The sequence below is a fragment of the Flavobacterium sp. PL11 genome (assembly GCF_035985025.1).
Lineage (GTDB): Bacteria > Bacteroidota > Bacteroidia > Flavobacteriales > Flavobacteriaceae > Flavobacterium.
The window spans coordinates 1-115,343 of record NZ_JAXCIA010000006.1 but is presented as its reverse complement, the minus strand read 5'-3'; the positions used below and the strand labels follow the sequence as shown (position 1 = coordinate 115,343).

Sequence of the window (115,343 nt, the reverse complement as noted above, 5' to 3'; positions counted from 1 at the left end):
ATTTACCTAATTCAGCAACCGTCATTGGGTTATATGATTTACGACGATCTCTACGCTCTACTCTGTCTAATCTTGGTTTAGACATTTCAATTTCTAATGCTAAAATCTTATTGGCATTAGCCGCAGCCATCGCTGGAGAATCCCCTAAAAATTGCAACATTTTAGCAACATGTAGCACATATTTAGCTCGCTTCTCCTTAGAATCTGCATCATCAGAAACATAATAATCTCTATCTGGCAACCCTACTCCACCTGGTCCAAGGTTTACCACGTTTCTGCTGCTGTTTTTAGCATCAGTTCCTACTCCAGCACCAAAAAATCCAATACCGCCTAAAGGCTCCATTTCAATCATTAAAGCCTGTAAATCCTTGGCGTTTTTTACAGCATTAATCTTTGCTAAGTAAGGTTTTAAAGGAGCAATTCCCGCTTTATTTCTGGCTACAGTATCTAAGATAGTTTGGTATAAATTCACCGCTTTTCCTTGATCAGTATTAGATTTGTAACTTGGGTTTGTTGTAGCTTCATTTAAAATTGCCAATGCATCTGCATCGGTTCTTTTACGCAACTCATCAAAACTTCCCCAACGCGTTCTATCATTAGGAATTTCAGTATTATCCAACCAAGTTCCATTGACATAGCGAAAGAAATCATTACTTGGTTTTACCTGCTTATCCATGTAATTGATGTTAATCCCAGGTTCCTTATTAACAGGAGCATTTTGGGCTTGACCCACAGCAAAACCCATAATTGCAGGAATGACAAAAAGCAACTGCTTATTTTTTATTATTTTCATTTTTTAATAATTATTTGGTTGTTCTCGCAAATCTATTAATAAAATTTTAAATTTTACGTTAAATTTTAGTTTCCCTAAATTACTGTTTACTCATGTCGCTTTGCTGCGATGATTGCAAGTAAAACCTAATTTAAGCAAAATGAGGAAACCGTTTCAAAAATTAATTTTGAAACGGTTTCTTTATGAGGTCAATATATAATATTAGAATTTCATACCAACACCTAAACCTATAAGCCAAGGATTAATCTTCACATCTGCAGGAATAGATAACCCAGCTGCAAGATTAGAAGCATCTACAGTCACATCAGTTGATAAAAACAAATGCTTAGCATCTACATTGATAAAAAAGGTATCATCAAGCATTAAATCAAAACCCAGTTGGGCTGCAAACCCTACAGAATTTTCATATTTTATATCTTTTACTACATTTCCCGCTTTTTCATTATAGAAAATGGTGTAGTTAATACCAGCACCTATATAAGGTTTAAATACTTGCTCTGCCATTGGAAAAAAGTGATATTGAAATGTTAATGTGGGTGGCAAAAGATAAACACTTCCTAAATCTACTGAAGTATTTGTAGAACCGCCTACAGCCGAAATATCTGATCCAATAGTTTTAACTTCGTGCTTTGTAGTTCCTAAAATTAATTCAGCAGCTATATTCTTTGTAAAAAAATAAGTAAAATCTAATTCTGGAATAACTGTTTCTGTAATTTTTACATCGCCTCCTATAACCCCAATTGTAGCACTTTCATTTGGAGCTACTCCAATTACACGAACTCTAGCTTGCCATCTTTTGAAATCTCCTGATTTCGTTTTTTCTTGAGCTGTTGCAAAATTGCCACTGAATAACGATAACGCAATTGCAGCAAAAAATAACTTTTTCATTTTTATTTACTTTAAAATTATATCACAAAAATAGAAAGTAAATAAAATGTAAATACTGACAAAAGTCATTGTTCATCAGGATTTGATTTGCCTTTAAAAGAAAGTATTAGTACCCTATTTTATTATAATAATTTCATAAGGCTACTAAATTGTTATCTCTTTGTTAGTTAAAAAATGACTGTGTAACATAAGTTACATACTATCTCACTAATCAGCACTATTTTTGAAGTAAATACATATATATCATGAAGTATCTTATATCAATTTTAGCTATAATTAGTCTTTTTATTTTTCAAAATAGGGAATCAACTTATATTGCGATTCCAGAAAAATTATCCGAAATTCAAAATAATAATCATGAAGGCAAAAAATTAATGGAAACCCATTGTTATTTATGCCACAGTCCAAACGCAGCTGAAAATGAAGACCGAATTGCTCCTCCTATGGTTGCAATCAAGGCGAAATATATTGACAAAGAACGATTTAACAAAGCAGAGTTTATCCAATATTTTACTGATTTTGTAAAAAATCCAACAAAAGAAAAAGTCCTGATGTACGGCGCTGTTAAAAAACATGGATTGATGCCAAAACAAGATTTTCCTAAAGGAAGTGTAGAAAAAATAGCCGACTTTCTATATGATTACCAAATTGAAGAACCTAGCTGGTTTAAAGCACACTGGGAATTACACGGCAATAAAAATTGGATTCAGTCTGGAAAAAAGTTTATTGAGGTTGCAAGCCAAAAAACTTTTTCAGATATAGGACTAGAATATGCTCTGGAAACTAAGAAAGTATTAGGTAAAACTTTAATGGGAACTATTCAAAAAGAGGGAACTATTGCAGCGCTAGATTTTTGTAATGTGCAAGCGATGCCCTTAACAGATAGCATGGCATTGAAATACAATGCAACGATAAAACGTGTTTCTGACAAAAATAGAAATCCAAAAAATAAAGCAAATGCAGAAGAACTAAAATATATAGCGAAGTTTAAAAAACAAATGGCTAATATGCAGGATATAAAACCAGTGATTGTGGAAAAAGGCAATACAGTACATTTTTATTATCCTATAGAAACAAATACAATGTGCTTACAATGTCATGGAAAAAACATTAAGCCAGAAGTAAGTAGAAGAGTTTTAAAATTGTATCCAAAAGATCTTGCTGTAAATTATAACGAAAGTGAAGTGAGAGGAATGTGGAGCATAACGTTTAACAAAAAAATAAAATGACAAAAAAAGAATACATTATTACAGGAATTGGGATAATTGTGGGATTGATCGCTGGATACTTATATTATGCTGAAATAGGTTGTGTTAGCGGCACTTGTGCAATAACCTCAAAACCTATAAATAGTACACTTTATGGTGGCTTAATGGGTGGTTTATTATTTAATTTATTTGTATCTACGAAAAAAAAGAAAGAAAAGCTATAATTACAATTACTTTTAAGAGTTAAAAAAGCGAAAACTACATTAGTGCAGAAAATTATAATAGTATTAAAAATAGTTTGCAATTCTATAACATCCACACAAACTAAGATTCTGTTAATATAAATTAAAAACAAATTACGTTGTTGTATTTTTGCGTAAAAATAAAATTATGTCAGCATTTCTAAAAAAATATGGTCTCTTTTTAGGCGGTTTTGTTGTTTTCTCTGCAATTGTTTTATCATTATTTTATTCGGCTTTAAAGCCAAAAAAGACATTGCCAATATTTAATCCTGCTGATGTAAATCCAGAATTAGTAGATAGCACGGTTCAATATAAAAGTAAGTATCATACCATCACTGATTTTTCGTTTACTAATCAAAACGGGAAAACCATCACTCAAAAAGATTACGAAGGTAAGATATATGTGGCTGATTTTTTCTTTACCACTTGTGTTACCATTTGCCCAAAAATGACTGCCAATTTATCTGAAATTCAAACGGCTTTCGCCAATAATCCAAAAGTAAAATTACTTTCTCACACCGTTTTTCCTGATACGGATACTGTTCCTGTTTTAAAGGCTTACGCCAAAGAGCATAATGTTGATGATGCCAAATGGAATTTAGTGACTGGAGATAAAAAAGAAATTTATGCGATGGCTCGGAAATCCTATTTGGCCGTTAAATTAGGCAAACCCGAAGAATTATATGATATGGTGCATACCGAAAATTTTGTTTTAGTTGATGCCAAAAAAAGAGTTCGAGGTTTTTATGATGGAACAAATAAAGAAGATATACAACGCTTGATTGCCGATATTACTTTCTTGAGTAATGAATAAGAAATTAGCTTTTGTAATAAAATTAAATTCTATCAAATTAATTACCAATGATGAGTTGTAATATCAAAAACAATTATCGATTTAGCCACTTATATCTTCTAATTATTGAACTACTAAATTGTAACAAACCTCTGTGAATTTTGTAAAATAAATAAAGAGCACATAATATTTAGAAACTGCTCTATTTTACATAAAATAGTTGGTACGTAAATTTCCATATTTAGCAAATTTTCTAAAGTAAATATAATTTGATATTATAAAATAGTGATTATCATTTTATAGTAATTATGAAAAATACAAGATAAAAGACAAGCTAAACCGCATCGATATAAAGTGTTTGTAGAAAAATATAGTAATACGCATCCTACTATAGTAGCAGGATATACATCAAAAAAAATTGTGTAAACCTGTTTTTACATTAAAAATACGAAACGTTGTTTTTATAAATAGAACAAACGCCTCTTTTCTCAAATTAATTAAGTAAAGTATAGATCAACAATATATTAAATTTTCATCCTTATTTTTACAAGGAATAACGGCTTATTTTAAATCTTCTTTAAGTTTAAAATTATAATTTTTAGCAAAGTAAACTCTTAAAACTGCTTTTTTGTTCTCGAAAACTTAACTATAATGACCAAATAGTCAATAGGTTTTTAAATATTGTTATCTTATCTAAAATTATGGTATGTCGAATTGTGAAAGAAAATAATATCAAGATAGATTAACGTTTGCATCCAATAACCATTTAAATTTTAAATTATGATTAAAAGAAATCTGAACATTTTAGTAATAGCTATTGGAATTACTATTTTCGGCTTTTTAATGGATAGCGATGTAAAAGAACCAATTACAATTATGCGATTCATAGAATTTTTTGCCATGATTGGAATAATTTTTATCATCTCATTCGTAATTAGTAATTTATTCCGTTTTACAAAAAATAGAATTAATTTATTACGAAGCTAAATCGGTTGTTTAAAACACATATTTAAATATAATAAAGATCGATTTTGAAATGCAATTTAAAGTGTTTGTAACTATTCAGCCTATTCTAAAAAATACATAGTTATGAACAATTCTGGCCGTTATTTTTGGAAAAACAGCTAATTTTTAAACTTTTGTTGATTAATAATTAACAACAATCGTGTTTATATTGTTCACTTATCATTTGAGTTAGTTTCCTTTGTATTAAACCGATAGACATTGAACGCTGATAAAAAACGTATTGCTCAACTAGAGGCCAAAGTTATCCGATTGGAAGCGTTAATTGAAAAATTATTTGATAAAATCGATGATCTAACTCTTGGAAAAAACAGTCGTAATAGTTCAATTTCACCATCAAAAGATGAAAATAGACCCTTAAAAAGTAAAAGTCTTCGGCAAAGCCAAGGTAAAAATGTCGGTGGACAATTAGAACACTAGGGCACTACTTGAGAAATGACAACAGCCCCAGATATCATTGTTGAACATGCGCCAGAATTTTGCAATCATTGTGGCGATGATTTGTCTAATCAACCAGCCACATTTATTCAACGTAGACAAGTTGTTGACATCCCTGCAATTACCCCCGAATTTACAGAACATCGTATTTTTCAAAAAACGTGTTCTTGTGGTCATCATTTGAAAGCTGTATTTCCTAGTGGAGTGAAGACTTCTATAAGTTATGGTTCTAATATTCAAGCCACAATTGCTTATATGCATACTAGACAATACTTACCTTTTGAGAGAATGAGTGAGTTTTTCAGCTATGTTTGCAATTTAATAATAGCACAAAGTACTCTTTGTTCATTACTCGATGGCTTTGCTAAAAAAGCGCAACCAGCCTATGAATTGATTGCTCAAAAAGTAGAAAATGGAAAAGTAATTGGGGGTGACGAAACAGGTGCAAAAGTTAATGGCAAAAAGGGATGGTTCTGGACTTTTCAAGGGCAAGCTGCCACTTACATTACATATTAAAACAATAGAGGAACTGCTACTATAAACCAAAACTTCCCAAACGGCTTTGCAAACTCAATATTAGTTCACGATTGCTGGCCAAGTTATTTTCAGGTAAAATGTAAAACACATCAAATATGCATACCTGATTTGGTTCGGGAACTTATCTTTTTTGAAGAACGGTATGAATAGCAATGGCAATAAATTTTAAGGATTTACTATACAAAGGAATCAAACTTAAAAGGAATCTATCATCAAGTCAATATCTCAATCCAATTGCAGAAAGGGACAAAATCCTTGAAGAATTATCTGCTTTATTATTAACTTGCGTTTCCAAAAACCGGAAGGATCTTTGTGCATTTCATAAAAGGATGCAAAAGTATAAAGAATATATCTTTACTTTTTTATTCTACGACCAAGTACCTCCTGACAACAATGCTTCGGAACGAGCAATCCGTAATGTAAAAGTAAAACAAAAGATATCAGGATAATTTAAAACCGAAAACGGTTCGCAGTTCTATGCAGTCATTCGATCGGTCACAGATACGTGCATAAAAAATGGTCAAAATGTTTTGGCTGCATTCAAAACAATAGCTAATTTGCAGCCTGAATAGTTACAATTTAAATAGTATTGGATTACATTTATTTTTATTTTCATTTAAAAATAGAAACTTTCACTTATTGCTTTTTTTAGCATATAAATATGATAGCAATCATATCAAATCATTTAAAATTATGTACTTTTGCAATCTTAATTCAATCTAAATAAGCTTTGCAAACAACGATACATTCTCTCAAGAAAGGCGAACAAGGTATTATAAAAGACTTTGACATCGACGTCGTTCCATTAAAACTATTAGAAATGGGTTGCTTGCCTGGCAATACCGTTGAATTACTCCAAATTGCGCCTTTTGGAGATCCATTATTTTTAAATATCAACGGTTCTCACGTAGCAATTAGAGTGGAAACTGCAAAGCAAATTGAAGTTGATATCATAAAACTCAACTTATGGTAAGTAAACAAAACATTAATATTGCCCTTATTGGCAATCCAAATACAGGAAAAACTTCTGTTTTTAATCAACTCACAGGCTTAAATCAGCAAGTAGGGAATTATCCTGGAATTACTGTTGAGAAAAAAATTGGGTTTTGTAAATTACCCAATAATATAAAAGCTAATATTCTAGATTTACCAGGAACTTATAGTTTAAACGCCAGTTCTATTGATGAAAATGTTGTCATTGAACTTCTACTTAATAAAAACGATAAGTTATATCCCGATGTTGCTTTAGTAGTCACAGATGTGGAAAATTTTAAAAGAAATTTACTGCTTTTTACACAAATAAAAGATTTAGAAATTCCAACAATCTTAGTCATTAATATGGCTGATAGAATGAAATTCAAAGGGATTTCACTCGACATCCCCTATCTTGAGGAACACCTAAAAACGAAAATTGCACTTATTAGTTCAAGAAAAGGATTTGGAATCCAAGAATTAAAGGAAATGATTATAACTTACAGAACACTTTCAACAGATCCTTGTTTGAACTCTTCAGTTATTGATCCTGAATATTTTGATAATTTGCGCAAAGCGTTTCCCAATCAATTGTTGTACAAATTATGGTTAGTGATCACTCAAGATGTTAATTTCTTGAATTTAGATCGAAATGAAATTAGAAGTTCTTTCACAAAATCGCATTCAGATCTAAAGCGTTTGCAACAAAAAGAAACCATCAAAAGATACCAATTTATAAACGATGTCTTAAAAAAAGGTTTGAAAGTTGATACTTCAATTGCTAAAGATTATCGCAGCAAACTAGATCGTGTGCTTACGCACAAGGTTTGGGGATATGTAATTTTCTTTTTGATATTATTTGTTATTTTTCAGTCCATATTTGAATGGTCGACCATACCAATGGATTTTATCGATGCTAGTTTTGCCTCATTGAGCGCTTATGCAGCTTCGGCTTTACCTGCTGGCGTTTTGACCGATTTGATTTCTCAAGGAATTATACCAGGAATTGGGGGAATTTTGATCTTTATACCACAAATTGCTTTCCTATTTCTGTTTATTTCAATCTTAGAAGAAAGCGGTTATATGAGCCGAGTGGTTTTTTTAATGGATAAAATCATGAGGAAATTTGGTTTGTCAGGTAAAAGTGTAGTGCCACTTATTTCAGGAACTGCTTGTGCGATTCCTGCTATTATGGCAACGCGAAATATAGAAAACTGGAAAGAAAGATTAATAACCATTTTAGTCACTCCCTTTACAACATGTTCAGCACGATTACCTGTTTATGCTATTATTATTGGATTAGTAATTCCAGATGATCACATTTTTGGATTCTTGAATCTGCAGGGATTAACTTTAATGTTGCTTTATCTTTTAGGTTTTGCAGCTGCAATATCCTCGGCTTACGTTTTAAATAAGATTTTAAAAATAAAAAGTAAAACCTATTTTGTCGTTGAAATGCCCAATTATAAATTACCCCTTTTCAAAAATGTGGGAATTAATGTAGTGGAGAAAACAAAAGCATTTGTTTTTGGTGCAGGCAAAATAATTTTGGCGATTTCTATTATTTTGTGGTTTTTAGCTTCATACGGACCAGGAAAAGATTTTAACAATGCGGAACAAATTATTACTGAAAAAAACATTAGCACGCCTTTAAACCCAGACGAATTTGAAAATGCAGTCGCTTCGCAAAAGCTAGAAAATTCATATATAGGAATTATGGGTAAAACTATTGAACCCGCTATTTCACCGTTAGGCTATGATTGGAAAATAGGAATTGCAATTATCAGTTCGTTTGCTGCTAGAGAGGTTTTTGTTGGAACTTTAGCTACTATTTACAGCGTGGGTGGAAGCGATAATGAAGGTACTATTAAGAATAAAATGGCTGCAGAAATCAATCCGGCAACGGGACAAAAAGTGTTTAATTTTGCCTCAGGAATATCATTGTTATTGTTTTATGCATTTGCTTTGCAATGCGCTAGTACCCTCGCCATCACCAAAAAAGAAACTAATTCATGGAAATGGCCACTTGGCCAATTAATTCTGATGTCTGGATTTGCCTATGTAGTTGCGCTACTTGCTTACCAAATCCTGAAATAATCCCAGCTTTACTTTGTCATCACTTTCAACAAAAGTTAAAAGTTATTTTTTTATTATTTTTAATTTGTCTAAATAAGATTTGCGATTTACCTTTGTTGCGCAGAATTAATCCAATTAAACATAAGATGAGAAATAGTATAATTGCAGCTTCACTTTTAGTAATGTCCGTTTCATTTGCGCAGCAACAATACAAACCAGTTTTTGACAGCATTGATACTTCTAAACAAGCTTCTGTTGATTTAGAGACAGTTATTATAACTCCATTTAAACAAAGTCCTGAAAGACAACCCGCTGTAAAAGGAAACGTACTATTTGTTGGGAAAAAGAATGAAGTATTAAAGCTGTCAGCTATAACTGCCAATTTAACAACTAATAATGCACGTGAAGTTTTTTCAAGAGTTCCTGGCGTCAACGTTTGGGAAAATGATGGCTCTGGAATCCAAATCAATATTGGTGTTCGAGGATTAAGTCCTAATAGAAGCTGGGAATTAAACACAAGACAAAATGGTTACGACATTTCATCAGATGTTTTTGGATACCCAGAAGCCTATTACAATCCACCATTAGAAGCAGTTGAAAATATCGAATTACTTCGCGGTGGTGCATCTTTGCAATTTGGACCGCAATTTGGAGGAATGTTAAACTATGTTTTAAAAAGAGAACAAAAAAGGAAATTCACTTTTGAAACTCAAAACACAGTTGGAAGTTATAATTTGATGAGTAGCTATAATGCCATTGGAGGAAAAATTAATAAATTCTCTTATTATGCGTATAACCATTCTAGAAGCGGCGACGCTTGGAGAGAAAATAGCAAGTACAAAGTTCGTAATTCACATTTGTTTTTAGAATATTCTTTTACAGAAGACACAAAATTATCAGCCGAATATACTAATATGGATTACTCGATGCAGCAAGCTGGAGGCTTGACTGATCAACAGTTCAGAGGTAATTCAAGACAGTCCTCAAGAGAAAGAAACTGGTTTGGCGCACCATGGAACTTATTTTCAGTAAATTTCGATACAAAAATTTCTAATTCTTTAAAATCAAATACAAAACTTTTTGGTTTAGTAGGCGAGCGTAACAGTGTAGGCTTCCTTGGAACACCAAACGTATCAGACGCTATAAATCCATCAACTAATGAGTATTCTAACAGAAGAGTTGACAGAGATTTTTACAAAAATTTTGGAATTGAAAACAGAAACACTTACAGTTATGCGATTGGCACACGCCAAAATACTTTAGCATTCGGAGTTAGAATGTATAAAGCTGAAACACGCCGTCAACAAGAAGGTCGCGGTACAACAGGTTCTAATTTCGATTTAACCACTCTTGAAAGATATCCTAGAGACTTGTATTTTAATACTGAAAACGTTGCTTTTTTTGCTGAAAACAACTTTAAAGTAACGGAAAATTTTAGTGTTGTTCCTGGTGTTCGATATGAATATATTACTTCATCTGGAGATGGGCGATTTGGCGTAAGATCAGGCGCTGATATCCCTTTTCAAAATAAAAAAATTACTCGCAACAAACCGCTATTTGGTCTTGGGATGGAATATAAATTAGGTTCAACCAATATGTACGGTAATATTACACAAGCATTTAGACCAGTTTTGTTCTCTGATATCACACCACCGGCAGTTACTGATGTTGTTGATCCTAATTTAAAAGATGCAAGTGGATACAACGCTGATTTAGGATATAGAGGAACGGTAAAAGGGTTCTTAAATTTCGATTTTAGTGTGTTTTATTTGAGTTACAATAATAGAATAGGTGGCGTGAGACAATTTGTAAATAACAACCCTACTCAAGGCACATTTTTATTTAGAACCAACTTAGGAGAAACGGTAAATAAAGGAATAGAAGGTTTTGTCAATATGAACGTTACTAAATTTTTTGGTGTGGATAATGCCTTTGGAAATATTGATGTTTTTGCAACCACTAGTTTTATTGATTCAAGATATACTGATTTTAAAATTAGTTCAGCGACAGGAGCCGCACCTAACACTGTTATAACAGAAACCAATCTTAATAGCAATCGTGTTGAAAATGCACCACGGTACATTCATAATTTTGGAATCAGCTGGAGTAAAACACAATTTTCAGCAACATTACAATATAAAACATCTGGTAAAATTTTTACTGACGCCAATAACACAACTGCGCCTTCAGCAAATGGTGTAACGGGATTATTAGACGGTTACAAAGTGATGGATTTGTCAGCTGAATATAAATTTTTCAAGAATTACAATATTAGATCTGGTATAAATAATTTAACAAATGAAGATTATGCAACCCGAAGAGCAGGCGGATATCCTGGACCAGGAATTCTGCCAGGCGAAGGACGAACTTTCTTTATCTCTATTGGAGCAAAATTGTAATTAGTAAACTATTAAATATTAATTAAGTAAAAAAGGAGTGGAATAAGTGTTTATTCCACTCCTTTTTAAATACTCATTTCTATTTCTAACAGCCGCTACTAATCAAATATTATATTTAATTGAGATTATTTAAAGAAAAATTTAATGGCTTTTGCGAAAGCAAAAAAACAGCTATTAATTAGAAAAATAATCCTAAATTTTGTTATTACTTTAACTGTTTAAAACAATATGTACCAATTGCTTTTCTTAATTTTACACTATGGATATTCAAGAAGTTATCGCTTATATTTTACTTGGAATTGCACTTGCCTTTCTTATAAAAAAATTCTTGTTTAAAAGAAAAAAATCTGGCAAAGACTGCGGCACAGATGACTGTGGTTGCCATTAACCTAGGGCTACATCGAGCATCATCATTATAATAAAACCACCAATAAATCCTAAGGTAGCGATATCAGTATTTTTGTCTTGTTGCGTTTCTGGAATTACTTCTTCTACAACCACAAAGATCATAGCACCTGCAGCAAAAGCCAGAGCATAAGGTAAAATAGGCGTAAAAAATGTCACTGCAAAAGCTCCTAAAACAGCAGCAATAGGTTCCACAATTGCTGATGATTGTCCGTACATAAAGCTTTTCCATCTACTCATTCCCATTCTTCTTAGCGGCATGGCTACAGCGATTCCTTCAGGAAAATTTTGAATGCCAATTCCAATAGCTAAAGTAACGGCGGCAGCTATTGAAGCCTCAGGCACACCAGCGGCTACCCCACCAAAAAGTACACCAACAGCTAAACCTTCCGGAATATTGTGAAGTGTAATTGCAGACACTAATAACGTGGTACGTTGCCATGGCGATTTAATTCCTTCACTCACTTTAAAATTTATATGAATGTGAGGCAATACTTTATCAATCCCAAAAATGAAAAGTGCGCCCAGAAAAAAACCAATTGCAGCAGGCATAACTTTAGCAAATCCTTCACCGCCTGTCATTTCTATGGCTGGAGCCAATAAACTCCAAAAACTGGCTGCAACCATAACGCCACCAGTAAAACCGAGCATTCCGTCAAGAGCCGTTCTATTCATTGTTTTAAATAGAAATACAAATGAAGCACCAAGAGCAGTTAGAAACCAAGTAAACAAACTCGCATATAAAGCAGCTAAAATGGGATCAATACTCGTGAAATAATCTACTATATTTTGAAACATAACTATTGGATATAAATATTACTAGCTATTTTATTTGAAATCATAATTTCCTTAACTCCAACCTGAATTCTAAAGGAATTGTCAAAACTTTCCTTTTCAATAATTTCGATTAACGAACCTAAAGCAATTTCTTGTTTGTCTAAATATTTTAAAAAATCAGAAGAGGTGTCCTTTACACCTACGCAAATTCCAGATTGATTTTTTTGTAGTTCAGATAGCAATCGCTTTTCAATTTTAATGATCCTTCCATTTGCATCAGGAATGGGATCACCGTGTGGATCTTCGGTGGGATTACCTAGAAAATCATCTAGTTTATTGATCAATTTCTCTGATTTTATATGCTCCAATTGTTCGGCAATATCATGAACCTCATCCCACGAAAAATCGAGTTTCTCTACTAGAAAACATTCCCAGAGACGGTGTTTTCTAACAATCATTTTAGCGGCTAATTTTCCCGTTTCTGTCAAAGAAACGCCTTGATATTTTATATAATTGATCAGATCTTTTTCAGCTAGTTTTTTAAGCATATCAGTAACTGATGATGCTTTAGTTTCCATTTTTTCAGCGATCGCATTAGTGCTGACTGCACTTTCTGAAAATACTGTAAGATGATAAATGGTTTTGAGATAATTTTCTTCTGAATAAGTCATTTGATTTATGATATTTGATTAAAAAAATTTTATTTCTGTTAAAACTCATTCATGAACCTCTTTTAATGATTTACCCATCTTTACCAATTTACCGCAAATATAAATATGTTTTTTTGTTTTATCAAATATGTTTTTAGATTTGTCTAAATTTAAAAATTATACAACTCTAAATATTAAATCTTGAAAAATATAATATTACTTATTACCTTGTCATGCAGTGCTTTTATGAATGGTCAAACAACTATTACAGGCACTATTTCTGCTGGTGGAATGCCCTTATCACAAGCTAATGTAGTTGTTCATACTTTGAAAAAAGCAACAACAGCTGATTCAGAAGGGAATTACTCTATTGCAAATGTGTCACTGGAAAGCTATGAAATGACGGTTTCGTAAACTGATTTTAAATCACAAACCAGGAAATTTACGGTAAATGATAGCACTGATGTTTATTTGAATTTCGATTTAAAAGAAGAAAATACTTTAGACGAACAGGATCACGTGAAGTAATAGTTTTAGAAGAATTAAAACCAGAACGCTCCTTTAAAGAAAATATATGTTCAAAACGGAAATTCAATTGCGATAGAAACTACCGCTTGGTATACTCGTTTTAGCAATTCTATACTCCCTGATTACGATACTAATCCAAATCAAATTATTTATACAAACTTAGATGGTCATGCGGTAACTAAAGGAATCAGTTCTAATGTTGACTTAGTTTTCACTAATGGTTTAAAATTTATTGTAGGAGCAACTTATATGGATGTGTCGAAAACAGAAAAAGATATTAAGACAAATCAAATCCTGACTGAAAAATTCTCAGGAACATGGGCCATATCCTATCGCATTAATAAATTATTTTTAGATTTAGATTACACTGGAAACTTATACGGACCTATGCGTTTGCCGTTATTAGGTGCTTTAGATCCAAGAAATGAATATTCTTCACCATGGAGCATTCAAAACATCAAATTTACGTTTAACAAAATCAAGAAAATCGAAATTTATGCTGGCGTGAAAAACCTATTAAACTAGACACCCAATAAAGGAAATCTATTTATTATTGCAAGAGCAAACGATCCTTTTGACAAAAATGTGAAATATGATGGTAGCGGAAATGTTCAGGCCACTGCTGATAATCCTTATGCGCTATCATTTGATCCTAGTTATGTTTATGGACCAAATCAAAGTATTAGAACTTTTTTAGGTTTGCGTTACACGCTTAAATAATGAAAAAAGCAGTTTATATATTATTATTAATTCTTTGGGCAATGCCATCAGGTTTTGCCCAACTGAAATTAAACACTTTTGAAGAAGTAGAGCAACTATCAAAAGTAAATCCTAAACCTATTGTTATATTTACACATACTAATTGGTGTGCATATTGCACATTAATGGAAAACACAACATTTAAGGATCCTAAAATTATAGCAACTCTAAATGAATATTTTTACTTTATCTCATTTGATGCCGAAACAAAAACAGATATTTTTTTTAACAATACTACTTTTAAATTTCAACCTACAGGAACTAATATTGGCATTCATCAATTAGCAACCGCATTAGCCACCATTGACAACCAAGTTGTTTATCCCAGTTTGGCAATTTTAGATAGAGAAAATGCTATTGTTTTTCAACAACACTCTGCGCTTAAAGCTAATAAATTCTTTGTTATCATTGACAAATTGAAATAATCGATGCTAGATTTAATTAAAAGTTTATAGTTATTATTTTTCTTATATTCATCAACAATTGTTAATAAATTTATGAAATGATTAGTGTTTTAGTTGTTTATGATAAACAATTTTTAATTTCAATAACTGATTTATACATATTTAAACCCTGATAAGACCTAAAGGAGCTAAGTCTTAAACTATAATAAGTTGATTATTAATACTAAAACACATAAAAATCAAACTAAACAGCGGTTAAAATTTTACAAAGAGCAACTCTATCGTTTTCGAAACCCCGTACTTTTATAAAAAAAATTATAATTATGACAACAAAGAAAATTTTATCGTCTGCAATTTTAGCAATTGCGTTATTTACAGGAATCAATTCATCGGCACAAAACGTAGTAGAGGTAGCAGTGGGTTCTCCAGATCACACCACACTTGTGGCTGCGGTAAAAGCTGCCGGTTTAGTAGAAACATTATCAGGGGCAGGACCATTTACAGTTTTTGCACCTACAAATGCGGCCTTTGATAAATTACCGAAGGGAACTGTCGAAAGTTTATTAGAGCCAGCAAACATCAAAATGCTACAAGGCATTTTAACGTATCACGTAGTTGCTGGTAAAATTGATAGTAAAGCAGTTGTTGCCGCTATCAAAGCTGGTAAAGGAAAAGCTGTTTTGACAACAGTCCAAGGCGGAAAAATTACTGCTTCACTAAAAGGAAAAGATGTAGTTATTACTGATGAAAAAGGCGGAATGGCAACAGTAACTGCAGTAGATCTAGATGCTACTAATGGAGTAATCCACGTAGTTGATACGGTTTTAATGCACAAATAGTAATTGTTTTTGAATAAATTGTTTTAAACCACGCTTTCGCGTGGTTTTTTTGATTATAATCATTTTCAAAAATTTATATTTGTAATGTGAAACATTATAATTACATTTTTACCGGCTCAGGATTATCAGCATTGATGACTGTTTACAAAATGATTCAATCTGGTTCATTTAGCGATCAATCTATTTTGCTAATTGATGAAAACACAAAAAAAGAAAATGATAGAACCTGGTGCTTCTGGCAAACAACTGATTCTATTTGGGAAAAAAGCATTTCTAAAAAATGGGATTTAGCCTTATTTGCCAATGCTGAATTTAGTAGAGACTTAATTTTAAAACCTTACCATTACAATATGGTTAAAGGATTGGATTTTTACAATCAGGTTTTTGAATTAATTGCCAAACAAACTAATATAACTTTTTTAAACGAAAAAGTAACTGATATAAATGAGTTAGAAATTCATGTATTTGTAGCAACTCCATCAGAAAATTTTACTTGTGATAAAGTTTTAAATAGCATTTACAGAAAATCAGAAGTAGAAAATCAAAATAAATATCCGCTTTTACAACAGCATTTTATAGGTTGGTTTATAAAAACTAAAGAAGCGGTTTTCAATCCAGAGCAAGTTACATTTATGGATTTTTCAGTAGAGCAAAGGGGTAATACACGTTTTATGTATGTTTTACCTACTTCAAAAACGGAAGCATTATTAGAATATACATTGTTCTCAGCTGATTTATTACAAAAAGAGGAATATGAAAATGAAATTACCAAATACATTCAAAAACTTGGGATTACTGATTTCGAAATTGTAGACAAAGAATCAGGAAGCATACCTATGACTTGCTTTCCTTTTTGGGAAAAAAATACTCAAAAGGTATTAAATATTGGAACATCTGGCGGATGGACTAAAGCCAGCACAGGATATACATTTAAAAACTCTGACAAGAAATCAACAGAATTAGTGGCATTTTTGCAAAAAGAAACCGACTTCAAAAAATTTCATAAAAAAACAAAATTCTGGTTCTATGATCTGCTTCTTTTAGATGTTTTAGATCGTAAAAATGAATTAGGTGCTCCCATCTTTTCTGCATTATTTAAGCAAGGAAATCCGGATTTAATTTTTAAGTTTTTAGATGAAGAAACATCATATTGGGAAGATCTACAAGTAATAATGAAATGTCCTAAAACTCCATTTACAATATCGATTTTTAATTCTTTTAAAAGAATAATTAAATCACAATGAAACAATAACAAAACTTTATAATACAAATTATAGAGTTCTTTTTAAACTTCGTAACTTTGCTAGATTAAACTAATATTTAAAATAAAACGATATGTATCCAGAAGAAATGGTAAAACCAATGCAGGCAGAATTAACGTCAGCAGGTTTTCAAGATTTACATACTGCTGAGGCCGTTGATAATGCAATAAAAGCCGAAGGAACAACATTAGTGATTGTGAATTCTGTTTGTGGTTGCGCAGCTAGAAACGCACGTCCAGGAGCTAAAATGAGTTTAGAAGGTGCTAAAAAACCGGATCATTTAATTACCGTTTTTGCCGGTGTTGATAAAGATGCAGTTGATGCAGCAAGACAACACATGTTCCCTTTTCCTCCTTCATCGCCAGCTATGGCTTTGTTCAAAAACGGAGAATTAGTACACATGTTAGAGCGTCATCATATTGAAGGTCGCCCAGCTGAAATGATTGCAGAGAATTTGAAAGACGCTTTCAACGAGTATTGTTAGAAGTTATTTTTAGAAAATTTTTAACCCTTTTAGAGTTCAAAACTCTGAAAGGGTTTTTTTAATTAAAAATACTTTTCTTGTAGTAAAAAAACATCTAATTATTGTAAACATGAATTAAAATTATTTTTAGTTATCGGACTTTTAGCTTGACATCATAATCGCAAAAAAAGTTTTACAATACTGGTTACGTAAAAACAAAAAACAAGTCTCCGATACATTTCAAAATGATAATTGAAAACTTTATATTATTGTTCTATTCTTATTTAAATAATGAATAAATTAGTATCATTTTCTACTTTCAAATTTTGAAATAATCCCCTATTTATGCCAACCGACGAATTACGATAAAAACATCTAATTAGCACCGCTACTTCATTGAATTTTCAAGTTTCTTTTTTATTATAAGATTATCTTTGAAACATTAATAATCACTGTAATGAAACAAATTATCGCTGTAGATTTCTACTTTCAAAATTTAGCACACATTCCAATTATAGATGTGAGGTCGCCAGGAGAATTTGTCAAAGGCCACATTCCAAATGCTACTAATATTGAATTGTTTTCTGATGATGAACGAGCAGTGGTAGGAACTGCTTATAAAAAAGAGTCTAAAGAAAGGGCGTTTACAATTGGTTACGAATTTGTAAAACCCAAACTAAATGATTTTATAACCAAATCTGTTGTAATTGCTCCTAATAAAGAAGCGGTAATACAATGTTGGCGCGGAGGAATGAGAAGTAATGCTTTTGCAGATCATCTTATCGAAAATGGTTTTGAAAAGATTTATGTTATCGAAAAAGGATACAAAGCTTTTAGAAATTATGTGTTACAATTTTTTGAACAACCCGTTAATCTTAAAGTTTTAGGTGGATATACTGGTACTGGCAAGACAGAAATATTACATTTCTTAAAAGAGCGAGGGCAACAAGTTATAGACTTAGAAGGACTGGCTAATCATAGAGGTTCTGCCTTTGGAGGTATAGATCTTCCACCTCAGCCAACAACGGAGCAATTTGAAAATAATCTTTTTTCAATCATTCGAAATTTAAACCCCAACTTACCTACATGGATTGAGGATGAAAGCAGATTAATTGGGCAGGTATTAATTCCAGATGCACTGTATAATGCAATGAGAAATAGGACTGTATATTTTTTAGATGTTCCGCGTGAAGAAAGAGCAAAACTCCTTGTTCACATGTACGCAAATCTAAACCATGATAAATTAGCAATTGCCATTACCCGAATTACAAAAAGACTTGGATACGACAACGCCAAATTTGCTTTAGAAGCACTTGAAAATAAAAACTATTACAAGGTGGTAGAGATCGCGCTTCAATATTATGATAAAAGCTATTTAAAAGGATTACAAACCCGTCAGGAATCTACAATTCTTGAATTTAAAATCCCGGCTGTAACTCCTGAAGAAACAGCAGATTTTTTAATAAACTTAGTCAATTAAAAAAATGAATAAAGATATAAAATTAACGAGTTATAGCCACGGTGCAGGCTGCGGTTGCAAATTATCGCCAAAAGTTTTAACAACAATCCTAAAATCTAATGCCCCAAAGATTGAAGACAAGCATCTTTTAGTAGGCAACGATACCAGAGATGATGCTGCTGTGTATGATATTGGTAATGGAATAGGAATTATAAGTACAACTGATTTTTTCTTGCCTATAGTTGACGACCCTTTCACTTTTGGGCAGATTGCCGCAACTAATGCTTTAAGCGATGTGTATGCAATGGGAGGAAAACCAGTCATGGCCATAGCAATATTAGGATGGCCCATTGATAAATTAGCTCCTGAAGTTGCTGCCCAAGTGATGGAAGGCGGCCGACAGGCTTGTTTTGATGCAGGAATAATACTTGCGGGTGGTCACAGTATTGATAATCCAGAACCTATTTTTGGACTTGCTGTTACAGGGTCGGTTGTGATCTCTAATCTAAAGCGCAATGATAGGGCAAAGCCAGGAAGTATCATTTATTTAACTAAACCGCTAGGTGTTGGAATCTTATCTACCGCACAAAAAAAAGGCCTTTTGGAAAACGAGCATAAAAATATTGCTTCTAATTCGATGGTCATTTTAAATGATGTGGGATTGGAACTTTCAGAAATTAAAGAAATAACAGCTTTAACCGATGTAACTGGATTTGGACTTATGGGACATTTACTTGAAGTGTGTGAAGGAAGCAATGTATCTGCCATTATTAACTATAATAAAGTTCCTGTTTTTAAAGAAATTCTTAGCTATATTGATAAAAAATGTGTTCCTGGAGGAACGCTAAGAAACTGGGAAAGTTACGGTGACAAACTTCACATTGAAGATGAAAAACAACGATTTATCTTGTGTGATCCACAAACCAGTGGAGGACTATTAATTGCCGTTACAAAAGAGGCTGCTCACAAAGTAGAATCAATATTAAAAAGTAAAGGGCTTTATGCTGAACCAATAGGCGAATTGGTAGAAAAAGCAGAATTGTCAATATACATAAACGAATCATAATCTCAAAAGTAAATAAAAGGATGAAAAAGTGTTTGACAAAAAATCAAACGCAACTAATTTTAAATATTTATTTATAATTTTTTTCCGTACCAGCAATAATTAGTAAAAAATAAAAAAAAATAATTTTAAAAAGAGTATTTGTAACTTTAAATTTAAACTAAAACCTTGCTTATTTTTACTGACATAGATCAAAATTATAATTGCTTTTGGAGATAACAAGCAAAAAAAAATAATAGGCGGTCGATTATTTAAAGAAAATTTATTAGCTAAATAATAGAGAGCGTTAAATTGAAATCCCTTTCTCCTTCATTTCTAAAATTACATCTGAGGCGTTTTTAAATGTTGGAGTCTTTTCTACAATACTTGCTACCCTTTTTTTATTGAGTTTAAAGGTAATATCATTCTCGGTGGTAAATAACAATGCCGTTAAAAATGGATTATTCATATAGGGAGCTAATACCATAAATGCTTCATCCAGTGTATGAGTCGATTCTATTTCTTCGGTTTTGTACTTTGCGGTAAGGGAAAGCGCAAAAACATCATTGTCCAATAAAACGGGACGAACATAAATGTTTTTTAAATCAGTATCGCCAATTGTTTTGGCTAGAGTTAGTTTAGCATACGTTTTATTTTCTATGCTTTCTTTTACTTTTGACCAAAATTGAGCGAATATAGGTTGGTAGGACATGATTTTATTTTTTAATAAGATTGTTTCTAAAAAGGATTACAAAATTAGTATTTGTTGTTTTAACTCTGAGTTTTTAGTTAAAGATTATTTTAATGCATACTGTTTTAAAAAAAAGAGAACCCTTTAAGCTCTCTTATTCTATTATTTTCCAGTAAACACGGCTTTCCTCTTTTCTAAAAATGCTGTTGTTCCCTCTTTAAAATCATCAGTACCAAAACAATTTCCAAAAGCTTTTATCTCTGCTTGATAACCGTTTTTACCTTCTTTAAAGTTGGCATTTACTGCTTTTATAGCCTTACCAATTGCATAAGGAGAATTTTTAATAATTTTTTGAGCAATTCCATTACAAAACTCTAAAAGTTCAGCTTGTGGTACTATGTGATTTACAAGTCCACTTCTGTGCGCATCATCTGCGGTTATCATTCCTGCTGTCATGATCATTTCCATGGCACGTCCTTTCCCAACTAATTGAGGTAAACGCTGTGTTCCTCCATAACCTGGAATGACACCGAGCGAGACTTCTGGCACTCCCATTTTAGCATTATCAGAAGCAACTCTAAAATGACAAGCCATCGCTAATTCTAATCCACCTCCTAATGCAAAACCGTTTACGGCTGCAATTACAGGAGTTTTGAGATTTTCGATAAAATCAAATAATTTTTCTTGTCCTTCCGCGGCTAATTGTGCTCCTTCTTTAACTGAAAAATGTGCAAACTCAGAGATGTCAGCGCCTGCAACAAACGCTTTTTCGCCACTTCCAGTAAGGATTATTACTTGAACTTCATTATTTTTATTTAGTGTTTTAAAGGCTTTATGAAGTTCGTTTATCGTTGCAACATTCAAAGCATTCAGCTTACTTGGACGATTTATAGTGATGGTAGCTATATTGTTGTCAACTGAAATTAATATATTTTCGTATTTCATACTGATAAAATTAAGTATTAATTATAGGAAGCGAAACCGTAAATGTGGTTCCCACTCCTAGTTTAGTTTCAAAGGTAATTGTTCCTTTATAATTTTCGATGATGTTTTTTATAATTCCCAGTCCAAGTCCCATACCACTAGTTTTGGTAGTAAATTTTGGTTCAAAGATTCGTTCAGTATCGGTACGTTGAATTCCTATTCCGTTATCAGTAACAGTAATAAGCACATTATTATTTTCTTTTCTTATTCGCACTACTACTGACTTATATTCCTGTTGTTCAGGAATGGATTGAATGGCATTTTTTGCTAGATTGGTGATAATTCGGATGAGTTGCGTTCTATCAATGATCGAAATTATCTCTGGCAATTCACTTTTACATTCAATATATTCCTCATTAAATATATCCATTGCAAGTTCTACAACTTCAACTACGTTCAAAGTTTCATTTTGCTGCGCTGGCATTGAAGCAAAATTAGAAAATGCAGATGCAACGGCGCTCATTGTATCAATTTGTTGAATTAAAGTTTCAGAATAGTCGTTCATTTTTTGTTTTACATCTGGATCGCTGGGATCAAATTTACGCTGGAAACTTTGAACAGTTAATCGCATTGGCGTTAGTGGATTTTTGATCTCGTGCGCCACTTGTTTTGCCATTTCGCGCCAAGCTTCCTCACGCTCGCTTTGAGCTAATTTACTAGCACTTTTTTCTAATTCATCGACCATACCATTATATGAATTGATCAATAAATTAATCTCTTTACTACTAGCTTCTAAAACTATTTTTTCATTTTTTTGATTTATGTTGGTTTCCCTTAGTTTGTCAGAGATTGTTTTTAAGGACTTGGTAATATAAGAAGAAAGAAAATAGGCTAGAGCAAAGGCAACAATTAGCATAAAGGAATACACCTGCCCTAACCTGATTAGAAAATTTTTTAATTCATTTTCATAATATCCATCATCTTCTACATAAGGGAGATTCAAAATTCCTAAAGGTTTAAATTTATCATCTTTTATTTGGCTAAAAGCCGAACGATTCTTTTTACCATCAATTGTTTTAATATCTACATACCTCTTTTCAATAGAAGATCTTACCAGTTTTAAAATATATTTTGGAATAGGTGGCGCAACTTTATCAACAGAAAAAGATTCTTTAGATGATTTTAATAGCTTTCCATTTAAATTATAAATATTGATTTCAACGTTGTGAATGTGGGCCAATTCATGAATTTTATCTTTAAAAATAAGATCTAAATTTTCAGAAGTAAGTGGATAAGTTGTAGTTGCAAGAATATAATTTATGTGTTGCTTTATAGCATTTTCATTGCGTTCAAGTCGTTCTTGATGATATTCTTTTGCCTCATTTTTAAATTGAAAAATCGAAATAGAAGCAAGAATAATTGAAGCCATTAATATCAATACAATCATTGAAAGGAAAATCCTAATTCGTAATGAAAGTGTCGCTATTTTGAAACTGTTGATCATTTTTTTTAGTGCTCGGTGGTCAGTGGTCAGTGGTCAGTGGTCAGTGTTCGATAATTAGTAATCAGTGTTTGGTGGTGAACGTTCAAATTGTTATTTGTTTGATAATTAATCATCATTTATTTTAACACTAAATTTATTTGGATTAAGAACCATATAATTTATGATATTTCCTACTTTTTCATTTTATTTACTAAAAAAAGTAAATGTTTCTTCGGAAATATAGGTACAAGCACATGAAAATTCTAGCCAGGTATGTGCGTCTAAATTTTCAGCATCGTTATCAGCTAGTTTGCTATGAAAATGTTTTGGATAATCTCTTTTCAGTATGCTTTAGCAATATTGGCGCAGACATTTCTGGACGATCTTCTAACTTTATCTGTTAGAGAATATTTTTCCTCTCTTGGGAAAGATTTACTTAACTCAAAAATCTTCATCGCTAACGAAAATCCTTTTTGATACGCCAATAAATCTTGATATCTCATAATTATGTTTTTATTTTGCTGCTAACTGAATACCGAATACTGCTGACTGAACACTAAATACTGACCACTGATCACTTGACACTGACCACTATCTTCTCTCCCTTATTCTTTTATAAAACTTAAATCCAAGCATTATTAAAATTGAAAACGCAAATATTCCTGCTACACCATAAATCCAGTTTACAGCACTTTTTAAAATAACTAAAAAAACCACTGCAAACAGAATAATGGTAGCACCTTCATTCCACAATCGCATAAAATTAGTGGAATAATTTACTTGATCATTTTGTAATTGATTGAAAATTTGCTGGCATTTTCCATGATATAAATACAGCGCAAGTACAAAACCAAGTTTAACATGCATCCATGGCATTTGCAACCAAGCTTGACCCATATCTGTGAAAAACAACATCCAAAAAGCAAAAATACTTGCTAAAACTGCAGAGGGCCAAGTAATAATATACCATAAGCGATACGTCATGATCTTATATTGTTTCTGCAAAATTTCCTTTTCAGGGGAAGGTTTGTCTGCTGCTTCAATTTGATAAACAAATAATCGGACGATATAAAATAATCCTGCAAACCAAGTGATTACAAAGATTAGGTGAAGTGATTTTAAGTAATTGTAATATTCCATTTTATACTAAATCAGTTTTGTGGTCATTTCTTTTTTCAGAAAATAACCAGTGAGTATTGTTGAAAGCACATCAGCAATTGGAAATGCAATCCAGACTCCAAAAATACCTAAAAAATTTGGTAGTATTAACACCAGTGGAATCAGGAAAAATCCTTGTTTACTTAATGTTAATAACAATGCTTTTTTAGCTTTTCCAGCAGCTTGAAAATAAGCCGCACCTATAAGTTGGATAGCAATAATAGGCGAAGCTGCAAAAACCCAACGTAATGCTTGCGGTGTTTGCTCGATTATTAACGGATCAGTGGTGAAAATTGCAGCAATAGGTGTGGCAAAGATCAAAATTATTATAAAAATAAGAGTCGCTAAAATTGCTGCATATTTTATAGAAAGTGTAACAGTTTCTTTAACTCTGTCGTAATTTTCGGCACCGTAATTATAACCAGCAATAGGTAAGAATCCTTGTGTTATTCCTAAAATGGGAAACAATGCGAACATAAGCATCCTACTAATTATGCCATAAATAGCCACTGAATGTTCGCCTCCATACGTGTATAAAGTATGGTTTAGAATAATCGATAAAATAGCCACCACACCTTGTCTTGAAAAAGTGACAAAACTCAACTCAGAAATTTCTTTAACGATAGGGAATTGAAATTTAAAATGTTTTAGTTTAAGCTTTAATTCACTTTTAAAAACAAAAAACCAAAGTACAAATAGAAAACAAGTAAAATAAGATATAGCCGTTGCCATTGCAGCTCCGAACATACCTAAATTTAAATATTTAATAAAAAGGATATCTAAACCAATATTAAAAAAGGCGGGGATAATCATCGCCGCCATAGCAAATTTAGGTTTGCCTTCCGCACGGATAACATTGTTTCCCATCATACACAAAGCAAGAAAAGGAACACTAACAATTATAGGGAAGAAAAATTCCTTTGCTGGCTGCATTATAGCACCTTTTGCTCCAAATAATATCAGCATCTCATCGCTAAAAAGCAAGCCCAGTATTACAAATACAGATGCCAATAGAACGGTCATCATTATTTGGTTACCAAAAGTAATTAACGCTTTTTCTTTATCACCGCTTCCTAGTGCACGAGAAAGTACTGATCCACCGCCTACACCAATCGCCATTCCCAAAGACGAAATTAAAAAGGTAATGGGCAAAACTACTGTTACGGCGGCAATTGCTAAAGAACCAATCCACTGACCTACAAAAATAGTATCGATTAAAATATTAACCGACATAAATAAGATACCAATTGAAGCTGGAACTGCTTGTTTAAATAAGAGTTTTTTAATATCCTGAGTTCCTAACTCAGTAGCTGAAACAGCCATTTAGGCAGTTATAGTTTCAGCAGCCACTTTTACAGTCGAGGAAGCATTTGACCAGTTAGTAATCCAGTTACCAACGGTAGCACACCACTCATCACCATCATTTAAACATGGAATAGCTAAAAATTCTTCACCACCATTTTCTTTAAATTCGTGACCCGCTTCCATAGCAATTTCTTCTAATGTTTCTAAACAATCAGATACAAAAGCAGGTGTTACAACGGCAAGATTTTTAATTCCTTTTTTTGGCATTTTATTTACTTCCACGTCAGTGTACGGTGTTAACCATTTATCTCCCGCCAATCGCGATTGAAAAGTTTGACTATATTTTCCTTCTGGAATTCCTAGTAACTTAACAACTTGTTTAGTTGTTTCGTAACACTGGTGACGGTAACAAAACTCATGCGCTGGTGAAGGCGTGTTACAACAAGAACCATCTATTTTACAGTGTGATTTAGTTATATCTGTCTTACGAATATGACGCTCAGGAATACCATGATATGAAAATAATAAATGGTCATAATCAAAACCTTTTAAGTGACCCTTGATCGAGTCAGCAAGATTTTGTAGATAATCAGGTTTATTATAAAAAGCAGGAACAATTGTAAATTTCATCTCTGGGAAATACTTTTTACGGTGTTCTTCGGCTAGTTCTAAAATGGTTGTTGTAGAAGCCATAGCATGCTGCGGATATAAAGGAAATAGTAATACTTCATTCACACCTCTATCATGCAATTCTTGAAGTCCTGATAATAAAGACGGATTTCCATAACGCATCGCTAAGGAGACCGGAACATCAACAAGTTTCTGAACTTTCTCATGCATTCTTTTAGAAATCACTACAAGAGGCGAACCTTCATCCCACCATATTTTTGCGTAAGCAGCAGCTGATTTTTTTGGTCGAGTTTGAAGGATTATTCCACGAACAAGTAAAGCACGTAATAAAAATGGAACGTCAATTACATATTTGTCCATTAAAAATTCATCTAAATATGGCTTAACGTCCTTGGCTGTTGGACTTTCTGGAGAACCTAAATTAACTAATAATACACCTTTCATGTTATCTTATTTTTCGTTTTGCAAAAGTACTTAAAGTTACTTTCTGTACATTGGGATTAACTATTTTTTATTTATTGTCTAATATGCAAAAACAATGATTTATGGCATACTAGAATTTATTGCCATTAAATATTTTTTTGGCGTCGTTGCAAATTTCTTTTTGAAAGCCGCAATAAAATGACTTCCTGTACTATACCCTATTTTTAATCCCACTTCGTTTACATTGTAAGATCCGCTATCGAGTAACTTTCGAGCAACATCCATTTTATAATCAAATAGAAATCCGTAAACTGTATCTCCATATATTTGTTTGAAACCCATTTTAAGTTTCTTTAAATTCAATCCTATTTCATCTGCTAATTCCTGTAATCCTGGCGGCTCAGCCATATTAGCAATAATGATTTCTTTGGCTTTTTTAATTTTTAAGACATTTTCTTCATCTACTAAAAATGGACATTGTTCTGCATTAGGATCATCATTCCTATTAAAAAACAAACTTAATAATTCATAACCTTTTCCTTTGTAATAAAGATTTTTTATCGAGGGATTTAAGTTGTAATGAAACATTTGGTTTAAGACAATAGCCATCGATGGACTTATATCACTTTCGTTATAATATTTTTTGTCTTTGTTTTCCTTACTCAAAAACGGAATATATTCAGCGTCGTTAGTAAATAATCCGTGAAATTTCCTAACCGATACAAAAATGGATATTAACCATGACTTAGGGGCAATTTTAACATGTAAAGGCAATTCCTTCTCGGTGTTATAAAACAACAATGCCTTTTCTTCTTGAAGGTTCATGATGTAGTTACCTTGATTAAAAATGTAATTTGCACTACCTTTTAACCCAAAATGAAACTGTATCAAGCCTAATTGTACAGGACGCTTAAATTCAATAACTGTATCAGTATTGTTTTGAAAGCGAATTAAAATAAAATCATCGTCAATTTTTATTTCTTCCTTCATTTTTTATAATTTCTTAATGCAGCAATTTGAATTGTTTGTCATTTAAAATAATCGACTAATTTATTCAAAATTAATTCATTTTAATCGTTATCACTGATACTATATACAAATTTATAAAATCTTTAATGATTGTTAGCTTTTGTAAAAGTTTAGAAAAGGCAGAATTGGTCTTTTTGCTATAAGAACAAGTAAAGTAAAGTTATGAAATGACAATAGGAAGGATATTGACTTTTAACACACAAAAAATTAGAGGGCTTCAGTAATAGAATGTATAAATTAAGTATTTAGGGATATCTAATAAACGTTTCTTTTTCATACCTCTTATCTTTAGTATCAACCTCCATTTATTTTTTAATCAAATAGTTAGTCTATATTAAAAACTATTATTTTTAAATTTAGTTATGCTATAAAATTTATTTGTGCTATTATTAGTATGTAAATATAATAGATATAGCGCTTTTGACATTTTCAAATAGAAGGCTTAAATAAATATAATTTGAACTTGAAAGATTACCTACTAGAACTTCAAGCGATGTTTTTAATTATACATGAATTATAATTTAACCAACTTTATTTAGAATAAATCTATATAAAGCAGTAGTTTAACCATGGCTTTGCCATATATTTTGATAACACTTGCATAAAAAATAACCATTCTAATCAAAATATCGGTCAGCGATACAAAAAGCACTTACAGCGTTGTTTTATTAGAATAGATAGTAATAATTTTGTAGAACTTTTTTAAGGAAAGTATAATATGGAAAAATTCAATATGTCTAAGAACAGCAGCTTTTATGCTTTAGGACTAAGTTACAAAAAAGCAGACGCAACTATTAGAGGAAAATTTAGTTTAGACGCCAAAGCACAATCTATTTTATTGATACAAGCCGAAGCCGAAGGAATAGAATCATTAATTGTTACATCAACTTGTAATAGAACTGAAATTTATGGTTTTGCTAATCACCCTTATCAATTAATCAAATTACTCTGTGAGAATAGTAAAGGTTCTGTAGAAGAATTTCAAGAAGTAGCCTATATTTACAAAAATCAGGAAGCTATCAATCACATGTTTCACGTAGGAACTGGATTAGATAGTCAGATACTAGGTGACTTTGAAATCATTAGCCAAATTAAAAATGCATTCAATTTAAGTAAATCAAATGGTTTGATTAATACTTTTATGGATCGTTTAGTGAACTCGGTAATCCAAGCGAGTAAGAAAATAAAAACAGATACGGACATTTCTTCAGGTGCAACTTCTGTTTCATTTGCATCAGTTCAATATATAATTAAGAACGTTGCTGATATAGGTAATAAAAATATTTTACTTTTTGGTACTGGAAAAATAGGTCGAAATACTTGTGAAAATTTAGTTAAGCATACTAAGCATGAGCAAATCACTTTGATCAATAGAACTAAAGACAAAGCAGAAAAACTGGCTGAAAAATTAAATTTAGTTGTTAAAGATTATGCTGATTTGCAATTAGAGTTACAAAATGCTGATGTCTTAGTAGTAGCTACAGGAGCGCAAAATCCTACGGTTGATAAAGCGATTCTTAATCTAAAAAAGCCTTTGTTGATTTTAGATTTATCAGTTCCAAAAAACGTTAATGAAAATGTGACTGAAATAGAAGGAGTAACTCTTATACACATGGACTACTTGTCTCAAATGACGGATGAAACGTTAGAAAAAAGAAAAAGACAAATCCCCGCAGCAGAGGCCATCATTCAAGATATACAACAAGAATTTGGAGCTTGGACAAAAGGCCGAAAATTTGCACCCACTATTAATGCTTTAAAAGCAAAACTAAACGACATTAAAATGTCAGAGCTTGATTTTCAAAGTAGAAAAATTTTAAATTTCAACGAAGAACAAGCGGAAATTATTAGTAATAGAATCATTCAGAAAATAACAACCCATTTTGCAAACCATCTTAAAGATGAAAATACAATGGTTGATGAAAGTATTGAATGGATCGAAAAAGTTTTTAAAATTGAAGCAATGGTGCGATAAATATAGTTTTGATTCAATTCACTACAAATCTTATTTCATACAAAAACTTTATGCTTTTTATTTCAGACATAAGAACACATACTGTACTTTAGCCAATTGAAATTTAGGAATTTCCACTTATTTACTAATTTAATTCCAAAAGATCTATTTAATATTATTTCTTAAATTATTTAGCTCGTTAAATAATGTTGAAATAGCATTAAAAATTAATTTCCTGATTGCTAAAAAGTGCAATAAGTTTAAAAAATAATAATGGCAGAAAAAATTATACGCATTGGAACTCGTGACAGCGAACTTGCACTTTGGCAAGCGCACACAGTAGAAAAAAAGTTAAACGATTTAGGTTATAAAACTGAAATTACTGCTGTAAAATCACAAGGAGATATAATTCTGGATAAACCACTTTATGAATTAGGAATCACCGGAATTTTTACAAAAACATTAGATATTGCCATGATAAATGGCCAAGTTGATATTGCGGTTCATTCTATGAAAGATGTTCCTACCGCTCTACCTATAGGAATTGTACAAGCAGCGGTTTTAGAACGAGCAAACACACTAGATATTTTAGTTCATAAGGGTAATCTAGATTTCCTTGCAGGTTCAGGAGTTATTGCAACAGGTAGTTTGCGTAGACAAGCACAATGGCTCAATAAATATCCTAGTCATAATGTGGTCGATTTGCGTGGAAATGTAAACACTAGAATGCAAAAATTGCAGGATAGCACTTGGAGTGGAGCTGTTTTTGCGGCAGCGGGATTAGAAAGAATCAACTTAAAACCTTCTAACTATATCAATTTAGATTGGATGGTTCCAGCACCAGCGCAGGGAGCAATGGTTATTGTCGCTATGGCAAATGATCCGTTTTGTAGAGATGCTGTATCTGAATTAAATGATATAGAGACAGAAGTTTGCACACATATTGAAAGACAATTTTTAAAAACCTTAGAGGGCGGTTGTACCGCGCCAATAGGTGCTTTAGCATTATTTCAAGAAGATGAAATTCTTTTTAAAGGGGTTTTATTCTCCATTGATGGTAAAGAAAAATTAGAGATCAATAAAATAATTCCATTAGGTGATTGGAAAAAATTAGGATTTAAAGCAGCTCAAGAGATTTTAGAGAATGGAGGAGTTAAATTGATGGAAAGAATTCGTCAAGATTTGAAAAAATAATTTTAGATCGATATGAAGAAAGAATCAATTCTTAATTATCTCTATCGTTTTATTGATATTATAGTTTTACTATTTATAGTTTTTGATTTTGGATATGACTTACAGGATAATTATAACTCACCTCATATTATTGGATTAATTCTACTTTCCATTGGATTACTAGCCTTTAATTCTTTTAAATATTATAATTATACTTTCAAAAGTAATAAAAGAGTAGTTCTAATCAATATGATTATTCTATCTATTCTTTTAGTAACCTCAGCTATAATTGGGTTCATTAATAATACTTTGCCTTCTTATTATCTATTACAAAAAATTAAACCAGTTATAGAAGGTGGTTTAATTTTTTATTTCCTATTACGATTAATGGTTTTTGTACGTCATATCTATGATATTTACTTTAATCCAGCTATTGTATTTGTAGGTAGTTTTATGATTTTAGTTTTGATTGGAGCCTTTTTATTAATGTTGCCTAGTGCCACTACAGGTTCTATAACGTTTACAAATGCACTTTTTACATCTACTAGCGCCGTTTGTGTGACTGGTTTAACTGTCGTGGATACCGCTGTAGATTTTACTATTGTTGGTCAATCCATCATTATAGTTTTAATTCAGTTAGGCGGAATTGGAATTTTAACTTTCACATCATTTTTTGCGTTTTTCTTTAGAGGCAGTTCTTCGTTTAAGGAAGGTTTAAATACAAGAGATTTTATCGCTAATGACGGTTTAAGAGATGTTTTTAGAGCTGCTTTAAACGTGGTCATTTTTACGTTAGCAGTAGAGTTAGCTGGAGCATTATTTATTTATTTTTCTATTGTTGATAATCCTATTATCGAGCATAAATTTTATTTTTCAATATTCCACTCTGTATCCGCATTTTGTAATGCTGGATTTTCAATTCTCCCAGGAGGGATTTTAAATGAAACGGTGCGTTTTAATTATTATTTACAATGGATTCTTATGGTGATGATCATTCTTGGTGGTTTAGGTCATAATATAGTTTTCAATTTTTTTCAATATATAAAAATCTTCTTTTTTGAGTTGTTCGTTGAAAAAATTCTTCACAAGAAAGTAAGGATTATTACTTTAAACACTAAAATTGTACTATATACCACTTTATTTTTATTAGTAGGAGGCTCGATATTTCTTTACATTTCAGAATATAATAATACTTTACTGCAGCATGATACCGTATTTGGAAAAATAACAGCAGCGACTTTTAACGCAGTTTCCCCTAGAACTGCTGGATTTAGCGCAACTGACTATGCAGAAATGGGAGTTCCATCATTATTGTTTATTATTTTTTTGATGTGGATAGGTGGATCACCAGCTTCAACTGCAGGTGGAATAAAAACGAGTACTTTTGCACTAGCAACTTTAAATATTGTTGCGGTGGCAAGAGGAAAAAGCAGAATACAATTGTTTGGTAGAAGAATATCAGCAGATTCTACATCAAGAGCTTTTGCTATATTATCCATATCATTAATTACCATTGGTGTTTCTATTATGGCTGTTTTAATTTTTGAGCCTGAAGGAACGCCAATATTAACAGTAGTGTTTGAATGTTTTTCGGCTTACAGTACCGTTGGATCAAGTATAAATTACACCCCATCACTGTCAGAGCCGAGTAAATATGTAATTATTTTGACTATGTTTATCGGTCGTATAGGAATGCTTAACTTAATGGTGGGATTGTTACGTAGATTAAACCATCAGTTTTATGAATATCCGCGAGAAAATATATTAATCAACTAAACTTACACAATGAAAATAATCGTATTTGGTTTAGGAAATTTTGGTATGTCGTTAGCGATAAGTCTTACCGAAACAGGAAATGAAGTTATAGGTGTTGATAAAAATATCGAAAAAGTTAACTTAGTAAAAGATAAAATTTCACTTGCAATTGCAATGGATTCTACAAATGAATTGTCTTACGAGGCTTTGCCACTAAAAGATGCTGACAAAGTGGTCGTTGCCATCGGAGAAAATGAAGGCGCAGCAATAATTACCACCGCAATTATAAAGAAATTAAGCGATGTTAAAATAATAAGTAGAGCTTTATCTCCTATACATGATACGGTTTTAGAAGCTATGGGAATTTATAGCATAGTTCATCCTGAGCAAGAATCAGCGGATCGATTAACGAAACAAATTAATTTCAAATCTACTTTAGAAAATTATCAATTAGATGATAATTATACTATTTCTGAAGTAAAAGCTAAGCCTGAATTTTATGGTAAAACATTAGCTGAATTAGATACAATTGATAAATATCGTTTAACGCTAATCACTATAATTCGCAAGCGTGAAAAGAAAAATTTAATTGGAAAAAAGTCAGTTATAAAAGAAAGTATTGGTCGGCCTACGCCAAATACTATACTATTAGAGAACGACATTTTAGTGGTTTACGGATATAATAAAGACATAGAAACATATTGCTTAGGACAAGAAGAATACCAAATTAGACGTTAAAAATGATACAGATATTATCTACAAAGACACTTTCAAAGGAACAAAAGCAGCTTTTAGTAAATGCTAATTGCAATGTTATTGAAGTTGATTTTATTCAAACTAAAAGTCAGCCTTTTCAATTAAATGAAATCAATAATAATTTAATTTTCACTAGTCAAAACGCGGTTCAAAGCTTTCTATTAGATCCAAAATCGCAAGATTTAAAATCCAAGAATGTGTTTTGCGTGGGATTGAAAACTAAAATTATGCTTTCTGAAAGCGGATTTAATGTAATTGCTTACACAGGATATGCTGAAGATTTAGCCGAAATCATTACATTGATTTATGCCAGTGAAAGTTATACTTTCTTTAGTGGAAACTTAAGAAGAGAAACGTTGCCAAAAGCTTTGAAAGAAGCCAAAATAAAGTTTAATGAAATTCAGGTATATGAAACTACATTGACACCAGAGAAAATTAAAACCGCTGTTGATGCCATATTATTCTTTAGCCCTTCTGGTATCGAGAGTTACTTAAAGGAAAATAAAATTAAGAATGAAACTTGTTTTTGTATTGGAACCACAACATCTAGCGCATTAAACGGAATAACAAAAAATGTCATTGTGGCAACTCAACCTACAATCGAAGATGTGATTGAAGAAGTAATTGCAGAGTATAAATAAAATCTTCTAATTCACCACAGTGGGAAATTTAGGGAAATATAAAATAATTTAAAAAAATAGTAAAATGAACGATAAAGATATGCATATTCCCACTTCAGGAATTAAAAATGATCTATTTTTAAGAGCATTAAAAGGAGAAACAGTGCAACGTCCGCCGGTGTGGATGATGCGTCAAGCGGGAAGATATTTACCTGAATTTATTGCATTACGCGATAAATATGATTTTTTTACGCGTTGTAGAACTCCAGAAATAGCTGCAGAAATTACAGTACAACCAATACGTAGAATTGCTCCCGATGCCGCAATTTTATTTTCTGATATTTTGGTTGTGCCGCAAGCAATGGGACTTGAAGTGGTTATGAAAGAGAATTTTGGCCCTTTTGTTCCCCACCCAATTCGAACTATTCAAGATGTAGAACGCGTGATTGTTCCTAATATTGATGAAACTTTAGGTTATGTGATGGATGCCATCAAATTGACTAAAGAAATGCTAAATGATGAGGTGCCATTAATAGGATTTGCTGGCTCGCCTTGGACCATTATGTGTTATGCCGTAGAAGGTCAAGGTTCTAAAAGTTTTGATAAGGCTAAAGGATTTTGTTTCCAATATCCAGAAACTGCCCACGTTTTACTGCAAAAGATTACTGATACTACTATTTTATATTTAAAAGAAAAAGTAAAAGCAGGAGTAAATGCCGTTCAAGTTTTTGATTCTTGGGGCGGAATGTTATCTCCTGTTGACTACCAAGAATTTTCTTGGAAATACATTAACCAAATCGTTGAAGCTTTAGCTGATGACGCACCAGTTATTGTTTTTGGAAAAGGTTGTTGGTTCGCTTTAGGCGAAATGGGGAAAAGTAGAGCATCCGCACTTGGAGTAGATTGGACTTGTTCTCCGAGAAATGCAAGATATCTATCAGGAGGGAAAATTACTTTACAAGGAAATTTTGATCCATCACGATTACTATCGCCAATTCCAGTTATTAAGAAAATGGTACACGAAATGATTAATGAATTTGGGAAAGATAAATACATCGTAAACCTAGGTCATGGAATTTTACCAAATATTCCTGTGGATCATGCTAAAGCGTTTATAGATGCGGTTAAAGAATACAATATATAGTTTAAATGTTAAACAAAGGATTAAAAGATAAAGAAAGCGAACGAATAGACAATGTGCTAACGACTTTGCTTTCTTTTGTTTTTGTTCCAAAGTTTTGGAATATTGAAGATACAAGTGTTATCGACAATCATTTAACTAATCTCGGATTGACAACAGAAGTCTTGATTACAAGTAGTCATAATGAATTACTTGAATTAGTACAGCGGTTAAAACTTGATTGGAGTCAGCAAGAACAATTTGCTGATTTTTTAATTTCTTTATCAAAAGGAAATCCATTTGATTTAGTAAAAAAAGCAATTGCGATTTACAAATATATCCAAAAAGAAAGTAAGATTTTTTCGTGCGAAATCGCTACTAAAATAGCTTTGGCGAAAGCCAATTTAAAGCAATGATTGTTACAGAAAATTTTATTTTAGATAAATTAAGGAAAGAAGATGCTCAACAGTTGCATCAATTTATGATGGAGAATAAGGAAAGATTCAAAGTTTTCTTTCCAGTAACGCTCTCAAATAATGAAACGCTAGAAAAATCAAAAGAATATATTGAAGTAAAAAATAGCGAAATTCAAGAGAGAACAAACTTTACTTTTGCAATTAGAGCCATTGATTCTCAAATAATCGTAGGTTTGATTATCATTAAAAAGATAGATTGGACAGCTAGAGTTGGAGAATTAGCCTACTGTATCACAAACAAGCACGAAGGAAAAGGATTAACTACCAAAGCCGTTGAAGCGTTATCTTATTTTGCTTTTGAAGAATTGAAATTAAAAAAGCTTCAAATTATTGCTCATAAAACGAATATTGGAAGTGTAAAAGTGGCTTTAAATAATGGTTTTATTTGGAATAAAATATTAAAAAATGAATTCACTCCAATAAATGAAACTCCATTAGACATGGAATTATATGAATTGAAAAATGAAAAATAAATTTTACACTTACATACAAAACTTGCAGGATCAAATCGTTGCAGGATTAGAAGCAGTTGATGGCGAAGCTAAATTTCGTGAGGATATTTGGGAGCGTCCAGAAGGCGGTGGCGGAAGAACGCGAGTTATTGAAAACAGTCCTGAAGGATTGGGAGTATTTGAAAAAGGTGGTGTAAATATCTCAGCGGTTCATGGAAAGTTACCAGAAGCTATGCAGAAAATGTTTACTGTAGGCGAAGCTGATTTTTTTGCTTGTGGATTGAGTTTAGTTATTCATCCAAAAAATCCAATGGTGCCAACGGTTCATGCGAACTGGCGCTATTTCGAAATGTATGATGAAAAAGGAGAGGTAATCAATAGTTGGTTTGGTGGCGGACAGGACTTAACTCCGTATTATTTATTTGAAGAAGATGCTACACATTTTCATCAGACTTGTAAAACCGCTTGTGATAAACATAATCCTGAGTTTTATCCAAGGTATAAAAAGCAATGTGACGCGTATTTCTGGAATGCACATCGTCATGAAGCCAGAGGAATTGGCGGATTGTTTTTTGATTATTGTAAAGAAACGGAGCAAATGAAAATGGAAGATTGGTTCAACTTTGTTTCAGAGGTTGGTAATAGTTTCCTTGAAGCTTATATTCCAATTGTTGAAAAGAGGAAAAACTTATCCTATTCCGCAGCTCAAAAAACTTGGCAAGAAATTCGTCGTGGTCGTTATGTAGAGTTCAATTTAGTTCATGATAAAGGCACTTTGTTTGGTTTAAAAACCAATGGTAGAATAGAAAGTATCTTAATGAGTTTGCCACCACATGTTCAATGGGTTTATGATCATCATCCAGAAGCAGGAAGCGAAGAAGAAAAATTAATACACGTGTTAGAAAACCCAAAAGATTGGATTGTAGATTGATGATTAAGGATTTTTGATTTCAGATTTTCTGCTCTCATTAATTTATTTTACATCATAAATCAGCAATTGTTAATCTAAAATCATAAATAATTATGTTCCCATTACACCGAGGTAGAAGATTAAGATTGAACGAATCAATAAGAAATTTAGTTCGTGAAACGACTTTAAGTCCAAGCGATTTTATGTTTCCAATGTTTATTGCAGAAGGCGAAAATTATAAAGTAGAAATTGCGTCGATGCCTGGAATTTTTCGGCGTTCAGTAGATTTAACTGTTGAAGAAGTCAAAGAATTATTTGCAGTGGGTATACGCGCCGTAAACATTTACGTAAAAGTTGATGAAACTTTAAAAGACAATACCGGGAAAGAAGCGTGGAATCCAAACGGATTAATGCAAAATGCAATTAGAGAAATCAAAGCAGCTTGCCCTGAAATGATTGTAATGCCAGATGTGGCTCTAGATCCCTATTCTATATATGGACATGACGGAATTATTACTAATGGAGCGGTAGAAAATGATTCCACAAATGAGGCATTAGTAAAAATGGCTGTTTCTCATGCAGAAGCTGGTGCTGATTTTGTTGCTCCTAGTGATATGATGGACGGACGTGTATTACGCCTGCGTCAAGGACTTGATGCTGCAGGATTTCAAAATGTGGGGATAATGAGTTACTCCGCTAAATATGCTTCTGCATTTTACGGGCCGTTTCGTGATGCTTTGGACAGTGCTCCTAAAGAAGCGGACATTGAAGTGCCAAAAGATAAGAAAACGTATCAAATGGACTATGCTAATCGTATCGAAGCTATAAAAGAGGCTTTGTGGGATGTAGAAGAGGGTGCAGATATGGTATTAATAAAACCTGGAATAGCTTATCTTGATATTGTTAGAGAAATCAAAAATGTGGTTAATGTTCCTATAGTTGTTTTTCACGTCTCTGGTGAATATGCTATGATAAAAGCAGCGGTTGAAAGAGGCTGGGTTGATAATGATAAAGTGATGATGGAGCAATTGATGTGTATTAAAAGAGCAGGAGCAAATTTAATATCCACTTATTTTGCTAAAGAAGCCGCTATATTTTTAAATAACCTCAAATAATAATTTTTGTTGAATAAAATTATTGCTTATGGCTTGATCAAATATACAAATTACACTACAAGTTCTTGTACATATAAAATAATTCTACCTTAATATTTATAAAATTAAAATAAAATGCAAGTAAATAAAACTTGACAATTAGAGAGAATTATTAAAAGCATAAAAGAAAAATTTAAAGTGATTTCACTTTTAAAATTTATTGGTTGGTAAATTTTTCGTAAATTTATGCTTTAACTAAATATTAATATTATGAAAAAGACATTATTTATATTTGCCGTTTTAGCATTAGCGTCGTGCAAAAAAGAAGATACAAAAGTGGCAGAACCTCTGTATCCAACAAATACAGAAGTAGTTGCGCAAACTCCAGTAGAACTTGGTGAAGAAATATTTAAAGGAAAAGGAAACTGTGTAGCTTGTCATCAAGTAGATAAAAAAGCAATAGGTCCAAGTATACAAGAAATTGCAAAAATTTATAAGGATAAAGGAGCTGATATGGTAACTTTCTTAAAAGGCGAAGGTGTGCCTATTGTTGATCCAAGTCAGTACGAAGTTATGAAAGCTAATTTTGTAATTACAAAAGCAATGTCTGATGAAGAGCTAAAAGGATTAGAGGCTTATGTGTATTCAACAATACAGTAAATAAACTTTGTTTAGTATTCACATTTAAATAAATCTATAGATTTTTAATTTTTCTATAGATTTTTTTATAAGAGAAAAAGTAAAGTTTGCTTTACTTTTTGATTATTTTGTTTTACATTTGAGAAAAATTATAAATGAATCAAAATGAAAACAAATTATTTATTTCCTTACTCCTTTAAAAAAGGAAGCGGTATTATACTAGTATTTTCTCTTTTAGCGTTGCTAATTATTTCTATTGCCAATAGAGATTATGATGTAATTCAGTTATCAGTTAAGACCTTTGCTTTAATTTATGATAAAGCCGGCATCCACACTGCTTACTTTGGTTTAACTGAAAACAATATCATTGATGAGATAATTATGACTGTGTTTATTATTTGTGGTCTTATTTTCGCTTTTTCGAAAGAAAAGATAGAAGACGAAATGGTTTCTAAAATTCGTCTGGAAAGCTTAGTTTGGGCAACCTATGTCAATTATGTAATTTTGTTAATTTGCGTGATTTTTATTTACGGCTTGTCTTTCCTTCAAGTTATGGAGTATAATATGTTTACACTATTGCTATTCTTTATTATCCGATTTCATTGGACACTTTACAAAAACAGTAAATTGAATAATTATGACGAATAATGTAAAAGTGCAGCGTGCTATCGCCAACATTACACAAGCACAATTAGCTGAAAAAATAGGAGTCAGTAGACAAACAATTAATGCAATTGAAGCCAAGAAATATGTACCATCGACAGTGTTAGCTTTAAAAATCGCTAGACTATTTGGTAAATCAGTGCATGAAATATTTGAACTAGACAATGACGATTAACTTATTACTTTTAAATTATTGAACTAATTTTAGAGAGGTAATTAAATAATTTTGATGGTATGGAAACGGCTTATATAAAAACACCTTTAGGAATTGCTAAAATTACAGGAGATGAAAATGGAATTTCTGCTATTTCTTTATTTAATGAGGGTACTATTTCCCCAATAATTCCAGCAGAATTACAAGAGGCCGGTCAGCAGCTAATTGAATATTTTAATGGAGAAAGATTAAATTTTGATTTTAAGTTAAATCCTAAAGGAACTGAGTTTCAACAAAAAGTTTGGAGATCATTATTAGAAATTCCTTTTGGAAAAACAAGAACCTACTTAGAACAATCAAAAATCTTAGGTGATATAAAAGCAGTTCGCGCTGTAGCTTCCGCCAATGGTAAAAATCCGTTGTGGATTGTAGTTCCTTGTCATCGAGTTATTGGATCTGATGGTTCACTTACTGGATATGCTGGTGGTTTATGGAGAAAGAAATGGCTTTTAGAACATGAAAATCCTTCAAATCAACAACTACTATTTGAAGAAAAATAGAATAATATGATTAGATTTTGAAAAATAGTTAATCAACTCATTTTAGTTTCCGAAAATTGTGTAATTTGTAATCAAATACATAGCAATGATTGAAAAAATAAACCTCAACAATATTCTATTTCTGGATATCGAAACTGTCCCAGAAATGGAGGATTTCAATACTTTAGATACTGAAATGCAAGAGCTTTGGGAAAACAAAACACAATATCAACGTAAAGTAGAAAACACAGCGGAAGATTTTTATGATCGTGCTGGAATTTGGGCTGAGTTTGGTAAAATTGTCTGTATTTCTGTAGGCTATTTTATTATTAAAGGTGATATCAGGAATTTTAGAGTGACTTCTTTTTTTGGAGAGGAGAAAAAAATATTACTTGATTTTAATAATCTTCTTAATACACACTATAGTCAACCACAACATTTATTATGCGGTCATAACGCTAAGGAATTTGACATTCCATTTCTTGCGAGACGGATGATAATTAACCAAATTGCCATTCCAAGCAAGCTGAATCTTTTCGGAAAAAAACCATGGGAAATTCCGCATCTTGACACATTAGAGTTATGGAAATTTGGAGACTATAAACATTACACTTCGCTCAAACTACTAACTAAAATATTGGGAATCCCTTCTTCAAAAGGAGATATTGATGGAAGTCAAGTTGGTCACGTTTTCTATGTTGAAAAGGACATTGATCGCATTGTGACGTACTGCGAAAAAGATACAATTGCCGTAGCACAAATTTTCTTGCGATTGCGACGTGAGGAACTGTTGATTGAGTCCGAGATTATTCATGTTTAAGAATAATTATTTAAAGCATCAATTGATTAGTATTGTGATTTTTATCAATGATGATGATGTTTTAGATCAGAATTGAATTTTGTGATTGTCATTTCAATTGATTTATTACATTTACAAAAAATTATGAATTATGGTGTTAAGTAGATTTTGGTTGGTCATTTTTATTTCTTCAATTGTATTTGTAGTTTTTAGTTTGTTTTCGGGAGATAGTTACACGATTGACCATATTTTAAACGGAAAAAAAGATGATCCAATTCTAGTTTCTGAAAAATTTGTGGAACAACTTCCTGCTATTATTAAGGACAGTATCATAAAAGCGCCAGATCAAACTATGATTGTAGATCTTGATACAAACAATGCCGATACGACTTATGTTTTTAAAAATAAAACCGTCAAAATTTATAGTGGCGTTCAAAAATCAGATGGTTTGTTAGCAACGTGCAAAAGCAGTTTAGTTGATATTATTATTCCGCTTATTGCCTATTTGGCTTTCTTTTGTGGGCTGATGGAACTGCTAATTATTTCGGGAGTTTCTGGTAAATTGGCCAAAGTATTGAGTCCTGTTTTTGTAAAAGTATTTCCGAGCATCCCTAAAAACCATCCTTCTATTTCGTACATGACGCTTAATTTTGCGGCTAATTTTTTAGGTTTAGATTCCGCTGCAACTCCCTTTGGGTTAAAAGCAATGGAGAGTTTGCAGGAACTCAATCCAGATAAAGATAGAGCCAGCGATGCGCAAATTATGTTTTTGTGTTTGCATGCATCAGGTTTAACTTTAATTGCCACATCTATTATTGGTTACCGCGCTGCCGCGGGGTCTAGTAATCCTGCTGACGTAATGTTACCCTGTATAATTACTTCGTTTATTGGTACCATAGCCGCCTTTATTATTGTGGGAATCAAACAAAAAATCAATTTTAAAAGTGCTTCTTTAGTGCTTGGCCTAATAACATTAATTGGAGCTATTATTGGCTTGTTGCTGTATGTAAATCAATTGGATCTGATTGGAAAAAATTATTTTACTTCTAATCTTTCGGGGTTGATATTATTAGCAATTATTGGCTTTACATTAATTTACGCATTTCGAAAAGAGAAATTATTTGCCGAAGCCCAAACTACTGTTTTTGATGCATTTGTGGTAGGAGCTAATAACGGAGTTAAAACTGGAGTTACCATTTTTCCGTATGTGTTAGGAATGTTAGCTGCAATTTCGTTGTTTAGAAATAGTGGTTTGTTTGATATTATAAGTAACGGTTTGGCTTTTCTCTTTTCTAATCTTGGAGTAAATAAGCAAATTATTGATGCTTTGCCTGTTGCTTTATTAAGACCCTTTAGTTCAGCTGGATCAAGAGGATTTTTGATCGATTCTATGAATACTTTTGGAGCCGATTCTCTAACTGGAAGATTGAGTAGTATTTTTCAATGTAGCGCCGAAAGCACTTTTTATGTAATTGCAGTTTACTTTGGTTCAGTAAACATTAAAAACACGCGTTATGCATTAGGAACGATGCTTATTATTGATGTGATTTGCGTAATTACAGCGATATTCGTAGCGACATGGTTTTTTTAAAAATAGATTATGCGATTGTTCCTTAATCTAATTGCACATTTCGCTGGTAATATTTGCAAATAGATTTTTTATGCAGGCAGCAAATCAATGGATGAGGGAATTAAAGAAGATAATTCTACCTTGAGTTTTATAAGTATCGCCTTTTTACTCTTCATAATATTTGGATTCAAAAATTAAGATTTGTCTTAAAATAACAATAAAAAAGAGTCGGAACTTCAATAATTGAAGTTCCGACTCTTTTTTATTTGTAGCATTTTTTTTAAATAACCATCTCTGGAATTTCTCCTTCAATAATTAATTCAGCTTCAGTAGAGGCAATAATATGTTCTACAGAAACTCCTGGCGCGCGCTCTAAAAGTTTAAATCCTTTAGATGTAACTTCTAGAACTGCAAGTTCGGTAACTACTTTTTTAACGCAGCCTACGCCAGTCAATGGTAAAGTACACCGTTTTAGAATTTTAGATTCACCAGCTTTATTTACGTGCATCATTGCGACAATAATATTTTCTGCAGAAGCAACTAGATCCATTGCGCCACCCATCCCTTTTACCATTTTTCCAGGTATTTTCCAGTTGGCTATATCACCATTTTCGGCGACTTCCATAGCACCAAGAATGGTTAAATCTACTTTTTGACTTCTTATCATTCCAAAACTAAAACCAGAATCAAAAAAACTTGCTCCTGGCAATGTAGTTATTGTTTGTTTGCCAGCATTAATAATATCAGCTTCTTCTTCGCCTTCAAATGGAAAAGGTCCCATTCCCAGAACTCCATTTTCACTTTGAAACTCAACGTTAATACCGTCAGGGACATAATTAGCCACAAGTGTTGGAATTCCTATTCCTAAGTTTACGTAATAGCGGTCTTTAATTTCCTTTGCAATTCTTTTTGCTATGTTTTCTTTTGTTAACATAATTTATATTTTAAACCATTAAGAAATTAAGGTTCATTAAGATTTTAATTAACTATTTAATTTTTGCTACTGAGCACTGATCACTAAAGACTGATTACTTTTTTCTTACTGTACGTTGCTCAATTCTTTTTTCAAATTTTTCACCTTGAAAAATGCGTTGCACCATAATTCCAGGTATGTGAATTTCATTAGGATCAAGTGAACCTACAGGTAACAATTCTTCGACTTCGGCAATTGTGATTTTAGCAGCACCTGCCATGCAAGCATTAAAGTTTCTAGCCGTTCCCTTAAAGATCAAGTTTCCAGCTTCATCGCCTTTCCATGCTTTTACAATAGCAAAATCAGCCTTATATGCTAATTCCATTACATGCATTTTTCCATTGAATTCACGTGTTTCCTTCCCTTCAGCGACTTCTGTTCCATAACCAGCTGGAGTAAAGAATGCTGGAATTCCTGCTTGGGCAGCGCGACATTTTTCGGCTAACGTTCCTTGTGGTGTTAATTCAACATCAAGTTCACCAGAAAGCATTTGGCGTTCAAATTCGGCATTTTCTCCTACGTAAGAGGATATCATCTTCTTGATTTGGCGCTTTTGCAAAAGCAAGCCAAGGCCAAAATCATCAACACCTGCATTATTTGAAATACAAGTTAAATTAGTTGTTTCCTTTTGTACCAGTTCAGCGATACTGTTCTCTGGAATGCCACATAATCCAAAACCACCTAACATTACTGTCATTCCATTTTCAACGCCGTGCAGTGCTTCTTGAACGTTATTTACTTTTTTATTAATCATAAAATGAGTTGTAATAATCTAATTATATATTAAAAAGATGAAATTGTTTCTAAAAATAAAGTGTTTCATTATTTGAGTTATAAAAACTAATGCCCTAGCCCCGATAGTCCCGAAGTTTCGGGAGGAAATCCTTTTTAGGGTCAAATCCTGAAAGGGTTGACCGTAAAAAGATTGTAATGAATAGCGGGATTAAGCTCCTAAAGAAAGGAATTCTACAGTTCAAATTCTCCCGTATCTTGCTCAACATCTAGGGAATCTACAACTTTCTTTGGAACATAGCAATCTACTTTAATTGATAGATTTGTAGGCCTTTCAAAAGGTGATTTAGAAACTTTTAAAGCAGGATCCTCATAGCAAAGTTTCATAAAATAACCCCAAACCGGCAAAGCTGCGGTGGCTCCTTGACCATAGGTTATACTTTTAAATCGCGCTGAACGATCCTCACATCCTACCCAAACTCCTGTAACAAGATTAGGAACCATTCCCATAAACCATCCGTCAGATTGATTTTGTGTTGTTCCTGTTTTACCAGCAATTGGATTTTTGAATTGATAGGGATAACCCGTCCAGCGATTGTCACCATTTCCTCCGCCTGTCGTTCTTAAACGATCTCCTGAACCACCTTCAGTAACTCCTTCTAATAATTTTATTACTGCGTAAGCAATATCTTTGTTTAGCACATCATGTGATTCTGGAATAGGCTCGTAAATAATTACGCCGCTTTTATCTTCAATTTTGGAGATAAACTGTGGTTTCATATAAACACCCTGATTCGCAAATGTGCTGTAAGCAGCTACCATATCTTCAACAGTAATTTCCACAGCTCCTAGAGCGATTGATGGCTGTAAGGGAATTTCAGATTTGACGCCTAATTTATGTGCTAAATCAACTACTGCTTCAGGACCTACCTTGTCCATGAGCTTTGCTGACACTGTATTGATAGAATTAGCTAAACCTCTTTTTAAAGTTACCATTCCGCGGTATCTATTATCTGAATTTTTTGGTTCCCAATCTTCTGTAACATTATGGCGGCCTTTTCTAATCATAAAAGGTCCATCAATAATGGAATCGCAAGGAGACATATTCAATTGTTCAATAGCTGTTGCATAAACAAAAGGCTTAAATGTAGATCCCACTTGTCTTGCTCCTTGACCTACGTGATCATATTGAAAATATTTATAATTGATTCCGCCTACCCATGCTTTTACATTTCCTGTTTGAGGCTCCATAGCCATTAATCCTGATCGTAAAAAATGTTTGTAATAACGTATGGAGTCTATAGGTGTCATAATAGTATCTTTTTCACCTTTCCAAGAGAACACGGTCATCTTAGTTTTTTCGCTAAATGATTTAATAATTTCTTCCTCACTTTTGTCCATTGATTTCATCACCGCCCATCTATTAGAAGATTTCATGGCTTGATTAATAATTTTTTGAGTTTCTAGTTTCGAAATATTAACAAAAGGAGCATTTTTATTGTCTTTTGATTGTTTAAAAAATTCTTCCTGTAAATTTGCCATGTGCGCTTCTACTGCTTTTTCAGCATGTAACTGCATACGAGAATCTATTGTAGTATATATTTTAAGACCATCTTTGTAAATATCATAATCTGAGCCATCTGGCTTTTTATTTGATTCGGCCCATTTTTTCATATAATCACGAAGGTATTCTCTAAAATAAGTGGCCGTGCCGTCTTTATGAGTTTCTAATTTAAAGTTTAGTTTTATAGGTAGATCTTGAAATTTAAGTTTTTCATCTTCAGTAATAATATCGCCTTTCTCCATTTGCGAAAGCACTACATTACGACGATTTTTTACACCTTGAGGATTTCTTATAGGATTGTATAAACCTGAGTTTTTAAACATTCCTACTAATATTGCTGATTCCTCAATAGTTAAATCCTTTGGCTCTTTAGAAAAATAGGTTTTTGCGGCTGAACTCACTCCAACAGAATTGTTTCCAAAATCATAAACATTGCAATACATTGCGATTATTTCGTTTTTAGTATACTGTCTTTCTAATCGAATGGCAATAATCCATTCTTTTATTTTTTGTACAATTCTAAAAGGCAAAAATTTAGAACCTTCACCATGAAATAATTGCTTGGCTAATTGTTGTGTCAAAGTACTTGCACCACCACTTGTTCCTAAACTAGAAATGGCTCGTAATGTTCCCCTTCCATCTATTCCAGAATGCTCATAAAATCGAGCATCTTCAGTAGCTATTAATGCTTGAACCAAATTATTAGGTAAGTCAGCATATTTCAATTGTGATCTATTTTTTTGAAAGTATTTGCCTATTACTACTCCATCGGCTGAAATAACTTCTGTAGCCAGATTAGAATCTGGATTTTCTAAATCTTCAAATGAAGGCATTGAGCCAAAAATACCCCAAGAAGCAAATAAGAAAAATAATCCAATGCTTCCAAGTCCAATGAAGAATATTTTCCAAAACTTCGTTTGATAGTAGGTAATGCTTTTTTCTGCACCTTTCAGTTGCTTGTTGTTTTTTTTGATAGCCATAGTACTATATTAATCTTTTTTTTCTACTCTAAAACCTACTTCGGTAATTCCATCCAATGCTTTTACTCCTGAAATTTTACCATTCTCTCTGACAGCTTGTTTAATATGAACTTTATATTTCGACCTAAACCTTATATTTTCTTTAAAAAAAAGTTTACTTTCCTTGATGTCTGAAAAACCGTCACCCAATAATGTACCATCTGGATCAGCCATTTGATATTCTAAAGTATCTACTTTTGTAAAGCCATTTGGTAATTCCAGAGATACAATTAAAAACAAATTATTATACTTATAATTGTTGTTAGCTCTTAATGTTACAAATAAATTATAAAGTTTTGTAGAGTCTAATTGAGGTAGATTAAAAGTTACAATAGTATCTTTATTCCATGAATTTCCAACGGACTTATACTCATCAAAAGCTCTTGTTTTATCACAAGCTGAAAAAAGTATAACTGCTAAAAAGAGCAAAACGTTATTTCTTATCCACATTCTTAGTAATAATTATTGGTTTTCTAGGCTCAGCAGTTTTTTTATCAGCTGGAGCTTGACGATTAGTATTTGCTGGTTTATTATTACTTGATATTTTATTGTTATTTGCTGATTTACTATTAGCAGGTACAATTGTATTTTCTCCAATAACCTTACGCTTTTTAGTGGGTTTCTTTTTAGCTTTAGGTTGGTCGAAACGCGTAAGACTCTCTTGTCCCATTGCATTATTAAAGTTTTTTTCTACCTCAATAACAATTTCTATTGCAAAATCTTCAAGTGAAGAAACTTTATTTTTTAATTTGTTTTCGGCAAGAATTTCTTTGACTTGATCGATTTTCAACACATGCCAATTTGCAAAATTATTTGTGTAAGCAAACCACATTAATCCTTTAAAAATATCTTGTTTTTGACAAATGGCATCTCCTTTTTCAGTAACTAATCTAGTTTCAAAATCTGGAAAATCTTTCAATGCGTCCATGTAGGTATCTAACTCATAATTTAAACAACATTTTAATTTTCCACACTGACCAGCTAGTTTTTGTGGATTTAATGATAATTGTTGGTATCGCGCTGCAGAAGTATTTACGCTTCTAAAATCAGTTAACCAAGTAGAACAACATAATTCTCTTCCACAAGATCCTATGCCTCCTAAACGAGCGGCTTCTTGGCGAAAGCCTACTTGCTTCATCTCAATTCTAGTGCTGAATTCCTTAGCAAAATCTTTGATTAAAGCACGGAAATCAATTCGATCATTAGCGGTATAGTAAAATGTTGCTTTTGATCCATCGCCTTGAAATTCGATGTCTGAAATTTTCATTTCTAGTTTTTGTGCAATTGCTAATTCGCGTGCTCTTACTTTCATAGGCTCTTCCTTATCACGAGCAACAGACCAAATATCAATGTCTTTTTGAGATGCTTTTCTATAGATTTTAGGAACTTCATTGCTTAAATGATTGACTCCTTTTTTCTTCATTTGGATTTTGACTAATTCGCCTGTCAAAGTTACAATGCCTATATCATGACCTGGAGATGCAACCGTAGCTACTATGTCACCCATACTCAATGTTAATTTCTCTGTATTGCGATAAAATTCTTTTCTACCATTTTTAAAACGCACTTCCACACAGTCAAAAGGAGCGTCTCCATTAGGTAAACTCATATTTGAAAGCCAGTCGAAAACAGTCAGTTTATTGCAGCTATCGGTGCCGCAAGTCCCATTATTTTTACAACCCTTAGGTGCGCCACCATCAGAAGTTGAACAACTTGTACATGCCATAATTTTATATATAGTGTTGTGACGGGCACAACTTAAGTTCTTAAAACGATTAAGTCGTAAAGATAGTATTTTTTAATTTTAAGTTACAATGGTAGAAAAGGCGGAAATATGATAATTTTATATTAAAATACCCATTCCGATTTTAGTCGAAATGGGTATTTATTTATTCTATTTTAACTAAAATGATGGTTTGTAAAACTGACTTTAATTAATTGTTATTATACTATTATTTATCCCACCAAACTGGAGTTATCATTGATTTGAAATTAGCATCATAAATACTAGCATTGGTACTTTTTTCTGAATTAGGGTAAACAAATCTTCGGATCCATTGACCATTATTATTTGGATCTGTATTTTTAGGTAGTTTTAAACCCACAAATACATTTGGTGAAAAATTATATCTTCTGTAATCTGTAAAAGTTTCAGGATTTAAATATAGAGCAATAAATTTTTGTCTCATAATATCTTTTAGCTCTAAAGCTGTAGCTCCTTTTGAAATGGATGCGTCAGCAATATAAGCTGTTTTTGCAGCAGTTGTAACAGCTAACTTATCGATATTTGCAGTAATACCCGCAAGATAAGCCGTATTTGCAGCGGCATTAGTTCCAACACTGCTTGCATTTCCGCCTGCTAAAATAAAATTAGCTTCGGCTTCTATAAATTTTGCTTCCGAAAATGACATTAAAATTATCGGTGAATTAGTCTTCGAGTAAAAGAAGTCTATTCCTATCTTGGCATTAGCTCCAGGTTGTCCAGGTATATTTGCGCCAGTTCCATTTTCAATTCCATTATAATTAGTAACCACCATCGGATCTGGATTTGTAGTTTGTGAGGCTGGATTTGGATATTTTCTGATATCAACAATAGCCAGTAATCTTGGATCCATTGTAACTGTAGCAAATGGAAATGATTTTCCATTCATTACGTTTATTAATTGATTAGAAATCAAGAATGAAATGTTACCAGTATTTAATCCTAATTGATTAGCATACCAAGGATTAGTATTAATGGTGTTGTACACTAATTGAAAATCATCTGCATTTGAAGTGAATCCTTTAGTTAAACTTGCAAGTGCGTTAGTAGCGGCAGCATTTGGATTTATTTTTGATAAATGCAGTTGATATCTCGCTTTCAAGGAATAAGCAGCTTTAATCCATTTGCTAATATCTCCGCCGTAAACTAAATCTTCTTTACCTGGTTTATTAATAATTGATGTATTGGGTACGGATAATTTAGCAATTGCATCTGTAAATAATCCATCAATTGCAGCATAAATAGATTCTTGAGAATCATATTTTGGGTAAGGAATTAAACCAGCTTGAGAAGCTTCAGAATAAGGAATATCTCCATATAAATCAGTTGCTAAACCTAAGTTTATCGCTTTTAGAATTTGTGCGATTCCTAAATAATGTGACGAATTTGTTGCAATCGCTTTATCTTCCACCACTTTGATATTTGCCAATGCTTTTACATAAGTGGTAAACCAGAAAGAATCTAAACCACTAAAATAGTGCTTATCAATATCTTGATTAGAGAGTGCTGATGAAATATGTTGACTGACTTGCGCAACACTAACAGAAGCAGAATATTGTGCATCAAATGTGTTTTGAATTGCAGGACTTAGCACATCTTTTAATGCTGTAGAATTAGTATCAATAGCATCGGGTGGTGTGTTTACATCAAAATAATTATCGCTGCAACTAATTACTAAGCTTGTTGTAACAAAAAATGCTACTATTTTTAAAATATTTTTCATAGTTGTATTTTTAATAAATTAAAATCCAAAATTAACACCTAAGGAGTATGATTGTGTTAATGGAACATTTAAACCTGTAAATCCATATACATTACTTCCTGAACTAAATTGACTTCCTTCAGGATCAAAACCTCTAAAAGGGGTCCATAGCAAGAAGTTACTTCCGCTTACTGTAAATGAAGCAGTAGCAATGTTTAATTTGCGAAGCAGTTCTGAAGGTAAATTATAGGACAAAGAGACATTTCTCAACTTCAACCAAGAAGCATCTTGTACTAAAATTTCAGAAGCTCTGTTATAATTTTCATTACGATAGTAACTGTTAGCATCAATTATTGCAGGGATATCATTTGTAACATAACCGCCAGAACCGTTAGATTTAACACCCTCTAATACTCTTTGAATATTTCTCTCTTCAGTTATTTTAAGTACACCATTACGCAGTCCATTTCTTTGTCCTGAGTCAAATGCACTTCCACCCTCTTTATACTCGAATAAGAAAGATAAATTGAAATTTTTATAGCTAAAATTATTGTTTAAAGTAGCCACCCAATCCGGAAAAGCATTAGCTACTTTTGAATATTCAAAATCACCTTTAGCCGTTTTTTTCAAAATTGGTAAACCGTTTGATCCAATAAGTCTTTGTCCATCAACTTGTGTCCAGGTATATCCATATAAAGAACCCGCAGCGTCGCCGACTTTTACTTGTGATATTACTCCTTGAAAACTATCCATAAAAACAACATTTTCAAATGGTAATGAAGTAACCTCGGTATCATAAGCTGTAAAATTAGCAGTTGTAGTCCATTTTAAATCACTGCTTTTTAATATATCAGCAGCAATGGTTAATTCGTGACCTTGCGTTTTAAGTGAACCTGCATTACTCCATATACTTGTTAAACCTGAAATTTGTGATACTGGCACTGCGATAATTTGATCATCACTTTTTCTATCAAAATAAGTGTATTCTAACCTAATTCTATTATTATATAATTTTAGATCTGTTCCCATTTCGAAAGTAGTAACTATCTCTGGTCTGATATCTGGATTTGAAGCGATAGAACCAATAGAAATTCCTCCAACTCCATTAAATGGTGTCTCTGGTCTACTGTATCTTCCTATTCCGTAAGGTGGAATTTTCCCAACTTGTGCCCAAGATGCCCTTAATTTTGCTAGAGATAATATGTTTCTGTCTTTATCAATTAGATCATTAAAGACAAAAGCAGCATTGGTAGAAAAATAATCAAAAGATCTATTTGCTTTTGGCAATGTAGAAACTTCGTCTCTTCTTGCAGTAGCTCCTAAATAAATTATTTCTTTATAATCAGCTTTAGCTTCGCCAAAATAACCAATATTTCTTTGAATTTGTTCTCCTGTATTGGTTACAAATTTATTGGTGGTATTAGAAATATTATTAAATCCAGAGATTAATAAACCTTCACCTCTTTGATTACCGTAGTTATTTCTTGTATCTGAAATTTGCTGGCCTATTAAAAAATTAGTGCTAAAATCGCCAAAAGTTTTTGTAGCTGTCAATACTAAATTTGAGTTTAGACCTTTAAAATTAATAGTTTCATTTGTAATAAACCCTTTTACTCCTGTTCCTACATCTAAATCATCAGGTACATATCTATTTCTTAGCTCTGAATAATTATCTATACTTGCTCTGTAAACTACATTTAGCCATGGTTTGGCTTGCCAATTTAAATCGGCGCCAGCAATCCAGCGATCTACCTGATCATTTAAATTACTTATTTCAGCAAAATATCTAGGATTATCAATTGTACCTTTAGTCCAGTTTCTTTGTTTACCATCAACTGTCAAATAATTATTGATATCTATTGATGGAGACCAATAAGACATAGAACTCATTATAGATTTATCACCAGTATTAGCTCTGGTTCCCCCTGAATTTGCATAAGTAACTGAGGTTCCCAATTTTAAATTATCTAATAGCTTATAACCTCCATTAAATTTTAAAGTTTTTCTGTCGTAGCTGGTATTAGGAATTGTTCCTTCATCTTTACTAGTTGATGCCGAAAGATAATAATTGATCTTTTCATTACCTCCGCTTACACTTACATTTAAGGTATAGTTGACTCCTGTCTTGAAAAAATCTTTATAAAAATTTCTATAAGCAATACTAGGATCATCGCTAGAGGAATACAATGGACCATTAGACTGAAAACCACTAGTAAATCCTGGATAATAGGAAACGCCGCCATTTACACTATCATCATTATTGCTTAATACCCTTGGCAATAAAGTTCTAGGAAAAGGAGATGCTGCATTTCCAGCGGTTGTTCCTTCTCGCCATTTCGATTGTAATTCCGGATATTTATTTATTTCACTGAATGAAACGCTTGAAGATACGTTTACTTTCGTTTTACCTTCTTTTCCTTTCTTGGTGGTGATGATAATCACTCCATTACCAGCTAAGATACCATACAATGCTGTAGCTCCTGCACCCTTTAATACTGAATACGACTCAATATCATTTGGATTTATATCTACGGAACGATTTGAAAAAGCAAATTGCTCGCTACTTCCAGCAGAATTAGACCCAATTGAAGGGTTAATATTACCTGTAAAAGTGGAATTATTAACTGGATTACCGTCAATAATTATTAATGGTTGATTGTTGCTTCCTGCGCTTAATGAAGATACTCCTCTTATTAAAATATCAACTCCAGCACCAGCCGCTCCCGATGTTTTATTTACGGTAAGACCAGATATACTTCCTTGCAGACTTTCTAAAGCATTTACCTGACCTGGTCTTTCAATGTCTGCTGCTTTGATAGTTTGATTAGCAAATCCTAAAGATTTAGATTTGCTTTGCACATTAAATGCGGTGATAACGACTTCTTCTAATTTATTAGCATCTCCTTCTTTTAGAACGATATTAAGTGTATTGCCATTAACAATTACTTCTTGATTTGCAAAACCAATATAAGAAATTACTAAAATATTTCCTCTCGAAGCTCTAATTTGAAAATTGCCATCTAAATCTGTAGACACAACAGATTTAGTTCCTTTAATTGCGATGTTTGCTCCAGGTAATCCAATACCCGCATTGTCTGAAACTTTACCTTTTATAGTGCCATCTTGGGAGTAACTTGTGAACAACCCAAATAAGAACAGTAAAAGAATTAAACTCTTTTTTTTCATATTGTTAAATTTTCTTAATTTTAAGTAAATCTAACATATTTTTTAACAAAACATAGTGGAACTGTTTAATTTATAAATAAAAACAATAAACTACTCTTAGTAACAAATTCTATTGAATACCCTTTTTTAAATGAAGTTGTATTTTTAAAGATGTTTACTAATTTTAATTGGAAATCAAAAATCCTTTATACATTTAATTTATGGTGACAAATTATCGTCGTAGTTAGCTGTTGTAGTTTAGTTACTTATCTGTTCTTAATGTAACACTAATCACCCATCTTCTAACCGTATAAAATTCAAAAATTTAAAAGATTATATTTAAAACTTACATGGCTTATAAAGTAAAAAATAAAGACATTATTTTCTTCTAATTACTTATAATACAATTAAAAGCTTTTTGCTCTTTAAAAATATTTAGTTAAAAATGAGCGCGATATATTCAAAGTGCTATTTATAGCTAAAATATTAATCCTCTTTAAAAATTTAACAACCATAATTATCAACAATACTATATCATATTGAAAGAACGAGTATCAATAGTCGAAGTACTAATTAAATTAGCGATCTATACATTGCGGTCGTTTAAAAAATTTCTTTTATTATACTTAGCTGTTATTAATTGTCTTTTATTATCAAGATATTATTACCAGTATATATTTTGACTATTACAATAAGAAATTAAGTAACGCTTTGTTTCACGGGAAAATGATGTTATTTTTTAAAGAATATATTTTCTTTTTTTGATAAAAAGCAGCATACTATTATCTATTATCATAATTTTATTTACAGAATATGTTGCAAAAATAATAGGTTAGATGTTTTTAACTAGAAGAATAGTTTAGTAATAAATCAATCTTTAAAAACCTTTGTCAAAGTTTAAAACTTTGACAAAGGTGATGAGTAAATCTATTTAAAAAATTAGTCTAAAACTTTATATAACTTATCAGATAAACGAATTCTGAAAGGCAATCTAAAAGTACAAGTGTCTCCTGAAAAAGCGATTTTAGCGTCGATATCGTCTACGAACATTTCTTCGATAATTATTTGCTGTTCTCCAGTTGTAGCTCCTTTTATTAAAATGGTATCACCAACTTTTATTTCCCCTTCTTCAATTAAAAATTGAGCAACGCTTGGTTTTGGAAAAAAGTGAGTTCCTTTTCCAATGTATTGTTTTTTAATTTTTGTTTCTTTTTTTAAGATAGTTGCGACTTTACGAGCCATTTTTGCTTCTGCGAAATCAGTAAGATTTGGAACAGTTGCTAATGGATTTTGATTATTTTTGAATGTCAACACATCTGATTTTCCTTTTTTAAAAATCATATTGCCATTTTTAATTCCTTTGCGAACTTCTTTTTGTTCTTCTTCTGGTAAATGAATTACAGCTACACAAGCACTAGAACAGCAACCCTCCATATCCAAAGCGCATTCTTCACATTGGATAAAAAGTAAATGGCAACCTTCATTAGCACAATTGGTATGTACATCACAAGGTTTTCCGCATTGATGACATTGAGAGACGATATCGTTTGTAATTCTTTCGCCCAAGCGGTGATCAAAAACAAAGTTTTTCCCGATGAACTTACTTGTCAATCCTTGTTCTTTTACTTGACGCGTATATTCAATAATGCCGCCTTCGAGCTGGTACACATTTTCAAAACCTTTGTGTTTAAAGTATGCACTTGCTTTCTCGCAACGAATCCCGCCAGTACAATACATCAATAATTTTTTGTCTTGTTTGTGTTCAGCTAATTGTTCTTCAATGATTGGCAAGCTTTCGCGGAAAGTATCTACATCTGGTTTTATAGCTTTAGTAAAATGACCAATTTCGCTCTCGTAGTGATTACGCATATCCACTACAATTGTATTTGGATCTTCTAATAAATCATTGAATTCTTTCGCTTTTAAGTGTATTCCGATATTAGTTACATCAAAAGTTTCATCAACTAATCCATCAGCTACAATCTTATCACGGACTTTTACGGTGAGTTTTAAAAAAGAGTGATCGTCATGTTCTACGGCAATATTCAATCGAATTCCTTTCATGAAATCGTAGGCTTCTATCGTGTCTTTAAACGCATAGAAATTATCAGCTGGTAACGAAAGTTGGGCATTTATCCCTTCATTAGCCACATAAATTCGACCTAGAACTTCTAAAGGATTCCATGCTAAAAATAAATCATTACGAAATTGTGTGGGATCTGAGATTTGCGCATAAGCATAGAAAGACAAAGTAAGTCTTTGTTTTCCAGCATCATCGATCATGATGGCTCTTTCTTCTGCGCTTAAGGTGTTATACAGTTGCATGCTATAAACAGTTTAAGTGTGAAAAATTATTTTTGCAAAAGTAAATAAATTAAATTCAAAATTTGCATCGAATGCTATAGATCATTTACAAAAAACCCTTTTAAAGTATTACACTTTAAAAGGGTAGCCATGCTTAAAAAATAGATAATATCAACTTTAACAAGATTTTTCCTTTTTGGTAAAATTATGTCACTGTATAAATTACTACTAGATAATTAAAATACTATCAAACTATACACTATTCAACATTTTAAAGTGCTTTGATTTTCAATAGATAATTAGCCTCCGTAAATTAAGTTACTTCTCTCCTTCCCATTCTGCATAAAATTGCGATAAAAATCCTTCCATATAACGATGTCGATCTTTTGCAATTTCCTTTCCGGTTTCGGTATTCATTTTATCTTTTAATAGAAATAACTTTTCATAAAAATGATTAATTGTTGGAGAACTACTCTTTTTGTATTCCTCTCTGGTCATCTTCAAATTTGGAGCAATTTTTGGATCGTAAATAACTCTATTTTTAAAGCCCCCATAATTAAACATTCTAGCAATTCCTATAGCTCCTATGGCGTCTAAACGGTCCGCATCTTGAACAATGTTTAGTTCTATAGAGGAGAATTTCTTTTCGAAATTACCGCCTTTAAAAGATATATTCTCAATAATGTTGACAACATGAGATATTGTTTCATCATCTACTTCCTCTGACTCTAAAAATTCACGCGCTATTTTTGGCCCCACTGTTTCATCCCCTCCCGAAGCATCGGGATGAAATTTACTATCAGCAATATCATGTAGTAATGCACCTAATTGAACTACAACAGTATTACAAACTTCATTTTTTGAAATTAAAATTGCATTTCTATATACTCTTTCTATGTGAAACCAATCGTGGCCACCTTCAGCAGTTTCTAGTTTTGCTTTTACAAAAGAAATTGTTTTACTTATTAAATCGGTTTTAATCATTTTATATTTGCACTTAAAAAAAATGCTGAATTTTAAAGTTATTACTTCAAAACTCAACATTTTTTAATTATTTAAAATTGAAATATTATCTCACTAAAGCTGGCTCTACCCATTTAAAAATATGAGATTCTTGTGGAATCACCAATCTTTCAGAAACTTTTGCCATTCTAGCAGGCAATTTCATTAAGTAGTCACGTGCTTTTTCTGCTTCGCTTGTTAAACCAGTTATTTTATCAATTTCCCATTTATCAATTAATTTTTGCATGATATCTACATAATCTGCAGCGGTGTAAACACCGATTCTTTGTGCCGAATCAGAAAATTGTTCAAATGCAGTGCTTATCTTTTCACCTGATTCTCTCAAGAAGTGCGCTGGCATCACAATTTTTGCCTTCATCATATATTGAAAAGCCAACATCATTTCGCTAGGATCTACTTGAAATATACGAGTTACAAATTCACTATATGCATGATGATGACGCATTTCATCACCAGCAATCATTTTACACATTTTAGCCAACTTATTATCGCCATATTTTTTAGCCATTTGCGCTACTCTATTATGCGATACATAAGTGGCTAATTCTTGAAAACTGGTGTAAACAAAATTTTTATAAGGATCTCTTCCTGTTCCAATATCAAAACCATCATTGATTAAGTGTTGCGTCGTCATTTCCACCTCGCGCATATTTACACGACCTGACAAATACAAATATTTACTCAATACATCACCATGACGATTTTCTTCACCTGTCCATTGTCTGATCCAAGTAGACCAACCATTTCTCTCTACGTTATCTATTCCTTCTACATCCATCAGCCAGGACTCGTAAGTAGGTAATGCTTCTTCAGTAATAGTATCACCTACTAAAGTTACCCAGAAATCATAAGGTAAATCTTTTGCAATTTCACGTAATTCTTTAACCTCATCAAAAAAGGTATCGCTTTGAGAATTTGGCAAAAAATCTGTAGGTTGCCATATTTTCTCAACTGGAATTAGATACTGATCCACAAAGCTATCTACGTTTTTTTCTAAAAACTGCATTACTTCTAATCGTATGTTTTTTATTGACATTATATATAATTTAAATTTTTATTCCTTGAATTACTGCTGTTTCTGTCTTTGACATCAAATCAGCAAAATCATAATTTTTCACAGCTATAGGCTCATGAACTACAAAGGTAAGACGATTTCCTAAACCTAAAGGGAAAAAACCGTATTTAACTATTTTCCAAGAATTGTTTACGCTAATTGGAACCACATAACCCGATGGTGCATTTTTGCATAGAATTTTTAATCCGGTTTGCGAAAACGCTTTTGGAACCCCTGTTTTACTTCTGGTTCCTTCCGGAAAAATAACCGCTGAACGGTTATGCTTTTCAATATATTCTCCAAGCCCTTTAATTGCAGGAATGGCTTGTTTAGGATCTTTCCTGTCAATAAGTACTGAACCACCATGTCTTAAATTATAAGAAACACTTGGAATTCCGCTACCTAATTCTTTCTTACTTACAAATTTACAATGAAAACGGCGAAAAAACCAGATCATAGCAATAATATCGTACATACTTTGGTGATTTGACACAAAAATCAGTGGTGCATTTTTAGGGATAGCTTCTACATTTTCAAATTTATAAGTAGTTCCTAAAAGATTAGTGCATTTTACTAAAAAAAAATTCAAGTAATCCACACTTTTTTTATGGGCTTGATATCCAAAAACAGTGAAACAAACCCACTGAATGGGGTGAAAAATAATCAATGTAAGACCGAAACACAAATAATAAATTACGGAAATGGGATACGAAATCAGTTTTTGCATGCTTAATAATTTCATGTAAAAGTAATAAATATATTTTTAGTAGTATTAAAATCTAAAACGATATCTAAGGCTCAACGTTAAATTGTAAATTTGCATTTTACAAATAATGATTTTTCTATTATAAATGAATTTTAAGTACCCAAAAAACGAAAAGCTAAAAAGCAAAATCACGATAGGTTTATTATTTACTGAGGGAAAATCAGTTTCTAGATTTCCATTGCGACTGGTTTACAAATCGGGCTCTTTTGGCGATCCCGCATCCCGTCCCGAAGCAGCGGAATCAGGGACGGGAGAAAAAATCAAAATGGGAGTTTCTGTTTCAAAAAAGAATTTCAAGAAAGCCGTGGATAGAAATTACTTTAAACGAGTATTACGTGAAACCTATCGATTAAACAAACATTTATTGATTGATAATTTAGACCAACCCTATTCATTTATGTTTTTTTATCAAACTAAAGAACGATTGAGCTATGAGGAAATAAATCTAAAGACTATTCAATTGTTTGACAAGTTTATTCGACAAAACTGTAAAAAAAAAGATATTGAAATTAACCCTGCAATAGAAAAAGAGTAGATTAAAAAATAAGTGTACACTAGAAATTATTTGCTCGATCGATCATTTTAAATAGTTATTTATTTTAACTATTTTTAGTGCTTTAAATTCTTAGTAATAAAAACAATGAAATTCCTTCTCCATAAAAAAATTCTTATCCCTATTGTTGCGTCAGCCTTTCTATTTATAGGCACTAGTTTTAAAGATGATTTTTTCGAAATTGCAAAGCAAATCGAAATATTCACGACGCTTTTTAAAGAGCTTAATAAGAATTATGTCGACGAGACAAATCCTGGCGATTTAATGGACAAAGCGATTAAAGGAATGCTAACTAGTTTAGATCCTTATACTGTTTATTTTAATGAGCAAGATGTATTGCGTTTCAAAATCAATAATACGGGGGAATATACAGGCATTGGAGCGGTGCTTACTCGTAAACAAGATCAGCTGGTGGTCAAAGAAGTGTATAAAAGTTTTCCTGCAGATAAAGCTGGACTAAAACCGGGCGACCAAATTATACAAATAGGCGATATTCAATTAGCTGATTATAAAGAGGAAGCAACACAACTTTTTAAAGGAGCTATAAACACGAAAATTGATATAAAATACTTGCGACAAGGAAAAGCAAACGCTACACAAATTATCCTTGATGAAGTAGAAATAAAGGCCGTTCCTTTCTTTGCGAAAATTGATGACAAAACAGGGTATATTGTTTTAGCACGTTTTACTAAAAAAGCATCGCAAGAGACTAAAGATGCTCTTGAACAACTAAAAAGAGAGGGCGCTGAACGAATTATTTTAGATGTAAGAGATAATCCAGGCGGACTATTGAACGAAGCAGTAAATATTTGTAACTTATTTGTTCCAAAAAATGAAACCATCGTTACAACAAAATCTAAAATCGAAAAACATAGCAGTACATATAAAACAACTAGAGATCCTATTGACACTCAAATTCCACTGATTGTTTTAGTAAATGAAAGAAGCGCGTCAGCATCAGAAATAGTTGCAGGAGCTTTACAGGATTTAGATCGTGCTGTTGTTGTAGGAAGTCGCAGTTTTGGAAAAGGTCTAGTACAGCGACCTGTTGATCTAACCTATGGAACACAATTGAAAGTAACCATTTCAAGGTATTACACTCCATCTGGGCGTTGCATTCAAGCTTTGGATTATTCAAAAAAAGATCTAGATGGGAAAGCCACTAAAACTGATGAGAAAAATTACAATGCTTTTAAAACTCGAAAAGGGAGAACCGTTTATGACGGTGGAGGAATCCAACCTGATGTAGAAATGGAGGAAACTAAATCTAGTCCTATAACAAAAGCTTTAGTTCGCAACGACGGTATTTTTAATTATGTCACATTATATTATTATAAAAACCCAAATTTAGGTACTAAAATTCCGGTGATTACTGATGCTGATTATTTGGATTTTAAACAGTATTTAAAAGTTCAGAAATTCTCCTTTGATACCGAAACAGAATTGGCTTTGAAAAACACTTTGGCTATAGCCAAAAAAGAAAAGCTGGATGAATCTATCTTAGCAGAATACCAACAATTACTAACGGCACTTCAAAAAAGTGAAAACACATTACTTGATAAAAACCAAAAAGAAATTAAAAATCTAATGGTAGATGAAATCATCAAAAGGTATCAATATCAAGAAGGATTGTATCAGTATTATATTCAAAATAATGCTGAAATTAAAAAAGCAACCGCTTTATTAAACAATAATACAACGTACAATGCGATTCTAAAAATATAATGAAAAGTGCAATCCGTGTGATCACACTTCTTTTATGGAGCTATTTAGCAGCTCAAGAGAAACCTGTGGAAACGGTATACTTCGATTTTGATAAATCGAAACTTAACAAAGATCAAATACAAAATATAATACGATTTGTGCAAAATAGTGATACAAGCACTGTAGAATCTATTGAAATATATGGCTATTGTGATGATAGAGGTGCTAATGATTACAATTATAAACTTTCACAAAGAAGAGTGCAAACAGTGCAGAATGTACTAATAGAAAATGGCATTAACAAAAATAAAATTATAATTTTTGAAGGAAGAGGTAAAATTCTTTTAAAAGAAAATGAAATAGAAACTATTAAAGAAATACGCTCAAAAAACAGACGTGTTGATTTACTTATTGTACTTAAAAACAATTTTGGAAAAGGTATTTATACTTCGTTTCAAAATAATCATAAGGTAGGCGATCGCGTTTTTTTGCAAAATATTTTATTCCAACTTGGAAGCAGCAAATTGACTTTTCAATCACAAAGAGAGTTAAATAATATTGTACTTCTTTTGCAAAAACAAAAAACTCTTGAATTTGAAATTCAGGGACATGTGTGTTGCACATCAAAATTATATGCTGATGCAATTGATAAAGAAAGTAATGAACATAATTTATCAATTAATCGTGCTAAAACTGTTTATCATTATTTAAGAAACAAAGGCATTAGTAGACTGCGTATGAGTTATATAGGAAAAGGAAATAATTTCCCATTAGGAAAAGGAGACAAACTGGACCGCCGTGTTGAATTTTATATTTCTAAGATTTAACTATTCCTTAATCATTTCAATATGTGGAATATCATCTTCTAAATACATCTCGCTAGTTTGTGTAAATCCATGACTTTGATAAAATTTCTTTAAGTATAACTGTGCTCCTATGGTAATTTTATATTCGCCAAAATTATCTTGAATTCCCGCTATAGCTTGCTGCATTAAATCATGGCCCCATTTTCTCTCTCTGTAATCAGCTGCAACAGTTACACGGCCAATAGAGGCATTCTTAAAACTAATTCCCGCTTTGAAAAGCCTTGCGTGAGCTACTATTTTATTTTCAAATTCACCTATAAGATGCAAAGCCACTTTGTCCTTACCGTCGAGATCTAAGTAAACACAATTTTGTTCCACCACGAAAATTTCACTTCTTAATTGTAGTATGTCGTAAAGTTCATAAACAGTAAGGGAATCAAATGATTTAATTTTCCAATGTATTGCCATCAATTATTGCTTTTTGGATGCAAATTAAAGCAATTAAGATTACTTTTTAGAAATTACAGCCGATTTTATAATAGATTCTAATTCATGCATTAAATCACGTTTATCCTTTGATGGTGCATAACAGAAACCTTCTAAAATTAAAATGCGATCATTATCAGGATCAATAATTGAATAGTTGATAAAAGGTCCTGACATAAAATCATTATTTAATTGCCACGTTCCTTTGGTTTCAAATGTTTCAAGACCATCATGATTACTTTTAAAAAGATAGGGAGCGTAAGCTTCTTCTGTTAGCATATTAGTATTAAAATCTTTACCACTAATATATAAACTGCCGATAGAATCACGCATTTTAACAATACAACTCACTAGATCGCCTCTTTTCTTTATTGTTTTTAAAGGAACTTGATAGATTAATAAGCTGGTATTACCTCCAATAATTTCTTTTTTAAGCCATGTGAAATTACTTTTTTGTAGCACATACGAATATCCAGTAGGAATTTCAATGGTAGTGCGAAATTTATTAAAAATTATCTGTGGATCTATTAAAGATTTGGCATCTATCCGTTGCGTTTCAGCTATTTCAGCTTCCTTAATTATCCGAATCATTTTCTGATAATTTTTTTCAATATATTTTATAATATCGGCTGCTGTTTTACCTGAAATATGAAACACGTTTTGAGGTGCTGCGTACTGATCTTTATGGATTTCAAACTTATTTTCGGCTGCTTTTTTTACCACGATTATGGATCGGGTATCAGTCATAAATCCTTCTAAAAGCTTAGCAGGATACTGATTAATATTAAATAAAGGTTCCTCTTGTGGCAAGCCAATTACTGGCGATGCAAACTTGTTTCTAATACTATCACCTATATCCCCATTCCACAACTGATCATCAATAATTACCGAAATTGTATTTATTTTTCCACTTGTGACACGAGGTAAATGATCATTATTTTTACAAGAGAAAAATAAAAAGGAAATAAAAAATAGTAAATAGTGGGTTTTATACATTGCTATTCTATTACAAATAAAACCCAAATCTTTAGAAGGTACCTCGACTATCCGTTAATTTTTAGTTTCATTCCAGGTTGAATATCTTCACTGCGAATATCGTTCCATTTTTTCAGATCAGAAATAGTTACACCTGGATATTTTTTAGCAATACTAAATAATGAATCTCCTTTTTTTACAGAATATTCAGCCGTTTTACTAGAAGTTCCTGCAATACTTGATTTAGTTTTAAAAGTATTAACAGTTGCTTTATCTGTCACTATTACAATTTGATCTTTAGCAACATTTAAATTTTTACCTATTGATAAATTATTATCGGCTAATTTATTCCACAATTTCAAATCTGTTAAAGTCGTTCCAAACTTTAACGCAATGTTTCCTAAATTATCACCTTTTTGTACAATGTATTCTATGTTTTTACGCTCTGGATTCAATAGTAATTCCTCTTTTACCGCTACTTCTTCATTTGAAATTGTTAATGAAGCTCCAAGTTGAACATTAATGGTAGATAGAGCATTCCATTTTTGAAGATCAGCTACGGTTACATTATATTTCTTAGCTATATTACCAAGGTTATCCCCTTTTTGAACAATATAACTCGATTCAGAATCTGCAGTAATTGAAGTTGCTTTTGAAAATGGTAATTCTTCTTTAATTATTTTATTAGCTAAAACTTGATTTTTTATTTTAGGATCCGCAAGCGCAATATCGTTTTTCGGTTCATTTTTTATTACATCTGTATTTTCATCTCGTACAATTTTAATTGTCTTACCGTATGTTATTGTACTTCCTTTGAGTTTATTCCAGTTTTTAATTTGTGTAGTAGAAACATTATATTTCGTAGCAATTACTGAAAGATTATCACCTCTTTTTACTTTATAATAAGTAATCTTAGAGGATTTTTTATTTTGCAATACTGCAATAGCTGTATCTTTTATAGCAATTGATCTTGAAGTTTCAAATGGTTTTTCTCGCTGATCTAATTCATTTTTTGCATAAGCATAAATTTGATTTTCATTAGAAGCAAAAATGGCTACTTTATCCTGTGGTAATCTTAAAAAATGAGGCTCATCATTATAAAACGGAATAACATTGAGTTTATAAGAAGGATTAAGCAATTGTAATTGTGCTACTGGAACATCTAACAAATCGCTTATTTGTTTAAATGACATTTGCTGTTTGATCATTATAGTGTCAGTAGCAAAATGTTTTACTGTTGCTCTTTGTGGTACCATTCCGTGTTCCTTATGATATTCATAAAGGTACATGGTTGCTAAAAATGCGGGAACATAACCTTGTGTTTCTTTTGGTAAGTTTTTGCGAATATTCCAATAGTTTTTTTGTCCTCCAGATCGTCTAATCGCTTTAGAAACATTTCCTGGACCTGAATTATATGATGCTAAAACTAAATCCCAATCGCCAAATATTTTGTACATATTAGTCATGTACTGCGTGGCTGCCTGACTTGACTTTAATGGATCGCTGCGTTCATCTACATAAGAATCGATTTTTAATCCATATTGTTTTCCAGTGTGATACATAAATTGCCACAATCCCGTTGCTCCCATTTTAGAAACTGCTCTAGGATTCAAAGCTGACTCTACAACTGCTAAATATTTAATTTCTAAAGGAACATTTTGCTTAGCTAAAGCTTCTTCAAAAAGTGGAAAGTAATATTCTGAAACACCCATTAAACGTTCAAAAGATTTTTTTCTATTTTTCAAAAAAGATTTGATAATATTTTCAAGCCCATGATTATACTCGATATTAAATGGAGATTTGGCATCCATTGCTGCTAAACGTTCTTTCAAAAGTGCTGTTGGCAATTCAAAATCTACTTTTGCATCAATATTTAGATTTTCAATATCAGAAGTAATTGTATTGTATAAATCTAAACTAGTTAACTCGTTCATCCATAAGCTGTCAACACGAGAGGCAAGTTCATTGTTAACAAACGATTTTTTAATGGAATCTAAGTAAGATAATTTAATTTCTATTTTTTCAACGCTTTTATTTTCGGCACTTTCTTGAGCAAATGTTGATGTAGAAAAAGCTAACAAAAGGGATAGGGCTGTATATTTTACATTCATAATATTTCGATCAAAGGGCTATTTTTCAAATAATTATAAAACTTGGATTTGCAAACATAATAGGTAAAAAACTAAAAATTTGTTTATAAAGTGTTAAAAATGAAATATGCAGCTTTTTTTAAAGTAATTTATTATTAATTCTCTATTATAAGTTTACTGAAATAGTAAGTAATTTGTTAAATAATAAACCTCAGCTTAAATTAATTGCTGAGGTTTTTTATATAAAAATAGGAATCACATTCGTTAATTGATCATTTCTAAATGGATCTTTATTGTTAATCTAAAATTGCCGCAATTCCAGGTAGCACTTTTCCTTCCAGCATTTCCAGCATCGCACCACCTCCAGTAGATACATAGCTAACTTTATCTTCCAGACCAAATTGCTTTACAGCAGCAACAGAATCCCCACCACCCACTAATGAGAAGGCTCCATTTGCAGTAGCTTCAGCAATGAAGTTTCCTAGTTCAATAGTTCCATTGGCAAAGTTTGGCATTTCAAAAACACCTAATGGTCCATTCCAAAGAATTGTTTTAGATTCCATAATTACTTTTTTAAAGTTTTGCAATGATTTAGGTCCAGCATCTAAGCCTTGCCATCCATCAGGAATTTCTTTTACATCGACAATTTTAGTTTCGGCATTATTTGCAAAAGCATTTGCTGCTACAACATCAACAGGAATATGAATTTGAACCCCTTTCTCTTTTGCTAATTTTAAAATCTCTAGGGCTAAGTCTTGTTTGTCATCTTCACAAATAGAATCACCTATTTTACCACCTAAAGCTTTTACAAACGTAAAGGTCATTCCACCACCAATAATCAGGTGATCGACTTTATCTAAAATATTTTCTATAACTGTGATTTTCGAAGAAACCTTAGATCCTCCTAAAACTGCGGTAACTGGTTTTTCACTATTTTTTAAAACTCTATTCAAACTTTCAATTTCTTTAGCTAATAACAAACCAAAACATTTTTTATCGTTAAAAAACTGAGCAATAATTGTAGTTGAAGCGTGTGCTCTATGCGCTGTTCCAAAAGCGTCATTGACATAAATATCTCCTAAAGAAGCTAGATCTTTGGCGAAAGCAACATCACCTGCTTCTTCCTCTTTGTGAAAACGCAAATTCTCTAACAATAAAACTTCACCTACTTTTAAATCAGAGGCTGCAGAAGAAGCTTCCTCACCAATACAATTTGAAGCAAATTTCACTGGAACTCTAAGAATTTCAGAAGTTTTTTCTAAAATATGTTTTAGCGAATACTTTTCTTCAACACCTTTTGGTCTGCCTAAATGCGACATCAAAATTACGCTTCCACCTTTAGCCAAAATAGCGTCAATTGTAGGTTTTGCAGCTTCAATACGGGTTGCGTCAGTGACATTGAAATTCTCATCTAAGGGCACATTAAAATCAACTCGTATTAATGCTTTTTTATCTTTGAAATCGAAATCATTTAAAGTTTTCATCGGTGTATTTTTTAGTTTGTTTAATTCGAAAGAATAACAAATATAGGACTTTTAAATTACTACTAAATCACAGAAAAGCGCTTTTACTAAAGTTACTGCAACGAAATCGATGTAATATTATTAATTTTATATTTTATTGGTACTATAAATTAACACAGATGAAACTAAAAAAATGGTTTCACTATTATTAAAACACCTTTAAAACGGCATTATTCTAATTTAAAGCGCAACTAAAGTTTCAATTATTAAATTTTAGTCTAAACCATTTTCTATTATCTTTGCTTTATGCAATTCTCAGAAATATTAGGACAAGAACATATAAAAAGTCATTTGACAAAAAGTGCTGATTTAGGTAGAATTCCACATGCACAATTATTCATAGGTGCTGAAGGTAGTGGTACTTTACCCATGGCTGTTGCTTATGCCCAATATTTAATTTGTAGTAATCAAGACAGTGAAAACCAAGGGTCAAATCAGGCTTGCAATTTAAAATTTCAGAAAATTTCTCATCCTGATTTACATTTCATTTATCCCACTGTGAGCACCGAAGGTGTAAAAACTAAACCAAAAAGTATTGATTTTATAACAGAATGGCGTCAATTTTTAGACAATAATTCATACGGCAGTTTATTTGATTGGTATCAAATTCTTGGTGTAAAAAATAAGCAAGGTGAAATAAGAGTTGATGATGCTCAGGAAATTCTAAAATTATTAGCCCTTAAATCATTTGAAGGTGGATATAAAGTAATGATTATTTGGATGGCAGACAAGTTAAATATTGCCGCGTCTAATAAATTATTGAAACTATTAGAAGAACCTACAGATAAGACACTATTTATATTAATTGCTGAAAATGAGGAAGATATTATACAAACCATCCGTTCGCGTTGTCAAGTATTGCATTTCAACGGTTTACCTGAAAAAGTGATTGCCGATGCATTAATTTCTAATGAAAATACCGAATTTAATGTTGCTCATAACATTGCCCATCAAGCACAAGGTAATTATAACAAGGCATTACAATTGCTCCAACCTGATAGCGAAACAACATTTTTTGAAAAATGGTTTGTAGATTGGGTCCGAGCTGCATTTAGAGCCAAAGGAAATGCAGCAGCGATTCAGGATTTGATTCAATGGAGTGAGCAAATTGCTGGTTTAGGAAGAGAAACACAAAAAAAGTTTCTTCATTTTTGCATTGATATGTTTCGGCAAGCGTTATTATTAAATTATCAAACGCCATCACTCGTTTATATGCAACCTAAAGTGGAGAAGTTTAAGTTGGAAAACTTTGCGCCTTTCGTAAATGGAAATAATATAAATGATATTTTCAAAGAACTTTCTCATGCAATGTATCATATTGAACGCAATGGTAATGCTAAGATTATTTTAACCGATTTATCAATCAAACTAACACGTCTAATTCATAAAAAATAAAGAATGAACAACATTACATCTATTTTAATCTTAATATTTTTAGCCATAACTTTTCTACAATCTGGTTATGACAAACTCTTTCACTGGAAAGATAATGTAGATTGGTTAAAAGGTCATTTTTTAAAAACACCATTAAAAAACCAAGTACCGTTAGCTTTAGCAAATATTTTAATATTAGAGTTGATTTCAGGCATTCTATGCGTAGTAGGCTGTATTGAATTATTAATAAACAATGGACGAATTTTTGGGTTCTATGGAGCGGTATTTTCTTGTATAACTTTACTTATGTTGCTTTTTGGACAACGATTAGCTAAAGATTATGATGGCGCTAGAACTATTGTAATCTATTTTATACCTGCTATTTTAGCAGTATATTGGTTAAATTAAAATTGCAATAAATTAATAAATAATTACATTTTATAACAATGACATCAAAACATCCTTCAGAATCCTTAACTATATTAACCGACTTAGTTTTACCAAGCGAAACAAATCCTTTAAACAATCTTTTTGGTGGCGAATTATTAGCGCGTATGGATCGTGCTGCAAGTATAGCTGCTAGACGACATTCCCGTAGAATTGTAGTAACCGCTTCAGTCAATCACGTAGCCTTTAATAGAGCTATTCCGTTAGGAAGTGTTGTCACTGTAGAAGCCAAAGTTTCACGTGCTTTTAAAAGTTCAATGGAAATATTTATTGATATTTGGGTAGAAGATAGGGAATCAGGAAATAAAACTAAAGCCAATGAAGCTATTTATACTTTTGTAGCCGTTGATGACACAGGAAGACCTGTTGAAGTACCACAAATAGTTCCTGAAACTGACTTAGAAAAACAACGTTATGAAGCCGCTTTAAGACGTAAACAATTAAGTTTAGTTATTGCTGGAAAAATGAATCCCCACGATGCAACAGAATTAAAAGCCTTGTTCATTTAAAGCTACTTAATTAGCTATATATTTTTTTTTAAATTATTCTTAAAATGAAAATTAATCGTTAAAAAAAGTAGTAATTTTACATAAATAAATATTCATACATAATTGGAAATTTTTAAGCTAACAAATAGGCTGTCAGTTTCTTATAATTATAAAGTAAAATACGTAGATGAAAGAAAAGGTAAAAGAAAAGATGAGTACAGAAAAAGAATCCAAATTAAAAGCGTTACAGCTTACGCTTGATAAACTAGACAAAACCTACGGAAAAGGTACGGTAATGAAAATGGGCGATAAAGCCATCGTTGAAGTAGAAACTATTTCATCAGGATCGCTTGGGATTGATTTAGCTTTAGGTGTAAATGGCTATCCTAGAGGAAGAATTATTGAAATTTATGGACCGGAATCTTCTGGTAAAACTACTTTGACACTTCACGCAATTGCAGAAGCTCAAAAGGCAGGAGGTATTGCCGCTTTTATTGATGCAGAACACGCATTTGATAGAAATTATGCTGAAAAATTAGGCGTAGATATCGAGAACCTCATCATCTCTCAACCAGACAATGGAGAACAAGCACTAGAAATTGCTGAGAACTTAATTCGTTCAGGCGCAATTGATATTGTTGTAATTGACTCGGTTGCTGCGTTGACTCCTAAAAGTGAGATTGAAGGTGAAATGGGAGATTCTAAAATGGGGCTTCACGCTCGATTGATGTCGCAAGCATTAAGAAAATTGACTGGAACCATTAGTAAAACTAATTGTACCGTTTTCTTTATTAACCAGTTAAGAGAAAAAATTGGTGTCATGTTTGGAAATCCTGAAACTACAACAGGTGGTAACGCATTAAAATTTTATGCTTCCGTACGTTTAGATATTCGTCGTTCCACTCAAATTAAAGACGGCGATAATGTTTTAGGTAATAGAACTAAAGTAAAAGTGGTGAAAAATAAAGTTGCTCCACCTTTTAAAATCGCTGAATTTGATATTATGTATGGTGAAGGAATTTCTAAAACAGGAGAGATTTTAGATTTAGCTGTAGAATTTGAAATTATTAAAAAAGCAGGTTCTTGGTTTAGTTATGGTGAAACCAAATTAGGACAAGGACGAGATGCTGTGAAATCTTTGATAAAAGACAACCCAGAATTAGCTGATGAATTAGAAGTGAAAATAAAAGCTAGAATAAAAGAATTAGCAGATGCATAATCCGTTTTTGCTTTAAATGTAAATGCCCGAAAATTATTTCGGGCATTTTTTTTGACTTTTAGATTTATGAATTTTATTATATTATTGAGGTTATACCAATTGTGTTTTAAATTTACTGCTTTGTTTCTTGTCAAATCGAGCCCATCGTCTGCGCTCAGGACAGGCTTTTAGTCGAGATTATAAATGACTTGAAAAAAGAGTTTCGACTGCGCTCAACCAGACAAAAAATCACAAGCTTATTACATTCTAGTCAAAGGTGAAGTGGTATTACAAAAACAATAACTCTACAAAATTTAAATCATTAAAAGAATGTAAGTATTTGAAGAGCTACCTCAATCGTAGCTGTATATATTTTAGCTATTTTCAATAAAACACATTTAATTTATGGTCGTTTGCCTAAAAAATGATGGTGCTGGATGAATTAATTTTGTAACTAAGAATGAGTTAAATGCGTTTAAAACATATTTCATAACAGATTCTAAATTTAAACACTTTTTAAAGCAACCTTTTGCATTAATTATTCTCTTAGATATAGTGATCACAGAATTATTAACCTTAAATGAAAATAAAATGAAAAAAATTGCACTGCTATTAGTATTTGTTACCACACTATTTAGTTGTAACCTTGACAATGATGAAAGAGAAAATTATAATTTTAGCGTATTACCAGTAGAAAGTTATACATTACCTGAGAATTTTAAACTAGGTGAAACTTATACTATTAAATTAAAGTATCAAAAACCCACTTCATGTCATCTCTTTCAAGGTATTTATTATGATAAAGAATTAAATACACGAACAATTGCCATACAATCAGCTGTAAATGCCAATCAAGTATGTAGTACAGAAGTTCCTGCAGTATCCGAAGTTGCATTCAATTTCTTAGTAACTGCTACCGGCTCTTATATTTTTAAGTTTTACAAAGGTAAAGGAGCTGATGGTAAAGATTTATTTGAAGATGTTGAAATAAATGTAGTTCCGTAATTTAAAAATCGTGTGGCATTAGAACAAATTATTGCTGACTGTAAAAAGAATCACCCCAAAGCTCAAGAGCAACTATATCAATTATTTGCTAAAAAGTTTTTTGGGGTGTGTCTTAAGTATTCTCGTAATTATGATGATGCACAAGACAATTTACAAGATGGTTTTATAATTATTTTTAAAAAAATAGAGCAGTTTACTGGTAAAGGCTCTTTTGAAGGTTGGGCAAAAAGAATCCTAATTAATAATGCATTGTTACGCTTAAAAGATGTTCGTTTTCTTGAAATAATAGACGATCACATTGCTAGTGTTGATGTTGAAATAGACGATGAAACAATATCTCTTGAATATCTACTACAAATTATACAAGAACTTCCTGATCAATATCGAATTGTCTTTAGCTTATATGTTCTTGATGGCTACTCACATAAAGAAATAAGTGAAATGCTAAAGATTTCTACAGGTACAACAAAATCAAATCTGTTTAGAGCACGATTAATTCTAAAAGAAAAAGTTGAAAACATAACACAAGTTAATTTCCAATCATCGGCAAAATGAAAAGTAAAAAAAATATAGACCGATTGTTTCAAGAAAGATTTAAAGATTTTGAATCAGCACCTAATGATCAAACGTGGTCTGTGATCCAAGTTGGATTAAAAGATAAAAAAGAAAGAAGAGTTATTCCAATTTGGATAAAATATTCTGGAATAGCCGCTGCGTTTTTACTTGGTGTTTTTCTATTAAATACGCTTTTTGAATTCAATATTGAAAGTGAAAATAATATTGTCATTGAAACAAAAATTTTGGATACTAAAAGTAAACAAAAGGATAGCGCTTCTGTTAAAAACAAAACTAAAATTAATTTTCATAAAGATTATAAAGTGGTCAAAAACAATTTGCAAACACCCAATGATGATCAGAAGCAAAATGCAACATTCAAAAAAACCAAAATAGTTTTCGCTAAACCTTTAAATCAAAAAATTGTTTCGAATAATAACCGTAAAAGTGATCAAACCGTTAAAAACGAAAATAATTCTGAAAGAAAATTAAATAAAGATTTGCTTTTCAATGATGAGATTATCGGTAAAAACGATTATTTACCGCAAAATATATCCGTTAAAAAAAATAAAAATAAAATGGATATTGAAAAAAGTGATTTGGTTACAGATAAAATAATTTCTTCTAAAGATATTATTACAAACGCAGAGACTGAAAACGAATTAGAAGCTATTTTAAAAAACAAATCTAACAAAGAGATAGTTATTGTAAATAATTTAGAAAATAAGTGGCAAATCACACCTAATGTAGCGGCAGTGTTCACCAATTCAAACGCTGTGAGTATCGACCCGCAATTTGCGGAAAATACTAAAACGACAAATAATAAATTAAGTTATGGTGTAAGATTAGATTATGCGCTAAATAAAAAATTTACACTTCGATCTGGAATTAACAAAATCGCTGTAGGATACAATACTAATAATGTTACTTATTCCTCAGGATTAAACACAGTATCATTAGCAAATGTCAAATTGAATAACAATAATATGTTTGAAATTCGAAGCAGCAGTGGTAAAACGTCCTTAATGACCTTTGAGCGAAATTTACAAAAAACTAATATCGGCAGTATTAATCAAAGCATGAGCTATTATGAAATTCCTCTTGAAATTTCCTATTCCCTTTTAGATAAAAAAATAGGCATAAATATAATAGGCGGCGTAAGTACTTTATTATTGGATTCTAACAAAATAGCGTTAATTTCGTCAGAAACAAACCAACAAATAGGGCAAGCTAATAACTTAAATAGTACTATTTTTAGTAGTAACATAGGGATAGGATTTAATTATCAATTTATAAAATCGTTTCAATTTAATTTTGAACCAATGGTAAAGTATCAATTAAATACATTCTCAAATAGTTCAAATGTTACAACACCCATACTAATTGGTTTGTACTCTGGAATTAGTTATAGCTTTTAGTGATTTTTTTTCGAATTCAAGTAACTGCGTGTATATTATCTCACGAACTTCATCTCGAATTTCTTTTCGATTTAACGCCGTTTTTTTTAATGTGGAGACATGATGATGCATTTTTACACGCATTAATCCCGGACTTCCGCTAAAGAAAGTATAAGAAAACCTCTTTTTATTATCTGCAAAAGTTATGGGTGCAATTGGAATTTCATGTTCAATGGCTAATCTAAACGCACCGTCTTTAAAAGTATCTAGCATTATAGACTCATCATCAGGAACACCTCCTTCGGGAAAAATGCAAATACTTAAACCTTGATTTATTCTTTTTTGAGCACGATCAAAAACTTCCATTCTGCTTTTAGAGGAATTCCTATCCACTAATATACAAGTCCTTTTATAAAAAAAGCCAAATAATGGAATTTTAGATAATTCCTTTTTACCCACAAATACAAATGGATTTTTAGTCAAAGCAAGCATTAACATTATATCGGCCATTGATGTATGATTAGCAACTATCATATAACTTTTACCTAATTGCATGTCTTGGCTTTTATCTATTTTATAACGAAAACCCATTCCAAAAAGAATAATTTTTGCCCAAATTCGGGCCATTTTAAAAAAATAAGGATAACCATTTTCTGTTATGATCGAAAGGACTAAAAATGGAAACATTAAAAGTATAGGAATAGCCATTAAGATATAAAACCAAATACGCCACAGTGTCCAAAAAATAATTTTTACTATTCTCATAACGCCAAAAGTAAATAAAAGTCTGTAAGTTTGAATGAGTCTAACCGCAAAGTGCACAAAGTTTTTCTCAAAGTAAAAAAGAAAAAGATGACTGAAAATGAAATTTCTAAAATCATAATAGGTTTAGCGATACAAGTTCACAGAAGTTTGGGCCCAGGTTTATTGGAAAACGCTTATAAAGAATGCCTCTTCTACAAAATAAATCAATTTGGTCTTTTTGTTGAAAAAGAAAAAGTTTTACCATTGGTATTTGAAGAGGTGAAGTTAGATTGTGGATATCGCGTTGATTTACTAGTAGAAAATAAATTGATAATTGAACTTAAAAGTGTGGAGTCGCTCTGCGATATTCATTTAGCTCAAACTTTGACTTACTTAAAACTGGGAAATTACAAACTAGGACTTTTAATAAACTTTAATGAGGTACTGCTTAAAAATGGAATTAGAAGAGTGGTTAACAATTTGTAAAAATCAAAGTTTAGAAAAGTTTAAATACAAAAAAGTTAAAAATGAACGCCTACCTTTTAAAAAACTTTACAACCTTTGCACTAAAAAAATAAACTTGGCAAACTTTGCGAAAACCTTTGCAAACTTTGCGGTTAATTAAATTTACAATGGCAAAAATACTTACAGGCGTTCAAAGTACCGGAACTCCACATTTAGGAAACTTACTTGGCGCAATCATTCCAGCAATAGCATTATCAAATAAACCGGAAAACGAATCGTTTCTTTTTATAGCCGATTTACATTCGATTACTCAAATAAAAAACGGTGAAACTTTACGTGATAATACCTACAGCACCGCCGCAGCTTGGCTTGCTTGTGGTCTTGATGTAAATAAAGTAGTTTTCTATAGACAATCTGATGTTCCACAAACAGCAGAATTATCGTGGTATTTAAGTTGTTTTTTTCCTTTTCAACGTCTGAGATTAGCACATTCATTCAAGGATAAAGCAGATCGATTGGATGATGTAAATGCAGGTTTGTTTTCTTATCCAATGTTGATGGCTGCAGATATTTTGCTTTACGATGCAGAGTTTGTTCCCGTAGGAAAAGATCAATTGCAACACCTTGAAATTACTCGTGATGTAGCGTCTCGTTTCAATCATCAAATGGGAGAAACATTTGTAATTCCTGAAGCTATTGTTCAACAAGATGGTTTACTAATTCCCGGAACAAATGGTGGAAAAATGAGTAAATCAGCTAATAATATTATTAATATATTTCTAGATGACAAATCGTTGCGCAAACAAGTAATGAGTATAGAAACAGATAGTACGCCACTTGAAAATCCTAAAAATCCAGAAACTTGTAATGCTTTTGGAATTTATAAATTATTAGCCACTGAGGAACAATTAGCAACAATGACATCCAATTATCTTGGTGGGAATTATGGTTATGGTCACGCCAAACAAGCTTTGTTTGAACTAATTTGCGAAAAATTTAAAACTGAAAGAGAAAAATACAATTACTACATCAACAACCGTCCTGAGGTTGATGCTCTATTAAAAATTGGTGCTAAAAAATCAGCGACTATTGCTAATGGCGTTTTAGCCAAAGTAAGAGAAAAGTTAGGTTACGAGAATTAACTTGTAGAATAAAATTGACCGCAGATTCGCAGATTATACTAATATTTTAATCTGCGATTATGCCAAACAAGCTTTGTTTGAATTAATTTGCGAAAAACTTAAAACAGAGAGAGAAAAATACAATTATTACATCAACAAACGTCCTGAGGTTGATGCTTTATTAAAAATAGGTGCTCAAAAATCAGCGACTATTGCTAACGGTGTTTTAGCCAAAGTAAGACAGAAGCTAGGTTACGAGAATTAACTTATAGAAGAAAATTGACCGCAGATTCGCAGATTATACAAATATTTTAATCTGCGAATCTGCGGTTATGCCAAACAAGCTTTGTTTGAATTAATTTGCGAAAAACTTAAAACAGAGAGAGAAAAATACAATTAATACATCAACAACCGTCCTGAAGTTGATGCTTTATTGAAAATAAGTGCTCAAAAAGCAGCAACTCTTGCCAATGGTGTTTTAGCCAAAGTAAGAAAAAAGTTAGGTTACGAGAATTAATTTATAGCAACTTATGGGAATCCCTTTTTAGTATAAAAACTGGAGAGGGATTTTTTTATGTAAAGATTATTAATAGTGGGTATTTGTTATGCGATTTAGAAAGTATATATTTACTAAAAAATGTGTTGAAAAACAGTAACTTTAACAATTTAATCATGAAACAAACCACAAACCACAAACCACAAACCACAAACCACAAACCACAAACCACAAACTATTAAACTATTTTGGTAAAACTGCACTATTTGTTTTATTACTCTTTACGACAAGTAATTGTCAAGTCGAGGAACAAGATATAAATATATCTTTGCCTCAAAATATAAGTAATGCTAAAATTTGGTTAGAACAAAATCCTAATTTACCACTAAAAAGTAATAGTTTTTATAAAGGTGATATAGATTGGATCAAAGCTTTTGAGTTAGGACAAAATATTTACGTCCCAATTTTAAACTCAAATACAGTATTATTAAAAGATAACAATATAGAATCTGAAAATAAATTTCCCTATTCTTTTCTTGTTTTTAATCAGGATGAAAACAAGAATTATAAAGTACACTTAAAAGTATATGTCACTAATGATGCTCACAAAAAAGAAAAATTAGAAATAGTATCATCACCTTCCATAACATTTGATCAACATAACAAATTAGTACCAAACCTATTAAAAAAAAATCCTACGTCAGCAAACTATAGAAATGATGTAGCCCCAGAGCCCGTATGTGAATGGTATGGATATTATGAGATTTGCTATGACCCTAACACAGGGGAAACCACAAAAACGTTGTTATACACATTTAAAATATGCAGTAGTGATTGGTTATGGGAACCTAATACTCCTGGCGGTGGAAATAGTGGTGGAACAAAGCCAGATGGTATAGCTAAAGAAGATAAAATTGATGATTCTGAACTTAGTGGAAAAGCAAAATGTTTAAATGATTTACTTAATAAAAAAGGTGATTCTTTCGTTAAAAAATTATTAGCCAATTTTGCAGGTAAATCAAAATTTGATATTAAAATAGTTTCTAAAGATAAAGTTTTTAGTAAAGATGAAAATAATAATACTCATGAAATTAATGGGAAAACAATATACAATTCATTAATTAATCGTTCATTAATTACAATTGAGATTAGCAAAACTAGAACAAATTATAATTCGAATTTAGAAGCAGTAAGAACGTTATTACATGAATATATTCATGCAGATATAACAAGTAAATTGAATACTGATCCTAAAGATGGTGAATCAGACTTCCAAAAATCGTATATAAAATATGGTGACCAACATGAAGCAATGGGAAGTATATATATTAATAGTATGAGAGATGCCTTAAAAGCATTTCATAAAGAAATACTCACGACTGATTATAAAGCTTATATTAATTATTATGATCAAACACCTAGCGATTCATTTTATGAGGCTTTAGCTTGGGGAGGTTTAAAAGATAATAACATTAAAACATGGAAAGATTTATCCTCAGAAAAAAAAGCAGAAATTGAGTACTATGCAGAAAGAGCTGCCAAATTATCAAAAATTTCACCTTGCCCAGAAGATTAATTATGAAGACATCTAAAGTTATTACTGTATTATTATTATTTCTTCTTACAACAACAATTAAAGCACAAGAAACTCACAAAGACTCTCTTTTTTTTAAAATCGATTACAATTATATAAAGCAATCACAAAACAATCATGCAATTTATGAACTTCTTGACAATCGTGATATAAGAAATGGTGCTGTTTATTTTCAATTTTATAAAATCGTACACATTGTCAGTCCAAAAAAAATACAATGTTTTAAAAAATTTGCTAAAACCGCAAAATTATACAGTAAAAACCAGAAAAATAAACTAAATGAATATGAAATAATAAAATTATTTAAAAACAATATTGTGATTTTAGTAAACAAAAAAAGAGAATATATAGAAGTTAGTCCAGTTTTTGAAATCGAATAAAACGTGAAAATTATTAAAAAAGTAATCATACTATTTGATAATTGCTCTGAAGTTGATGCTTTATTGAAAATAAGTGCACAAAAATCAGCAACTATTGCTAATGGCGTTTTAGCCAAAGTAAGAGAAAAGCTAGGTTACGAAAATTAAGTTACACAAACTTATAAGAATCTCTTTTTAGTATAAAAACTGGAAAGGGATTTTTTTGTGAATATCATTAAAAGTGGGTATTTGTTGTGTGATTAATTTAACCTACTTTTACTAAACTCTTTTTAAGAAAATAGCTTTAACTGTAACCTTAAATCATGAAAAAACCACAAACCACAAACCACAAACCACAAACTACAAACTACAAACTACAAACCACAAACTACTAAACTATTTTAGTGAATTTTTACTTCTTTTTTTCTTAGTATTTACACTTAGTAATTGTCAGGAAGAAGAGGAAGCTGTTAAACCAGAAAACCAAGCCTCTAGCATCTATAAAAATGAAATAGACCGCTATTTAGAAACGTTAAAATTGAATGTTAATAAAAAACAGTTAGATAAAATTGAGGAGCTGATTACATCAATTGATATTAATAATTTAAAGAGTTTCACTTTAGAGTCCACTCAAAAAGTTTTAATTACAGATGTAAAACCATTGAAAGGATTGGAAACTGTAAATAAAACCAAAGCTTTATTCTTTCTTAATCAAGATAAAATTGTTCGATCTAGAGTAATTACTTTTACCAACAAAACAACTTTTAATGATTATGATAATGTAATCCTTTCAGTTTGGAACAAGAATAAAAACAAAAAACTATATTCTGGAATCGTTTCATTTTACAATCCTTACCAAGAAAGACTTCTCACGAATGAATTCGAAAATGGCATTCTTACTGAAAATGGAGTTTTAAGTTTGAAGAGAAATAAAAGCACTAAGAAAAACAGTAGAACGAATGGTTGTACCGATTGGTATTGGGTTACAACATATCAAGATGGAAACCATCTGGCGCTCGTTTGCAACGAGTGCCTACTTACCTTATAAAAACAATTCGTAGCGTTTGCAACGCGGCAAACTAAAACAGGAGTTAATTTATGGATGTAAATTTCTCTTTTAAAATCAATATAGTTGATTAAAAAAGAATGTCTGAGAAATACAAAGTTATCGATAGTACGGTACCTACTTTTATTACCATGACCGTTGTTGATTAGGTTGATTTATTTACACGTCCAGTATATTGCAACATCTTAGACGAATCATTAAATTATTGTATTAAAGAAAAAGGATTGAGTGTGCATGCCTATGTCTACATGACAAGTCATGTTCATTTAATAGCAACAGCATTTGATGGGGAGCTACAAAATGTTATTCGCGATTTTAAAAAATATACCTCTAAAAAACTAATAGAAGCAATACAAGAACATCCAGAAAGCAGAAGAGAATGGTTATTAAAAAAATTTAGTTTTGAAGCTAAAAAATCAGAAAGAGCTAAAAATTATAAATTATGGAAAGATGGTTTTCATCCCGTTATCTTAGATACTTTAGAAAAAATGGAACAACGAGTAAACTACATCCATTATAATCCAGTTGAAGCGGAAATTGTATTTCATGAAAGAGATTATGTAAATAGCAGTTATAGAAATTATGAAGAAGAAAACACTGTTTTTTGTAACGTAAATGTTGAACCTTTATGGTAACTTGTCTAAGTAATCCGCGTTGCAAACGCTATAATTTTCATTGATTAAGTAAGTAGGTACTCGTTGCAAACGAGCACCAGAGGGAAATCCAGAAACCTGTAATGCTTTTGGAATTTATAAATTATTAGCCACTGAAGAACAATTAGCAACAATGACGGCTAATTATCTTGGTGGAAATTATGGTTACGGTCACGCCAAACAAGCTTTGTTTGAGCTAATTTGCGAAAAATTTAAAACTGAAAGAGAAAAATACAATTACTATATCAACAACCGTCCTGAGGTTGATGCTTTATTAAAAATAGGTGCTCAAAAATCAGCGACTATTGCTAATGGCGTTTTAGCCAAAGTAAGAGAAAAGTTAGGTTACGAAAATTAAGATGTAGAAATAGATGAAAATCCCTTTTTAGTTTAAAAACTGGAAAGGGATTTTTTTGTGAATATCATTAAAAGTGGGTATTTGTTATGCGATTTAGATAGTATATATTTGATAAAAAATGTGTTGAAAAACATTAACTTTAACAATTAAATCATGAAAAAACCACAAACCACAAACCACAAACCACAAACCACAAACTACAAACCACAAACTACTAAACTATTTTAGTGAATTTTTACTTCTTTTTTTCTTCGTATTTACACTTAGTAATTGTCAGGAAGAAGAGGAAGCTGTTAAACCAGAAAACCAAGCCTCTAGCATCTATAAAAATGAAATAGACCGCTATTTAGAAACGTTAAAATTGAATGTTAATAAAAAACAGTTAGATAAAATTGAGGAGCTAATTACCACAATTGATATTAAGAGTTTAAAGTGTTTCACTTTAGAGTCCACTCAAAAAATTTTAATTGCAGATGTAAAACCATTAAATGGATTGGAGACTGCAAATAAAACCAAAGCTTTATTATTTCTTAATCAAGATAAAATTGTTCGATTTAGAGTAATTACTTTTACCAACAAAACAACTTTTAATGATTATGATAATGTAATCCTCTCTGTTTGGAACAAAAATAAAAATAAAAAACTATATTCTGGAATCGTTTCATTTTATAACCCCTACCAAGAAAGACTTCTAACGAATGAATTCGAAAATGGCATTCTTACTGAAAATGGAGTTTTAAGTTTGAAGAGAAATAAAAGCACTAAGAAAAACAGTAGAACGAATGGTTGTACCGATTGGTATTGGGTTACAACATATCAAGATGGAACCCAAATTAGTGAATATTTGTATACAACCTGTAACTCTTGCGAAGAAATGGCATATAAAACTAAGAATGATTGTGGTGGTGGTGGAAGCTCAGCAGGAGGAACTGGAAGTGGTCCTAAATTTCCGTTTTCGCCAAACAATGAAGATACCTACGATTACTTCTCTCCCGAAGGTGAACACATCAGATATCAGTTTATAGCTAACATTTGGAAAATTATCTTAATAAGTTTACCTGATGTGGTAGTGAAAGCTGTTCCTGAATCGCGTCCTTATTTGGTATTCAACTGGCCTCAAGACCAACAAAAAGCAGTTGGTGAAGGTTTTTTATTTAATTATGATAGTGGATCTAGCACTTGGACTGGAGTGCCTGCAACTGAGCAACTAATAGCCGAAGTAATCGAAGACAAAATTGATGACAGCAAACTTGATCCTTGCCCAAAAGCAATCGTGGAAAAATTGAAAAATTCTACAAACAATGATATTGCAGTTATTTTAAAGAAACTAGGAGCAAACAGTGTTTATACTGTTAATATGAAAATGGGATCTACAGCGCAAGGATATGCTATGACTCAAAAAATCTCACCAAATAACTATTTAATTACTGTTACAAATGATAGTTATACTAATAGTACACAATTATTTAGAGCTGCAGCCATGATACATGAAGTAATTCACGCCTACTATCATAGTGTAGTTGATGATAATAATTATCCGACTACTAATTTATCTTTAAATAATTTTCCTGCACTTTACCAAGCCTATGAACAAAAAATATATCCTTACGGTGCTACAGTAGCTCAACACGACCAAATGGCCACAGATTACGTCGATTCTATGGCGATGGCTCTACAAGAATATTATTACAATAACAATCCTGTAACCTATCCTTTTCCCTCTAATGAAGTTTTTACTGATTTGGCATGGGGGACATTGCAAGAAGCTTCAATATTTCAAGAGAAATTCAAGGATGGTGATTCAGCAAAAGAAAGGATTCTTAATAGATACGCATGTGAATCTATTGGAGGTACCGTTGAAGCAGGAACACCTAAACAACAAACAGCAGTAGGCAAACCCTGTAATTAAAATCTATATGATGAAAAATACAATAATATACTTAGCACTATGCATCGCCTATACTAATTACTCGCAAACTAAAAATAATTTAATATTAGACGACAAAGAGAAACTTGAAGCCATCAATGATTATTTTAAAACAATTGTAAAAGATAGTAATAGAGTGGTATTCATTGCCCAAGAAAAACTCAATTCTAATTTAACATTAGACGTTTTTAAACAAAATTTCATTCAAGCTATTGATCTTAAAGGAAATATAGTACCCGACACACACTTATTTAACGAAAAAGACTGGAAAAAATTTAAAAAACAAAATCAGGATCCACCTATCCAAGAGAATAGAATTTGGGATACCCATAAATATTGGGGCAAAAATGATTTTAGACATAGTAAAACCATTTTTGAAAGTATGAACCAAAAACCAGGTATTGAATTAATAATGGAAAAGTATAAAAAATATGATATTTGTGTATATAGTTTTTCTGAACCTATGTATTATCAAAACAAAAAATATCTGGTTTTTACAAATTTAAAAATCTGCATATCAGGCGGAAGTAAATTTGTTGTTGTTATGAAAAAAATAAAAGGCAAATGGATCCGAACCCATGAAGCTTTCAATCCAAATGAGACTTATTAGAAAAATGAGTATTAAGAAGACTGCTAATTCGCAGATTATTATAAATAGTAGTAATCTGCGAATTTGCTGTTTTTATCATATCGCCTCAAACAATTTCTCTGCTGTAACACCAAGTGGTAATCCAGCTCAAACAATTAGAACTTCAGCATATAATTATAAAATTTACATTAGCACAGATTATGAGAATAAAACTAAATTATTTATTGCTAGTCTGCAATTACACGAACTAGTACATGCAAATTTCTTTAGTTTAATAGATGATTGTTTAATTCAAAATAATTGTCAATTGTTGGTGACATTTCCTGAATTATGGGAATATTATGTTAGTGTATGTGATAATCAATATCCATCATCCCATCATCCCATCATGAGCAAATAGCAAATAGTTATGTAACTGCAATTTCAGTTGCCTTACAAGAATATCAACCTGGCTTACCTCAGCAAGTTTATGAGGATTTAGCGTGGAATGGATTAGAGGGTACAACTGTTTTTAATACATTGCATCCAATTGGAAGTGCTTCAAGACAACGCATTTTAAATAGAAAAGCTGCTGAGCAATCTGGTCATCCAATAGCGGAAGGCACATCACAAGAGCAAATAAATTATGGGAAACCATGTAATTAAAGTATTATGAGAAAAAATTTGTTATTAATACTAGTTATTATTTTAACTTTTTCGTGTTCAACTTCCATAAAAACTAAAGAGAAGCTTGAGTTAAGTAAAAATGAAAAAGAAATTATTAATAATTTTTTAGAAAATGAATTAGCATCTGCTGCATATAGATATAGAATCAATAATAACATAGTTGTTATCGAAACAACTATTCCCAAAAAACAAGTTTTGAGCGATTATTTATCTCTTCTAATAAATTATAAAAAGAGTCTAATTGACTCGATTCAAGCTGTAAAGATGACCAAGGAATTGGAAAAAGAACCTCAATATTATTGGAAAAATTCTGATTTTATAATCAAAAATTTGCAATCGCAAAGTAGCGAAGACTTTAGAAAAACAATTAAAACCGAAGAATATTTCAATTTGCCTAATAGAATAATCTTTCATTTATCAGTTCCTTTATTGATCAATGAAAAAGAAGCGTTGGTCAGTTTTATGTCAGGTAGTGGAGATACTGGTTTTACATCAATTAATAGTGGTATCGTATTAATGACAAAAAACAATGAAAACAAATGGGTTTTTAAATGCTTTTTAGGAAGTCCGTACTCATAATTAAAAACCAATCTGGCGCTCGTTTGCAACGAGTGCCTACTTACCTTATAAAAATAATTCGTAGCGTTTGCAACGCGGCAAACGAAAGCAGGAGTAACTTTAAGCAAGTATAATCCTATTGTTTGAGCACAAACGGCTAAAATTTCTGGTTCTAGTACAGATATAAATATGGTTTTTAACCAAGACTACATTAATGGAACAGGAAATATTAATCGCCCTACGGATTTATCTATCGCTACTACTCACCATCTGGCGCTCGTTTGCAACGAGTGCCTACTTACCTTATAAAAATAATTCGTAGCGTTTGCAACGCGGCAAACTAAAACAGGAGTTAATTTATGGATGTAAATTTCTCTTTTAAAATCAATATATTTGATTAAAAAAGAATGTCTGAGAAATACAAAGTTATCGATAGTACGGTACCTACTTTTATTACCGTTACCGTTGTTGATTGGGTTGATTTATTTACACGTCCCGTATATTGCAACATCTTTAACTATTCCGATGAAAGTGGACACCTCATTCCGGAGTAAAGTGTACAGTAGTTTTGATGATGATTTCTTGGGTTAAAATTAGACAAAAATTTTTACTGTTTTTTCATTTTTTTTCTCATGGATTCTCCCTTGAGTTCAAAGCGGATTGCCGAGTGGATAATTCGATCCAAGATCGCATCTGCGATTGTCTTTTCTTCAATGAGATCATACCAGTTTTTCACTGGTAGCTGTGAGCAAAAAATGGTTGCCCTTTTTTGATTTCTATCCTCTACCAAATCCATTAATATCATTTGTTTTTCATTATTGATGGCTTGTAGTCCAAAGTCGTCGATAATCAACAAATCGTGATTCCCCATCTGGCGCTCGTTTGCAACGAGTGCCTACTTACCTTATAAAAATAATTCGTAGCGTTTGCAACGCGGCCAACTAAAACAGGAGTTAATTTATGGATGTAAATTTCTCCCATCTGGCGCTCGTTTGCAACGAGTGCCTACTTACCTTATAAAAATAATTCGTAGCGTTTGCAACGCGGCAAACAGAAACAGTAGTTAATTTATGGATGTAAATTTCTCTTTTAAAACCTATCAGGGTTTTAAACCCTGATAGGATTAAATAAATCATATTGCCTCAAAAAATTTCCCTGGTAAAGGTCTAATAACTCCTTTAAGTTCCATATTAAACAATACTTTTTAATCTAAATCAAAATATTCTGAGGTTAAAAAGATAAAATACAATTACTAAATTAATAACTGTCCTGAGATTAATACTTTTTTAAAAAAAATAGGTGCACCATCTGGCGCTCGTTTGCAACGAGTGCCTACTTACCTTATAAAAACAATTCGTAGCGTTTGCAACGCGGCAAACTAAAACAGTAGTTAATTTATGGATGTAAATTTCTCTTTTAAAATCAATATATTTGATTAAAAAAGAATGGCCTCGCCTTCTCTTTATCTTAAAGATTATGAACCTATCAATATGTTTTTAGAAACTCAAAAAATAGATAAGAATAAGAAGCATATCTTACAAGTAGATAAAGCTCCAAATAAACGGACTTTAAGAATTTTTAATGGAGAAGAAGGAGCTAAACACATTTTAGATCCGACCGACCCCAAAGATTATACAGATGGTTTATTTGTAGAAAAACATTGGAAAAAAATGTACAAGCAATATGCTCAGGACACTATAAAAAAATATTGGAAAAAAGAAGATTTTCCTGAATATGATTTTATCCTAGAAGATGGAAAAGGATTATTTAAATATGATTTTATGGTGAGGTATATTGGTACTGGACTTGAAGATGCGATATTAATCTCTGAACCAATGTATTATATGAATAAAAAATACATTATGTTTTATTATAGTAAAGCATATTCTACAGGTGGAGGTAAATCTTCGACTGTTATTATGAAAAAAGAAAAAGAAAACTGGGTTATTGTAAGAGTTATTAGAGATAATGTTTATTGATTTTCTAGATGCAAAATCTATTAGATAGTATTTTATCAATAAAGCCGCAAATTCGCAGATTATCCTAATATAAAATTCTACGAATTTGCTGTTTTTATCATATTGCCTCAAATAATTTTCCTGGTAATGGTCTAATTACCCCTTTCAATTCCATATTCAACAACATCCCCATCTGGCGCTCGTTTGCAACGAGTGCCTACTTACCTTATAAAAATAATTCGTAGCGTTTGCAACGCGGCAAACTAAAACAGGAGTTAATTTATGGATGTAAATTTCTCCCATCTGGCGCTCGTTTGCAACGAGTGCCTACTTACCTTATAAAAATAATTCGTAGCGTTTGCAACGCGGCAAACAGAAACAGTAGTTAATTTATGGATGTAAATTTCTCTTTTAAAATCAATATATTTGATTAAAAAAGAATGTCTGAGAAATACAAAGTTATCGATAGTACGGTACCTACTTTTATTACCGTTACCGTTGTTGATTGGGTTGATTTATTTACACGTCCAGTATATTGCAACATCTTAGACGAATCATTAAATTATTGTATTAAAGAAAAAGGATTGAGTGTGCATGCCTATGTCTACATGACAAGTCATGTTCATTTAATAGCAACAGCATTTGATGGGGAGCTACAAAATGTTATTCGCGATTTTAAAAAATATACCTCTAAAAAACTAATAGAAGCAATACAAGAACATCCAGAAAGCAGAAGAGAATGGTTATTAAAAAAATTTAGTTTTGAAGCTAAAAAATCAGGAAGAGCTAAAAATTATAAATTATGGAAAGATGGTTTTCATCCCGTTATCTTAGATACTTTAGAAAAAATGGAACAACGAGTAAACTACATCCATTATAATCCAGTTCAAGCGGAAATTGTATTTCATGAAAGAGATTATGTAAATAGCAGTTATAGAAATTATGAAGAAGAAAACACTGTTTTTTGTAACGTAAATGTTGAACCTTTATGGTTACTTGTCTAAGTAATCCGCGTTGCAAACGCTATAATTTTAATTGATTAAGTAAGTAGGTACTCGTTGCAAACGAGCACCAGAGGGGGTAAATTTAAAACGATGCCGTTTTATATTCATGAAAACAAAACGTCTCACTTAGCCGCGATGGCAGTGGCATCCTTGCTGGGCGGGGTTCGCCCAGCAAGATATAATGTACAGCGGGACAACTCGTGTGGTATGCAAAGAGGTGCTGCTCCTACTAACAATAATAGAATTTGACACTACTACAACACTTATAATGCAGTACATTATGGGCTATTATATCGCCTCAAATAATTTACCTGGTAAAGGCCTAATAACGCCTTTTAATTCCATGTTGAGCAACATCCCTGAGATTTTATAAATAGGAAAATCACAGCGCAAGGCAATAATGTCCATCAGTTCTTTTCCTGTTATAAGGAGATAATCATACACTTTTTGTTCGTCCTCATCAAGGTTAACAAAGAGTTGTTTTTGAACAGGTTTAGAATCCTTTTGAATATCCCAATTTAAAATATACACTAAATCCGCAGCACTACTGAGGACATTTGCTTTCTGGGTTTTTATGAGGTTGTTACATCCTTGGCTATACTTATCGGTTACTCGACCGGGAACCGCAAAAACATCACGATTGTAATCATTTGCCATATTTGCTGTAATCAACGAGCCACCACGATCAGCTGATTCAATAACTATTGTTGCTTCGCTCATTCCCGCTACAATACGATTCCTTTTTACAAAATTTTCTTTGTCGGGATTTGCAGAACTCCAAAACTCGGTCATAAAACCACCGTTCTGCTCGACTTTGGCTACATATTTTTTATGGGTTTTCGGGTATATTTGGTTTAATCCGTGTGCTAATACGCCTATCGTTTGAAGATTGTGTTCCATGGCTAGTTGATGCGCAACAATATCAACACCGTAAGCAAAACCACTTACTATTATTGGGTCTAGCGGTGCGAGATCTTCGATTAGCTTGCGGCAAAACTCGGTTCCGTAGGACGTGATTTGGCGCGTTCCTACAATGCTGATAATTCTTCTGTTTTTTAGATTTATATTTCCTGAAGTAAATAATAAAAGCGGTCCATCGATACAGTGTTTTAATCGTTCTGGATAATTTTCATCTTGAAAATGAGCTATATTGATGTTGTTCCCTTTTATGAATTCCAATTCTAGATTCGCCTTTTCAAAAACTGATTTATCTTTTAAATTTTTCAGCAGTACAGAACCTACTCCATCAATTCCAGCTAGTTGTGATGCCTTAGCTTTAAAAACAGCCTCTGCACTTCCTAAATGAGTCAATAGTTTTTTGGCCATAATGTCGCCCACACCATCAATTCTTTGCAAAGCCAATAAATAAAATAAATCCTGTTCGTTCATGCTAATAATTTGAGTGTGAAATGTATACATTTTTATGCGAATTGTTAATAAAAATTGTGAATAAAATTTTGATAACTATTTTGCTTGTTTAACTTTGTAAGTATGAAAATCGAACAATATATCGCGCAGCTTTTATACCGTTATCAATGTGTAACTGTTCCTGGTTTCGGAGCATTTTTGACTGAGATTCAGTCGGCTCGATTGAATGAAAGTTTAAATTCATTTTCTCCTCCTACAAAAAGGTTAGCTTTTAATTCTAATCTTAAAAACAACGATGGTTTACTTGCCAATCATATTGCATTAGCTGAAAAAACTTCTTATGAATATGCACTAAGCGCTATTCAATATGAAGTTTTCAATATGAAAAAAGCATTGGATGAAAATGAGATATTATCTTTTAAAAATATTGGAGAAATTCGTTTAAATGCAGATAAAAATATTGTTTTCAGTCCGTATGATCAAATAAATTACTTAACAAGCTCTTTTGGCTTGACGCCGTTTATTTCTCCAATGCTAAAAAGAGAGATTTTTGAAAAGGAGATTGAAATCATTGAAGAAAATGCAACTATTACAATGGTTGCTGATTCTAAGAAAACTGCAAATCCATATTTGAAATATGCAGCAATTTTTATTTTAGCTTTAGGTGTTAGTGGTAGTGTTGGATATACACTCTATCAAAACCAAATAGCTTCTGAAAAGATTTTAGTTGAAACAGCGGTACAAAAACAAGTTCAAAATAAAATTCAACAAGCTACTTTTTTCATAGAAAGTCCTATTCCTGCTGTAACGCTTTCAATAAAATCAGATAAGGAAGTAAAAATGTCGTATCATATTATGGCTGGTGTTTATAGAGAAGAAAAAAATGCAAACAAAACATTGCGCAATTTAAACCGTTTAGGCTATGATGCAAAGCGTATTGCTCCAAATAAAAATGGCTATTATCCTGTTTTATACGGTAGTTATGCAACATTTGCAGAAGCTGAGAAGGCGAGAAAAGAAATCAATATTAAGCACAATCCTGATGCGTGGATTTTGATTGAATCATTGTAAAATTTAGATAAAATTTTGGTTAAGATAATCCGCAAAAAGCTCTTCGCTCTTTGCGGATTTTTTTTAAGATTTACTTTGAGCTTTCACTTTATGCGAAAAATAAAAGGCCGCTTCCTGTCTTATAATTTATTATAGTTTGGATTCTAATGGGTTTATTTAATCGGTTTTAGACGGATTGTTGATTGATTTACGAAAAAGCAAACATTTACTGTGCGAAGAGTAAAAAGGCTCTTAACTGCCTTTTTATAAAAATCATTATGAGATTAATTGAATAGGATCGATGAATTACTAAAAAATTAGCTTTTTTTTAAATTATATAGGTATTGCAGTATAACAATACATCAGAGATTTAAAATTTTAATTTTACTAACGGGTTTCTATATGTTGCGCTTTTAAATTACTGCAAAAACATATAATACTTTATTTACCAATTAATTAGACTAAAAAATTTACAGCTACAAATTAATAAATGGGTAAAAATTAGATTTGAAAAGATTGAAATACATAATTCTAAAAGTGACTCAAGAAACAATTAATGTGTTTAAGTGAAATAATAGTTGTTAACTACTAATCAATACTTTTATATAGGAACGCGAATAGGATCTCTCAAATTTTCATTATCACTTTAAAAACACTTTATTAAATTTAGTACCTATGATCTCCATTTTAACTTCTATATTTAAAATAGAAATAATGAAAAAAATCAGCCTACAGTAGCCTCGATTGAAGCGGCATCCTTTTACAAAGCTTCCAGCCTTAAAAAAGCTGGAGAATTTGTAAAAGATATAGCGGAAAGCGGGACAAAAAGTGAATGAAATACTAGAAAGTTCTGCTCCTAGTATTTAAAATCTTAATTCAAACTCGCCTTGTACATTCTCGCTTCGTTCCACGTGAATTTTTCACTATTTTTTTCCATCAGTGCGTTTAGCGATTCTTCCTTATAACCATCAAATGCTTCGGCCAGCGTTTGGATTTTATCCGCATTTAAAACTTCTGAAATTGAGACCGCTTTGGTTTGTATTAGTTGCACAAAATGTCCATAAATAGTCTGCTTTGTGAGCACTCTAATTGTCGCAATATCAGCAATGGAGTTCTTGTCAACCCATAAATCGTAAGTTTCTTGAATGGTAGATTTTTTAGGAACTTTAGTTTTGGATTTTTTTGATGTGTAGCGTTCTATATCTTTATCATCATCAATTAAAGTAACATTTAATTTTTTAAACTGTTCCTGAATAGCAGTTGTTTTATTGCTGATGTATTGCTTAATCTCATCAGAAGTTAATTTTTCTTTTGAAATTGTTTCTCCAGCAACTACGGTTTCTATCAATAATTTAGCTTTCATTAATTGCAAAACAGCTTTGGTTTGCCAATTTTCTAAAACAATTAACTCCTCATAGTAAGCCTTTGCTTTTTTACTGCGTTGTACTTCCTCAATTTTCCACAATATTTCAAAAACCAAATCGTCCAGCGGTTTGATAAAATAACTATAAGCCGCTTGAATACGCTCCGAAACATGATTTAAGTCGACTGTTTCCTGGCTAAAAAATTTATTTAATTGCGAAATAAATTTTCTGGAGGGATCCAAAAGTTGTTCCATACTCTCCGTTTGCTTTGCTGCCCAAACCGCTTGTTTAGACTTAATTGAAGTTTCACTATTGTCATTATAACTGAATTTATGATTGCGCCATTCTTGCGCTAAATTGCTCCAGTTAAAACTATTAGTCAAATAGTTATGAATAAAATTTTTGGTTTCAAAATGTAATGCATTTTTTAATAAATCATCTGAGGCTTTATTAAGCGAATAATCCATCACATCCTGATCGTTAGAAATACCATTCATTTGCAAAGGGGAAAGCAAAATAAGCCCTTCTAAAGAGCGCAAACGCGATAATGCTACGTATGCTTGGCCCGGAAGGAAAACTTGCGAAACATCAAGCGCTGCTTTATCAAAAGTCAAACCTTGGCTTTTATGTACGGTAATAGCCCATGCTAATTTTAAAGGATAATGAACAAATGTTCCTAAAACCTCTTCTTCAATTTCCTTGGTCGTTTCATCAACTTTGTACCTAATGTTTTTCCACTCGTATTTGACAACCTCAATTGTTTTATTTTCATCAGGAAAATGAACCAAGATTTCTTGAGAAGAAAGGGACTTGATAATTCCCATTTTTCCATTGAAATAATTCTTGTCAAAAGAAAGATCATTCTTTACAAACATGACTTGAGCGCCAACTTTTAACTTCAATTCTTGCTCTACTGGAAAAATTTTATCTGGAAAATCGCCAACAATATCTGGATTGTAAACGACCAATTTTTCATTTAGATTTTCTAAAGCCTGCGCGTTCATTGAATCGGCTTTGTTGTTGTGAGTCGTTAACGTGATGTAACCTCTGTTTGCTTTTAAATCAAAGTCGGGTTTAACATATTGGTTAAGCGTTTGTATGTCTTGCAACGAAATTTGGTTGTTGCGTAAATTATTTAAAACCGAGATAAATGTATCATCGCTCTGGCGGAAAATTTTTGATAATTCAATATACAATGGCGGGTTTTGCTGTACAACATGCGAATGGAAAAAGAATTTTCCTTTATAATGTGATTTAAGTGTGCGCCATTCTTCATCCCGAATTACTGGTGGAAGTTGTAATAGATCACCAATATATAAAACTTGAACGCCACCAAAAGCCACATTCCTTTTTCGAACGGACTGCATCATGAAATCCATTGCATCTAATAAATCAGAACGAAGCATACTGACCTCATCAATAATCAGTAGTTCCATGTTTCTAATCACCGATTTTTTTAATCCACTCATTCTAAAATGTCTTCGCAAAGTGGCCTTAGTTTCAAATTTTGTGTGATCTGAAAATTGTGGTGAAGAATTATCAGGTATAAAACCTCCAAATGGCAATTGAAACATAGAGTGAATTGTAACTCCGCCCGCGTTTAAGGCAGCAATTCCTGTAGGTGCAACCACTACAGTGTTTTTATGTGTTGTTGCAATTATTTCGCGTAAAAGCGTAGTTTTTCCTGTTCCTGCTTTTCCAGTAAGGAAAACTGAACGATCTGTTTGATTTATAAATTTTAATGTATAAGCGGCAGCTTCTGAAATTGTTTGCATTTGACGTTAATATGTATAGCTAATATATTGAAAATTAAGGATACTATTTTAATTTTTAATCAATTAATTGTATTCTAATTGCTATTCTTAAATGCTACTTTAAAGATGCCTGTAACAGTTTAAAAATACTTTTATACCATTTAAAAAGTTAAACTACTAAAACTGTTATAATTGATAAGATAAATAATCTTTAGAGTTAAGTTTAATACTAAAATTAAAAAAAATAGTATCAAAAAAAAACCTTCATTCTAAGATAAATGAAGGTTTTTAACGAGTTAATAGGTACGCTTATTTTTTAATCTCTTCTTTTTTCTCCGCTGATTTATATTGATCGTTTAATGACTTAATCATTTCTTTAGTAATATCAAATTTATCTTCGGCATACAGGATAGAGGCAGCATCACCCGTACCGTAGATATAGGAATATCCTTTTTCCTTACCATACGATTTGATAAACTTCTTTACATTACTTACTAATGAATCCATTTCTTTACCACTCTCTTGTTGCAACTCTTGCTGTAAAGCTTGTTGTGCGTAACCTAATTGTTGCTCTCTTTTTTGTAATTCAGCACCTTTTTTCTGTGCCCATTCTTGCCCATTTGCTTGTGCTTGTGCTTGAAAGCCAGCCGCTTCCTGCTTAAATCTATTTATTTCAGCTTCTAATTGACGACCTTTTTCTTCTGCTTTTGTTTTGTATTTTGCTTCTAAATCTTTTGCTTCTGTATATTGTTTCATCAATTCAGAAGTATCTACGTATGCTGTTTTCACTTCCTTAACTGCTTCTACAGGCTTGTTACATGCAACTACTGTAATTGCTAATGCGATAATTGCTAATGCTTTTTTAATCATGATTTTTGTTATTTCTTTTTGTTAATCGTTAGTTTCAATTTAATGAATTATTTATTTTTTGGTATTAATGACAAAAATATAAAAAATTATATAGGATTGACAAAACTTTCAAAATTTGCTATTTATTTATGATATCAGAGATAATTATCATAAATATAATTTCTATAATTTATTACTATTAAAAACAACCTTCATGTTTAGCATTTAAAGAATGTTTTCGAAATATTGAATACATAAGAGTGTTTCAGCTTAAATAGCTTCTTAAATACGCTTTAAAATGAATTTACTTGTTTTTTAATATATAAATATGTGATGAATATTCAAAATTCTGCCTTGCCTTGTAATTTGACTTTAAACCTATGTAAAATGCTTTTATAAAATTCATATTACCTGTTTTATATTTTTCTGAAAGTAAGCTCACATAAAACGAATCAAATTTCATAGCAAGAACATCTATCAATTCTAGCTTTTCATTACTAAATAATTTTTTTATAGCGCTCTTAGAAAAATGCCAAAAATGTATTGGTACATCATAAGCGGCCCAAAATTTTTTATAGTGCATCGCATCAAACGATTTAAAATTCGGAACAGCAATGATGAGTGTACCATTGGGTTTTAGTAAACGTTTTAATTCTTTGATTTGTTCTTCTAGATTTGGTACATGTTCTAAAACGTGCCACATCGAAATTACGTCAAAGAAGTGGTCTTCTAATTCTTTAGTTTCACTTACAAAGGAGATGCCTTTTTTAATAGCGATAGCTTTTGCTTTTTCACTTGGCTCTACTCCTATTGTTTGCCATCCATTATTTTTAGCTTCTAATAAAAAATCTCCTGTGCCAGCTCCAATGTCTAAAATAGAACCTTTATTAGAATGTAATGAATTTATTAATTTTAATTTCCTTTTCAGTGCAACACTTTTAACAAACTGATACATTTTTTCAAACAGAGTTCGTTTACTATCTGTGTGTGAAATGTAATTATTACTCTCATAATATTTTCCTAGGTCTTTTAAACTAGGTTGAGGAAATGTAATTAGCATATCCAGCTCTTTGTCATAATACAATTCAAATATTTCTTGCGAAACAGAATAGTCTTTGACTGTTAAAAAAAGTTCTTTATTTCTAATATCCATTAATCATTAATTCTATTATATGTAAATTTCTAACTAAACCTTAGAAAGACTACTTCACTCATGTAAATTAGTATTCATTATTTTCATACTTCTGTTTGGTAGCAAGGCTTACCAAAGTAGTTTCACGTGGAACAAATTGATCTTTGAACGCGGATTTATATTTTAAATAACTTATAATTAAATTCACAAACATTTATCATCGCGTAAATTTAATTTTTAAAAAAAATCTAAACCTTAACAATGAATATTAAACATTGTACACTGAATCCTAAGCATTAACTCCTAATACCTGATTAGTGCTGAACACTAAACATTGCACCTTATTTATCTTCCCATATAAATCAGTAATACCGAAACATCGCTTGGAGAAACGCCACTAATTCTCGACGCTTGCGAAATTGTAACGGGTCTAATCTTATTAAGTTTTTGCTTTGCTTCAATCGACATTGATTTTACTTTTTCATAATCAAAGTTATCTGGGATTTTCACATCTTCTAATCGAAGCAATTTATCAGCGTTGTTTCTTTCTTTTTCAATATAGCCAGAATATTTAACTTGTATTTCGGCTTGCTCTATTATTTCTTGATCCAAATCATTATCATTAATATAATCTCTTACCTTATCAAACTTCAACATATCATCAATATCAATTTGAGGTCTAGAGAAAACTTTAAACATTTTATCCCCTTGTGTAATTAACGCCGTTTCTTTTGCTGCTAAAACTGGATTAGCCTCCACCACAGAAACACTTGTTTCTCTAAAAAATGACACCATTTTTTCAGATTCATTAAGTTTATATTCCATTCTTCGCAAACGCTTTTCTGATGCTAAACCTATTTCATGTGACATTGGTGTCAACCTAAAATCTGCATTGTCTTGACGTAACAAGGTTCTATACTCTGCACGAGAAGTAAACATTCTATAAGGCTCTTCAGTTCCCTTTGTAATTAAATCATCAATTAAAACACCAATATAAGCCTCGTCTCTTTTTAAAATTAAGGGTCCTTTTTCATTGATTTTTAAATGTGCATTAATTCCAGCCATTAAACCTTGAGATGCTGCTTCTTCATATCCTGTAGTTCCATTAATCTGACCAGCAAAATACAATCCTTCAATTAACTTAGTTTCTAAGGTATGTTTTAACTGAGTTGGTGGAAAATAATCATATTCAATTGCGTAACCTGGACGAAAGAATTTTACATTCTCAAAACCTACTACAGTCCGCAATGCCTTAAATTGAATATCTTCAGGTAAGGAAGTAGAAAACCCATTTACATAAACCTCGCAAGTTTTCCAACCTTCGGGTTCTATAAATAACTGATGTCTTTCTTTATCTGCAAACCTATTAATTTTATCTTCAATAGACGGACAATATCTTGGACCTAAACTTTTAATCCTACCGTTAAACATTGGCGAACGATCAAAACCCTCTCTCAAAACATCATGCACAGTTTGAGAAGTATAGGTCATGTGACAAGATCTTTGATGTATTAATGGAGAAGTCACATCAGAATAAGAAAATTTATCGGGCTTTGCATCACCCTTTTCTTCATTCATTTTAGAATAATCCAAAGACCGTCCATCAACTCTAGGCGGAGTTCCTGTTTTCATTCTGCCTGCTTCAAATCCGACTGCAATTAAATCTTCAGTGATTCCATGCGATGCAGTTTCTCCAGCTCTTCCTCCCCCGAATTGCTTTTCACCGATATGAATCAGTCCATTTAAAAATGTGCCATTTGTTAACACCACCGATTTAGAATGAATTTCCAAACCAAGAGAGGTTCGGATTCCCTTGACTTTACCATTTTCAATGATTAAACCTTTTACCATTTCTTGATAAAAATCAAGATTAGGCGTTGCCTCTAACATCATTCTCCACTCTTCTGCAAAACGCATCCGATCACTTTGTACTCTTGGAGACCACATTGCAGGCCCCTTAGACTTATTCAACATTTTAAACTGGATTGCAGTTCTATCTGATACAATTCCTGAGTAACCCCCAAGTGCATCAATTTCACGAACAATTTGGCCTTTTGCAATTCCTCCCATGGCGGGATTACAAGACATTTGGGCTATGTTCTGCAAACTCATTGTGACCAATAAAGTTTTGGAGCCTAAATTCGCTGCTGCTGCTGCGGCTTCAGAGCCAGCGTGTCCAGCACCAACGACTATTACATCATATTCTTCTAAAAACATCTATTTATTTAATTTAACCGTAATGAAAGTTACGATTGGTGATTTTGAAATATTATAAGTTGTTCCACGTGAAACAATATGCGGCGTACGTTAATAATTTCAAGATTGTTCCACGTGAAACATCTAAATATTAGAGAATTTTACAAATCACGTTCCACGTGGAACAAAGTTATTTTCTCGTCTTCTTTACTGCGCATTATCTCCTCTTCTGGTTCCCCTTTGTCTTTATAACCACAGTAGTGTAGTATTCCGTGTGCCATTACTCGTTTTAATTCCTCCGCAAAAGGAACATTAAAATCAATTGCATTATCCTTCACTCGCTCAATAGATATAAAACAATCACCGCTGATTTCATTGCCCATAGTATAATCAAAACTGATAACATCAGTTAAGGTGTCGTGGTCTAAGTATTCTAAATTTAATTGATGAAGGTATTCATCATTGCAAAAAATATAGCTTATATCGCCTTCTTTTTTGTTCTCAGAAATAATAACTTTCGACAACCATAATGCGTACTGCTCTTCGTTGTCTAAGCTAAATTCAGTTTCGTAATTAAAATTGATCATTTTTTATTGAAATATTCTTGAACCTTTTGATTAAAATTCGAGCGCAAAGGTAATGATTGTCTGTTTAATATCTCAATACTGTTTAAATAATCTATTAGTGCGGGAGACAAAGCATTAGATTGATTATTGAAATCCTTTTTACTAATTTCAGCTTGGCGCTTATTATCCTCTCCTTGTTTTTGTATAGCTGTATTTAACTTCAATAAATCTTGCTTAATCTTTAATATTCTTTGTAAAGCTTCGTTTTTAAAACCTTTATTAAGTAACTCCCTTTCTAGCTGCTTCATCTTTTCTAAAGTGTTTTGACCATTTCCACCAAGACCGGTTTTATTAAGTTCAATTTGTAAAGCTTCTCGCAATTCTCTTTGCTCTCTGTAAATCTTCATAATAGCTCCCGCATCGCCCTCTCCACCTTCACCATCTTTGCCATCCTCTCCATTTTGACCTGACTTACCTTCTTTATTTTTTTCGCCTTCCCCAGGTTTAATGCCTTTTTCTAATCCTTTTTTTATTTTGTCGGCTACTTCTCCTTGCCTCTTAATAATGTCAGGCAACTGCATTTCCTCCCCTTGCCCAGGTTTAGGTTTTCCAGCAGTCATTCCAGACATTTGCATTTGCATATTAGATAAAATATCACTTAAAAAATCAGCTAGCTTATTTGCAGCTGCTACTGTATATTGCTGATGCGATACTCCTTTTGATACTTGGGCATCAGTAAAACTGCTTAGTGATTTGTCCACATTATAAATTACATTTCCAATCTCTTTAGTAATATCTTCAGCTATCTTTGGGTTGCGTAAGGACATTGCAAACAAACTGTCATCAACGTGTTTAAACTGCGATTTGAGATCCTGCTGCATTTTGATGTTTTTATTAAAAGCGGGAGAACCAGATTTAAATTTCCTGAATTGCTTCATTAAATCTTCCTGCGATATAGAAAAAGCTAATAGGTTATCTAATACTTGGCGAAGCATTGCAACATCTTCTTGTAACTGTTCCATTTCAGAACCTTCCATATTCTCAGCCATCTTTTGACCCATTTCTTTCATTTTCTTAGCAGCATCTTTTTGATTTGTTTTCGCTTTTTCTTTCGCATCTTTATTCAATTCATCAATAGCCCTATTTAATTCTTGATTTATACTTTTCACTTTAGCTGCATCATCGGGAATGTCAATCGGTGATTTTAAATCACTATTTTCTTTCTTCAAATCACTTAAACTTTCCTTGATTTTGTCGAAATCATTATTAATATCTTGTTGCTTTTTCAAGGTGTTATCCTTTACTTCATTAGATAGCTCTTCTTGCTTTTTACTAAGATTCTCTAATTTGTCAGCAATTTGTTTAGCCTTTTTTTCAACATAAAACTTTTTAGTGAGTTCCACTAACTGCTCTAAGTTCTTAGTTTGATTTTTACTTTTTTGCTTAAATTGACCTAACTTATCTAGTAAATCCTCGTTCTTTAATTTGTTATTTAAATCTTTTAACTCATCTAACAGACTTTTATTCTTTTCTAATTCTTGCTCCACCTTTTCCATTCTATCCTGAAGATCTTTTTTATCCTCATCTTTTGAGACAGTTTTAAATTTATCTAAATTGTCATTCATCTTTTTGGCAAAGTCTTTTATCATCTCATCTTGCCTTTTTTGCCGATTGACAAAGTCATTTATTTTTTGCTGATCTTTAAAATCTAAAGACTCTTTCTCTTTACCTAAGCGTTGTAATTTTTCTATCTCATTAAACTGCTTGTCCTGATTTCTCAAGGAATTTTGTAAGCCATTAATATTTTCATTTTGCTGCTCTAGTATCTTATCTTCTTTTTCTTGATCGGTAATTAAACGACTATAAAAAATAGACGATTTAGCACTCTTAAAATTATGCATCGCATCGTTATCAAATATTTCAAAGTAATATTCATATTCTGCTCCGATATCTACAATAAGGTTACTTGGAAAATTAAAGATAAATTGATCAAAAGTAACATTCTTAATTGCAATTGTTCCCCGTTTTGCACGTTGCTCCTTTCCTTTTTGATAATACACTACTTGAAGTTTTGTCAAACCATAATCATCTGCTATTTGTCCTAAAACGACATTTTTTCCAGCCTTTAAACTATCAGGAGCAACACTAACATTTATAGTGGGATATTGATCTTTAACAATATTCAACTTATAATTTAATTTATCATAACTATAAATAGTAGCATTTGACGTAATAATTTGATAATCTATATTTTGTACAATTACTTTCGATAAAAAAAACATTTTATCTGCTTTTAAAAAGGATGTTGTAGATTTATCATCATTCCAATTTACTTTATCAGTATTTTGTGTCAATATCTTCCAGTTGACGCGCGTTCCTTCTGGAATTATTGCGTTTCCACTTCCCTTAATAACTTCAGAAATCTTATTTAAATAAGAAGGAAAAGTAAGTTCCATTTCGAAATTTACAATGGATGGAACTGCTAAAACTTTTAGCTGATAATCTTGGGATAAAATGTCATTCGCTTCAAAGCGAAAATTAATGTTCTGAACTGGTTTAGAAATCTTGAACTCAAATTCTCCTGCCTTTATAGATTCCATATAATAACTTTCCTTTCCTATATGAACTAAAACATTTTCAGGAACGACTTTGCCAACCGTTTTAACTTTAATCGCAAAATCATTTCCTTCTTGTGTTTCCAACTTTGAATTTAATAAAACAAAATTAAACGGAGCTGGCGGAATAAAGACAGAATTATAGTGCACTACTCTATTAAGACTTTGAGAAATTAAATTACCATTTCCAGAAAAATAAAATATGGCGAATAAAATGAGAGGTATTATCACTAACGGAAAATACTTCTTGTTCTGTTTAAAATCGATAGCATTAGCAAAAGGTATCGGCTGAAGTACATCAGCTTTTTGATCGATTGAAGCAAGAAGTAATTCTGAATTAGTATTTTGATTATAAGAATTAGCAAGTTGCAAAAAGTTTATAAGTTTGTCATTAATTTCAATAAAATGTTTACCAATAATTGATGACGCTTCATTGTAATCAATTCCTTTTTGAAGTTTAGATAATTTTAATATTGGAAATAATATGAAACGAAAAAATAAAAAGGTTTCTACAAGCATGAAAGTCCAAAATAATATTGATCGTCCCATGGAACTTAACCACAGAAAATACTCAATAAATAACGTAAATAAAAAGTATAATAAGCCAATACCAATAAATATAATACTGCCACGTATCAATTCATTTCTATAAAACTTTCTTATAAATTCTTCTAATTTTTGATATATGAGATGTTGTTGCTCCACCATAAATACTTTACTTTTTATAACCAATAAAAGTAGTAATTTAAAATGAGAAAAAAATTAGCAGTTAAATGACACTTTGCTACTTTAATAAACAAGAGACAAAATATAAAAGAAAGCATAATTCGGCTGACTATCATCGTAAAAACTCTTCGCCATCTCTTCGCTTTTTCGATTATAAATAATCTTATTAGAATTGTATCTTTACAAAAAAATAAATCAATGTCTAAACAAGTTAGGGTGCGCTTTGCACCAAGTCCAACTGGTCCGTTACATATTGGCGGTGTTCGAACCGCTCTTTTTAATTATTTATTTGCAAAAAAAAATAATGGAGTATTTTTCCTAAGAATCGAAGATACGGATCAAAATCGATTTGTTGCTGGTGCGGAACAATATATTATGGAAGCGCTAGAATGGTTAGGAATAACTCCTGATGAAACTATAGGTAAAAATGAAAAATTTGGACCTTACCGTCAAAGCGAACGTAGAGACTTGTATCAAAAATATGCTATTGCACTAATCAACTCTGGAAATGCATATTATGCTTTTGATACCGCTGAAGCATTAGATGCTGCAAGAAAAGATGAGGAGAATCAAGGTAAAACATTTATTTATAATCATCATAATAGAGAAAAACTAGATACTTCATTAGTTATTTCTATTGATGAAACAAATCGCCGAATAGCAAATGGGGAACATTACGTAATCCGCTTTAAAACTCCTGTGGATGAAATTTTACATCTTTATGATATTATCCGTGGAGAAGTGAAATTTGATACAAACCTCTTAGATGATAAAGTATTATTTAAAAGTGATGGAATGCCAACTTATCATTTAGCTAATATAGTTGATGATCATTTGATGGAAACCTCTCATGTAATACGTGGTGAAGAGTGGTTACCATCGATGCCGTTACATGTGTTATTATATAAAGCTTTTCAGTGGGAAGCACCACAATTTGCACACTTACCATTAATTATGAAACCTGTTGGAAACGGTAAATTATCTAAACGTGACGGGGATAAAATGGGTTTTCCTGTATTCCCTTTAGATTGGAAAACCGCGGATGGATCATCATCAGGCTATAGAGAAAAAGGATTCTTTCCAGAAGCGGTTATTAATTTTTTAGCATTATTAGGTTGGAATGATGGAACTGAAAAAGAGTTATTTTCATTAGAAGAATTGGTAGCATCTTTTGATTTAACTCGAGTACATAAAGCGGGCGCAAAATTTGATCCTGAAAAAAATAAATGGTTTAACCATCAGTATTTAATTAAACAGCAAGATTCAGATTTGGCGAAAGCCTTCACTCCTATTTTAGCTGAAAAAGGTATAGCCATATCCGAAGAAAAAATAATAAAGATTGTTTCTTTAATAAAAGAGCGAGCACATTTTGTATCAGAATTTTGGGAAATGTGTAATTTCTTCTTTATTGCTCCTACCACTTATGATGAAAAGGCAATTAAAAACTGGAAAACAGAAACGCCAAAATTGATGCAAGAATTAATTAATGTTTTAGAGGAAATCACCGATTTTACTTCTGTCAATATTGAAACTATTGTAAAGGATTGGATGGTGAAAAATGAAATAGGAATAGGAAAAATAATGCAACCATTTCGATTGTGTTTAGTAGGAGCTTTAAAAGGTCCTCACCTATTTGATATCGTTGAAGTTATAGGACAAGAAGAAACAATTTTAAGAATTCGAAAAGCCATCGATATGTTATAATATTAAAGTCCTGATTATGTCGGGACTTTTTTTTATAAAAAAGTTAATAACAAAACTTATTTTTAGCAAACCGTTTCTATTAGTATTATAAAAAATTGAATTACAGATCATATACACAAATGATATCTTTATCATAAAATTTTAAACTATTCGAAACTAAGCTTAACTTTTTTTGTAAATTGTCAACTAATTCAAATTTAAATACGAGCGATATGAACATTACATTAACAATCCTATTAGTACTTGGATTTTTTATTTTACTCTCTGCATTTTTTACCGTGAAACAACAAACAGCGGTTGTGATTGAGCGATTTGGAAAATTTTTAAGTATCAGACAATCAGGTTTACACCTTAAAATTCCGCTTATTGATCGAATTGCTGGTAGAGTAAATCTTAAAATCCAACAATTAGATGTTATTATTGAAACAAAAACAAAGGATAACGTTTTTGTTAAACTAAAGGTCTCTGTACAATTTATGGTTATAAGAGAAACGGTTTATGATGCATTTTATAAATTAGAATATCCACACGATCAAATTACTTCTTATGTGTTTGATGTAGTACGTGCGGAAGTTCCTAAATTGAAATTAGATGATGTTTTTGAAAGAAAAGATGATATTGCTATTGCTGTAAAAAGAGAATTAAATGAAGCGATGACCACTTATGGTTATACCATCATTAATACATTAGTAACTGATATTGATCCTGATATCCAAGTAAAAAACGCTATGAATAGAATTAATGCTGCGGATAGGGAAAAGACCGTAGCTGAATTTGAAGCTGAGGCATCAAGAATTAGAATTGTAGCTAAAGCGGAAGCGGAAGCTGAAAGTAAAAGATTACAGGGACAAGGTATTGCAAACCAGAGACGCGAAATTGCGAAAGGTTTAGTAGAAAGTGTTGATGTATTAAATAGAGTTGGAATTAATTCACAAGAAGCATCAGCATTGATTGTGGTTACACAACATTATGATACTTTACAAGCCATTGGAGCAGACGCTAATTCTAACTTGATTTTATTACCTAACTCTCCGCAAGCTGGAAGTGATATGCTAAATAATATGATTGCATCATTTAGCGCCTCTAATCAAGTAGGCGAATTAATGAAAAGGAAAAATAATAGTGATCGAAAAGATCGAGAAACTAATTACGAATTACCTGAGTATCCAGAATCACCTGAAAATGAGGAATAAATTATAAAAACTAAAAAAGAGGCTTAATTGCCTCTTTTTTTATAATTGTTACTTTTTACAATACTAATTTGTAATAATAAATTTTAACAACTAAAATTATAGATTTTAATTAAATTATTTTTGAAGCGTAGCATTACGCTTTTTTAAATCAGCTAATTTATTTTCTAAAAAAGAAATGACATCTTCAGTCTTGTGACTCATATTTGAAACTAAATCTTGATATGTTTCTTCTAAGTCAAATTTAGCAACAGTTATTTTATCACTCATTTGAGCTGAAACAGTATCGTATTTTTGATGTAAATCATTTTTAGCATCACTAAGACCTTCATTAATTTTTTTTCGAGTTTTAGAACCTTTTTCAGGGGCGTATAAAATCCCTACTCCTGCTCCAATAGCAATTCCTGCCAGAACAGCTATAAATGTATTTCCAGTACTATTAGACATAATTATATTTTTTAAAGTTTGTTTTTTAAAGTTACAACAATATTTAGAATATATCATTAATAACTAAGTAAACTACGACATAACATTACAAAAAGTATTTTAAAGCACGCTAATGAATCAAAATTTAATCTTTTGAATTGCACAGGTAAAATTATAAATTAACTCTTAAAATCCATTTATGATGATCAAATTTAATAGAATTTATAAATCATAATTTTAATCACCATAGTTTTAATTAATAATAATAAAAGCCCTCTAAGAAGAGAGCTTTTAATCACTAAAACTTATTATTGAAATATTGTTTTAAATTTTTAAATCATTTAAGAGTTGTAATACTTTCTCATTTTTTTCAATCTTTTTTAATTCAGAAAGCTGAGTTTGAAAAAGACTAAAATTATCTGAATCATTTTGTAGATTCTTAAGTGCCAAAATTCTAACCGCTGCTAACTGACTTCTTAATGACATAGAATATAATTTCGATAATGAATCTTCTTCAATATCTTTAAAATTGACTTTTTCAGATTGTTGTAAAATCAAATTTGAAAATAATAACGAATTATTGTCATTTTTAATATTTTTGATAATCGTGTTTACCAGCAAACTATAATTATCAATAGTGCTAATATTATCATTAATTGAATTTAAGATCAATAGAGCATTATTCTCTTCTTTTTCTTTTACATATTTATTGATTTCTTTTTGTGTATTCATCAATAAATTCTCTTCCTTTTTTCCTTTTTCTTCCCAAGCATCTTTTAAACCAACCGTTTTGTTAAAAACAATTTTGTAACGAGAAGAATCATTATCAACATTAAAATATCCCAAACGTTGAAATTGGAATTTTTCTCCAGCTTTAACATCTGCTAAACTAGGTTCAACAAATCCTTTAATGATTTCTAAAGAATTAGGATTCATAAATTCTAAGAAATTTTTCTCCTTGTGACTGTCGGGTGCTTCATCAATAAATAGTCTATCATAAAGACGAATTTCAGTTTCTAAAGCATGTTTTATTGAAACCCAGTGAAGTGTTGCAGCAACTTTACGCAGGCTGGCTTCACTCCCACTCCCACTTTTACTATCTTCATCATAAGTGACATGAATTTCAGTAATATTTCCTGAAACATCCTTTATAACATTTTCTCCCTTAATAATATAAGCATTTTTTAGTCGCACTTCCCGACCTATACTCAATCTAAAGAATTTAGCAGGAGCTTCTTCGAGAAAATCATCTCTTTCAATATATAATTCTCTTGAGAAAGGTACTTTTCTATAACCTGCTGATTGATCTTCTTGGTTATTTTCAGCATCTAGCCATTCCTCTTTGTCTACTGGATAATTAGAAATAACTAATTTAATAGGATCTAACACAGCCATCACTCTTGGAGCCGTTTTATTTAGATCTTCACGCAAGCAAAACTCTAGAAGTGAATAATCAATTATATTTTCTCTTTTGGCAACGCCAATAATATCACAAAATTTACGGATAGACGCAGCGGTATAACCTCGTCTTCTCAATCCAGATATTGTGGGCATTCTTGGATCATCCCATCCATTTACAATATTTTCATGTACTAACTGCAACAGTTTTCGCTTGCTCATTACCGTATAGTTCAGGTTTAAACGCGCAAATTCATATTGATGTGGTCTAACTCTATTGTGATCATAAATTTGGTCTAAAAACCAATTGTACAATTCACGATGCATTACAAACTCTAATGTACAAATGGAGTGCGACACTTGCTCTACATAATCACTTTCACCATGCGCATAATCATACATAGGATAAATATTCCAGTCGTTTCCCGTTCTATGATGATGACGATGTAAAATACGATACATCAATGGGTCACGCATCAACATATTAGTAGATTTCATATCAATTTTAGCTCTGAGCACATGACTTCCTTCAGGATAATCACCATTTTTCATTGCATTAAATAGGTCTAAATTCTCCTGCACGGAACGATTTCTGAAAGGACCGTCAACGCCTAGTTGCGTAGGAGAACCTTTTTGATTAGCCATATCTTCAGATGATTGACTATCTACATACGCTTTATCATTTTTTATCATTGCAACCGCCCAATCATATAATTGCTGAAAATAATCAGATGAATACAATTCTTCACTCCAATTAAACCCTAACCATTTCACGTCTTCCTTAATGGCGTCTACATATTCCTGCTCTTCTTTAGCAGGATTCGTGTCATCAAAACGAAGATTCACTGGAGCTTGATACTTTAAGCCTAACCCAAAGTTTAAACAGATAGATTTAGCATGACCTATGTGCAAATAACCATTTGGTTCCGGTGGAAATCGAAAGCGTAATTTATCCTTTGGAAATCCATTAGTTAAACTGTCTTCAATAATTTGTTCTATAAAATGGAGTGATTTTTCTTCAGTTGACATAATTTTTCTTAATTTTAGCAAAGATAAAAAATAGAAAATAGAAAATAGAAAATGGGAATTATAAAGCTAAAAAATATTAGAACCTACTCATATCACGGATGTTTAATTGAGGAAGGAAAAATTGGATCTGATTATATCGTGAATTTGGAAGTTAAAACTGATTTAAGAAAATCGAGTATTTCAGATAATCTAAAAGACACCGTCGATTATGTACTTTTAAATCAAATTGTAGTTGACGAAATGGCTATCCGAGCCGATTTATTAGAACATGTGGCACATCGAATTCTAACAAGAATATTTAACGAAATTCCTGAAATATCAAGAATCATTGTTGGTGTTTCTAAACTTAACCCTCCTATTGGTGGTGATGTAGAAGCAGTTACTATTGAGATGGAAGAGTATAGAAGTTAAAGAATTATGATTATTGATTAACAATTTTAGATTTCAGATTTAAAATATTGAGAATTATCTTTATATTGAGAATTTCGATTTGGAATTTGGATTTTTTATAGTACATTTGCAACCCATTAAATAAATGGCGTCGTGGCCGAGCGGCTAGGCTGGGCTCTGCAAAAGCTCCTACTCCGGTTCGAATCCGGACGATGCCTCTAAAACCTTCAAGGAAACTTGGAGGTTTTTTATTATTTCAAATTTTTAAGAAAATTAATAAAATATAGCGTTCGAATCCAGACGATGCCTCTAAAACCTTCAAGGAAACTTGGAGGTTTTTTTTATTTCAAATTTTTAAGAAAAATTAATTAAATATAGCGTTCGAATCCGGACGATGCCTCTAAAACCTTCAAGAAACTTGGAGGTTTTTTATTATTTCAAATTTTTAAGAAAAATTAATAAAATATAGCGTTCGAATCCAGACGATGCCTCTAAAACCTTCAAGGAAACTTGGAGGTTTTTTTTATTTCAAATTTTCAAGAAAAATTAATTAAATATAGCGTTCGAATCCGGACGATGCCTCTAAAACCTTCAAGGAAACTTGGAGGTTTTTTTTATTTCAAATTTTTAAGAAAAATTAATTAAATATAGCGTTCGAATCCAGACGATGCCTCTAAAACCTTCAGAGAAACTTGGAGGTTTTTTATTATTTCAAATTTTTAAGAAAAATTAATAAAATATAGCGTTCGAATCCGGACGATGCCTCTAAAACCTTCAAGGAACTTGGAGGTTTTTTTTATTTCAAATTTTTAAGAAAAATTAATTAAATATAGCGTTCGAATCCAGACGATGCCTCTAAAACCTTCAAAGAAACTTGGAGGTTTTTTATTATTTCAAATTTTTAAGAAAATTTAATAAAATATAGCGTTCGAATCCGGACGATGCCTCTAAAACCTTCAAGGAAACTTGGAGGTTTTTTTTATTTCAAATTTTTAAGAAAAATTAATAAAATATAGCGTTCGAATCCGGACGATGCCTCTAAAACCTTCAAGGAAACTTGGAGGTTTTTTATTATTTCAAATTTTTAAGAAAAATTAATAAAGTATAGCGTTCGAATCCAGACGATGCCTCTAAAACCTTCAAGGAAACTTGGAGGTTTTTTTTATTTCAAATTTTTAAGAAAAATTAATTAAATATAGCGTTCGAATCCAGACGATGCCTCTAAAACCTTCAAAGAAACTTGGAGGTTTTTTTTATTTCAAATTTTTAAGAAAAATTAATTAAATATAGCGTTCGAATCCAGACGATGCCTCTAAAACCTTCAAGGAAACTTGGAGGTTTTTTATTATTTCAAATTTTTAAGAAAAATTAATTAAATATAGCGTTCGAATCCGGACGATGCCTCTAAAACCTTCAAAGAAACTTGGAGGTTTTTTATTATTTCAAATTTTTAAGAAAAATTAATTAAATATAGCGTTCGAATCCGGACGATGCCTCTAAAACCTTCAAGGAACTTGGAGGTTTTTTTTATTTCAAATTTTTAAGAAAAATTAATTAAATATAGCGTTCGAATCCAGACGATGCCTCTAAAACCTTCAAGGAAACTTGGAGGTTTTTTATTATTTCAAATTTTTAAGAAAAATTAATTAAATATAGCGTTCGAATCCGGACGATGCCTCTAAAACCTTCAAGGAAACTTGGAGGTTTTATATTATTTCAAATTTTTAAGAAAAATTAATTAAATATAGCGTTCGAATCCGGACGATGCCTCTAAAACCTTCAAGGAAACTTGGAGGTTTTTTATTATTTCACATTTTTAAGAAAAATAAATTAAATATAGCGTTCGAATCCGGACGATGCCTCTAAAACCTTCAGGTAAACTTGAAGGTTTTTTTTTATTTTAAATTTTTAAGAAAAATTAATTAAATATAGCGTTCGAATCCAGACGATGTCTCTAAAACCTTCAAGGAAACTTGGAGGTTTTTTTTATTTCAAATTTTTAATTACCAAAATTGTCATGCTGGAAGCATCTCTACTAATTTGCTCAAAGTTGTTGAGATGCTTACAGCGTGAAAATTGGAATGGATACAATAAATAATAATTATGAAATAAAATTCATAACAAATATGATAATTAACTATAATTTTTAAGTAATACCAATGGCATGCTGGAAGCATCTCTTCTAATAAGCTTAAAGTTGTTGAGATGCCTACAGCGTGACAATTAGAATGGATGCAATAAATAATAATTACGGCATAAAATTCATAATAAATGTGATAATTAACTATAATTTTTAAGTACTAAAATTGTCATGTTAGAAGAATCTCTATTAAGTTGCTCAAAGTTGTAGAGACGCTTACAAAGTGACAATTGGAATGGATAGAATCATATCAGCAACTTCATTAAGTTAACAAAAAATAAAATAATTAACTATAATTTTAAGTAATAACATTGTCACGAAGGATGCATCTCTTTTAGGTTGCTAAAAGTTGTTGAGACGCTTTCAGCGTGACAATTGGAATGGATGCAATGCTGCCTATAACTTCATTAAATTCATAAGAATTAAAAATGATTCGGAAATGTCTTATAGATTTAAAATTCTTTTAAAGCTAAAAAAATCCTAATTATGAACCTATATTCACAATCAGGATTATCTCAAATATCAATTTTTTAAAAATATTATTTATCAATTTTCTCTAATGCATTTTTTACCATTTCTTTTTCTTTTGGAAACCAACCTTGTGTAATTAAAACCGTTCCAAAAATCATTAAAACTATGCTTATTCCTTTTTTTATCTTTAAAATATTTACAGGTGTTAATTTATTTTTTAACTGCTTTGCCAATAATATTTTAATACAATCAACAATCAAATATGTTAAAACTACTGTTATAAAAAAAGTGAGCATTCTCGAGGTTTGCATTTCTAATTTAGGACCTACAGATATAATAACTGCTAACCAAAAACCCAACACACCAATATTAATAATATTTAAAAAAAAACCTTTTACAAATAAACTTCCATAGTTTTTTCTAATGATTTCTTTATCAATTATATCTGTGTTGACTTTCTTTTCTTTTTTTAGTTTTATAAAAGAAATAATTCCATAAACTAACATCAGCAAACCACCAAAAATAAAAAGAGCTGGTTTATCTTGTAAACTTTGAATTAATCTAAAACTTCCTAAGTATGCTACTGCAATAAAAACAATATCTCCTAAAATTACTCCTAAATCAAATACCAATGCTGCTCTGAATCCTTTTATAATACTAGTTTCAAGTAAAATAAAAAAAACAGGACCTATCATAAAACTTAAAAATATTCCCCAAGGAATACCAGCTAAAATATCATTTATCATTAAAAATATAAATTTATTGCGCCAAAATAAACGGTAAAATACTAATTTTTTTCTAAAATCGTCCCACCAATAAAAATATCTTGGTTTATTTGTTTTGGTTTACCATAAATATAAATAGAACCTCCAGCTTTTACTTTAGCATCAACTAAAGTGCTAGCACGAACCTCAGATTGGCCGCCTGCAGAAACACTTATAGTAGTTTGAGCTGTCTCTAAATCTTTTGCGTTTAATATACCACCGGATGTGATTTTTACATTTTGATTGGTCGCTTTACCTGATATATTCACAATTCCACCAGCATTTGCTTTAATGCTAATCTTGTCAACATTTACTTTTAAATTTATTTCGCCACCGCTTGTAGAATGTAAATCTAAACTAGTTTGTTTAAAATCATTTTCACTTGAGATGTAACTTCCCTCACTTACTGAAATGCTTTCCAATCTTTTATAATATAATTTTATCATAATATCATCACCTGATAAAAGTTTAGGAAATGGCATTCTGATTTTTAATTCACCATTTTTATTGACCATTTGAACCTCCTCAGCTCGAGAACCTGTAATGACTATCTTATTTTCTGAAGCTGGAATTAACTTAACATTGATCTTGTCAAATACTTTAACTTCATCAAAATCTCCTAAGTTTCTAGTTACTTGTGCAATTGAAATCTGGCTTAAAAATATTAATACAATAATTACTAATTTTTTCATTTTTTTTAATTTGATGATTCTTCACTTCTTCTTATGAAATTAAAATCGAGTTGTTTTTTAACTAAATCGGCAGTTTTTACTTTAACGTAAATTTCGTCTCCTAATTGTAATAATTTTCCAGTTGTAGCTCCTGTTAATGCATATTGTTTTTCATCAAAAGTATAATAATCCTCCTTGATATCTCTAATTCTGCACATTCCTTCACACTTATTCTCGATGATTTCTACATAAATTCCCCACTCAGTAACACCAGATATAACTCCTAAAAACTCTTCATCTTTATGATCTTGCATGTATTTTACTTGCATATATTTTATAGAATCTCTCTCAGCATGAGTAGCTAAACCTTCCATTGTTGAGGAGTGCAAACACTTGGTTTCATACGTCTCTTCATCAACTGATTTTCCACCATCTAAATAGTGCTGCAATAAGCGATGCACCATAACATCGGGATAACGACGAATAGGTGACGTAAAATGAGAATAATAATCAAAAGCTAAACCGTAATGACCTATATTATCTGTAGAATATTTAGCCTTACTCATACTTCGAATTGCTAAAGTATCAATTAGATTTTGCTCTTTTTTACCATTTACTTCTTCCATCAAAGCATTTAGTGACTTAGAAATATCCCCTTTATTACGAAAATCTATTTTATAACCAAACTTCGCAATTACGGTTTGCATGGCTATTAATTTATCCTCATTAGGTTCATCATGTATTCTATAAATAAAAGTCTTCTTTTGCTTTCCGATGTATTCTGCCACTTTCCTATTAGCCAAAAGCATAAATTCTTCAATTAAATGATTAGCATCTTTAGAAACTTTAAAATAAACACCTTGAGGCTCGCCCTCCTCATCTAGGTTGAATTTCACTTCTACTTTATCAAAAGTTATAGCTCCTTCAGCCATTCTCTTTTTTCTAAGAATTTTAGCTAATTCATCCATTTTAAGTGTCGCTGCAACAATCTCCTTAGAAACTTGGTATGAAGCTCCAGTGATAGAAGTTTCTGCTGGAATTGTATCCTCTTTTGATTCTATGATATATTGTGCTTCCTCGTAAGCAAAACGTTGGTCTGAATAGATTACAGTTCTTCCAAACCATTGATTCATTACCTGAGCTTTTTCATTGATTTCGAAAATGGCAGAGAATGTATATTTCTCCTCATTTGGACGCAATGAACAAGCAAAATTAGATAAGACTTCAGGCAACATAGGTACTACCCTATCAACTAAATAAACAGAAGTTGCACGTTGGTAAGCTTCGTCATCTAAAATTGTTCCCTGTTCTAAATAATAGGAAACATCAGCGATATGGATACCAATTTCGAAGTTACCATTTTCTAATTCTTTAAAAGAAAGTGCATCATCAAAGTCTTTAGCGTCTTTTGGGTCAATAGTGAAGGTTAAAGTTTCCCGCATATCACGACGTTTTGCAATTTCACTTTCAGTTATAGAAGTATCAATTTTTTGTGCAAATGTCTCAACTTCTATAGGAAATTCAGATGGCAACCCATATTCAGCAAGGATTGCATGAATTTCAGTATCGTGTTCTCCAGGTTTTCCTAAAACTTTGATCACTGACCCAAAAGGACTATCAGCTCTTGCTGGCCAATCTTCAATATGAACTAAAACGACATCGCCTTGCTGTGCCTCACCTATTTTATCCTTTGGAATAAAAATATCAGTATACATTTTTGGATTTGCAGTAGAAACGAAAGCAAAATTTGCTTGAATGTCAATAACACCCACAAAATCAGTTTTGTTTCTTTCAATAACTTCAATAACTTCTCCCTCTGGTTTTTTACCTTTTCTTCGATTATAGACATATACTTTAACCATGTCTTTGTCTAAAGCATGATTTAAATTATTGGTAGGAATAAAAACATCTTCTTCTAATTCTGAACAAACAAAATAAGCTGTTCTACGCCCTGTCATATCTATTTTGCCTTCGTAATAATCTTTACTAACCGCTTTAATTAGATATTTTCCTGGTTCTGATTCTATAATTGTATTTTTAGAAGCAAGAATTTTCAAATCTTTAATAATTTGGTTTCTACTTTCGGTATCATCTAACTCTAGCCTAACTCCTATTTGTTTGTAATTGAATGCTTTATTAGCACTTTGCGATAATATTTTTACTATTTTTTCAGAGAAGTCTTTCCCTTTTTTTACCGGCTTTCTTAATCTTTTACTCATAAATCTGTTCTTAAAGGTCTAAAATTACAAAATAGTAAACTGTTATTCGAAAAGACTACATAGATTTAAAGAAAATATAACTTTACAGAATAGTTGTATCTTTATCAAAACAACAAAATATGGAAGAATTTCGCACTATTGCCATTTTTAATTATTCACACGAGATAGTAGTTATTAAACACTTACTAGAACAAGAAGAAATTCATTACTTTTTTGAAAATGAAACCATCGTTTCTGTGGATCCGTTTGCAAGCTTTGCTTATGGCGGAATTAAACTTAAAATTCATTTTAAAGATTTTGAAAAAGTGCAAGCATTATTGGATCATTTGAATAACAACTTGAAAATTGTTTGATTTCAGCTCTAGTTTCTAAAATTTATTTTTTCAAAGTTGTCAACATATATTAATATAAACAAAAAGAAAATTTAAATTTAAAATCTTTCTTGGTTGTTATTATAGCATGTTAATAGTGACAATAAAATTATTTTAAAAGTGATCAAAATCAAGTTTAATTATTTTATTGCGAGTTATCAACATAGTTATATTGGAATAAAGGTTTAGTTTTAAAGCCCTTCTCTTTTTTAATTAACAATCGTTAATAACTCAAAAGTATATGATTTTGTAAATAACTCTTTTTAAAATTATTGTTAATAAACTACTTTCTAATATTAATAACTATTCTAAAAATAGCTCAAACTAAATTAGGTTTTTAAAACTGCGTTTTGGATTACAATTTATTTCAATACATCTACTATTTACTTCTTATTTTCTATCTCAAGTTATTAACAACTACTGTTAATTTAAAGTCAACTGAAAATCAAGTAATTACATTTCACTGTTAACAATGTTACTATTTTACAAAAAACTTAAAATAATAATATTGATTAACAATTAGTAATTACTATTTACTCTTCTGATTTAAAGATGGTTACACCATAATCACTATTTCTATTTTTTATTTAAATTATTACAGTTGTAATTTTTTAATAAAGCCCAAAACTTAATTACTTTAATTAAATTTGCAATACACAACTTAATTAAATTTTATGAAAATTTCTATAGGAAACGATCACGCCGCACCTGATTATAAAAAGGCAATTGTTGAAATGCTTATCGCAAAAGGGCATCAGGTAATAAATTATGGAACTGATTCTAATGATAGCGTTGATTATCCTGATTTTGGTCATCCAGTTGCAACAGATGTTTCTGAGCAAAAAGCTGAATTTGGAATTATCATTTGCGGTAGCGGAAACGGAATTGCAATGACAGCTAACAAACATCAAAAAGTGCGTGCTGCTTTATGTTGGATTAAAGAAATTGCGATTTTAGCGCGCCAACATAATGACGCTAATATAATTAGTATTCCTGCTCGGTACACTTCAATTCAGCAAGCAGTAGAGATGGTAGATGTATTTTTAAATACTGAATTTGAAGGTGGTAGACATCAAAATAGAGTGGATAAAATTTCTTACTAGTAAGCATATTCATATAAAATAAAACCACAAAAATATTATTAATATAAAATATTTTTGTGGTTTTTTATACTGCGTTAAACATGTAATTATTTCAATCTATCTGTATGATTGACATACTAAATTAGGATTTATTGAAATGATAATCATATTTCTATTGTACTATTTACTGTTATTTAAATATATAGCTACCGCAAAAATCTGCAATAGTACAATACTCCAAAATTTAATTAGATAGGTTTTCTTGACTGTTTTATGTTTAAAAATAAGCATTCCCACTGCAGAACCAATTGTTCCGCCAATTAAAACTAATGTCAAAAGCATTCTCTCTGAAATCCTGTTTTTATAGCGTTTAGCCAGGTATTTATCATAGCCAATTGATATAAAAGCAGTAAAATTTAAAATCAGGAATAGTTTAGCCCCCGATAAGTTCGGAGTGTTATTTTAAATTTCAAACTTATATATTTGAAACATGAAATACAAGAAATGGACTTTAGATCAGAAGCTAGAAATCTTAGCTAGTTCAGAAGAAATTGGTATTGTTGAGGCTTGCCGCAAATATGGTGTTAGTACAGGCACTTTATATAACTGGAAGAAGAAGCATGATCACAAAGGAGAAGCTGGCTTAAAAGTTACTTATGACACTAAGTCTAAAGAACATAAAGAGGTCGTGGAAGAGAATCGTATTCTACGTAAGCTGTTAAGCGACAGAGAAATTGAGTTGGAAATACAAAAGGAGCTTTTAAAAAAAAAGTTTGGGACATGCGATCCAAGAAAGATTTAGTAAATAATACTTACGAGAAACATAAGTGTAGCAAAGCTAAAATCATAAAGATGGTAGGTATAGTGGCTAGTAGTTACTACAGGGAACCTAGTCTTGGCAAAAAAGGAAATGCTCCTACACTAACAACTTTTCATCAAACCAAAGGTTTTGTCGAACAGTCAGTGGTGGTAAATTCCATTAAGAAAATATTAAAAAACGAATTTATAGATTGTGGTTATCGTCTAATGACCAGCTACTTAAAAAGAGATGGATATACTATAAATCATAAAAAACTATATCGAATAATGAAAGAAGAAGGTCTACTAAAGCTAGAAAACAGAATTAAGAGAAGTGGTTCTGGTCGTAAGTTTGTGAAATTTAGAAAGGTTTATACCTCTAGACCAATGCAATGTTTAGAGATGGATATTAAGATGGTATGGGTGCCAAGTGTTGGTAAAAATGCTTATTTACTATCTATAATTGACGTTCACACACGAAGGATTTTAAAAGATTATTTTTCTTTTACTATAAAACAAAACCACGTTATAGAATTACTTTCGCAACTCTTTGAAGAATATCAATATCCTGAA

General features: G+C 31.6%; 112 protein-coding genes, 1 tRNA gene and 2 pseudogenes (1 of these 115 running past the window's edge). 73 read left to right on the top strand and 42 right to left on the bottom strand.

The window, feature by feature from the left end; genetic code table 11:
• Positions 1 to 793, bottom strand: the 5' end (the start) of a protein-coding gene (locus tag RCH18_RS05115) for a M13 family metallopeptidase (protein WP_326935674.1). Its footprint begins 1,271 nt before the window's first position; the window shows 793 of its 2,064 coding nt (coding positions 1-793); its start codon is at positions 791 to 793; the stop codon falls past the left edge of the window.
• A gap of 201 nt (positions 794 to 994) precedes the next feature.
• Complete coding sequence (locus RCH18_RS05110; RefSeq protein ID WP_326935673.1) at positions 995 to 1,681, bottom strand: OmpW/AlkL family protein; 687 nt, start codon at positions 1,679 to 1,681, stop codon at positions 995 to 997.
• Between the two features lie 245 nt (positions 1,682 to 1,926).
• Here RCH18_RS05110 and RCH18_RS05105 point away from each other — a divergent pair, with 245 nt between their 5' ends.
• From RCH18_RS05105 to RCH18_RS05060, 10 genes are all read left to right on the top strand, one after another.
• Positions 1,927 to 2,910 carry a Tll0287-like domain-containing protein gene (locus tag RCH18_RS05105; protein ID WP_326935672.1) on the top strand — a complete coding sequence of 328 codons (984 nt, stop codon included), beginning with the start codon at positions 1,927 to 1,929 and terminating at the stop codon, positions 2,908 to 2,910.
• A complete protein-coding gene (locus RCH18_RS05100; protein ID WP_326935671.1) occupies positions 2,907 to 3,113 on the top strand; it encodes a DUF6132 family protein in 207 nt (68 codons plus the stop codon). The genes RCH18_RS05105 and RCH18_RS05100 overlap by 4 nt, the downstream gene beginning before the upstream one ends.
• A 166-nt stretch (positions 3,114 to 3,279) precedes the next feature.
• The gene (locus RCH18_RS05095) at positions 3,280 to 3,945 is read left to right on the top strand and encodes an SCO family protein (RefSeq protein ID WP_326935670.1); all 666 of its coding nucleotides are present in this window, start codon (positions 3,280 to 3,282) and stop codon (positions 3,943 to 3,945) included.
• 1,203 nt (positions 3,946 to 5,148) lie between these two features.
• Complete coding sequence (locus RCH18_RS05090; RefSeq protein WP_326935669.1) at positions 5,149 to 5,367, top strand: DUF6444 domain-containing protein; 219 nt, start codon at positions 5,149 to 5,151, stop codon at positions 5,365 to 5,367.
• A gap of 15 nt (positions 5,368 to 5,382) precedes the next feature.
• Positions 5,383 to 5,901: an IS66 family transposase gene (locus RCH18_RS05085; RefSeq protein WP_326935668.1), complete on the top strand. Its 519-nt coding sequence runs from the start codon at positions 5,383 to 5,385 to the stop codon at positions 5,899 to 5,901.
• 173 nt (positions 5,902 to 6,074) lie between these two features.
• Positions 6,075 to 6,371 carry an IS66 family transposase gene (locus RCH18_RS05080; protein WP_326935667.1) on the top strand — a complete coding sequence of 99 codons (297 nt, stop codon included), beginning with the start codon at positions 6,075 to 6,077 and terminating at the stop codon, positions 6,369 to 6,371.
• 281 nt (positions 6,372 to 6,652) lie between these two features.
• Positions 6,653 to 6,895 (top strand): FeoA family protein, encoded by a 243-nt coding sequence (locus tag RCH18_RS05075; protein WP_326935666.1) that lies wholly within the window; start codon positions 6,653 to 6,655, stop codon positions 6,893 to 6,895.
• A complete protein-coding gene (gene feoB / locus RCH18_RS05070; protein WP_326935665.1) occupies positions 6,889 to 8,991 on the top strand; it encodes a ferrous iron transport protein B in 2,103 nt (700 codons plus the stop codon). The genes RCH18_RS05075 and feoB overlap by 7 nt, the downstream gene beginning before the upstream one ends.
• A gap of 125 nt (positions 8,992 to 9,116) precedes the next feature.
• Positions 9,117 to 11,369: a TonB-dependent receptor family protein gene (locus tag RCH18_RS05065; protein ID WP_326935664.1), complete on the top strand. Its 2,253-nt coding sequence runs from the start codon at positions 9,117 to 9,119 to the stop codon at positions 11,367 to 11,369.
• Between the two features lie 259 nt (positions 11,370 to 11,628).
• A complete protein-coding gene (locus RCH18_RS05060; protein ID WP_326935663.1) occupies positions 11,629 to 11,757 on the top strand; it encodes a FeoB-associated Cys-rich membrane protein in 129 nt (42 codons plus the stop codon).
• On the opposite strand, the gene RCH18_RS05055 is transcribed toward RCH18_RS05060, so the two are convergent.
• Both RCH18_RS05055 and RCH18_RS05050 read right to left on the bottom strand, forming a co-directional pair.
• Complete coding sequence (locus RCH18_RS05055) at positions 11,754 to 12,572, bottom strand: ZIP family metal transporter (protein WP_326935662.1); 819 nt, start codon at positions 12,570 to 12,572, stop codon at positions 11,754 to 11,756. The genes RCH18_RS05060 and RCH18_RS05055 overlap by 4 nt on opposite strands.
• A 2-nt stretch (positions 12,573 to 12,574) precedes the next feature.
• Positions 12,575 to 13,222 carry a metal-dependent transcriptional regulator gene (locus tag RCH18_RS05050; protein ID WP_326935661.1) on the bottom strand — a complete coding sequence of 216 codons (648 nt, stop codon included), beginning with the start codon at positions 13,220 to 13,222 and terminating at the stop codon, positions 12,575 to 12,577.
• A gap of 180 nt (positions 13,223 to 13,402) precedes the next feature.
• Here RCH18_RS05050 and RCH18_RS05045 point away from each other — a divergent pair, with 180 nt between their 5' ends.
• The 9 genes from RCH18_RS05045 to selD all read left to right on the top strand — a co-directional run bounded on the left by RCH18_RS05045 (position 13,403) and on the right by selD (position 19,981).
• The gene (locus RCH18_RS05045) at positions 13,403 to 13,615 is read left to right on the top strand and encodes a carboxypeptidase-like regulatory domain-containing protein (RefSeq protein WP_326935660.1); all 213 of its coding nucleotides are present in this window, start codon (positions 13,403 to 13,405) and stop codon (positions 13,613 to 13,615) included.
• Between the two features lie 156 nt (positions 13,616 to 13,771).
• Complete coding sequence (locus RCH18_RS05040; protein ID WP_326935713.1) at positions 13,772 to 14,254, top strand: TonB-dependent receptor domain-containing protein; 483 nt, start codon at positions 13,772 to 13,774, stop codon at positions 14,252 to 14,254.
• A 60-nt stretch (positions 14,255 to 14,314) separates the two neighbouring features.
• Positions 14,315 to 14,449, top strand: a complete 135-nt coding sequence (locus tag RCH18_RS05035; RefSeq protein WP_326935659.1) for a hypothetical protein — start codon at positions 14,315 to 14,317, stop codon at positions 14,447 to 14,449.
• On the top strand, positions 14,449 to 14,913 hold the full coding sequence (locus RCH18_RS05030) for a thioredoxin family protein (protein ID WP_326935658.1): 465 nt from the start codon (positions 14,449 to 14,451) through the stop codon (positions 14,911 to 14,913). The genes RCH18_RS05035 and RCH18_RS05030 overlap by 1 nt, the downstream gene beginning before the upstream one ends.
• Before the next feature lie 302 nt (positions 14,914 to 15,215).
• Positions 15,216 to 15,731, top strand: coding sequence for a fasciclin domain-containing protein (locus RCH18_RS05025; protein WP_326935657.1), 516 nt, complete (start codon positions 15,216 to 15,218; stop codon positions 15,729 to 15,731).
• 86 nt (positions 15,732 to 15,817) lie between these two features.
• Positions 15,818 to 16,975: a lycopene cyclase family protein gene (locus tag RCH18_RS05020; RefSeq protein WP_326935656.1), complete on the top strand. Its 1,158-nt coding sequence runs from the start codon at positions 15,818 to 15,820 to the stop codon at positions 16,973 to 16,975.
• 91 nt (positions 16,976 to 17,066) lie between these two features.
• Positions 17,067 to 17,477 carry a BrxA/BrxB family bacilliredoxin gene (locus tag RCH18_RS05015; protein ID WP_326935655.1) on the top strand — a complete coding sequence of 137 codons (411 nt, stop codon included), beginning with the start codon at positions 17,067 to 17,069 and terminating at the stop codon, positions 17,475 to 17,477.
• Positions 17,478 to 17,913: 436 nt separating this feature from the next.
• A complete protein-coding gene (gene mnmH, locus RCH18_RS05010) occupies positions 17,914 to 18,936 on the top strand; it encodes a tRNA 2-selenouridine(34) synthase MnmH (RefSeq protein ID WP_326935654.1) in 1,023 nt (340 codons plus the stop codon).
• A gap of 4 nt (positions 18,937 to 18,940) precedes the next feature.
• Positions 18,941 to 19,981 (top strand): selenide, water dikinase SelD, encoded by a 1,041-nt coding sequence (selD, locus tag RCH18_RS05005; RefSeq protein ID WP_326935653.1) that lies wholly within the window; start codon positions 18,941 to 18,943, stop codon positions 19,979 to 19,981.
• A 283-nt stretch (positions 19,982 to 20,264) separates the two neighbouring features.
• Here the strand turns inward: selD and RCH18_RS05000 are convergent, their stop codons facing one another.
• The 8 genes from RCH18_RS05000 to RCH18_RS04965 form a co-directional block, all read right to left on the bottom strand.
• On the bottom strand, positions 20,265 to 20,669 hold the full coding sequence (locus RCH18_RS05000) for a hypothetical protein (RefSeq protein ID WP_326935652.1): 405 nt from the start codon (positions 20,667 to 20,669) through the stop codon (positions 20,265 to 20,267).
• A gap of 141 nt (positions 20,670 to 20,810) precedes the next feature.
• Positions 20,811 to 21,593, bottom strand: coding sequence for an enoyl-CoA hydratase/isomerase family protein (locus tag RCH18_RS04995; protein ID WP_326935651.1), 783 nt, complete (start codon positions 21,591 to 21,593; stop codon positions 20,811 to 20,813).
• Positions 21,594 to 21,603: 10 nt separating this feature from the next.
• Positions 21,604 to 23,076 (bottom strand): sensor histidine kinase, encoded by a 1,473-nt coding sequence (locus RCH18_RS04990; RefSeq protein ID WP_442788146.1) that lies wholly within the window; start codon positions 23,074 to 23,076, stop codon positions 21,604 to 21,606.
• Positions 23,077 to 23,396: 320 nt separating this feature from the next.
• On the bottom strand, positions 23,397 to 23,558 hold the full coding sequence (locus RCH18_RS04985) for a four helix bundle protein (protein ID WP_326935650.1): 162 nt from the start codon (positions 23,556 to 23,558) through the stop codon (positions 23,397 to 23,399).
• 88 nt (positions 23,559 to 23,646) lie between these two features.
• A complete protein-coding gene (locus RCH18_RS04980) occupies positions 23,647 to 24,195 on the bottom strand; it encodes a CopD family protein (RefSeq protein WP_326935649.1) in 549 nt (182 codons plus the stop codon).
• Between the two features lie 6 nt (positions 24,196 to 24,201).
• The gene (locus RCH18_RS04975; protein ID WP_326935648.1) at positions 24,202 to 25,536 is read right to left on the bottom strand and encodes an MATE family efflux transporter; all 1,335 of its coding nucleotides are present in this window, start codon (positions 25,534 to 25,536) and stop codon (positions 24,202 to 24,204) included.
• Positions 25,537 to 26,592 carry a ferrochelatase gene (gene hemH / locus RCH18_RS04970; protein WP_326935647.1) on the bottom strand — a complete coding sequence of 352 codons (1,056 nt, stop codon included), beginning with the start codon at positions 26,590 to 26,592 and terminating at the stop codon, positions 25,537 to 25,539.
• A 99-nt stretch (positions 26,593 to 26,691) separates the two neighbouring features.
• A complete protein-coding gene (locus tag RCH18_RS04965; RefSeq protein WP_326935646.1) occupies positions 26,692 to 27,561 on the bottom strand; it encodes a helix-turn-helix domain-containing protein in 870 nt (289 codons plus the stop codon).
• Between the two features lie 757 nt (positions 27,562 to 28,318).
• Between RCH18_RS04965 and hemA the strand changes: the two genes are divergently transcribed.
• The 16 genes from hemA (at position 28,319) to RCH18_RS04885 (ending at position 42,295) form a co-directional block, all read left to right on the top strand.
• Positions 28,319 to 29,575 (top strand): glutamyl-tRNA reductase, encoded by a 1,257-nt coding sequence (hemA, locus tag RCH18_RS04960; protein WP_326935645.1) that lies wholly within the window; start codon positions 28,319 to 28,321, stop codon positions 29,573 to 29,575.
• A gap of 252 nt (positions 29,576 to 29,827) precedes the next feature.
• The gene (hemC, locus tag RCH18_RS04955) at positions 29,828 to 30,748 is read left to right on the top strand and encodes a hydroxymethylbilane synthase (protein ID WP_326935644.1); all 921 of its coding nucleotides are present in this window, start codon (positions 29,828 to 29,830) and stop codon (positions 30,746 to 30,748) included.
• Between the two features lie 12 nt (positions 30,749 to 30,760).
• On the top strand, positions 30,761 to 32,503 hold the full coding sequence (locus RCH18_RS04950; protein ID WP_326935643.1) for a TrkH family potassium uptake protein: 1,743 nt from the start codon (positions 30,761 to 30,763) through the stop codon (positions 32,501 to 32,503).
• Positions 32,504 to 32,512: 9 nt separating this feature from the next.
• Positions 32,513 to 33,220, top strand: a complete 708-nt coding sequence (locus RCH18_RS04945; protein ID WP_326935642.1) for a potassium channel family protein — start codon at positions 32,513 to 32,515, stop codon at positions 33,218 to 33,220.
• A gap of 2 nt (positions 33,221 to 33,222) precedes the next feature.
• Positions 33,223 to 33,879, top strand: coding sequence for a uroporphyrinogen-III synthase (locus tag RCH18_RS04940; protein WP_326935641.1), 657 nt, complete (start codon positions 33,223 to 33,225; stop codon positions 33,877 to 33,879).
• Positions 33,880 to 33,943: 64 nt separating this feature from the next.
• Positions 33,944 to 35,002 carry a uroporphyrinogen decarboxylase gene (hemE, locus tag RCH18_RS04935; RefSeq protein ID WP_326935640.1) on the top strand — a complete coding sequence of 353 codons (1,059 nt, stop codon included), beginning with the start codon at positions 33,944 to 33,946 and terminating at the stop codon, positions 35,000 to 35,002.
• A gap of 5 nt (positions 35,003 to 35,007) precedes the next feature.
• Positions 35,008 to 35,394 (top strand): hypothetical protein, encoded by a 387-nt coding sequence (locus RCH18_RS04930; RefSeq protein WP_326935639.1) that lies wholly within the window; start codon positions 35,008 to 35,010, stop codon positions 35,392 to 35,394.
• Positions 35,391 to 35,927 (top strand): GNAT family N-acetyltransferase, encoded by a 537-nt coding sequence (locus tag RCH18_RS04925; protein WP_326935638.1) that lies wholly within the window; start codon positions 35,391 to 35,393, stop codon positions 35,925 to 35,927. The genes RCH18_RS04930 and RCH18_RS04925 overlap by 4 nt, the downstream gene beginning before the upstream one ends.
• Complete coding sequence (hemF, locus tag RCH18_RS04920) at positions 35,917 to 36,837, top strand: oxygen-dependent coproporphyrinogen oxidase (protein WP_326935637.1); 921 nt, start codon at positions 35,917 to 35,919, stop codon at positions 36,835 to 36,837. Before RCH18_RS04925 ends, hemF begins: the two co-directional genes overlap by 11 nt.
• 92 nt (positions 36,838 to 36,929) lie before the next feature.
• Positions 36,930 to 37,931, top strand: coding sequence for a porphobilinogen synthase (gene hemB, locus RCH18_RS04915; protein ID WP_326935636.1), 1,002 nt, complete (start codon positions 36,930 to 36,932; stop codon positions 37,929 to 37,931).
• A gap of 249 nt (positions 37,932 to 38,180) precedes the next feature.
• Positions 38,181 to 38,570: a c-type cytochrome gene (locus RCH18_RS04910; protein ID WP_326935635.1), complete on the top strand. Its 390-nt coding sequence runs from the start codon at positions 38,181 to 38,183 to the stop codon at positions 38,568 to 38,570.
• Positions 38,571 to 38,714: 144 nt separating this feature from the next.
• Complete coding sequence (locus RCH18_RS04905) at positions 38,715 to 39,197, top strand: hypothetical protein (protein ID WP_326935634.1); 483 nt, start codon at positions 38,715 to 38,717, stop codon at positions 39,195 to 39,197.
• A complete protein-coding gene (locus tag RCH18_RS04900) occupies positions 39,187 to 39,387 on the top strand; it encodes a helix-turn-helix transcriptional regulator (protein ID WP_326935633.1) in 201 nt (66 codons plus the stop codon). The genes RCH18_RS04905 and RCH18_RS04900 overlap by 11 nt, the downstream gene beginning before the upstream one ends.
• Positions 39,388 to 39,446: 59 nt before the next feature.
• Positions 39,447 to 39,926 (top strand): methylated-DNA--[protein]-cysteine S-methyltransferase, encoded by a 480-nt coding sequence (locus RCH18_RS04895; protein ID WP_326935632.1) that lies wholly within the window; start codon positions 39,447 to 39,449, stop codon positions 39,924 to 39,926.
• A gap of 85 nt (positions 39,927 to 40,011) precedes the next feature.
• Positions 40,012 to 40,725: a 3'-5' exonuclease gene (locus tag RCH18_RS04890; protein ID WP_326935631.1), complete on the top strand. Its 714-nt coding sequence runs from the start codon at positions 40,012 to 40,014 to the stop codon at positions 40,723 to 40,725.
• 130 nt (positions 40,726 to 40,855) lie between these two features.
• Positions 40,856 to 42,295, top strand: coding sequence for a nucleoside recognition domain-containing protein (locus RCH18_RS04885; RefSeq protein ID WP_326935630.1), 1,440 nt, complete (start codon positions 40,856 to 40,858; stop codon positions 42,293 to 42,295).
• Between the two features lie 259 nt (positions 42,296 to 42,554).
• Here RCH18_RS04885 and RCH18_RS04880 read toward each other — a convergent pair whose 3' ends face one another.
• The 11 genes from RCH18_RS04880 to RCH18_RS04830 form a co-directional block, all read right to left on the bottom strand.
• The gene (locus tag RCH18_RS04880; protein ID WP_326935629.1) at positions 42,555 to 43,208 is read right to left on the bottom strand and encodes a CoA transferase subunit B; all 654 of its coding nucleotides are present in this window, start codon (positions 43,206 to 43,208) and stop codon (positions 42,555 to 42,557) included.
• Positions 43,209 to 43,302: 94 nt separating this feature from the next.
• Complete coding sequence (locus RCH18_RS04875) at positions 43,303 to 44,001, bottom strand: CoA transferase subunit A (RefSeq protein WP_326935628.1); 699 nt, start codon at positions 43,999 to 44,001, stop codon at positions 43,303 to 43,305.
• Between the two features lie 212 nt (positions 44,002 to 44,213).
• Positions 44,214 to 46,523, bottom strand: a complete 2,310-nt coding sequence (locus RCH18_RS04870) for a penicillin-binding protein 1A (protein WP_326935627.1) — start codon at positions 46,521 to 46,523, stop codon at positions 44,214 to 44,216.
• Positions 46,524 to 46,532: 9 nt separating this feature from the next.
• Positions 46,533 to 47,012 carry a gliding motility lipoprotein GldH gene (locus RCH18_RS04865; RefSeq protein ID WP_326935626.1) on the bottom strand — a complete coding sequence of 160 codons (480 nt, stop codon included), beginning with the start codon at positions 47,010 to 47,012 and terminating at the stop codon, positions 46,533 to 46,535.
• Complete coding sequence (locus RCH18_RS04860; protein WP_326935625.1) at positions 46,996 to 48,288, bottom strand: PSP1 domain-containing protein; 1,293 nt, start codon at positions 48,286 to 48,288, stop codon at positions 46,996 to 46,998. The genes RCH18_RS04865 and RCH18_RS04860 overlap by 17 nt, the downstream gene beginning before the upstream one ends.
• 226 nt (positions 48,289 to 48,514) lie before the next feature.
• Positions 48,515 to 50,047: a SusD/RagB family nutrient-binding outer membrane lipoprotein gene (locus RCH18_RS04855; protein WP_326935624.1), complete on the bottom strand. Its 1,533-nt coding sequence runs from the start codon at positions 50,045 to 50,047 to the stop codon at positions 48,515 to 48,517.
• Between the two features lie 18 nt (positions 50,048 to 50,065).
• Entirely contained in the window at positions 50,066 to 53,212 is a 3,147-nt protein-coding gene (locus RCH18_RS04850; protein ID WP_326935623.1) for a SusC/RagA family TonB-linked outer membrane protein, read from the bottom strand.
• Between the two features lie 918 nt (positions 53,213 to 54,130).
• Entirely contained in the window at positions 54,131 to 55,516 is a 1,386-nt protein-coding gene (gene trhO, locus RCH18_RS04845; RefSeq protein WP_326935622.1) for an oxygen-dependent tRNA uridine(34) hydroxylase TrhO, read from the bottom strand.
• Between the two features lie 297 nt (positions 55,517 to 55,813).
• Positions 55,814 to 56,479, bottom strand: a complete 666-nt coding sequence (locus RCH18_RS04840; protein ID WP_326935621.1) for an HD domain-containing protein — start codon at positions 56,477 to 56,479, stop codon at positions 55,814 to 55,816.
• 85 nt (positions 56,480 to 56,564) lie between these two features.
• A complete protein-coding gene (locus RCH18_RS04835; RefSeq protein WP_326935620.1) occupies positions 56,565 to 57,554 on the bottom strand; it encodes an acyl-ACP desaturase in 990 nt (329 codons plus the stop codon).
• A gap of 10 nt (positions 57,555 to 57,564) precedes the next feature.
• Positions 57,565 to 58,299 carry a lysophospholipid acyltransferase family protein gene (locus RCH18_RS04830; RefSeq protein WP_326935619.1) on the bottom strand — a complete coding sequence of 245 codons (735 nt, stop codon included), beginning with the start codon at positions 58,297 to 58,299 and terminating at the stop codon, positions 57,565 to 57,567.
• 124 nt (positions 58,300 to 58,423) lie between these two features.
• On the opposite strand from RCH18_RS04830, the gene RCH18_RS04825 reads away from it, so the two are divergent.
• The 3 genes from RCH18_RS04825 to RCH18_RS04815 all read left to right on the top strand — a co-directional run bounded on the left by RCH18_RS04825 (position 58,424) and on the right by RCH18_RS04815 (position 61,422).
• Positions 58,424 to 58,873 carry a ribonuclease P protein component gene (locus tag RCH18_RS04825; protein WP_326935618.1) on the top strand — a complete coding sequence of 150 codons (450 nt, stop codon included), beginning with the start codon at positions 58,424 to 58,426 and terminating at the stop codon, positions 58,871 to 58,873.
• Positions 58,874 to 58,978: 105 nt separating this feature from the next.
• A complete protein-coding gene (locus RCH18_RS04820) occupies positions 58,979 to 60,616 on the top strand; it encodes a S41 family peptidase (RefSeq protein ID WP_326935617.1) in 1,638 nt (545 codons plus the stop codon).
• Positions 60,616 to 61,422 (top strand): OmpA family protein, encoded by an 807-nt coding sequence (locus RCH18_RS04815; protein ID WP_326935616.1) that lies wholly within the window; start codon positions 60,616 to 60,618, stop codon positions 61,420 to 61,422. Before RCH18_RS04820 ends, RCH18_RS04815 begins: the two co-directional genes overlap by 1 nt.
• On the opposite strand, the gene RCH18_RS04810 is transcribed toward RCH18_RS04815, so the two are convergent.
• The 4 genes from RCH18_RS04810 to RCH18_RS04795 all read right to left on the bottom strand — a co-directional run bounded on the left by RCH18_RS04810 (position 61,423) and on the right by RCH18_RS04795 (position 66,436).
• A complete protein-coding gene (locus RCH18_RS04810) occupies positions 61,423 to 61,869 on the bottom strand; it encodes a GNAT family N-acetyltransferase (protein ID WP_326935615.1) in 447 nt (148 codons plus the stop codon).
• Between the two features lie 39 nt (positions 61,870 to 61,908).
• Positions 61,909 to 62,883, bottom strand: a complete 975-nt coding sequence (locus tag RCH18_RS04805) for a DUF4837 family protein (RefSeq protein ID WP_326935614.1) — start codon at positions 62,881 to 62,883, stop codon at positions 61,909 to 61,911.
• A gap of 47 nt (positions 62,884 to 62,930) precedes the next feature.
• Positions 62,931 to 64,973 (bottom strand): LysM peptidoglycan-binding domain-containing protein, encoded by a 2,043-nt coding sequence (locus tag RCH18_RS04800; RefSeq protein ID WP_326935613.1) that lies wholly within the window; start codon positions 64,971 to 64,973, stop codon positions 62,931 to 62,933.
• Between the two features lie 275 nt (positions 64,974 to 65,248).
• Complete coding sequence (locus tag RCH18_RS04795) at positions 65,249 to 66,436, bottom strand: phosphoglycerate kinase (RefSeq protein ID WP_326935612.1); 1,188 nt, start codon at positions 66,434 to 66,436, stop codon at positions 65,249 to 65,251.
• 285 nt (positions 66,437 to 66,721) lie between these two features.
• Between RCH18_RS04795 and RCH18_RS04790 the strand changes: the two genes are divergently transcribed.
• The 7 genes from RCH18_RS04790 (at position 66,722) to RCH18_RS04760 (ending at position 72,960) form a co-directional block, all read left to right on the top strand.
• Positions 66,722 to 67,870, top strand: coding sequence for a DNA polymerase III subunit (locus RCH18_RS04790; RefSeq protein ID WP_326935611.1), 1,149 nt, complete (start codon positions 66,722 to 66,724; stop codon positions 67,868 to 67,870).
• A 3-nt stretch (positions 67,871 to 67,873) separates the two neighbouring features.
• Entirely contained in the window at positions 67,874 to 68,257 is a 384-nt protein-coding gene (locus RCH18_RS04785; RefSeq protein ID WP_326935610.1) for a DoxX family membrane protein, read from the top strand.
• A 38-nt stretch (positions 68,258 to 68,295) separates the two neighbouring features.
• On the top strand, positions 68,296 to 68,805 hold the full coding sequence (locus RCH18_RS04780) for an acyl-CoA thioesterase (RefSeq protein ID WP_326935609.1): 510 nt from the start codon (positions 68,296 to 68,298) through the stop codon (positions 68,803 to 68,805).
• Between the two features lie 190 nt (positions 68,806 to 68,995).
• On the top strand, positions 68,996 to 70,003 hold the full coding sequence (gene recA, locus RCH18_RS04775; protein ID WP_326935711.1) for a recombinase RecA: 1,008 nt from the start codon (positions 68,996 to 68,998) through the stop codon (positions 70,001 to 70,003).
• A 570-nt stretch (positions 70,004 to 70,573) separates the two neighbouring features.
• The gene (locus tag RCH18_RS04770) at positions 70,574 to 70,987 is read left to right on the top strand and encodes a hypothetical protein (RefSeq protein WP_326935608.1); all 414 of its coding nucleotides are present in this window, start codon (positions 70,574 to 70,576) and stop codon (positions 70,985 to 70,987) included.
• A 12-nt stretch (positions 70,988 to 70,999) separates the two neighbouring features.
• Positions 71,000 to 71,542, top strand: coding sequence for an RNA polymerase sigma factor (locus RCH18_RS04765; RefSeq protein WP_326935607.1), 543 nt, complete (start codon positions 71,000 to 71,002; stop codon positions 71,540 to 71,542).
• On the top strand, positions 71,539 to 72,960 hold the full coding sequence (locus RCH18_RS04760; RefSeq protein ID WP_326935606.1) for a hypothetical protein: 1,422 nt from the start codon (positions 71,539 to 71,541) through the stop codon (positions 72,958 to 72,960). The genes RCH18_RS04765 and RCH18_RS04760 overlap by 4 nt, the downstream gene beginning before the upstream one ends.
• On the opposite strand, the gene RCH18_RS04755 is transcribed toward RCH18_RS04760, so the two are convergent.
• Positions 72,922 to 73,704 (bottom strand): lysophospholipid acyltransferase family protein, encoded by a 783-nt coding sequence (locus RCH18_RS04755; protein WP_326935605.1) that lies wholly within the window; start codon positions 73,702 to 73,704, stop codon positions 72,922 to 72,924. The two genes, RCH18_RS04760 and RCH18_RS04755, sit on opposite strands and share 39 nt — an antisense overlap.
• 87 nt (positions 73,705 to 73,791) lie before the next feature.
• On the opposite strand from RCH18_RS04755, the gene RCH18_RS04750 reads away from it, so the two are divergent.
• The 16 genes and pseudogenes from RCH18_RS04750 (at position 73,792) to RCH18_RS04670 (ending at position 84,089) form a co-directional block, all read left to right on the top strand.
• Entirely contained in the window at positions 73,792 to 74,169 is a 378-nt protein-coding gene (locus RCH18_RS04750) for a GxxExxY protein (protein ID WP_326935604.1), read from the top strand.
• Positions 74,138 to 74,308, top strand: coding sequence for a hypothetical protein (locus RCH18_RS04745; protein ID WP_326935603.1), 171 nt, complete (start codon positions 74,138 to 74,140; stop codon positions 74,306 to 74,308). The genes RCH18_RS04750 and RCH18_RS04745 overlap by 32 nt, the downstream gene beginning before the upstream one ends.
• A 7-nt stretch (positions 74,309 to 74,315) precedes the next feature.
• On the top strand, positions 74,316 to 75,290 hold the full coding sequence (gene trpS / locus RCH18_RS04740; protein WP_326935602.1) for a tryptophan--tRNA ligase: 975 nt from the start codon (positions 74,316 to 74,318) through the stop codon (positions 75,288 to 75,290).
• 73 nt (positions 75,291 to 75,363) lie between these two features.
• Positions 75,364 to 75,534 carry a hypothetical protein gene (locus RCH18_RS04735; protein ID WP_442788145.1) on the top strand — a complete coding sequence of 57 codons (171 nt, stop codon included), beginning with the start codon at positions 75,364 to 75,366 and terminating at the stop codon, positions 75,532 to 75,534.
• Between the two features lie 559 nt (positions 75,535 to 76,093).
• Positions 76,094 to 77,341 carry a hypothetical protein gene (locus tag RCH18_RS04725; RefSeq protein WP_326935601.1) on the top strand — a complete coding sequence of 416 codons (1,248 nt, stop codon included), beginning with the start codon at positions 76,094 to 76,096 and terminating at the stop codon, positions 77,339 to 77,341.
• A gap of 2 nt (positions 77,342 to 77,343) precedes the next feature.
• Positions 77,344 to 77,739 carry a hypothetical protein gene (locus tag RCH18_RS04720; protein WP_326935600.1) on the top strand — a complete coding sequence of 132 codons (396 nt, stop codon included), beginning with the start codon at positions 77,344 to 77,346 and terminating at the stop codon, positions 77,737 to 77,739.
• A gap of 3 nt (positions 77,740 to 77,742) precedes the next feature.
• Positions 77,743 to 77,886 carry a hypothetical protein gene (locus RCH18_RS04715; protein ID WP_326935599.1) on the top strand — a complete coding sequence of 48 codons (144 nt, stop codon included), beginning with the start codon at positions 77,743 to 77,745 and terminating at the stop codon, positions 77,884 to 77,886.
• Between the two features lie 370 nt (positions 77,887 to 78,256).
• Positions 78,257 to 78,766, top strand: coding sequence for a hypothetical protein (locus RCH18_RS04710; protein WP_326935598.1), 510 nt, complete (start codon positions 78,257 to 78,259; stop codon positions 78,764 to 78,766).
• 242 nt (positions 78,767 to 79,008) lie between these two features.
• Positions 79,009 to 79,419, top strand: coding sequence for a transposase (locus RCH18_RS04705; RefSeq protein WP_442788144.1), 411 nt, complete (start codon positions 79,009 to 79,011; stop codon positions 79,417 to 79,419).
• Between the two features lie 85 nt (positions 79,420 to 79,504).
• Positions 79,505 to 79,795, top strand: a pseudogene (locus RCH18_RS04700) (tryptophan--tRNA ligase); the annotation flags it as partial.
• A 361-nt stretch (positions 79,796 to 80,156) separates the two neighbouring features.
• Positions 80,157 to 81,704 carry a hypothetical protein gene (locus tag RCH18_RS04695; protein ID WP_326935597.1) on the top strand — a complete coding sequence of 516 codons (1,548 nt, stop codon included), beginning with the start codon at positions 80,157 to 80,159 and terminating at the stop codon, positions 81,702 to 81,704.
• A 10-nt stretch (positions 81,705 to 81,714) separates the two neighbouring features.
• On the top strand, positions 81,715 to 82,332 hold the full coding sequence (locus tag RCH18_RS04690) for a hypothetical protein (protein WP_326935596.1): 618 nt from the start codon (positions 81,715 to 81,717) through the stop codon (positions 82,330 to 82,332).
• A 4-nt stretch (positions 82,333 to 82,336) separates the two neighbouring features.
• A complete protein-coding gene (locus RCH18_RS04685) occupies positions 82,337 to 82,711 on the top strand; it encodes a hypothetical protein (RefSeq protein ID WP_326935595.1) in 375 nt (124 codons plus the stop codon).
• A 119-nt stretch (positions 82,712 to 82,830) separates the two neighbouring features.
• Complete coding sequence (locus RCH18_RS04680; RefSeq protein ID WP_326935594.1) at positions 82,831 to 82,956, top strand: hypothetical protein; 126 nt, start codon at positions 82,831 to 82,833, stop codon at positions 82,954 to 82,956.
• A 6-nt stretch (positions 82,957 to 82,962) separates the two neighbouring features.
• Complete coding sequence (locus RCH18_RS04675; protein WP_326935593.1) at positions 82,963 to 83,556, top strand: hypothetical protein; 594 nt, start codon at positions 82,963 to 82,965, stop codon at positions 83,554 to 83,556.
• 386 nt (positions 83,557 to 83,942) lie between these two features.
• Positions 83,943 to 84,089, top strand: coding sequence for a hypothetical protein (locus RCH18_RS04670; RefSeq protein WP_326935592.1), 147 nt, complete (start codon positions 83,943 to 83,945; stop codon positions 84,087 to 84,089).
• 53 nt (positions 84,090 to 84,142) lie between these two features.
• On the opposite strand, the pseudogene RCH18_RS04665 reads toward RCH18_RS04670, so the two are convergent.
• Positions 84,143 to 84,400 (bottom strand): annotated as a pseudogene (locus tag RCH18_RS04665) (ATP-binding protein); the annotation flags it as partial.
• A 580-nt stretch (positions 84,401 to 84,980) separates the two neighbouring features.
• Here RCH18_RS04665 and RCH18_RS04660 point away from each other — a divergent pair.
• From RCH18_RS04660 to RCH18_RS04650, 3 genes are all read left to right on the top strand, one after another.
• The gene (locus RCH18_RS04660) at positions 84,981 to 85,514 is read left to right on the top strand and encodes a hypothetical protein (RefSeq protein WP_326935590.1); all 534 of its coding nucleotides are present in this window, start codon (positions 84,981 to 84,983) and stop codon (positions 85,512 to 85,514) included.
• 419 nt (positions 85,515 to 85,933) lie between these two features.
• Entirely contained in the window at positions 85,934 to 86,497 is a 564-nt protein-coding gene (locus RCH18_RS04655; protein ID WP_326935589.1) for an REP-associated tyrosine transposase, read from the top strand.
• A gap of 90 nt (positions 86,498 to 86,587) precedes the next feature.
• Positions 86,588 to 86,746, top strand: a complete 159-nt coding sequence (locus RCH18_RS04650) for a hypothetical protein (protein WP_326935588.1) — start codon at positions 86,588 to 86,590, stop codon at positions 86,744 to 86,746.
• A gap of 39 nt (positions 86,747 to 86,785) precedes the next feature.
• Here RCH18_RS04650 and dprA read toward each other — a convergent pair whose 3' ends face one another.
• Positions 86,786 to 87,886 carry a DNA-processing protein DprA gene (gene dprA, locus RCH18_RS04645; protein WP_326935709.1) on the bottom strand — a complete coding sequence of 367 codons (1,101 nt, stop codon included), beginning with the start codon at positions 87,884 to 87,886 and terminating at the stop codon, positions 86,786 to 86,788.
• A 102-nt stretch (positions 87,887 to 87,988) separates the two neighbouring features.
• On the opposite strand from dprA, the gene RCH18_RS04640 reads away from it, so the two are divergent.
• Entirely contained in the window at positions 87,989 to 88,936 is a 948-nt protein-coding gene (locus tag RCH18_RS04640) for an SPOR domain-containing protein (protein WP_326935587.1), read from the top strand.
• 850 nt (positions 88,937 to 89,786) lie between these two features.
• Here the strand turns inward: RCH18_RS04640 and RCH18_RS04635 are convergent.
• The 6 genes from RCH18_RS04635 to RCH18_RS04610 form a co-directional block, all read right to left on the bottom strand.
• Positions 89,787 to 92,054: a helix-turn-helix domain-containing protein gene (locus RCH18_RS04635; protein ID WP_326935586.1), complete on the bottom strand. Its 2,268-nt coding sequence runs from the start codon at positions 92,052 to 92,054 to the stop codon at positions 89,787 to 89,789.
• Positions 92,055 to 92,342: 288 nt separating this feature from the next.
• Positions 92,343 to 92,900: an OmpH family outer membrane protein gene (locus RCH18_RS04630; RefSeq protein ID WP_326935708.1), complete on the bottom strand. Its 558-nt coding sequence runs from the start codon at positions 92,898 to 92,900 to the stop codon at positions 92,343 to 92,345.
• 286 nt (positions 92,901 to 93,186) lie between these two features.
• On the bottom strand, positions 93,187 to 94,035 hold the full coding sequence (locus RCH18_RS04625) for a class I SAM-dependent methyltransferase (protein ID WP_326935585.1): 849 nt from the start codon (positions 94,033 to 94,035) through the stop codon (positions 93,187 to 93,189).
• A gap of 324 nt (positions 94,036 to 94,359) precedes the next feature.
• A complete protein-coding gene (mnmG, locus tag RCH18_RS04620) occupies positions 94,360 to 96,231 on the bottom strand; it encodes a tRNA uridine-5-carboxymethylaminomethyl(34) synthesis enzyme MnmG (RefSeq protein ID WP_326935584.1) in 1,872 nt (623 codons plus the stop codon).
• A gap of 140 nt (positions 96,232 to 96,371) precedes the next feature.
• Positions 96,372 to 96,797, bottom strand: a complete 426-nt coding sequence (gene ybeY, locus RCH18_RS04615) for an rRNA maturation RNase YbeY (protein ID WP_326935583.1) — start codon at positions 96,795 to 96,797, stop codon at positions 96,372 to 96,374.
• Positions 96,794 to 100,099 carry a hypothetical protein gene (locus RCH18_RS04610; protein WP_326935582.1) on the bottom strand — a complete coding sequence of 1,102 codons (3,306 nt, stop codon included), beginning with the start codon at positions 100,097 to 100,099 and terminating at the stop codon, positions 96,794 to 96,796. Before RCH18_RS04610 ends, ybeY begins: the two co-directional genes overlap by 4 nt.
• Before the next feature lie 216 nt (positions 100,100 to 100,315).
• On the opposite strand from RCH18_RS04610, the gene gltX reads away from it, so the two are divergent.
• A complete protein-coding gene (gene gltX / locus RCH18_RS04605) occupies positions 100,316 to 101,821 on the top strand; it encodes a glutamate--tRNA ligase (RefSeq protein WP_326935581.1) in 1,506 nt (501 codons plus the stop codon).
• Positions 101,822 to 102,033: 212 nt separating this feature from the next.
• Positions 102,034 to 103,014 carry an SPFH domain-containing protein gene (locus RCH18_RS04600; protein ID WP_326935580.1) on the top strand — a complete coding sequence of 327 codons (981 nt, stop codon included), beginning with the start codon at positions 102,034 to 102,036 and terminating at the stop codon, positions 103,012 to 103,014.
• Between the two features lie 114 nt (positions 103,015 to 103,128).
• On the opposite strand, the gene RCH18_RS04595 is transcribed toward RCH18_RS04600, so the two are convergent.
• Positions 103,129 to 103,458 carry a YtxH domain-containing protein gene (locus RCH18_RS04595; RefSeq protein WP_326935579.1) on the bottom strand — a complete coding sequence of 110 codons (330 nt, stop codon included), beginning with the start codon at positions 103,456 to 103,458 and terminating at the stop codon, positions 103,129 to 103,131.
• Positions 103,459 to 103,761: 303 nt separating this feature from the next.
• Positions 103,762 to 105,864, bottom strand: coding sequence for a glutamine--tRNA ligase/YqeY domain fusion protein (locus tag RCH18_RS04590; RefSeq protein ID WP_326935578.1), 2,103 nt, complete (start codon positions 105,862 to 105,864; stop codon positions 103,762 to 103,764).
• Positions 105,865 to 105,915: 51 nt separating this feature from the next.
• Between RCH18_RS04590 and folB the strand changes: the two genes are divergently transcribed.
• Together folB and RCH18_RS04580 are read left to right on the top strand one after the other, a co-directional pair.
• Positions 105,916 to 106,275, top strand: coding sequence for a dihydroneopterin aldolase (folB, locus tag RCH18_RS04585; protein ID WP_326935577.1), 360 nt, complete (start codon positions 105,916 to 105,918; stop codon positions 106,273 to 106,275).
• A gap of 126 nt (positions 106,276 to 106,401) precedes the next feature.
• Positions 106,402 to 106,472, top strand: a tRNA-Cys gene (locus RCH18_RS04580).
• A gap of 2,461 nt (positions 106,473 to 108,933) precedes the next feature.
• On the opposite strand, the gene RCH18_RS04575 is transcribed toward RCH18_RS04580, so the two are convergent.
• From RCH18_RS04575 to rnr, 3 genes are read right to left on the bottom strand one after another with little or no spacing between them, the layout of a single operon-like run.
• Positions 108,934 to 109,611, bottom strand: a complete 678-nt coding sequence (locus RCH18_RS04575) for a LysE family translocator (RefSeq protein ID WP_326935576.1) — start codon at positions 109,609 to 109,611, stop codon at positions 108,934 to 108,936.
• Between the two features lie 41 nt (positions 109,612 to 109,652).
• Positions 109,653 to 110,321, bottom strand: a complete 669-nt coding sequence (locus RCH18_RS04570) for a head GIN domain-containing protein (RefSeq protein ID WP_326935575.1) — start codon at positions 110,319 to 110,321, stop codon at positions 109,653 to 109,655.
• A gap of 5 nt (positions 110,322 to 110,326) precedes the next feature.
• Positions 110,327 to 112,519 (bottom strand): ribonuclease R, encoded by a 2,193-nt coding sequence (gene rnr, locus RCH18_RS04565; protein WP_326935574.1) that lies wholly within the window; start codon positions 112,517 to 112,519, stop codon positions 110,327 to 110,329.
• 119 nt (positions 112,520 to 112,638) lie between these two features.
• Between rnr and RCH18_RS04560 the strand changes: the two genes are divergently transcribed.
• Both RCH18_RS04560 and rpiB read left to right on the top strand, forming a co-directional pair.
• Positions 112,639 to 112,872 carry a DUF2007 domain-containing protein gene (locus RCH18_RS04560; RefSeq protein ID WP_326935573.1) on the top strand — a complete coding sequence of 78 codons (234 nt, stop codon included), beginning with the start codon at positions 112,639 to 112,641 and terminating at the stop codon, positions 112,870 to 112,872.
• A 692-nt stretch (positions 112,873 to 113,564) separates the two neighbouring features.
• Positions 113,565 to 113,993: a ribose 5-phosphate isomerase B gene (gene rpiB, locus RCH18_RS04555; protein ID WP_326935572.1), complete on the top strand. Its 429-nt coding sequence runs from the start codon at positions 113,565 to 113,567 to the stop codon at positions 113,991 to 113,993.
• Positions 113,994 to 114,152: 159 nt separating this feature from the next.
• On the opposite strand, the gene RCH18_RS04550 is transcribed toward rpiB, so the two are convergent.
• Positions 114,153 to 114,395 (bottom strand): DUF1294 domain-containing protein, encoded by a 243-nt coding sequence (locus tag RCH18_RS04550; protein WP_326935707.1) that lies wholly within the window; start codon positions 114,393 to 114,395, stop codon positions 114,153 to 114,155.
• Positions 114,396 to 114,462: 67 nt separating this feature from the next.
• On the opposite strand from RCH18_RS04550, the gene RCH18_RS04545 reads away from it, so the two are divergent.
• Both RCH18_RS04545 and RCH18_RS04540 read left to right on the top strand, forming a co-directional pair.
• Positions 114,463 to 114,774: a transposase gene (locus RCH18_RS04545; RefSeq protein ID WP_326935571.1), complete on the top strand. Its 312-nt coding sequence runs from the start codon at positions 114,463 to 114,465 to the stop codon at positions 114,772 to 114,774.
• Positions 114,753 to 115,343: IS3 family transposase (locus RCH18_RS04540; RefSeq protein WP_326935570.1), on the top strand; the 591-nt coding region annotated here is incomplete at its 3' end. The genes RCH18_RS04545 and RCH18_RS04540, both read left to right, overlap by 22 nt.

Bases quoted from the DNA above. Each gene is read 5' to 3' on its own strand.
- RCH18_RS05110 (WP_326935673.1), bottom strand. From the start codon at position 1,681: ATGAAAAAGTTATTTTTTGCTGCAATTGCGTTATCGTTATTCAGTGGC.
- RCH18_RS05105 (WP_326935672.1), top strand. From the start codon at position 1,927: ATGAAGTATCTTATATCAATTTTAGCTATAATTAGTCTTTTTATTTTT.
- RCH18_RS05100 (WP_326935671.1), top strand. From the start codon at position 2,907: ATGACAAAAAAAGAATACATTATTACAGGAATTGGGATAATTGTGGGA.
- RCH18_RS05095 (WP_326935670.1), top strand. From the start codon at position 3,280: ATGTCAGCATTTCTAAAAAAATATGGTCTCTTTTTAGGCGGTTTTGTT.
- RCH18_RS05085 (WP_326935668.1), top strand. From the start codon at position 5,383: ATGACAACAGCCCCAGATATCATTGTTGAACATGCGCCAGAATTTTGC.
- RCH18_RS05080 (WP_326935667.1), top strand. From the start codon at position 6,075: ATGGCAATAAATTTTAAGGATTTACTATACAAAGGAATCAAACTTAAA.
- feoB (WP_326935665.1), top strand. From the start codon at position 6,889: ATGGTAAGTAAACAAAACATTAATATTGCCCTTATTGGCAATCCAAAT.
- RCH18_RS05065 (WP_326935664.1), top strand. From the start codon at position 9,117: ATGAGAAATAGTATAATTGCAGCTTCACTTTTAGTAATGTCCGTTTCA.
- RCH18_RS05060 (WP_326935663.1), top strand. From the start codon at position 11,629: ATGGATATTCAAGAAGTTATCGCTTATATTTTACTTGGAATTGCACTT.
- RCH18_RS05055 (WP_326935662.1), bottom strand. From the start codon at position 12,572: ATGTTTCAAAATATAGTAGATTATTTCACGAGTATTGATCCCATTTTA.
- RCH18_RS05050 (WP_326935661.1), bottom strand. From the start codon at position 13,222: ATGACTTATTCAGAAGAAAATTATCTCAAAACCATTTATCATCTTACA.
- RCH18_RS05030 (WP_326935658.1), top strand. From the start codon at position 14,449: ATGAAAAAAGCAGTTTATATATTATTATTAATTCTTTGGGCAATGCCA.
- RCH18_RS05025 (WP_326935657.1), top strand. From the start codon at position 15,216: ATGACAACAAAGAAAATTTTATCGTCTGCAATTTTAGCAATTGCGTTA.
- RCH18_RS05015 (WP_326935655.1), top strand. From the start codon at position 17,067: ATGTATCCAGAAGAAATGGTAAAACCAATGCAGGCAGAATTAACGTCA.
- mnmH (WP_326935654.1), top strand. From the start codon at position 17,914: ATGAAACAAATTATCGCTGTAGATTTCTACTTTCAAAATTTAGCACAC.
- selD (WP_326935653.1), top strand. From the start codon at position 18,941: ATGAATAAAGATATAAAATTAACGAGTTATAGCCACGGTGCAGGCTGC.
- RCH18_RS05000 (WP_326935652.1), bottom strand. From the start codon at position 20,669: ATGTCCTACCAACCTATATTCGCTCAATTTTGGTCAAAAGTAAAAGAA.
- RCH18_RS04995 (WP_326935651.1), bottom strand. From the start codon at position 21,593: ATGAAATACGAAAATATATTAATTTCAGTTGACAACAATATAGCTACC.
- RCH18_RS04990 (WP_442788146.1), bottom strand. From the start codon at position 23,076: ATGATCAACAGTTTCAAAATAGCGACACTTTCATTACGAATTAGGATT.
- RCH18_RS04985 (WP_326935650.1), bottom strand. From the start codon at position 23,558: ATGAGATATCAAGATTTATTGGCGTATCAAAAAGGATTTTCGTTAGCG.
- RCH18_RS04980 (WP_326935649.1), bottom strand. From the start codon at position 24,195: ATGGAATATTACAATTACTTAAAATCACTTCACCTAATCTTTGTAATC.
- RCH18_RS04975 (WP_326935648.1), bottom strand. From the start codon at position 25,536: ATGGCTGTTTCAGCTACTGAGTTAGGAACTCAGGATATTAAAAAACTC.
- hemH (WP_326935647.1), bottom strand. From the start codon at position 26,592: ATGAAAGGTGTATTATTAGTTAATTTAGGTTCTCCAGAAAGTCCAACA.
- RCH18_RS04965 (WP_326935646.1), bottom strand. From the start codon at position 27,561: ATGAAGGAAGAAATAAAAATTGACGATGATTTTATTTTAATTCGCTTT.
- hemA (WP_326935645.1), top strand. From the start codon at position 28,319: ATGGAAAAATTCAATATGTCTAAGAACAGCAGCTTTTATGCTTTAGGA.
- hemC (WP_326935644.1), top strand. From the start codon at position 29,828: ATGGCAGAAAAAATTATACGCATTGGAACTCGTGACAGCGAACTTGCA.
- RCH18_RS04950 (WP_326935643.1), top strand. From the start codon at position 30,761: ATGAAGAAAGAATCAATTCTTAATTATCTCTATCGTTTTATTGATATT.
- RCH18_RS04945 (WP_326935642.1), top strand. From the start codon at position 32,513: ATGAAAATAATCGTATTTGGTTTAGGAAATTTTGGTATGTCGTTAGCG.
- RCH18_RS04940 (WP_326935641.1), top strand. From the start codon at position 33,223: ATGATACAGATATTATCTACAAAGACACTTTCAAAGGAACAAAAGCAG.
- hemE (WP_326935640.1), top strand. From the start codon at position 33,944: ATGAACGATAAAGATATGCATATTCCCACTTCAGGAATTAAAAATGAT.
- RCH18_RS04930 (WP_326935639.1), top strand. From the start codon at position 35,008: ATGTTAAACAAAGGATTAAAAGATAAAGAAAGCGAACGAATAGACAAT.
- RCH18_RS04925 (WP_326935638.1), top strand. From the start codon at position 35,391: ATGATTGTTACAGAAAATTTTATTTTAGATAAATTAAGGAAAGAAGAT.
- hemF (WP_326935637.1), top strand. From the start codon at position 35,917: ATGAAAAATAAATTTTACACTTACATACAAAACTTGCAGGATCAAATC.
- hemB (WP_326935636.1), top strand. From the start codon at position 36,930: ATGTTCCCATTACACCGAGGTAGAAGATTAAGATTGAACGAATCAATA.
- RCH18_RS04910 (WP_326935635.1), top strand. From the start codon at position 38,181: ATGAAAAAGACATTATTTATATTTGCCGTTTTAGCATTAGCGTCGTGC.
- RCH18_RS04905 (WP_326935634.1), top strand. From the start codon at position 38,715: ATGAAAACAAATTATTTATTTCCTTACTCCTTTAAAAAAGGAAGCGGT.
- RCH18_RS04900 (WP_326935633.1), top strand. From the start codon at position 39,187: ATGACGAATAATGTAAAAGTGCAGCGTGCTATCGCCAACATTACACAA.
- RCH18_RS04895 (WP_326935632.1), top strand. From the start codon at position 39,447: ATGGAAACGGCTTATATAAAAACACCTTTAGGAATTGCTAAAATTACA.
- RCH18_RS04890 (WP_326935631.1), top strand. From the start codon at position 40,012: ATGATTGAAAAAATAAACCTCAACAATATTCTATTTCTGGATATCGAA.
- RCH18_RS04885 (WP_326935630.1), top strand. From the start codon at position 40,856: ATGGTGTTAAGTAGATTTTGGTTGGTCATTTTTATTTCTTCAATTGTA.
- RCH18_RS04880 (WP_326935629.1), bottom strand. From the start codon at position 43,208: ATGTTAACAAAAGAAAACATAGCAAAAAGAATTGCAAAGGAAATTAAA.
- RCH18_RS04875 (WP_326935628.1), bottom strand. From the start codon at position 44,001: ATGATTAATAAAAAAGTAAATAACGTTCAAGAAGCACTGCACGGCGTT.
- RCH18_RS04870 (WP_326935627.1), bottom strand. From the start codon at position 46,523: ATGGCTATCAAAAAAAACAACAAGCAACTGAAAGGTGCAGAAAAAAGC.
- RCH18_RS04865 (WP_326935626.1), bottom strand. From the start codon at position 47,012: ATGTGGATAAGAAATAACGTTTTGCTCTTTTTAGCAGTTATACTTTTT.
- RCH18_RS04860 (WP_326935625.1), bottom strand. From the start codon at position 48,288: ATGGCATGTACAAGTTGTTCAACTTCTGATGGTGGCGCACCTAAGGGT.
- RCH18_RS04855 (WP_326935624.1), bottom strand. From the start codon at position 50,047: ATGAAAAATATTTTAAAAATAGTAGCATTTTTTGTTACAACAAGCTTA.
- RCH18_RS04850 (WP_326935623.1), bottom strand. From the start codon at position 53,212: ATGAAAAAAAAGAGTTTAATTCTTTTACTGTTCTTATTTGGGTTGTTC.
- trhO (WP_326935622.1), bottom strand. From the start codon at position 55,516: ATGCAACTGTATAACACCTTAAGCGCAGAAGAAAGAGCCATCATGATC.
- RCH18_RS04840 (WP_326935621.1), bottom strand. From the start codon at position 56,479: ATGATTAAAACCGATTTAATAAGTAAAACAATTTCTTTTGTAAAAGCA.
- RCH18_RS04835 (WP_326935620.1), bottom strand. From the start codon at position 57,554: ATGTCAATAAAAAACATACGATTAGAAGTAATGCAGTTTTTAGAAAAA.
- RCH18_RS04830 (WP_326935619.1), bottom strand. From the start codon at position 58,299: ATGCAAAAACTGATTTCGTATCCCATTTCCGTAATTTATTATTTGTGT.
- RCH18_RS04825 (WP_326935618.1), top strand. From the start codon at position 58,424: ATGAATTTTAAGTACCCAAAAAACGAAAAGCTAAAAAGCAAAATCACG.
- RCH18_RS04820 (WP_326935617.1), top strand. From the start codon at position 58,979: ATGAAATTCCTTCTCCATAAAAAAATTCTTATCCCTATTGTTGCGTCA.
- RCH18_RS04815 (WP_326935616.1), top strand. From the start codon at position 60,616: ATGAAAAGTGCAATCCGTGTGATCACACTTCTTTTATGGAGCTATTTA.
- RCH18_RS04810 (WP_326935615.1), bottom strand. From the start codon at position 61,869: ATGGCAATACATTGGAAAATTAAATCATTTGATTCCCTTACTGTTTAT.
- RCH18_RS04805 (WP_326935614.1), bottom strand. From the start codon at position 62,883: ATGTATAAAACCCACTATTTACTATTTTTTATTTCCTTTTTATTTTTC.
- RCH18_RS04800 (WP_326935613.1), bottom strand. From the start codon at position 64,973: ATGAATGTAAAATATACAGCCCTATCCCTTTTGTTAGCTTTTTCTACA.
- RCH18_RS04795 (WP_326935612.1), bottom strand. From the start codon at position 66,436: ATGAAAACTTTAAATGATTTCGATTTCAAAGATAAAAAAGCATTAATA.
- RCH18_RS04790 (WP_326935611.1), top strand. From the start codon at position 66,722: ATGCAATTCTCAGAAATATTAGGACAAGAACATATAAAAAGTCATTTG.
- RCH18_RS04785 (WP_326935610.1), top strand. From the start codon at position 67,874: ATGAACAACATTACATCTATTTTAATCTTAATATTTTTAGCCATAACT.
- RCH18_RS04780 (WP_326935609.1), top strand. From the start codon at position 68,296: ATGACATCAAAACATCCTTCAGAATCCTTAACTATATTAACCGACTTA.
- recA (WP_326935711.1), top strand. From the start codon at position 68,996: ATGAGTACAGAAAAAGAATCCAAATTAAAAGCGTTACAGCTTACGCTT.
- RCH18_RS04770 (WP_326935608.1), top strand. From the start codon at position 70,574: ATGAAAAAAATTGCACTGCTATTAGTATTTGTTACCACACTATTTAGT.
- RCH18_RS04760 (WP_326935606.1), top strand. From the start codon at position 71,539: ATGAAAAGTAAAAAAAATATAGACCGATTGTTTCAAGAAAGATTTAAA.
- RCH18_RS04755 (WP_326935605.1), bottom strand. From the start codon at position 73,704: ATGAGAATAGTAAAAATTATTTTTTGGACACTGTGGCGTATTTGGTTT.
- RCH18_RS04750 (WP_326935604.1), top strand. From the start codon at position 73,792: ATGACTGAAAATGAAATTTCTAAAATCATAATAGGTTTAGCGATACAA.
- RCH18_RS04745 (WP_326935603.1), top strand. From the start codon at position 74,138: ATGGAATTAGAAGAGTGGTTAACAATTTGTAAAAATCAAAGTTTAGAA.
- trpS (WP_326935602.1), top strand. From the start codon at position 74,316: ATGGCAAAAATACTTACAGGCGTTCAAAGTACCGGAACTCCACATTTA.
- RCH18_RS04720 (WP_326935600.1), top strand. From the start codon at position 77,344: ATGAAGACATCTAAAGTTATTACTGTATTATTATTATTTCTTCTTACA.
- RCH18_RS04690 (WP_326935596.1), top strand. From the start codon at position 81,715: ATGAAAAATACAATAATATACTTAGCACTATGCATCGCCTATACTAAT.
- RCH18_RS04685 (WP_326935595.1), top strand. From the start codon at position 82,337: ATGAGTATTAAGAAGACTGCTAATTCGCAGATTATTATAAATAGTAGT.
- RCH18_RS04675 (WP_326935593.1), top strand. From the start codon at position 82,963: ATGAGAAAAAATTTGTTATTAATACTAGTTATTATTTTAACTTTTTCG.
- RCH18_RS04670 (WP_326935592.1), top strand. From the start codon at position 83,943: ATGTCTGAGAAATACAAAGTTATCGATAGTACGGTACCTACTTTTATT.
- RCH18_RS04660 (WP_326935590.1), top strand. From the start codon at position 84,981: ATGGCCTCGCCTTCTCTTTATCTTAAAGATTATGAACCTATCAATATG.
- RCH18_RS04655 (WP_326935589.1), top strand. From the start codon at position 85,934: ATGTCTGAGAAATACAAAGTTATCGATAGTACGGTACCTACTTTTATT.
- RCH18_RS04650 (WP_326935588.1), top strand. From the start codon at position 86,588: ATGCCGTTTTATATTCATGAAAACAAAACGTCTCACTTAGCCGCGATG.
- dprA (WP_326935709.1), bottom strand. From the start codon at position 87,886: ATGAACGAACAGGATTTATTTTATTTATTGGCTTTGCAAAGAATTGAT.
- RCH18_RS04640 (WP_326935587.1), top strand. From the start codon at position 87,989: ATGAAAATCGAACAATATATCGCGCAGCTTTTATACCGTTATCAATGT.
- RCH18_RS04635 (WP_326935586.1), bottom strand. From the start codon at position 92,054: ATGCAAACAATTTCAGAAGCTGCCGCTTATACATTAAAATTTATAAAT.
- RCH18_RS04625 (WP_326935585.1), bottom strand. From the start codon at position 94,035: ATGGATATTAGAAATAAAGAACTTTTTTTAACAGTCAAAGACTATTCT.
- mnmG (WP_326935584.1), bottom strand. From the start codon at position 96,231: ATGTTTTTAGAAGAATATGATGTAATAGTCGTTGGTGCTGGACACGCT.
- ybeY (WP_326935583.1), bottom strand. From the start codon at position 96,797: ATGATCAATTTTAATTACGAAACTGAATTTAGCTTAGACAACGAAGAG.
- RCH18_RS04610 (WP_326935582.1), bottom strand. From the start codon at position 100,099: ATGGTGGAGCAACAACATCTCATATATCAAAAATTAGAAGAATTTATA.
- gltX (WP_326935581.1), top strand. From the start codon at position 100,316: ATGTCTAAACAAGTTAGGGTGCGCTTTGCACCAAGTCCAACTGGTCCG.
- RCH18_RS04600 (WP_326935580.1), top strand. From the start codon at position 102,034: ATGAACATTACATTAACAATCCTATTAGTACTTGGATTTTTTATTTTA.
- RCH18_RS04595 (WP_326935579.1), bottom strand. From the start codon at position 103,458: ATGTCTAATAGTACTGGAAATACATTTATAGCTGTTCTGGCAGGAATT.
- RCH18_RS04590 (WP_326935578.1), bottom strand. From the start codon at position 105,864: ATGTCAACTGAAGAAAAATCACTCCATTTTATAGAACAAATTATTGAA.
- folB (WP_326935577.1), top strand. From the start codon at position 105,916: ATGGGAATTATAAAGCTAAAAAATATTAGAACCTACTCATATCACGGA.
- RCH18_RS04575 (WP_326935576.1), bottom strand. From the start codon at position 109,611: ATGATAAATGATATTTTAGCTGGTATTCCTTGGGGAATATTTTTAAGT.
- RCH18_RS04570 (WP_326935575.1), bottom strand. From the start codon at position 110,321: ATGAAAAAATTAGTAATTATTGTATTAATATTTTTAAGCCAGATTTCA.
- rnr (WP_326935574.1), bottom strand. From the start codon at position 112,519: ATGAGTAAAAGATTAAGAAAGCCGGTAAAAAAAGGGAAAGACTTCTCT.
- RCH18_RS04560 (WP_326935573.1), top strand. From the start codon at position 112,639: ATGGAAGAATTTCGCACTATTGCCATTTTTAATTATTCACACGAGATA.
- rpiB (WP_326935572.1), top strand. From the start codon at position 113,565: ATGAAAATTTCTATAGGAAACGATCACGCCGCACCTGATTATAAAAAG.
- RCH18_RS04545 (WP_326935571.1), top strand. From the start codon at position 114,463: ATGAAATACAAGAAATGGACTTTAGATCAGAAGCTAGAAATCTTAGCT.